Here is a 109,346-nt window from a genome sequence, read left to right on the forward strand (position 1 = left end):
CAACGCCCTCAACAACAGCTCCGCCCTTCCAACAACAGGCCGCGACTTCTTCAAAGCCTTGGGAAAACGATCCCCCCGCGCCAGCGTTGGTCGACGACTTCAAAGAGGCCACGCCACTAAGCTCGGGCCAAGCCTATTCCCAAGACGAGTTGCGTTACTGCAAGTTCGAAGGAGTACGACTGGAGAAAATCCGGAAACTGGTTGACGGAACATCCGAATATCAGGTCAGACAGTTCAACGCGGGTATCGAGCGGTACAACTCACTCTGCGGGAGCTATCGGTACCGCGAGACGGATTTGGCCGTTGTCGAAGCACAAGTCGCACGGCGAGCTCCCGCTCTCATACAGGAAGCGAGAGCGCGCTTCTCACACTGGAAGCACCTGGAAGATGCCGCCCGCGGGAGTTCGCCCCCCGGAGCGGGTTCGCAACCGACGAGGAGCACGTTTGATCCGAGCACCGCGCAACCAGCTCAAGCACCTCGACTATCATCCTGCCTGGGACAATCCATTGTCATCAACTTTTACAGCGAAGATGATCGGCCGGAAGCGATGCGCGTTGCTCGATTGGCAAGCGGTGCCGGCATCATCGTCACGGACGTCGAGAACGTTGTCGCCTCTGCAGAGGCACGCGGTAGCAAATCGCCATATCGCTGGAAGCGACCGGCTGTCATCATGCATGAGCCGCTTTCCCAGTCGGAATGCGCCACCGCTTTGCTCACAGCAAGCGGACTCGCAAACGGCGTCGCACGCCCCTTGCCCAAGAATTTCACCGGTACACCTGGGATGATGGAAGTTTGGCTGCCCGCACCTGCGGGAACCCTAGCGGAGGCGAGATAGGTAATCGGTGCCGACCGATAGCCGTTATCCTTCAGAAATCTGGGGGCGTGGCTTTGGCCGGCCGCGTCAAGAAAATGCCCGAACAAAGTTCGGGTGCAGATCGCCGGATTACTCCAAGCATTGTGGCCGACGCAATCCGGGAATGGTTCGATAGTTTCGACGACGTCATTCCGGCATGGCGGCTGTCGCCGCAAGAGCGATAAGAACCCGGCCAGGCGGGCCCAGCGCCGAGGTTCGGCGTGCTAGGAGGACCGTTGTCGGCCATTTTCGGTCACCTGTTGCTCCTCGTGAACGGCCCCTCAAATGGCAGACCTGTCCCGCAAACCGCCACTAATGCTTTAACGCCAGACCATTCATTTTTCGCAATTTGGCTTGCAACGAACGCCGTCTGCCGTCTGCCGTCTGCCGTCTGCCGTCTGCCGTCTGCCGTCTGCCGTCTGCCGTCTGCCGTCTGCCGTCTGCCGACAGCATAAGCGCTTTTTGGGAGCACGGTCTGCAGGCATGGCGCTGCGCCTCTGCATTTCGCGCCATTCCGAGTCCCGTACATGTATTCTTCCTCGTTAGCGTGCCGTTCTTCTGACAAACGAAAAAAAGATCTCGGGGGAGACTTTGGCCGATCTACAAGTAAGCTATGACCGGGAGGGTACTCCCGAGGTACACATCGATGTTCCGGCCGTCGTCAGCCAGTTTCTCGGTGAACTATCTCTGTTAGATCTCATTGTCGAACTGGTGCAGAACGATTTGGACGCGGGCGCAACCCGGACCGAAATCGTGTTTGGTCCCAAAGCAGTAACCTGCTCCGGTGATGGATCGCCAATAGATAGTACCGGTTGGCACCGACTGAAATATGTGCTCGGAGCGGGCTCAGACGTTGCCGCTAAGCGCGACGGTATCGGGTCCAAGAACCATGGGCTGCGCTCGGCGTTCCTGATTGGAGACCGGATCTTAGTGCAGTCAGGCGGGCAACGAGCCGATCTCACTGTGCGGGGAAATAGTCGTCGACCGGACGATTTTTATCCGGCCGCGTGGGCCCCAATATCGGACCCCACCGCGCCGGCCTCGGGCGTCCGGATCACCATTCCATATCGCACGCGAGCGCTCAATGTCCCCGAGCGTAACCCGCTGGAGCCAATTGACCAGAGCGTGATTGTCGGTCTCTTTGAGGACTCTGTAGAACAGTCTGCTGATCGGTTTATGTGCGCATCAGCGCCCGGTCGTTCGTGGCGCTATGAACTCGTGTTGGCGCACGGATTGAGGCGAACTACATTCGTATTCAGTTGCTCTCCGGCCCCCCGTTTGCCGCGCTTCTTTCTGCGGGAGTGTAAGCAAGCTGACGATGGCGGACGGGGAAGCATCGTCGCGAGGCGGCTTTGCATTCCCTTCGCCATAGATCTCGCAGCGGATGACCACGCCAAAGTCCCGCGCTTATTCCGACGTGGTAAGAAAATTGTTGGCGAGATTAGTTGGAATGTCGACGGAAAACTCGCGCCGCAGTCTGGATTAGGCGGCTCACGGTACCCTATCGCATACCCAAAGGAGCATCTGAGCAATGGCTGGGGGTTCGATGTGTCCGGACCATTCATCTCAGGGCGTGCGAGGCACAGCCTCAGCGACGATGGTCGAAACACCCTGATTGCCCTATCGGGCCGCAAGGCCTTTGTCGACCTGATGGCAGGTCAACTGGTCCCGCTGTATGGGCCTCGCGCCTTACTTCTCGCCTCCAATCCACAACGTACCGATCGGGCTGCCGAGGATGCGCTCGCGCGAGAGCTTGTTGCTGCTGGTGCGCTTGCTGTTGCCGTCCCAAAAGGTAGACGCTCTCCATCGAAGCGCTTTTCCCGCTCCGAGCCAGGCAGGTCAATCTTAGTGGCGACACCATCACACGCCCAATATGCCCTGAATAAGGATCTTGTGGCAGTCGCTGCCGAGTATGGCCAAGCGCTGCATCCGGAGACACCACAGTCTTTCGTTGAGACGCTTTTACGATTAAAACGTAATGGCGATAAAGCAGTAGAACGATTCTCGGAACAGGACGCCGCCAGAAAGGTATTCGTCCGTAAGCCGAATCCAGAGCCAGCCGGCTTCGACCAGTGGCTGGGGCACAGCATCGTGGTTCTTCGCGCATTGGAGATGGCAAGGCTTGCGTCTACATTACCCGCGGAGTTGATGCGTAGTCTGCGCGAGGGAGGGGTTTTGCCAACTGACGACGGGCGGGCCGCAAAGTGGAACGAGATAAGACGAAGTCTGAAGGCCCCGCCCCCCGTGCCTGGCGTACGTCCGCCAACAATACTTCATCGGTCGCTTGTCAATGCTGCGATCTTAAAGGATGGGGCAGCAAAGATCGTGAACTTCAAGATTGACGAGCATGTATCGAATCTTGATTTCTCGAAGGTGATACCCGAGAGCCGGCTCCGATTCCTTGCGTGGTTGCGCAAGAACTACACCGAGCTAATGCCGAAGACCCTTTCGGGAATTGCCCGCTACCCTATCTGGCCGGCACAAGATGGCACGTTTCATGGCTTGGATCACTACTGCGTGCCGAAGTCCGCGTACCTTCGGACGGTACTGGCGGAAATTCAATCGCCACCAGCCGATACTGTGACTACGTTTCCGGGATTACGGACTGCCTCAAACGCAAGTCTTCGGCTGCGCACGAAGCTCACTGAAGCAGAGCTTTCCATATGGCACGCCGTTCAACAGAAGCTGGCTGAAGTTGCGCTGAACCAGGGGAACGCCCCGGAGTTGCAGTCAATCGTCAATAGAACGGAAGACGTCCTCGAGTTTCTATTGGGCGAAGGCTTTCCCGTCATTCAGATAGCAAATTCGCATAAGACTCTCTCCCTGACGGGTGAATTGAGTAACATCAGCGATTTACACATACAGGGAGCGCTCTCATCAAACTGCGCGCTTCTTCACCAGGACATTGCGGCAGGTCATCGGGATGCGCTCTATCGTCAACTAGGGGCAATGGTTGAACCCAGCGTGTCGGCAATCCTCCGCGCTTTTCGTGCGGCGCCTGATCAGACAGCCATATTTAGCCGGCTGAAGGCATATAGTAAGGTTGGGCGCGAGCTTTCTGAATTGTCTAACGTAGAGATGATTGAGGTCGGTTCGAAGCTGTACTGTCCAAGCCAGCTCTGCTTTCCAAGCAAGATTGATTGGTGGGGGCAGTGGAAAATCCCGATGAAGGCGACACCTGACGTGCCCGAACACGTCACGCTTCTCGAGCGGACAGGCGTGGTCAGATCTGCTTTGCGAGAACACTTATCACAGGCATTCTTTGACTGGCTTGCTGCCCAGCCGAATAGTATACAGCGCCAGCATAGGCAGCAGATTCTTCGTCACTGGAACGATCGCAAGAACGGCCCTTCCAAATGGGTCAGCCTGTATCCCGACAAGCGCTGTCTCGCTGTTCACGACGGGCGCGGTGAGTTCGCGCTTCTGAGCATCAAGCAGGCGCAGGCACCATCAAGTCAAGTCTACCTCCCTGACTTTGAGGAAATCCAGAAAGACGTGCTCGACGACCGCCCACGAATGCGCCTGGCAATCGTCGAAGCGCCTCAGGTGGACGGAAATATTCTCGACATCCTGAGGGCCGCTGGGGTTCGATCACTGCGGGACTTTGCGGGGCGGCCCGTGCGCCTGCTTACTGGTTCCGAGACAACCGCTGACGGAGCCCTCCAACGCGAGCTGGCGCTTGTATGTTCCCGCAATATTCTGAGCACACTCCCCAAACGCCTACCGGTTCATGGCGTACCCAACAGCGCCTTACGGCATGGATGGCGGCAGTTTCTGCGGGAAGTTGCGGGCGTGCGGGTGGCACAGAATCTCACGGCGGTTTTTAAGGTGTACGCGCGAGAATACGAAATTCCTCGGGAGAGCGGATTCGACCAGCCCACACGGCAAATTTGCGTCGACACACGTTCCGACCGTAAGCTTGCTTTCTACGCGGCTCTTGCAGTCCATCTCTTCGAAACGGGCACCAATCCGCTATACGAGTATGGACTAATGAAGGCAGTCCATAGCCAAGCGAAGAGCACGACCTATGAAGATTTTGTAGATGATTGGGACGAAGAAGTCGAAGATGCAGCGTCTGCGCAGACAGATGGCGCTACGGACGGCAGCGATGAAGGCGGCATAGCACATAAGGGGCACGGGATTGCAGATGCCGAAAAGACGCCAGTCGCCCCTGACCCTACCCCGCTCAAGCCGATAACAAATCCTACTTATCCCGATCGTCCTGAGAAAACCAAGCACAGGCGTTCGCGATCAGGTACGACCGATGAGATGCGGCACAGCATCGAAGAGGACGAGCACATCGGGAATCTCAAGGAAAAGCACTACGCGTGGCACTGCCAGGCATGTCTGGGCGAGCGCAATGTTCTGGACGTTACACCGCCGCGCAGCTACATCTATCTGCCACTGCATCGAAAGGGGCTGATAGAAGCGCATCACGTCGAACACCTGCAAAACAAGGGGCAGATAGGCGCTTCAAATTTGCTGATTCTTTGCAGATTCCATCATCAGACGCTGGGTGATGATATCTCGCGCAATGCAGTTCTTCAGGCGCTGTCCTTGGCGACTCCGGTCACACGGCACTTTCCGGTAGACGAGGAAGGGAGTCAGTATCGCGAGGTTGCGGGCCTGCTAGCAGACCTGGCGATAGTCCCGGAGTCAAGCGATGCAAAGCTTTTCTTTACCCATTCTCACGCTGCGTCTTGGCAGGAGAAGAGCTAGCCTCTCCCACAGCCACGCGGGTGAGCTCGGACCAGCACAAGTTAGGCACGGTTATAGACCGTTACCGCGGCACAGACATTCAAGTGTCGGCTCCGCACTTGAATGTTGCCGGCCAAGTGGGCGGGTGATCGATCGCCCGCAATGGGTTCGGTCAGAGACGGGCGTGGTTTCGCGGCGGCTATCGGACCGAGATCGGCCAACTGCAGACACTCTACTCTCAAGTTGAGAGAGCGATCTTCAGTGGAAAGCGGACTTTCATAGGTATGCTGCCTAAGAAAGGGGCGAGGCGCTCTCTCTCTAATCGTCCTCGCCGCCAGCCGGATTCAATGATGTTGGGTATCCGACTTGCCGCGCCGTGCGCTGGGGCCGAAATGCGATCCGCCGGAACTCCAAAAAGAAGTCGAGTAGATGCGAGCTTGAGGCTTAGCGTCCAGCGAGTGAGAATTATAATGTAGCTGCCGTAGGTACGGCGTGGCGTGCTGCTAGAAAATCGTCTTGATTGTTTTCTCCACACCTGAGATGAGGTCAGTTACTTGCTCTGGCTTTGGCTCTTCACGCCCATGGTCGCAGGTATTCCGAATATCGGCGAGATGCTGAATAAATCGCCAATCTGCAACGCCAATCACATCTGCCGCTTTCAAGGCCTCATTGAAATCTGAGATTCCCGGATTCTTCTTTGCTGGTTTCACGTTGTGGTCAATGCAAACTTGCGCAAGATGCTTTTCCAGCACCACACCCGCTAGGGCGCCAGCAGCCCGATGAAAACGAAACTTTGCAAGAGCTTGAGCCGCCGATAATTCGGAGTCAAAGAGGTCAGCTTGAACAATCTGGCGTATATCAAAGAGGGAGCTTTCGAATCTCGCTTCGGTGGCTTTCACTATCGCAATTTGCTGAGCCAGATGAGGAAGTGCAGAGGTGCGGTCGGCGAGTACTTCCCCGATTCGGCTGGTTCGAAGGCCCTGCAGGGCATCCTCAATCCGGTAGCTGTCCGCGTCGATTTGCTTCCGATTTTTAGGCTTCTCATAGTGACGCACAAAATCGGCGACTCTATCCGGCAGAAGTTGTCGAAGTAGCGCGAGGGATTCGGAGTACCAGGTTTGATACTCATCATTGAATTTCGGAAGGCTCTCAAGAAACTCCTTGTGTTTCTTGAGAGCGGACTGCTTCTGTACCTCCGTCATGCAATCAAATTGCAGGGCCAGTTGAAGACTCTCACCTTTCGTGATGAGTTTTTTTAGATCCTTGCGGAATCTATCGAGATTTGACGTCATATGGTTCGTTACGCGCAGAAGCAGCTACGCTTCGCCTGCTGGCGACGCAGCCGGTTGAACTCCACCCGACAGAAGGAAAATTGATTCTTGTTGCGTGTTTTCGTTTTAGCGTTTAAACCGCTCTTAGGGCGCAGCGCCTGGCATCCCAATCGAGCGGACGCCAGCCTTCTTAAGAGCGTCGTCTCCAAGGGATGCAAACAGTTTGGCATAACTCTGCTAACGCTTTAGTTCAGCGGATGCCGAACGCAGTCCGCTGGAAGGAATTGTTGGGCATCTGCGCTACATGCCATAGCTCCATGACGAAAATTACCAGAGAATGAGCCGCGTTTACTGCGAGGCGAGCTTCGGGAACAGAAATCTGTGGGGGATTGAGGCCTCGACCGTGGGCGGAGCCAATGTGTGTACGGTATGCACCAACGCCGTCAACTATTGATGCGAGCCCTTGCAAGACGCGCTTCTGATCATCGCGAAGTGTCGAGTCCAGGTTGAGGCCCAGATGCCCCTGAACCACCCGCCATACCGGTCCAATGGACTGGTTCGCTGGCATCTCAAGATCGAATGTTTCGATGTATGTCTTGCAGAGTGCTTCAATTATCGAACTGGCCGCTGTTATGGCTGCATGCGGATCTCGATCAAGCTGCTTGATTGCTCGATCGAACTCAGACTCAATGGAAGCGAAATCCCCAGTTTTCAGGAAATCCGCGAGAGTTTTGGCAGCGAGACTCGCTCCAGCAAGAGGGACGAAGCCGTTGACTTGATAAGTGAGCTGGTTTTTTGCGAGGCTTTCGCGAATGCGGCGTTGTCCCTCTGCAATCGCTGGTTGCCAATCCGAAGGTTCTTGATCCATGAACTTCTGGATAACTTGCCCAAGCACTACAAGCGGCTCGACAGATGGATCTTCGTTACACCGACGAAGCCATGCCACACACTTGGTCTCACAGTTACCTGGCGGTATATCACCCGGCGCTCCGCATTCCATGAACAGCGAGTTCAGCGTGGAGTGACTGTAGTAGTGAGCCGCAATGACCGACGCCACGGCACCAATCACTGAGTTTGGAATCTTGCTAGGCACGCATCCCTCCTTTTGACGCCCAACGTAATATATTCAGCGGAGCCTGTGTGATTTGCAGCCTAGATTCACCACCGACTCACCGTGCAAATGGCAAAGTATAAGAGTTCCGTGAAACTCGTGCATGTTAGCACCGGGAAACATGGAGAGCCTTCGATCTGAACGGCAGCATTGCCGCGTCTGGCAACTATTACCGGGAAAATTGGGGTTGGAACCTGCCTCGATGTACTGGGGAGCAGATGGTAAGCCTGAAGCATAATGCAACCGCGGTCGACGCCGATGGCCGCTATGGATCGTAAGCCGCCAGAGGACAGAATCTCATCACTGTCCGAGAAGGGTCGTTCTGCGACGCTCAGACCTCATACGAAGGCAACTGCACAAGCCGCAAACAACGTGTGTAGCATCCGACCCAACCTTCGCTGATTAATGAACCGACCGCCGGGCGTTTGGCAGCCGGTTCCTCCGTCCCTACCTCCGAAGATCATCTTGCGCTTCACGCTGTCCATTTCAGCCGAAATGTTCATCGCACTGCGCCTTAGGCGTTGAAGGATTTGCGGCGCGGCCAACGCGATACCAGCGTTGAATGCTAGCCGACCACTTCCTTGGCGGCCCTCCGCGCCCTCAGCCAAGCGTCTAGCGCCGCATCGTCCAAACCGCAGGCGGACGCCGGGCCAGCAATATTGCCTACTGAAAGATTGGTAGAGGTTTGAAGCACGGCTTTGCGTCGAGGTTAATTTGATCCTTTCCGAAACTGGAGGTCGAGCGTGTTCTCACGCGCGTAGACACCAGCTCGTGATGCCGTCATTCCCGCTTTAATTGGGATGCTGCCAGTATCAAGTCGCTCGTATCCACGAATCGCTCCATACCCTCCACCGCGGTCACGGCTGCTAGCTGCAACATTAGGATCATTGAAAAGGTCCCATCCTCCATGGTCCGATCTGCGGCTTCGTGACGCGGCGGTTCTATGTGCTCGTTCTTCAAGCGCCGAATGAGATCCTCGCGGTCGAGCCCTCGTTTCGTAAGTTCGCGTAGCAGTATGAACTTTGCCTTCGTGGCATAGGGCAGGTCCTTTGTTAGAAGGATGGGCTGCCATTGCGGTGGGGCCTCTGCACGAAGCACCGTCAAGAGTTCGAGAAAGAGTGAAAAGCTGTATGTGCCGCGCTGCAGCTTCCCGTCGAGTCCACGGGCTGTTGTCCGTTCTTCAACAAGGAGGGGCGCGGCCTCTCCTAGGCTTACCCCTTTCCTGGCGAGGAGTGCTCTCCCAACTTGTGACGCCAACCCCGACCAACTTGTATGCTTGTGCGGCATGGGAATATTCCTCTGACAGCGTCAAACAACGTCTCCGGTTTCAACTGGTACCTCGCTTCTACCTCCCCGGTGATTGCACAAAGCCAAACGCGCACCACGGTAGGCCCCGGCAACAGCAATGACGCGGCCTAGTGGAAAACTAGCCTGCGCCCCCGCCGGGAGGAAGCGTTTTGATCCAATCGTAGACTCCGCCTTGGTAGACAGCCCCAGCAGCGAGACCAAATGGTCCGGCGACGGCCTTCTTTCCGATCCAATCCACGGCTCGTGCCACGCCCCAACCTGCGAGTTCGGTATGGCGACCAGTAAAACGTGGTGACAATGCGCAAGCAAGCGCTACCGGGCTCAACCCGACCGCCGGAACGATCAACCACTTCATGCTGGTCACACGCGCGACGTCCAGCCACAGGGTGATCGCATACGCTACGCCGGCTAAAAACAATCCAACAGCGATCGGCAACACTACCGCGAACATAAGGTACTTCGTTCGCAAGGCCTCGCACTTCGCCTTTGCAGCCTCTTCTGAACTTTGACTGCTGGCTACTTCTGCCTGTCGGAACTTTTCGTTTGCCTCCGTGAGGCGTTCCTGAGTGGTGTGCAACTCCGTCTCTGTTGCATGCAGGGCGTCCTTGGCAATCCGACGGCTTTCTCGCTCGGATGTCAAGTCTGCCGACATTGTGTTCAGCTTGCCTTTAGTGTCCTCCAGCGAAGCTAATGCGGCTTTGTGTTCGGACAGAACCTCTGCCTGCACAAGCTCGAAGATTTCTTCGTTTGCAGCATCAGCATCGCGCAGCCGACTTCTTAGCGCGCGGTTCGCCAGGATCGAGCTGACGGTCTCTTCCTGCAGGTCACCAATGTTTTCATAGCGGGAAATAGCTTGGAGCACCTGCAGCGTGGCTCGCTCGTCTTCAGGGTCGAACGATTGGAAGAACAAGGGCAGGCGCAATCCATCTATGAGGCTGTTCTCCATCTCCGTCGTCCGGGGCACCCAGAACTGGACCAACTGGACGAAATTGCTCGGGTGAAGTACCACCGGCATGCGAGACGCTCCACTAGAGCGCTTCTTCCGGTCGAAACCAATCAGACGCCAGTCGATCGATACCGCCCAGTACTCTGCATCAAACGGCGAATCTACCAGTTCCGGCCTGCGGTCGTTGACCGCGTGCCACAGGACAACATCGTGTAGAAGAGTCTCGTACCCCTTTTTCCTCTTGCTGTCGGGCACTTCACGAGCTTCTCTTTCCTCCTCCTCGAGGACATCGTCAACCACGTCTTGGCGCTTGTTGTAGACGGCGGCATGCACATCAAGCACTTCAATGCCCTTTGCCTGGAGGATGGTACGCAGGTCATCAATATAGGGTTGGAAGAACGTTTGGGCGGTCAGGCCGGGGCTTTGCGCAGCAGCAGAAAAAAATTTCCTGGCGATGCTAGGGAGCGGTTCCTTGATCGCTGCTCGAGCGATAGCTCGGGTCGTACGTACCCGCTCAATCAGTTTCACCTGATTTGCCAGCGCGCGCTCAGCTTCATCAAGAGTTCCGGGCAGGACATAGAGTTTGATTTCAAGATTCCCCTTTGTCCGCGCAGCCATCTCCACAAGGGACAGGGCCGAGTCGTCTCCCGGATTATCGTGAAGCTCAAGTATCGAAAAGATGAAATTCGTATCAAGGACAACTTTGATCTTTCGCTGGCGCCGCTTCTTCTCAATGGACGCAAGCGTTTCGGGACTAAGTTGCGTAGCTTCGGCAAAGAAATGCGCGGTCAAGAGCCGAAGTACTTGACTCCTACAAGCAATGTTCTTTGGCGAAAAGAAAGCCGCCAGTATCTTTCTGAGCCCATCGTGGTGACAGGTATCGAAATCAACCAGGAATTTGGCAACCCAATCGCCTTCCCGCTCGAGATTCCCGTCTACAAGCAAGTGATAGAGGTTTGCGCCCGCAATCCGCACGGCTTCGACCAATGCACGCTCGAAACGTGCCCAGACTTGCTCCGGCTTCAACTCAGGGCAATGTACCGAGCAGTTCATCCGAAACGCCTCCCGACACTGCGTTTCCAGAAGCTCGGCCTGAAGCTTAGCCGCTGCTAACTCTGCCCGCGCCTGCTCCGTGAGCTTAAACCTCTGGACTTCACCGGGCATAAAGGAGACACACTGCTGAGACGAAAGCGCGTGCAACTGCCGCTCCAGTGTGGCTTCAGATAGCTCGACTCCGGTTTCAAGACGGAAGTTTGATTGCAGTTCGCCTATCGTAAGCGGGACATCGGCGGTCCAAAGCACACCTTTTATGACTTGCCCGACAGCCTTTTTCCACCACCCCGATTCATTTAGTTCGACATGGTGAATGAGAGACACGATCTCTGGGGACATCTTTCGTACAGCCACAACCCAACTCCGTTTTTATTATCGGTTAGACACATGATCGAACCATGCGCCCGAAAGGTCATCGCAATACTGGCAAAGGAACCCACTGCCGTATTGACCCGTATGCCGCCATCTGGAAGCTCTTAATGGGGCTGGGATTTCGTCTCCTAGACGGTAGAAAAAAGGGGGGGGGATCAACCCCATTGTGAGCCATCATCCCCTGTCCGTTCTCTTCGTCTTATCTTTTTCCGTGACGGCCCTACACAGCGGGGTCGCCTCGAGTCGCCGAGCTAGGCGCCGCCTCGAGGGTGGACCCGTTGCAGTTGGTCGGACGGCCGGAATGCCTCCGAAAGCTCCTGCTCTGAGACACTCCCATCGCCTCGAGCTAGCGATGTGCCAAAAGGCATGGCTATGTCATTGCAAAGGCGTGACTAGCGTCAAAAAAGGCAACACTTGTGTCGCTCGGCGGCGCGCCTCAATCCCAGCTCAACGCCCCACCCGTCTGATACTCAATGACGCGCGTCTCAAAGAAGTTACGTTCCTTCTTCAAGTCAATCATCTCAGACATCCACGGGAACGGATTCTCCTCATTCGCGAACAGCTGCTCCAACCCAATCTGCTGGCACCGCCGATTGCAAATGAACCGCAGATACCCCTTAAACATCGGCGCATTCAACCCCAGCACCCCACGCGGCATCGTGTCCTCAGCGTAGCGATACTCCAGGTCCACCGCCTTCTTGAACAACTCAGTAATCTCAGCCTTGAACTCCGCCGTCCACAGATGCGGATTCTCCAGCTTGATCTGGTTGATCAGGTCGATACCAAAATTGCAGTGCAGCGACTCATCGCGCAGGATGTACTGATACTGCTCGGCAGCCCCAGTCATTTTGTTCTGGCGGCCCATCGCCAGGATCTGCGTAAAGCCCACATAGAAGAACAATCCTTCCATGATGCAGGCGAACACGATCAGGCTCTTCAGCAGCTTCTGGTCGTTTTCCGGCGTGCCGGTCTTGAACGACGGGTCGGTCAGCGTGTCGATGAACGGGATCAGGAACTCGTCCTTGTCGCGGATCGACTGCACTTCGTGGTACGCGTTGAAGATCTCGGCTTCGTTCAGGCCGAGGGACTCCACGATGTACTGGTAGGCGTGGGTGTGGATGGCCTCTTCAAAGGCCTGGCGCAGCAGGTACTGGCGGCATTCCGGCGCGGTGATCTGGCGGTAGGTGCCCAGCACGATGTTGTTGGCGGCCAGCGAGTCGGCGGTGACGAAGAAGCCGAGGTTGCGCTTGATGATGCGGCGCTCGTCTTCGGTCAGGCCGTTGGGGTCTTTCCACAGGGCGATGTCGCGGGACATGTTGATTTCCTGCGGCATCCAGTGGTTGGCGCAGCCGGCCAGGTATTTTTCCCACGCCCACTTGTACTTGAACGGCACCAGCTGGTTGACGTCGGTCGAGCCGTTGATCACGCGCTTGTCGGCGGCGTTGACGCGGCGGTTGCTTTGCGCGGCGGCGGCGTTGGGGTTGTCGCCCAGGATGCCGGGCTGCGTGGCGGCCGGAGGCAGAACGCCTTGTTGGTCGGCCGTGGCGGCAACAGCGGGTTGCAGGGCAGGCTGCGGTGCGGCCTGCGGGGTGGCTTGAACGTCGTCGTCCCAGCTCAGCATGATGTGGTTCTCCGTGATTCGATTTGGGGGCGGCGGGTGGTTTGACTTGTCACTTCGTGGTGGCGCCGGCCCTCTCCCCCGGCCCCTCTCCCGCGGGCGGGAGAGGGGAGCAAACCCCGGGGTAGGTGGTTACTTCGTGATTACTGGCAGGCTTCGCACTCTTCAAAGCCAGGGTCGCCCGGGCGCATCGTGCAGACCGCGCCTTCGGCTTCCGGCATGGCCGGGGCCGATGCGGCGGCTGCCTCCAGGGCGGAGCCGCTGTCGCTGCCCGACGATACTGCGTTCAGCGAGCCGCGCGACACGGTGGACTTCTCCACGTGGGTCGCAGCCATGGTGCGCAGGTAGTAGGTGGTCTTCAGGCCGCGCAGCCAGGCCAGCTTGTAGGTGTCGTCCAGCTTCTTGCCCGAGGCGCCGGCCATGTAGATGTTCAGGGACTGGGCCTGGTCGATCCACTTCTGGCGGCGGCTGGCGGCTTCCACCAGCCAGGTCGGCTCCACTTCGAACGCGGTGGCGTAGATGTCGCGCAGGTCTTGCGGGATGCGGTCGATGCGCGACAGCGAGCCGTCGAAGTACTTCAGGTCGGCAACCATCACCTCGTCCCACAGGCCGCGTTCCTTCAGGTCGCGCACCAGGTAGTCGTTGACCACGGTGAACTCGCCCGACAGGTTGGACTTGACGTACAGGTTCTGGAAGGTCGGCTCGATGCAGGCCGACACGCCGATGATGTTCGAAATGGTCGCGGTCGGGGCGATCGCGATGCAGTTCGAGTTGCGCATGCCGTGCTGCTTGATGCGGGCGCGCAGCGCGTCCCAGTCCATCGTGCTGGACAGGTCCACTTCCAGGTAGCCGCCGCGCTCTTCGGCCAGCAGCTTGAGCGAGTCTTGCGGCAGGATGCCACGGTCCCACAGCGAGCCTTCATAGGTGCTGTAGCGGCCGCGCTCTTCGGCCAGCTCGGTCGAAGCCTTGTAGGCGTAGTAGCACACCGCTTCCATCGAGGTATCGGCAAACTTGACGGCGGCGTCGCTGGAATACGGCGTGCGCAGCACGTGCAGGCAGTCCTGGAAGCCCATGATGCCCATGCCGACCGGACGGTGGCGCAGGTTGGAATTGCGCGCCTTGTCCACGGCGTAGTAATTGATGTCGATCACGTTGTCGAGCATGCGCATGGCGGTGCGCACGGTCTTCTGCAGCTTGGCGTGATCCAGCGCGTAGGTGCCGTCGGCCTGCTTGGCGATGTGGGCGACCAGGTTGACCGAACCCAGGTTGCACACGGCGATCTCGCTCTCATTGGTGTTGAGCGTGATTTCCGTGCACAGGTTGGAGCTGTGCACCACGCCCACGTGCTGCTGCGGGCTGCGGATGTTGCACGGATCCTTGAAGGTGATCCACGGGTGGCCGGTCTCAAACAGCATGCCCAGCATCTTGCGCCACAGTTGCAGCGCCGGCAGCTTCTTGAACAGCTTCAGTTCGCCGCTGGCGGCCTTGGCTTCATAGCCCAGGTAGGCCTTTTCGAATTCCTTGCCGACCTTGTCGTGCAGGTCCGGGCAGGTGGCGGGCGAGAACAGGGTCCATTCGCCGGCTTCCATCACGCGCTTCATGAACAGGTCCGGAATCCAGTTGGCCGTGTTCATGTCGTGGGTGCGGCGGCGGTCGTCGCCGGTGTTCTTGCGCAGTTCCAGGAATTCTTCGATGTCCAGGTGCCACGTTTCCAGGTAGGCGCAGACGGCGCCCTTGCGCTTGCCGCCCTGGTTCACCGCCACGGCGGTATCGTTGACCACCTTCAGGAACGGCACCACGCCTTGCGACTTGCCGTTGGTGCCCTTGATGTGCGAGCCCAGTGCGCGCACGTTGGTCCAGTCATTGCCCAGGCCGCCGGCAAACTTGGACAGCAGCGCGTTTTCCTTCAGCGCTTCGTAGATGCCTTCCAGGTCGTCGGAGACGGTGGTCAGGTAGCACGACGACAGCTGCGAGCGGCGGGTGCCGGAGTTGAACAGGGTCGGCGTGGACGACATGAAGTCGAACGACGACAGCAGCTGGTAGAACTCGATGGCGCGCGCTTCGCGGTCCTTCTCGTTCAGCGCCAGGCCCATGGCCACGCGCATGAAGAAGGCCTGCGGCATTTCGATGCGGGTTTCATCGATATGCAGGAAGTAGCGGTCGTACAGGGTCTGCAGGCCCAGGTAGTTGAACTGGAAGTCGCGGCCGGCGTCCAGCGCCGCGCCCAGGCGGGCCAGGTCGTAGGTGGCCAGTTGCTCGTCCAGCAGTTCGGCTTGAATGCCGCGGGCGATGAACTTGGGGAAGTACTCCGCGTAGCGGCTGGACATCTCGGACTGGGTCACTTCAGTGCCCAGGATTTCCTTGCGGATGGTGTGCAGCAGGATACGGGCGGTGACCTGGCTGTAGTCCGGGTCCTTTTCGATCAGGGTACGCGCGGCCAGGATGGCCGAGTCGTACACCTGCGTCATCGGCACGCCTTCGTACAGGTTCTTCAGGGTTTCCTTCAGGATCGGCTCGGCGCTCACTGCATTGCCAAGGCCGCTGCAGGCGTTGTCGATCAGGTCGTGCAGCGCGGCGATGTCCAGCACGTGCGTGACGCCGCCATCGGTCACGTTGACCGAGATGCCGCCTTCCTGCACGCGGGCCACGGCCTGGGCGTTGGCCTGGGCGCGCTCGTCCTTGCGCTTCTCGCGGTACAGCACGTAGGCGCGGGCCACTTCATGCTCGCCCGAGCGCATCAGCGCCAGTTCCACATGGTCCTGCACGTCTTCGATATGGATGGCGCCGCCGTTGGGGCGGCTGCGCACCAGCGCGCGCACGACGTTGTCAGTCAGTTGCTCGACGATCTCGCGCACACGCGCGGACGCGGCGCCCTGCCCGCCGTTCACGGCGAGGAAGGCCTTGGTCATGGCAACGGCGATCTTGGACGGCTCGAAAGCCACCACGGCGCCATTGCGTCGAATGATCTTGTGATCCGGGTAGTTCGTATTGGCGGCGTTGGCGGGGGTCTGCTGCGCGGTCGGTGCGATACCGGCGGCGGCGCCACCCGTGGTGATTTCGTTCTGGGCCGTTTGCATGAGAACTCCTGTTTTTACCCTGGAAATAAGAGACAAAAGAGTCCCTGGCGAAATGCGGCGAAAAGAACGTCCCTCCCGGCGTGAAGTCGGGGCGGACAGACTGCCTTTACGTGAACATTTCGCCAGGGACTCTTGTGATTCGCTGGCCTTAGCGGGCGGTTTCGAGACGATGCACGAACTTCGTGATCCCTGACTCGCCCTTGGGCCGGCTCCCCGGTTTGACTACTAGATATAGTGGGTGCTGCCTGAAACTGGGCTAAGTATAGTGAAACGAATCCGAATGACCAGTCTTGACAAGCGCTTTTTCGGGGGCGGCGGCGCCGATGCGGCAGCGCCACATGCCCGCAAGCCTAATACTCGCAAGGGTTTTCGCCAGACCGTTCGCAACTGCACATTTCACAAAAATTTTTTTGATTGTTGCGAGGTTGCGATAGCCCCACCCCGAGGTAGGGCATGTGCGCCGGAACGGGGCGCACGGGGATGGGGAATGAGGTTAAGGATTCGTCACCTGGCCAGCCGCGCCAAGGCACTGGTAGGGCAACATGCCCGGCGCCACGCCCGCCTGGCTGGCAAAGCGCGCCCAGTCGAAATGCGGGCCGGGATCGGTCTTGCGGCCGGGGGCGATGTCGCTGTGGCCGGCAATCGCGCGCACCGGGTAGGCGGCCAGCAGCGCGGGCACCAGCGCGGCCACGGTGTCGTACTGGGCCAGGGTGAACGGCAGGTCGTCGCAGCCCTCGATCTCGATGCCGATGGAGAAATCGTTGCAACGGGCGCGGCCGAAGAAGTCCGACTGCCCGGCGTGCCAGGCCCGCTGCGTGCACGGGACAAACTGCACCAGCTCACCCTCGCGGGTGACCAGGAAGTGCGCGGACACCTGCACCTGGTGGATGGTGGCAAAGAACGGGTGCTTGTTGGGATCGAGCCGGTTCTGGAAGAAGGCCTCGATGTCGCCGCTGCCGAACTGGCCGGGCGGCAGGCTGATGTTGTGCAGCACCACCAGGTCCACCGGCATGCCGGCCGGGCGCTCATCGAAATTGGGCGACGGCACGCGGCGCGCGGCGGGGACCCAGCCGTCGGCGTCGGGTAAGTAGCGGTGCGCAGGCTTGGTCATGGCGTGCCCTCGCCTTCCACGGCGCTGCGGTCGGCGGCGTCCATGGCCTCGCGGATGCCCAGTTGCTGGATGCGGTAGCGCAGCTGGCGCAGGTTCAGGCCCAGCAGCGGCGCGGCCGCGGTGCGGTTGAAGTTGGTCTGCGCCAGCGCCTGCAGGATCAGCTCGCGCTCCACGGCTTCCAGCCTGGCCGGCAGGTCGATCGGGAAGACGATGCCGCGGCAGGCACGTTCGGCGGGGTCGCCGGCGGGCTCAGGTTCAGGCGCGCTGGCCGGGGCCGGTGCCACGGGTGGCGGCTCTGCCAGGGCCGGCGCGGGCGCGGCGGCCGGCGGCACAGGGGCCCACATGCCTGCGGCGCCCCAGGGGGCGTAATAGTTAGTAGGCGCCATCGCCGGCACGGGGGCATGCATCAGCCCGGCCCGCTCGGCGCCGGCGTCCAGCGGGCCCAGGTCGGCCAGCTCGATCTCTTCGCTCTCGGCAAAGGCGTAGGCGCGCTCCAGCAGGTTCTCCAGCTCGCGCACGTTGCCGGGGAAGGGATAGGCTACCAGCCGTTGCAGCGCCGCCGGCGACAGCCGCTTGGGGCGCGGGTCGCCGTAGCGCACCGCCAGGTGGTCCAGGATGGCGCGCGCCAGCACCGGGATGTCTTCACCGCGCTCGCGCAGCGTGGGCATGCGCAGCGCCAGCACGTTCAGCCGGTAATACAAGTCCTGCCGGAACTGCCCGGCCGCCACCATCGCGGCCAGGTCCTTGTGGCTGGCGCACATCACGCGCACGTCGACGGCGTCTTCGCGGCTGGCGCCGATCTTGCGCACGCGGCGCTCCTGCAGCGCGCGCAGCAGCTTGACCTGCATCGGCAGCGGCAGGTCGGCCACCTCGTCGAGCAGCAGCGTGCCGCCGTTGGCGGCCTGGAAGAAGCCGCCGCGCTCCCCGTCGGCACCGGTGAAGGCGCCTTTGACATGGCCGAAGAACTCGGACTCCATCAGGTTCTCGGGGATGGCGCCGCAGTTGACGGCGATAAAGGGATGCGCGGCCCGCCCGCTGGTGGCGTGGATGGCGCGCGCGGCGCGCTCCTTGCCGCTGCCGGATTCGCCGCTGATCACCACCGGCGCCATGCTGCGCGCCAGCCGCGACAGCGAGCGGCGCACCTCCTGCATGGCGGCGGAATGGCCGGGCAGCAGGGCGGCGGCGCGGTCGGCGGCCTGCTCTGCCGCGGCGGCTTCGGCATCGGTGCTGTCGCGCTGCTGGCGGCCCAGCGCGTTCAGCACCAGGCTGCGCAGCTGCTCCAGCGACACCGGCTTGGCGATGTAGTCGAAGGCGCCGGCCTTGAGTGCCTCTACGGCGTTGTCGGCGCTGCCGTAGGCGGTGATGACCGCCACCGGGATGCGCTCCGGCGCGGCCGACAGCTGGCGCACGATCTCGATGCCCAGGCCGTCGCCCAGGCGCATGTCGGTCAGCACCAGGCTGTAGCGGCCCTGCGCCAGCTTCTCGCGCGCCTCGGCCAGGGACCCGGCCAGCACCACGTCATGGCCCATGCGGCGGATTGAGATGTCCAGCAGCTCGCGCAGGTCGGCCTCGTCGTCGATGACCAGGATGGGATCGGGCGCTCGGGACATTCGGGGTGGCATGGGGTGGTGGCTGGGTTGGGACAGGTCAGGCGGCGGCCGCCGAAGCAGCATCGGCACTCTCGATGCGCAGCGTCAGCACGAAAGCCTTGGCCGGCAGTGTATCGCGCGCGGCGGGGGCCAGCATGCCGGTGCGTTCGAGCAGCGCCGGCAATGCGATGGCGCCGTAGCGCACCTGGGCGTCATTGGCGCCGCACAGCTCGCGCGCCATGAACAGGCCCAGCCCGGTGCCCTGGGCGTTGCTGGTGAAGAAGGGTTCGAACAGGCTGCGCTGGTGTTCGCGCGCCACCTCGGCGCCGTCGTTCCAGACGATCAGCTCGGCATGGTGCTGGTCCAGCGCATGCGCCAGCAGCCGGATCGAGCCCGGCAGCCGGCTGCAGTAGCGCCAGGCGTTGTCCAGCAGGTTGCCCAGCACCTGCTGCAGCTGCGAGGCGTCGAACACCACCGGCTGGGCCACGTCCACGGTCAGCCGGATGGCATTGGCGTTGATGTCGACCCGGCCCGCGGGACGGGTCTCGCCGGCGCGCGGGCGGCGCGAGCGCATTTCGGCGCGCCAGCGCTCGACGATCTCGGGCAGCGCCTGCGCCAGGTACACGGTGCTGCGGCCGGTGCGCGGGCGGCGCGACATCTGCAGCACGTCTGACACCACCTGGTCCAGCCGGCGCACGTTGTCGTTGATGATGCGCAGCAGGCGGGCATCGATATCGACATCGGCGCCGCCATGGTCCTGCGCGGCGGGATCGCGCCGGCCGGAGTCGCCCAGCAGCTCGCTGGCCTGGCTGATTGCCGCCAGCGGGTTGCGGATCTGGTGCGCGATGCTGGCCACCAGCCGGCCCATGGCGGCCAGCTTTTCCTGCTGCACCTGCTCGGCGATGCGTTCCCAGCTTTCGATATGGACCAGCACGGTGTCGCGCATCTCGTTGCGCAACAGGGCCTCATCCTCCTGCGACCAGGCCATGGCCTCGTTCTGGGCGATGGCCAGGCGCAGGCGGCCGGCGGCTTCGGGTGACAGTTCGCTCCAGGCGGCCGTATCCAGCGTGGCCGGCACGGTGCGGCCATGCGCCATGGTCGAACGCAATCCTGCCAGCCCCGGCAGCACAAAGCGCAGCCGCAGCCGGGTGTGCTGCATGGTGCCGTCGGCCAGCGCGGTGCCGGACGCCATCGGCAGCAGCTGCAGGATGCGCGGCACGTCGTCCTTGCTGTGCAGCCAGTCGCGCAGCATCTCCATCAGCGGTTGCAGGCGCGGGATGCGGCGCAGGTCGAACAGCACAGCTTCGCCGCCCTGCCCCGCCGCACCACCCAGCCGCCGCGAGTAGATGCGCTCATGCGGCTGCACGCCCAGCAGCACCACCGCCGCGGGGTTGGCCGCCACCACCGCGCCGTTGGCGCGTACCAGCATCACGCCGTCCTGCATGTCGTTGACCATCAGCCGGTTGACCAGCTGCTGCAGGCGCAGCTCCTGCTCGCGCGCCAGCGCCAGGCGCTCCTGCGCGATCTGGCGGTTGGCCAGCATATACATCAGCAGCGCCGCGATCATGAACACCAGGCCGAACAGGCCCGAGCCCAGCAGCCCGGCATCGGCCTGGCGCAGCAGGATGGTGTGCATGAAGGGCCCGCTCATCACCACCAGCGCGGAGATCGCCGCGGCAAACAGCGCGAACAGCAGGCTGGTCAGCGCGCCGGCTTCCAGCGCCGGCAGCAAGAAGATCATGGCCAGGCCCTCGGCCTGCCCGCCCCGCCCCAGCACGCTGAAGACCAGCGCCAGCAGGGCCAGGTCGGCCAGCACCTGCACCCGCACGCGCAGATGGAAGTGCCGGCGCCACAGCGTACCGGCCAGCATCGCCAGGGCAATGGCAAGATAGGGCACGGCGATGGTCATGGCCGCCGCGTGCTCGATGCCGCCCAGGCCGTCAAGGCCGAACGGCAAGGGCGGGATAGCGCCGATGAAAGGTGTGGCGGGGGAGACCGGGGTGACGGATGCCGGCTCGCCGCGCCGCATCAGCGCAAAGCCGACCAGCAGCAGGCCCACGGCCACGCGGGTCCAGCAGAAATAGCGCAGCAGGCGCCAGTGGAAGTCAGGCGGTTCGGGCTGGCGCCACAGCTGGGCCAGGCCGCGCCAGGCGTTCAGCCGCTGCCAGCCCGACGACGCCGGCTCTGTCATGGGCGGGGGCCGTCGCTGCCACTGTCACCGCCCTCGGCCCGGCTTTCGTCAGGCAGATGGCTGCGGCGGCAGTAATGCAGGCCGCGCCAGGCAATGGCCTCGCCCTGCGGCAGGTGCACGCCGCACTGGGCGCACTGGACCATGGGTTCGGCGGTGGCGTCGGCCGGGCCGGCGGCGGCAGTACGCTCGCTGGCCTTGCGGGCCTGGCGTGCGCGGTGTTCAGCCAGCCGGGCCTCGGCGCGGGCGCGCAGCCACCAGATGACGCCCAGCACCACGGCCAGCAGGATCAGGATACGTGCCATGAGGAATCAGATGCGGTGCAGGACGACTTCAATCACGAAACGGCTGCCGACATAGGCCAGCAGCAGGATGCCGAACGAGGCGATGACCCAGCGCAGCGCCACCTTGCCGCGCCAGCCGCGGAAGATGCGCCCGGCCAGGATGCCGCCGAACATGGCCCACGAGATCAGCGCGAACACCGTCTTGTGGTCCAGGCGGAAGGCGCGGCCGAACAGCTCTTCAGAGAACAGCAGGCCCGAGGCGATGGTCAGCGTCAGCAGCACAAAGCCGGCGCCGATCAGCCGGAACAGCAGCTTCTCCAGCGTCAGCAGCGGTGGCAGCAAGTCAAGCCAGCGGCCCAGCCATTCACTGGGTTGCTGCTCCGGCGGCCGCGCCGGCGCGTGCCGGAAGCCATGCAGGCGCCGTTCGGCCAGCAGCATCAGGAAGGCGTGGAAGGCCGCCAGCGTGAACAACCCGTAGGCCACGTTGGCGATGATGAAATGCAGCTTGAACAGCGGCCGCGCCGCGTAGCCCAGGATCTGCGAGCCGGGGAAGGCCAGCGGCATCAGGCTGGCCACCAGCGCCACCGGGATCACGATCAGCCCCAGGCCCGCCAGCGAGAAGAAGAAGCTTTCTATCCAGTAGATGCCCACGCCCAGCCACAGCATGGCCGACAGCGCAAAGGCAAAGCCGAACATCATGCGCTCGGCCGGGAAGATGGTTTCATGCAGCAGCATGCCGTGGCTGGCCAGCGCCGCCAGCATCAGCACGTGCCACCAGGCCGGGCGCCCTTCGCCGTGCGCGCCGCCCGCCGGGGGGATGGGGCCGCCGCCGGCCACCAGCACGGCCGAGGTCGCCCCCCCTGCCTGGCCGGCAGCGGTGGCAACGCGTGGATGGCGCGTGGCCCAGCCGTGATAGGCCAGGCCGCAATAGAGAAGTGCCGTCAGGGCATACAGTACAATGACCATTTACGCAGTTTACCTTAGTGCCCACGGACGGTGGCGGCCGGTTGAACCGGTGTTCCAGGCCCGCCCCGTGTGCCGGACTGCCTCCGATTTCAGCCCCGAGCCCTGCTCCGACTTCTCCCCCGATTCCTGCCATGCTGGACAATCTCACTCAACGCCTGGCGCGTGTGGTCAAGACCATGCGCGGCGAGGCGCGCCTGACCGAGGCCAACACCGCCGAGATGCTGCGCGAAGTGCGCCTTGCCATGCTCGAAGCCGACGTGGCGCTGCCGGTCGTGCGCGAATTCGTTGCCCGCGTGAAGGAAAAGGCCATGGGCGAGGAGGTTGTCAGCAGCCTCACGCCGGGCCAGGCCCTGGTCGGCGTGGTCCAGCGCGAGCTGACCGCCGTGATCGGCGGCGCTGACGCGGCCAGCGGCAACAACAAGGAAGCCGAGCTGAACCTGGCCGTGCAGCCGCCCGCCATCATCCTGATGGCCGGCCTGCAGGGCGCCGGCAAGACCACCACCGTGGGCAAGCTGGCCAAGTGGCTCAAGGAAAACAAAAAGAAGAAGGTGCTGACGGTCTCGTGCGACATCTACCGCCCCGCCGCTATCGCCCAGCTGAAGACGGTTTCCGAGCAAGTCGGCGCTGACTTCTTCCCGTCGCAGCCGGACCAGAAGCCGGCGGACATCGCCCGCGCGGCGGTGGACTGGGCGCGCAAGCACTACCACGACGTGCTGATCGTCGACACGGCCGGCCGGCTCGGTATCGACGAGCTGATGATGCAGGAAATCGCCGCCCTGCACGCCGAGCTCAAGCCCGCCGAGACGCTGTTCGTGGTCGACGCCATGCTCGGCCAGGATGCGGTCAACACCGCCAAGGCCTTCAACGACACCCTGCCGCTGACCGGCGTGGTGCTGACCAAGCTGGACGGCGATGCGCGCGGCGGCGCGGCATTGTCGGTGCGCCATATCACCGGCCGCCCGATCAAGTTTGTCGGCGTCGGCGAGAAGCTGGACGGCCTGGAGCCTTTCTACCCCGACCGCATGGCCCAGCGCATCCTGGGCATGGGCGACATCCTCGCGCTGGTCGAGGAAGCCCAGCGCGGCGTGGACATGGAAGCGGCCGAGAAGCTGGCCAAGAAGATCAAGAAGACCGGTGACTTCGACCTGGAAGACTTCAAGGCCCAGATCTGCCAGATGAAGAAGATGGGCGGCCTGGGTAGCCTGGTCGACAAGCTGCCGGCGCAGTTCGCCCAGCAGGCGCAGGGCGCCAACATGGACCAGGCAGAGAAGCAGGTGGCCCGCATGGAAGGCATCATCAACAGCATGACGGCGGCCGAGCGCGCCAAGCCGGAGCTGATCAAGGCCAGCCGCAAGCGCCGCATTGCCGCGGGCGCCGGCGTGCCGGTGCAGGAAGTGAACCGCCTGCTCAACCAGTTCGACCAGATGCAGTCCATGATGAAAAAGCTCAAGGGCGGCGGCATGATGAAGATGATGCGCCAGATGGGCGCGATGAAGGGCGGCATGAAGGGCCTCTTCAACCGCTAAAATCCGTCGCCGCAACCCGACTTGCCTCCCCCGCAAAAGAACAGGAAAGACATCATGATGAGCGCCGTACAGGCCCGCGAGCTGTGGGCCAACTCCGAAGAAATCGTCTCCGCCGCGGAAGTCCAGGAGTCGCTGGACCGCATGGCCACGGAAATCACCGCCAAGATGGGCGATGCCTTCCCGCTGGTGCTGTCGGTGATGGGCGGCGCGGTGGTCTTCACCGGCATGCTGCTGCCCAAGCTGGCGTTCCCGATGGAGTTCGACTACATCCACCTCTCGCGCTACAACAACAAGACCGTGGGCGGCGAGATGCAGTGGCGCGTGGCCCCGCGTGAATCGGTCAAGGACCGCGTGGTGCTGGTGCTGGACGACATTCTGGATGAAGGCGAGACCATGGCCGCGATCCGCGAGCGCATCCTGGACATGGGCGCCAAGGAATTCCACGCCGCCGTGCTGTGCGAGAAGACGCTGACCAAGATCAAGCCCATGCACCCGGACTTCTGCGGCTTTGCCGTGCCGGACCGCTATGTCTTTGGCTGCGGCATGGACGCCAAGGGCTACTGGCGCAACCTGGACTCGATCCGCGCGCTGGTTTGATCAGTTGAATACAGGCACCCGCCCGGGTGCCTGCCCCGGCGCCATCGTCAGGCGCCCAGGATCGGCCACAGCGAGGCCAGCAGCAGCACGGCCATGCCGATATTGAAGGCGCGCAGCACCCGCGGACGCGCCAGCCAGCGCCGCAGCGCCGAGCCGCACAGCGCCCACATCGCCACGCTGGGCAGGTTCACCACCCCGAAGATCCCCGCCAGCAGCAGCACGTTGAGCCACAGGTTGCCGTGCAGCACATAGGTGCTGCACGCGCCCACCGCCATCACCCACGCCTTGGGATTGACCCACTGGAACGCCGCCGCGGCCCAGAAGCCCATCGGCCGCGCCACCTGCTGGTCCTGCACGCCGCCGGCGGTGGCCAGCTTCCACGCCAGCCATATCAGGTAAACCGTCGCCACCACCCGCAGCACCTGCCAGGTCCACGGGAAGGCGTGGAACAGCGACCCTAGCCCCAGCCCAACCAGCCCCACCATCAGCGCAAAGCCAATGCTGACGCCAAGCAGGTGCGGCACCGTGCGCACGAAGCCAAAGTTCACGCCCGAGGCGAGCAGCATCGTGTTGTTGGGACCGGGGGTGATCGACGACACCAGCGCAAAGCCCGCAAACGCGGCAAAGACACCGGTTCCGGCGGCGAGTTGGGACACTTCCATGACTGACTCCAGGGCATTCAGGGAATCAGTCTACGGTCAGCCAACTGTACAGTACCGGTACACTTTGACAAAAATACGCCGATACAGGGACACCGCCGGTGGCCGGTCAGTTTCCTTCCGGCTTATGGACAAAGATCCACTCCTGGTAGCTGGCCTTGTCGGCAAACCCGGCGTTGGCGGGCGCAAAGCCGGCCACGCGCAGCGGCGTGCCTGGAGCCTGGCTGTACACGCCGACGATGCCGTTGTCCGCGCCGGGGACGATGCCCCACTCGCCACCTTCCGTCAGCGGGTCGCGCCAGGCACGGCGCAGGTAGCGCGCAACCACCGGCTGCCTCGGATCGAGCACCAGTTCATCAAGGCGCTTCGGGTACTGCCCGGCCGGGTTGGCGTCGTAGTAAGCGCCGATCGCGCGGCGGATCTCGTTGCCGTGCGCAAGCAGGTCGGCCTCGCGCGCGCGCCGGTCCTGCGTGGCCCACAGCACGCCGAACTGGCTCAGCATCACGCCCAGGATGGCCAGGGCCACCAGCGCGCCGATATAGACCGAGCCGCGGCTGCGGTGGTCACCAGCTCGCATAGTCGGTGCCGTCATGCGCCTTGCCCGGCGCGCCGCTGTGCACGTCGGCAATGCCGCCCTTCGGCGAGCGCTCGAACACCCAGCTGTCGCGCCGGCTGGTGACCGGGTCCAGCGGCAGCTCGCGCAGGTAGCGGCGCTGCACCAGCTCGTCGAGCGATTCCGGCGATTTGCCACGGTCGTCGCGGTAATCGTCCAGCGCCTTGCGCAAGGTCACCAGGTTGTGGCGCAGCACGGTCTCGCGCGCCTTGTCCTGCTGGCGGAAGTATTGCGGCATGGCCAGCGACAGCAGCGTGGCGATGATGGCCAGCACCACCAGCAGCTCGATCAGCGTGAAGCCGCGGCGGCGCATGCGGTCACCACTGGTCGTAGCGGGTGCCATCCAGGGCCTCGCCGGTGTTGCGCGACATCACGTCGAACACATCGTCGCCCTCGCGCGGCTCGTCGGGCGGGCTCTGGTAGCTGCGCAGGCGCCAGTTGCGCGCGGCGGGCTCGTCGGCGCAGCCGCACAGCGGGTCGCGCGGCAGGCGCCGCAGGAAGTAGAGGCGCCGCTCGCCGGCGGGATCGGTGGCGTCGGGCACGCCCTCGGCCAGCGCCTCCAGCGACGGCGGGTAGCCGCTGTCGCCGACCTTGCGCTGGATCTTGCCGGCGTCCGCCGCGTCCTTGTAGTCGTCGATGGCCTTGCGCAGTTCGCGCAGCGCGCGGCGCAACTCGTTTTCCTGCGCGCGGCGTATCGTCAGTTCGGCGAGCGGGAGCGCCACTGAGGCGAGCAGCGCCATCAGCGCCAGCGTCACCATCAGCTCGATCAGCGTGAAGCCGCGCGCGGGTTGGGGCAGATCCTGACGCATGGCGACCACCCTAGCGCGGCGCCGTCGGCGGCTCGCCAAGCCGACCTGGAGGCGGGGCTGTCATCGAAGGCGCAGGCGCGGCAGGCACGGCGCTGGCCGGGGCGGCGGGCTGGGCGGTGCCTGCCGTGGGCGCTGGCGCGCTGGGCTGCACCACGTGCTCCACCGGGGCCTGCACCACCGGCGCCACCGCCTGCGGTGCGGGCAATGCCTGCCAGTTGCCCGATGCCGGCAAGGCCAGCGGCGGCGGCAAGGCACCACTGGCGGCCGCCCCCGCCGGGTCCGGCGTGACACTGACCCGCACGCCCTCCGAGGCCACCAGCGCCAGCGGCTGGATCCCCGGCCGCGCCTCAGTGCCGCTGGCGAAGGTGCTGACCTGGAACGCCGGCAGGTCCAGGCTGCGCTCGATATGCGGCGTGATCAGCAGCACGATCTCGGTCTGCTCCTGCTTGTCCTGCCGCGTGCCGAAGATGCGGTCGAGCACCGGGACGCGGCTCAGCCCCGGCAACCCCTGACCGGCCTTGATGTCGGCGCGGCGGATCAGGCCGGCCAGCACCTGGGTCTCGTTGTTGCGCGCGGTCAGCGTGGTCTTGGCGCTGCGCGTGCCGAGCACATAGGTGATCAGCCCGGTCCGCGTCACGGTCTCGCTGATGATGTTGCTGACGTCCATCGCCAGCCGGATGCTGATCTCGTTGCTCAGGCTGATATTGGGTTCCACATCCAGCTTGAGGCCGACGTCCTGGTACTGCACCGACTCGGTCACCACGCCGTTGGCGTTGGTGGTGGTTACCACCGGCACGCGCTCGCCGATGCTGATGGTGGCCTTCTCGCGGTTCCTGACGCGGATCTTGGGGTTGGCCAGCGTCTGCGTATTGCCGCTGCGCTGCAAGAGGTTGAGCGTGACCTGCGGACTGCCGGCATCGAGCAGGATATTGCCGGCGTTGATATTGCGCAGCGCGCTGACCGGCACGCCCAGCCCGCCGGGATTGACCGCCTCGGACAGCGTGCCGGTGATCTTGCCGGGATAGCCGATACCCAGGTTGAGCAGGTCGTTGCGTGCCACCTCCAGCACCTGCACGTCGAGCGTCACCTCGGACTGTGGCAGGTCGAGCGCCTGGATCAGCCGCTCGATCGCCTGCAGCGTCTCGACGCTGTCGCGCACCACCACGCCGTTCAGGCGGTCGTCGACCAGGATCTCCTTGGGCCGGAACAGCTGCTTGATCTGCGCCACGGCCTGCCTGGGGTCGCTGTGGCTCAGGAAGAAGGTGCGCACCGCGAGCGAACGGTACTCACGCTCCTTGTCTGGCCGCGCCGGGTAGATCAGGATGGTGTCGGCATTGAGGTACTGCTTCTGCAGGCTGGCCGTGGCCAGCAGCAGGTTGATGGCGTCCTCGGCCGTGGTGGTGCTGGCCGAGGTGCTGGCGCGCGCGTTGGGATTGATGTCCTTGTCCAGCACGAAGTTGATGCCGGAGATGCGCGCGATCAGGTCGAAGATGGAGGTCAGGCTCTGCTCGCGGAAGTTCAGCGTGACGGGCTTGCGCAGCGCCGCGCTGAGCTTCGGGCTGAGCGCATCGACGCTGGCCAGCCGCTGCATCAGCGCTTCGCGCAGCTCCTGCGCCTCGCGCAGATTCGGCAGCTGGTCCAGCACCTGCTGCACCCGGCGCAGCGCGGCCTGCGGGTCGGTGCGCTGTAGTTCGCGCGCCTCATCCAGCTGTGGCCGCAGGCGCCTGATCACCTGGATGCGGTGGATCTCTTGCTGCGCGCCCAGGTTGGCCGGATCGTAGGCGAGCACCTCGCGCAGCGCGGCGATGGCGGCATCGTCGTCACCGCGCTCGAGCGCCTGATCGGCTTCGCGCACAAATTCGCGCACCAGCGTTTCCAGGCGACGGTAGTAGGCGTTACGCAAGCCGACATCGTCCGGATTGCGGCGCAGCTGCTCGCGCAAGACCTCAACCGACTCGGCGTACTGACCCTCGCTCGCATAGCCCTCGCTCTCGCGGATCGCACCGGAGGTACCGCAGCCGGCCAGCGCCATCGCCAGCACCAGGCTTACCGTGCGCAGCATGCCCATCATTGACTCCCCGTGGCCGCGCGCGGCATCACCGGCACCACCGACACATGCCGCATCGGCAGGTACGTCAGCGTGACCTCGCTCTGCGCGATCCGGTCGATGCGGTACTCGCGCTCCAGCACCGCGCCCACGCCGTGGTGGCCCGGCACGCCGCAGCGCTTGCACAAGAGGTAGGTGTTGCCGAAGGCCTGCATCGCGATCACCGGTTGCTGGCCCTGGTAGCGCCACATCGCCGACACCTGGAACGGCATCGGCGGCGGGCCGGGGCGAGGTTTGGAGGCCGCCCTTGCCACCGGTGGCGGCGCCGGCGCGGGCGGCGGTGCCCAGCTGAAGGCGGGGAACAGGTTGGGCGGTGCGGGCCCGTCGGCCGGGTTCGGCACGCCGGCCGTGGCGAGCACGGCCAGACCCGGGGCGCTCCCCTGCAGGGCGTCATCGATCATGCGCGCAACATCCGCCAGGCGGGCCGCACGCGGCGGTCCGCTGAGGCAGACATCGTCGGGCCCCGGCGGGCCGCCGCCGGCCTGCGCCGCCGGGCACGGCAGCATGGCCAGCGCGAGAGCAAGCGCGCGGTTCATTCCGCCACCCCCAGCAGGCTGAAGCGCAGCCGCACGCTGACGCGCGCCTCGCCGACCGCGCGCCGCTGCAGCGTGATGGCCTCGATCATCAGGCCGGGCTCTTGCGACAGGTCCTGCAGCATTCGGCGCAGCGCGGGATATTCCCCGGCCAGCGGCAGCTCCACGGTGAGCCGCTGCAGCCGCTCCTGCCCGAGCACGGTGAGCCGGTACGAGGCCTCGCGCACCGGGAAGCCCTGCGCCGCCATCAGCGCGAAGGCCTGCTCCAGGCGGGCGCCGAGCCGGCTCGCGGCGGGCAGGTCGCGCCGGTCCGGCGCGGCGGGATCGCCCGCGGCGCCGTGCGGGTGGCGCGCCGCTGGCAGTGCAGCGATGCCGCTGCGGGCCTGCGCCTCTTCCTCGGCAATCGCATCGCGGCCCGGCGTGATGTAGAGCACTTGCAGCGCCAGCGCGGCGAGCGCCACCGCCAGCGCTGTCAGTCCCGACCGGCCCAGCGCACGTGTCGCCAGCGCGGCCTGCCAGCGCAGGCGCGGGCCGAGGTTCCCTGAAAGCTCGCCGGACAGCTTGCGCAGCGGCATGCCGCGCAGCCAGGCGATGACAGAGACGACGTCCCACTTCACTTGCGCACCAGTGAAACGCGAAGCTTCACCGCCAGCGGCTGCTGCGGATCGTTTGCCTTGATGGCGCTCTGCGTCAGCGTCGCGGCCACGCCGGGCACGGCCTGCAACGCTTCCAGGTAACGGAAGGCCGACGTCAGGTCGCGCGCCTCCAGCTCGATGCTGGCCGCGCGTTCGGCGGCCTGGATATCCACCGTGGTCAGGGCCGTGTCTGATGTCAGCGCGGCACCAATCGCATCGGCCAGCACCAGCGCATCGCCATGCAGCGCCGCGAACGCGGCAAGCTGGCGCTTCTGCTCGGGCAGCCGCAACATGCGCCCCTTGAGCTGGCGCGACTGCTGCTCGGACAAGCGCGTGAAGCGCGCTTGCACCGCTTGCGCCTGCCGTGCCTCCGCTTCCATCGCCACCCAGTCCTGCCATGCCGTCCCCGTTGCCACCGCCGCCCCCAGCCACGCCCCCGCCACCAGCGGCCCCTGCCACCGCCGCGGCCGGCTGAAGTCGAGCGGTGGCAGCCGGCGCCGGTGCAGCGCCGCCACTCCCCTGGCGCCGGCCACCGAGATGCCCTCGCGCAGCCGCAGCGCCATCTTGCGCAGGTCGGTCTTGTCCATGTCCGCTCCCGTGGCCGTGCTCCCAATGCCGTGGCTCAGGCCGCACGTGCGTTGCCGGCGCGCGCATCGTCAGTGCCCCACGGCTGCACGATGCCCAGCCAATGGCAGGCGCGCACTTCGCCATCGGACGGCCCCAGCTCGGCCTCGGTGGCGGTCACCAGCGTTAGCGGCGGGGCCTCGCCCAGCAATGCCCCGAGCGCCGCCAACCGCGCGCCGAAACCGGTGCCGGGTGCGCTGGGCAAGCTGCCCACCGCGGTCCATTGCCCGCCGCGGCGATGGATGCAGGTCAGCGCCTGCGGCTCATTGAGTGCGAAGACGCAGTCGGGCCGCAGGCGGTGGGCAAACAGCGCCAGCGCCACCACCAGCAACGGCCGGCACTGCGCCATGTGCAAGCCTTCGTCATGCAGCAGCGTGCGCAGGCCCTGCAGCAACGCCGCCTCGACGGCCACCGCCAGCCGCGGCATCCCGTAGGGCGCGTCGGCCACGGCAATGCTGAGCTCGCCGCCCGTGCCTTCCAGCCATTCGTCGAACAGTGCCTGCGCCACCGCCTCGCAATCGGCCGGATGCCGGAACGACTGCCACGGCAGCACGGCGTAGTGCACGTGCGGGAAGCCCAGCCACACCGTGATCCGGTCGAGCCGGCGCAGGCGTCCGCGCGGCATCGCCGCCAGCGCGGCGGCTAGCGCCTCGGCCCAGTCGCCCAGCGCATGGCCCTGCGCCACGGCAGCGCCGCGCGCGGCCCAGTGCACGCCGCCCGCTTCCAGGCGCGCGTTCAGTTCAACCGAGAGGGATGACACGAAGGATCTCCTGCAGCGTGGTCAGGCCGCCGGCGGCGCTTTCCAGCGCGATCTCGCGCACGCCCACGTGGCCGCCGCGCCGGGCGACATCGCGCAGCGCTGCCGCGGACTCGCGCCGCAGCAGCGCGTCCTTGAGCGCGTCGTCGATGCGCAGCACCTCGGCCAGCGCCAGGCGGCCGTGGAAGCCGGTGCCGCGGCACGCCTCGCAGCCGCAGCCCTTGCGGAAATGCCCGGCGCGCAGCTGCTCCGGCGTCAGCCGTGCCTTGCCGGCCAGCTCCGGGTCGGGGCGGTCGTCGCGCGCGCAGTGCTCGCACACGCGCCGCACCAGCCGCTGCGCCACCACGCCCTGCAGCGCCTCGACAAAGCTGGCCGGCTCGACGCCCATGTACAGGAAGCGCTCCAGCACGCTGAAGGCGGTGTTGGTATGCACCGACGACATCACCAGGTGCCCGGTCAGCGCCGCCTGCACCGCGATGGCGGCGGTCTCGCCGTCGCGGATCTCGCCGACCAGCACGGTGTCGGGGTCGTGCCGCAGGATCGAGCGCAGGCCGCGCGCGAAGGTCAGGCCCTTTTTGTCGTTGACCGGGATCTGCAGCACGCCGGCCAGCTCGTACTCGACCGGGTCTTCGATGGTGATGATCTTGCGCTCGCCGGTATTGGTCTCGGACAGCGCGGCGTAGAGCGTGGTCGACTTGCCGCTGCCGGTGGGGCCGGTGACCAGCACCATGCCGTAGGGCTCGCTGGCCAGCGCGCGGATGCGGGCGATCGAGCCCGGCGTCAGGCCGAGCGCGTCGAGCGTCAGCACGCTGCCGCGCTGGGATTTGTCCAGCACGCGCAGCACCGCGTCCTCGCCGTGGATGCTGGGCATGATCGAGACGCGGAAGTCCACGTCGCGCCCCTGCATATGGGCCTTGAAGCGGCCGTCCTGCGGCACGCGCCGCTCGCCGATATCGAGCCCCGACAACACCTTGATGCGCGACAACACCTGCCCGGCGGTATCGGCGCCCGCGGCGCGCCCGGACTGCTGCAGCACGCCATCGATGCGGTACTTGACTACCAGGCCGTCGGGCACGCTTTCCACATGGATGTCCGAGGCGCGGCTGTGCAGCGCGTCCAACAGCATCGAGTTGACCAGCCGCACGATCGGGCTTTCGTCGCGGGCGATGCTGGTCAGCGAGATCTCGTGCACGCCGTCGGCGCTACGCACGCCCTCCCCGGCCAGGTCGAGACTCTCCATCGCGCGCTCGCCACGCTCGGCCTGGCGCAGCGCTGCCTGCACCGCGCCGGGCAGGCTCATCGCACCGATCGCGCGGCGCAGCGCGGGATGCGCCTGGCACCAGTTGCGCAGCGCAAGCGAGTACGGATCGGCCAGCAACGCGTAGTCGGTGCCGTGCACGCGCACCGGCAGCACCGCGCGCGCTAGCGCATCGGGCAGCGGCAGCGCGTCGAAATGCCAGTTACCCTCCAGCTGCTGCGGCGCCAGCGGCGTCAGCCCCAGCAGCGCGGCCACGCGCGGCAGGTGCTGCGGCGACTCTGCCAGCAGTTCGTCGAGGTAGGCCGACAGGGGCTGCTGGCGCAGGCGCGCTGCATCGCACCAGGTGTCTTCGAGGGCCTGCATCGCCTACTCCTGGATCGCTCCGGCCAGTTCGAAGATCGGCATATAGAGCAGGAACACCACCAGGCCGATCAGTCCGCCCACCACCAGCATCAGCACCGGGCCGAAAACCTTGCTGAAGACCTCGATGGCGCGCTCCAGCGCCTCGTCATGGAACAGCGCGATGCGCTCGCACATGGCCGCGATCTCGCCGCTCTGCTCGCCCACGCGCAACAGGCGCTCGGCCACCGGCGTGGCCAGCCGGTGTGCGGTGAAGGTAGCCGCCAGCGGCTGGCCGGCGCGCACGGCGGTGAGCGCGCGCGCCACGTCATGCTGGTAGTCCGCCGGCAGCAGCCCGCCGGCCAGTTCGATCGCCTCGACGACATTCATGCCGCCCGACAGCAGCATGCCGATGGTGCGATAGAAGCGCGCCAGCACGAACAGCACGCGCTGCGCGCGCAGCGCGGGAATGCGCCACAGCAGCCCGGACAATGCGCCCCTGACCGCCGTGGTGCGCCCTGCCATCACCAGTGCCGCCACCGCCGCCGCCATGCCCGCCGCGATCTCCAGGCCACGCGCTTCCACCTGCGCCCCCCACCACACCATGAAGCGTGCGCCCGCCGGCAGGTTGGCGACTGAATCGAACACGGCGGCAAAGCGCGGCACCACGAAGAACAGCATGAACAGCAGGATCAGCACGCCGACGCCGACCACCACGGCCGGGTACATCATCGCGCCGCGCACGCGCGCGCGGATGGTGTCGAGCTTCGACTCGTACAGCCGGTAGCGGCGCAGCGCCAGCGCCAGTTGCCCGGAATGCTCGGACGAGGCGGCGGTGGCCACCAGCAGCGGCGGGAACACCTCCGGCTGGCGCGCCATCGCGCCGGAGAACGGCATGCCCTGGTACATCGCCTGCAGCAGTTCCGTGACGACCTGCCGCGCGGTGCCGCTGGCCTTGTCGCGCAGCGCTTCCATGGCTTCGACCAGCACCAGCCCGGCGTCGAGCAGCACGCCCAGCTCCTGGATGAAGATGCCCAGCGCAAAGCGCGGCTTGCGCGCAGGCAGGCGCAGCCGCCGCGTGGGCCTGAGCGACAGCACGCGCAGGCCTTCGTCCTGCAGCTGGCGTCGGGCCTCGTCCAAGGCCACGGCCTGCAGGCGGCGCGATTCGATGCGGCCGTCGCGCAATACGCGCGCCTCGAACTCGTTCACGGTGCGCCCTCCCCGGCCGCCAGCGCCTGCCGGCGGCGCAGCAGTGGCTGGTAGCGGTCCCACACGCGCCTGGCATAGCGGGCGCGCAGCGCCTCGCGCCCCGGTGCCGAGCCGGCGTTATAGGCGCCCACAGCTTCCCAGCCATACCCCAGCTGCTGCACGAAGCCGCCCAGCACCCACGCGCCCGCCATCACCGACAGGCAGGCGTCGGCCTGCAGCATGGCTTCGGTGATGCCGTATGGCGCGAGTTCGGCCAGGTGGCGGCTGTTGACCTGCATCAGGCCGATGTCGCGGCTGCCGTCGCGGTTGCGGTGGCGCGCCGACGTGTCCAGGCCGGACTCGGCCTGCGCGATCGCGTAGAGCAGCAAGGGATCGATGCGATAGCGCTCGGCAGCGGCCTGCCAGCAGGTCGCAAGCGCTTGCGGCAGGGACAGCAGGGCCGCCGCCGCGGCGCTGGCGGCGGCACGGGTGAGGTGGCGGCGTCGCCGTTGCCTGCTAGAAGCCATAGACGATGTCCTTGTCGTCCCCGCTGCCGCCAGCCTTGCCGTCCTTGCCCAGCGAAGTGATCTCCACTTCGCTGCCGGCGCCCGGGTTCTTCCACACGTAGGGATGGCCCCATGGGTCGGCCGGCAGGCCCTTGGCCAGGTACGGCCCGTCCCAGCCGGGAGCGCTCCCCTTCTGCACCAGTGCGTTCAGCCCTTCCTGCTCGCTCGGGTAGCGGCCGGTATCGAGGCGGAACTGGGTCGCCGCGTCGGCCAGCGTCTTCATCTGCGCATTGGCGGACTTGATCCGGGCCTTGTCTACCTGCGAGAACAGCCGCGGCCCGACATAGCCGGCCAGCAGCGCGATGATCAGCAGCACCACCAGCAGCTCGAGCAGCGTGAAGGCAGCCTGCGCCGGGCGAAGTGCCCTGACCGCACGGATTGGCCCTGCGCTGTCGATGCCCGGGAACCGGCTTGCCGCCATGGCGCCCCTCGATTGGAATTGCCGCTGCGCGCGGAGGTGAAGGCAATTCTAGTCATCAAAATAACCGAGTCAAAAGAAAACTCTTGAGTTGCCGCAAGGCAGGAAATATAACAATCCTGACCCGACATCCGACATCACGTCCGCGCGGATTCATGTACATTTAACCCACCCTTTTTTCTTAAGCCCTTTGTCCTGCTTATGGGACAGCTGCGCTGTGCGCAGCGATGGGCGCCCGCCACCATCCATCTCCTGCAATGTCAATACTGGAGCCAGTTTCAGACAATACAACGAAGCCAGATCTGGGCATTTTTAAATGTCCCGCAATCCGTTGCATGGGATATTTCTCGAAATTCAGAAAATACATAAATCACCCTTCCATTTCCGTAATTTCAGAAATTTGTGAAAACAGAAAAAAACACATTGCGATAAGGCGAGCGTTGCCAGGAAATTTCCATCGGCACCCGCCATAAGCGCCCGCGCAAAACCTTCTGAAGGCCAGGACTCGGGCAGTGCCTATGCCTGGCCGATCTGCACGCGCCATCGCCAGCGTGGGCCCGGGACTGTCCGGGAACGATGGCAGTTACCGGAGGCAATGCAATGAAGATCAAGCAGACCGTTTTCCCCACTCTCCTGCTGCTGGGCGGCGGACTCTTCGCCACCCCCGCGCGGGCGCACGGCGTGGTGGAATTCCCGATCGCGCGGCAGCTCAAGTGCTTCCAGGACGGGGGCTTCTGGTATCCCGCGGACGGCTCGGGCGTGCCCAATGCCGCTTGCCGCGAGGCCTTCCGGCGCAGCGGCGCCTATCCCTTCCAGCAATGGAACGAGGTGACAGGGTTCCCGCAGGACTACAACAGCCAGGCCTCGGTCGAGCAAGCCATCAAGGATGGCACGCTGTGCAGCGGCGGCGACCCCAAGAAGGCGGGGCTCGACGTGCGTTCGACGCAGTGGCACAAGACCCCGATCAAGCCCCAGAACGGCAAAGTCCGCGTGATGTTCTACGCCACGGCGGCGCATAACCCGTCGTTCGTGCGCATCTACCTGACCAAGGCTTCGTATGTCTATGGCGAGCCGCTGCGCTGGGCGGACCTGGAGCAGACCTATTCGGGCGCGGCGCCGGCGCCGCAGACCATCGGCGGCAAGCGCTACTACGTTTATGACGTGCCGATCCCGGCGGGGCGCACCGGCAATGCCGTGCTGTACCTGCGCTGGCAACGGCAGGATGCGGGGCGCGAGGGCTTCTACAACTGCAGCGACGTCACCATCGAGAGTGCCGCCGGCGTACCCACCGACGGCTTCCCATGGTTCGAGGGGGGCTTCTTCCTCAAGCAGGGCTTCGAGCCGGTGCCCGGCGACCAGGTGCGCTTTCGCGTGCTGGGCAGCGATGCCGGCGGCAAGGAGCGCGTGGACGAGCGCCTGGCGATCACGCCACAGAACGCGCCGCAGTCCGCGTGGGGCCCGCAGCTGGCCAACCTGCTCAACGGCAAGTACAGCGCGCTGCTGCGCATCGGCGAGCGCCAGGGCAATGACATCGTGTTCAATACGGCCAACCTGCAGGCCAACGTGATCTGGCTGAAGAACGAGAAGGACTCGGCGCAGCTGTCGATCCTGTCGCCGGATGCGCCCACACCGGCGCCGGCGCCGACGCCCGCTCCAGCTCCAACTCCTGCCCCGACGCCCACACCTGCCCCTGCTCCGGCTCCGGCACCAACTCCCGCGCCAGCCCCGGCACCCGCACCGGGCCAGTATCCGAAATGGCCCACGGGCATCGGCACCTACAAGCCTGGCATCAGCATCGTGGTCGGCGTGGACGGCAAGCTGTGGCGCTGCCGGCCGGCGCCGTTCGGCGGCTGGTGCAACATCAATCATCCGGCGTACACGCCGGGCGGGCCGCAGGTGCCCAGGGAGGCGGATGCGCAAGCCTGGATGCCCGCGCAGTAGCAATATGGGCCGGCGCGGCGGGCGCAAACCCGCCGCGCATTGTCCTGCCAAAAACACGGCCGCCGATGCGGCGGCGAAGCGACCCCCACCACCACACCATGCACCTGTCACCGCTTGCCCAACTTCTGATTGCGCACCTTGGCGACCTGGGCAGCCAGTGGGGCTTGTCCCGCACCGCCAGCCAGATCCTGAGCCTGCTCTATATCGCCCCGCGGCCGCTGAATGCCGACGAGATCGCGCAGGCGCTGAGCCGCTCGCGCTCCAATATCAGCGTGGGGTTAAGGGAACTGGACTCCTGGAACCTGACCCACCCTTCCCAGGCCGATGTCCCGCGCGACCGGCGCGAATACCTGCGCGTGCCCGCCGATGTGTGGGTCAGCTTCCGCACCCTGGCCGCCGAGCGCAAGCGCCGCGAGATCGACCCGGCGCTGCGGGCCCTGCGCGCGCTGCGGCAGGAAGCCGGCGCGGCTGAGGACGACCCCCACCTGCTGGCGCGCATCGATACGCTGCTGGAGTTGCTGACGCTGCTCGGCAGCTGGATGCACGGCATGCAGCGGCTGGACGATGAGGCCCTGCGGCGCGTATTGCGCCACGGCGCCGCGCCGGAGCCGCCGTGACGCTCAGCGGGCAGCGTGCCAGGCCACGGCCAGTGCCAGCAGCCACAGGACGGCGCCGGTCAGCCGCTCCACCCACCGCACCGAGCGCCCGAAGCGCGCCGCCACCGCCGGATGCCCGATGCCATACGCGAGCAGCAGGTCCCAGCCCAGCACCACGGCAAACATCCATACGCCGTAGGCGAGCTGCACCGCGGGCGGGGTGCGGCTGGCAGCCAGCACCGAGAACAGGCTGGCATAGAACAGCCCGTTCTTGGGATTCAGGACGGCGGAAAGGAACCCGCTGGCCAGCTGGGTGAGCCACGGTGCGGGCGCGGCGCGCGTGGCGCCCTCCGCCGCGGGAATGGCCAGCTCGCCGCTGGCGCGCAGCAGCCGCCAGCCCAGCCATGCAAGGTAGGCGCAGCCCGCCCACTGCAATGCCGCGAACAGCAGCGGATGGTCGCGCGTCGCGGCAAACCCGGCCAGCGCCAGGCCGATAAATACGCCATTGCCGAGCGCGATGCCCAGGCATACGCCGCTGGCGCGCCGCGGCCCGTGCACCAGCGCGCTGCGCACCACCAGGAAAAAATCCGGCCCCGGGCTGAGCAGCGCCAGCGCATGCGCGCCAGCCACCATGGCGAACTGCTGCCAGGGCAGCGCGCGCGCGCCGAGATCGAAAGCCATGTCCATGCCGACCCTCCGTGAAGAGCCAGCAGTGTCGTGCGCGGGGAGGCGAGCGGTCTTGAAGAAAGTTGCTGTGGTGGCAGGCCGGTCAGGCAACGCGCTGGTAGCCGCGCGGCGTTATGGCCACGCGCTGCTTGAACGCGCGCTGGAAGTGGCTCTGATCGGCAAAGCCCAGCAACAGCGCCACCTCGGCCAGCGCCGCGCCCTGCCGCAGCAGGCGGCGCCCGTGCTGGATGCGAAGGTCGAGCTGGTAGGCGTGCGGCGTCATGCCGGTCTCGGCGCGGAAGGCACGGATCAGGTGGTAGCGGCTCAGGCCGCAGGCGTGCGCCAGTTCGGCCAGCGGCAGCCGTTCGGCATGGCGTGCGCGCAGCAGCTCGCACAGCTGCGACACCCGTGCGGAGACGGCAGCGGGCGCAGGCATAGTCTGCGTGGCCGCGCCGGTATCGATGGCGGTATGCAGGTCGCCGATGAAGGCGACCAGCGCGGCCTCTTTCTCGACGCTGTCCGCAGCCGAGAACAGCGCGCGGTTCAGCCCGCAGACCAGCCCGTAGACCGGCGGCGACGCCGTCACGCACGCCGGCAGCGCGGTCCGTGCCGTGCCGTCCTCATCCAGCACGGCGGCGACCCACGCCGGATCGAAATGCAGCATCTGGTAGCTCCAGCGCCCGTCCGGCACCGGATTGCAGGCATGCACCTGGCCCGCCGGGATCAGCACCACCGCGCCTGGCCCGATCAGCGCCGCATCGGCGCCACAGGCAAAGCGGCTGGTGCCGCTGTCGACGGCGCCGACTGACAGGGTGGGATGGGTATGCGGCAGGTAGCTGGCGCTGCTGTGGCTGGCGCGCCGGCTTTCGGCAAACGGCAGCGCGGGATCGGCCCACCAGCAGGTGGCGGCAGGCGCGGCCATGGGGTGGCTCAACCCTCGCTGCGGTACGGGCGTTCGCGCAGCCATTTGGTGGCGATCCACTTTTCGCCGGATGCCACCGGCAGGCCGGCGTGCAGCGTTCGTTCATCCAGCTTGCCGTCGGGCAGCAGGTAGCTGAAGTACACCGCGTTGCCCTTGACCGGCGCCACCTCCAGCCCCACGCGCGGGAACGCGGTGGCGCCACCCGCCTCGGGCGTGTTCAGGTAGATCACCAGGGTGGCGATGCGCTGCCCGCCGACGGACAGCTGCCGCGCCTCGCCCGGGCGCTGCGGGTTGAAGTAGTCGAAGTGCGGCTGGTACTCGCCGCCGGGCTTGTAGTTGAGGATCTGCAGGCCTTCGCCGTGCTCGGCGGGCACGCCGGTGACGGCGGCGATGCGCGCCTCGATGCGCGCGATCAGGGCGTGCTCGGCCACCTGGAACATCGCGCCCATGCTGGTGCGGGCGTCGATCAGGTTCTCGTCGCCGGTGTCCGGGTTGACCACCGGCGAGCGCGCCAGGCGGCCGCGCGACAGCGCCACCAGGGCATCGCACTCGTCGTCGGTCAGCAGTTGCTGGAACAGCTGGATCTGCGGCGACGCCAGCCGGAACAAGATCGGAACCTGGCGGTCGCCGCCATCGGCCGCGTAGACCGCGGGCGTGCCGGCGGCGGCGGCAGGGCGGGCCCGCGCAGGCCTGGCCGGCGCGGCACCATCGGCGTCTTGTGCAAATGCCGCGGCCACGGCCCGGCGCGCAAAAGCGTCGTCATAGCCCGAGCGCAGCATCGACAGCACCAGCGCATCGGCGGCAAAGCCCTGGGCGATATGCCGGGCCAGCCATTGTTCAAGTTCGGGCGAGGATTCGGTGTAGCCGGTCTTGCCGCCGGCAACGGATGCTTCGCGGATCATGACGGATTGGCGGCGACGCGTTGCGACGAGAACGGGTTGCGGGCAGGCGGCTCAGACACCGGTGCGCGCGGGCGCGACGGCGCGATCTCGGGATCGCCGGCCACGGTGACCGTGGCTTCGGAATACTGCCAGCGCTTCCACGCCGCCAGCACCGCGTTCGGGTATTCGGGGCGGCCGCGGCTGCCGTTGTAACGGCCCAGCGCCAGGTACAGGTCGCCCTGCTCGCGGTCCAGGTAATAGCGCAGGATGGTGCAGCCGTAACGCAGGTTGCTCTGCAGGTGAAAGAGCTTGCGCGGGTCGCTGTCGCCGATGGCGCGCACCCAGAACGGCATCACCTGCATCAGCCCGCGCGCACCGGCCGAGCTGATCGCGTACTTGCGGAAGTTGCTCTCGACCTGGACCAGGCCCAGCACCAGCGCGGGCTCCAGCCCGGCGCGCTTGGCCTCGTAGTAGGCCACCTCGATCAGTTCCACGCGCACCTGCGGCTCGGGGATGCGCGAGGCCAGGCGGGCAGACATCTCGCCCAGCCATTTCAGGTAGGCCAGGCGCTCGCCGCCGGATGCAAATACCGGCCGCGTGGACCGGTCATCGGCGATGGCGGCGGCCAGCGCGCCGCGCACGGAATCGGCCAGGTCCTCTTCCTTTTGCGCGCCGGCGTGGGCTGCCATGGCCGCCAGGGCCAGCAGCAGCCCGCCCGCGCAGCGGCGGGCGGCGTCGGTCATGCCGCGGGCGGCGCGCATGGGGCTCAGTTCGCCAGCTGGCTGCGCACGTGGCCGACCACGTCGGCCACGCTGACGGCGGTGGCCTGCGCGTCGCGCCGGCCCTGGTACTCGACCTTGCCTTCCTTCAGGCCGCGGTCGCCCACCACCACGCGGTTCGGCACGCCGATCAGCTCCCAGTCGGCAAACATCACGCCCGGGCGCTCGCCGCGGTCGTCCAGGATGACGTCCACGCCGGCGGCCAGCAGCTCGGCATGGATGCGGTCGGCCTCGGCCTTGACGGCTTCGGAGCGGTCATAGCCCACCGGGCAGATCACCACTGCGAACGGCGCGATCGCGGCCGGCCAGATGATGCCGCGCTCATCGAAGTTCTGCTCGATCGCCGCACCCAGGATGCGGGTGACGCCGATGCCGTAGCAGCCCATCTGCATCGGCTGGGTCTTGCCGTTCTCGTCCAGGAAGGTGGCGTTCATGGACTCGGAATAGCGCGTGCCGAGCATGAACACGTGGCCCACCTCGATGCCGCGGCAGATTTCCAGCGTGCCCTGGCCGTCCGGCGAGGCGTCGCCGGCCACCACGTTGCGCAGGTCGGCCACGACCGGCTCGGGCAGGTCGCGGCCCCAGTTGACGCCGGTGTAGTGGTAGTCGCGGTAGTTGGCGCCGCAGACGAAGTCGCTCATGTTGGCGACGGTGCGGTCGGCCACCACGTTGACCGGCTTCTTCATGGCGATCGGGCCCAGGTAGCCCGGCGGCGAGCCGAAGGCGTCGACGATCTCGTTCTCGGTGGCAAAGCGGAAGTCGGCCAGGCCCGGCACCTTGGACGCCTTGACCTCGTTCAGTTCATGGTCGCCGCGGATCAGCAGCAGCCAGATCTCGGCGCCGGCCTCGGTGTCCTTGGCCAGCACGATCGACTTGACGGTGCGCTGCAGCGGGATGTTCAGGAATTCGGCCACTTGCTCGCACTTGGCCTTTTCCGGGGTGAAGGTCTTGACCAGGTCTTCCGTGGGCGCGGCACGCTCGGCCAGCAGGGGCAGCGCCTCGGCGGCCTCCATGTTGGCGGCGTAATCCGAGGTCGGGCAGTAGACGATGGCGTCTTCGCCGGTGTCGGCGATCACATGGAACTCATGCGAGCCAGAACCGCCGATGGCGCCGTTGTCGGCCGCCACGGCGCGGAATTCCAGGCCAAAGCGGCGGAAGATGCGCACGTAGGCGTCGTACATGTTCTGGTACGACTTGCGCAGGCCGTCCGTGTCGCGGTCGAAGGAATAGGCATCCTTCATGGTGAACTCGCGCCCGCGCATGATGCCGAAGCGCGGCCGGCGCTCGTCGCGGAACTTGGTCTGGATCTGGTAGAAATTGACCGGCAGCTGCTTGTAGCTGCGGATTTCCGAGCGGGCGATGTCGGTCACCACCTCTTCCGAGGTCGGCTGGACCGCGAAGTCGCGCTCATGGCGGTCCTTCAGGCGCAGCAGCTCGGGGCCCATCTTGTCCCAGCGGCCGGTTTCCTGCCACAGCTCGGCCGGCTGGATCACCGGCATGGACAGCTCCACCGCGCCGGCGCGGTTCATTTCCTCGCGGACGATGTTCTCCACCTTGCGGATCACGCGCAGCCCGATCGGCATGTAGTTATAGATGCCGGCGCCCAGCTTCTTGATCATGCCGGCGCGCATCATCAGCTTGTGCGAAACGATTTCCGCGTCGGCGGGCGCTTCCTTGAGGGTGGAAATGAAGAATTGCGAGGCTTTCATCCGTAATTTCTCTCTGGGCCGCCGGGTTCGGAAAAATCCGTCCCGGCAAAATCCGGGGGCCGGCGGCACTGAATTGTGTGCACGCGCCTGAAACTGCCCTTCCGCTCGGGGAAAACCAGCATCCCCCGGTCCGGGCCCGGCTGCGCGCTTCCTTTATAATCAGCGTAATTCTAAAGGATTCGAGGTGCAGTCATGCTCGATCGTGAAGGCTTTCGCCCGAACGTCGGCATCATCCTCCTCAACGCACGAAACGAGGTTTTCTGGGGCAAGCGAATCGGCGAACACTCCTGGCAGTTCCCGCAAGGTGGCATCAAGTACGGCGAAACGCCTGAACAGGCCATGTACCGCGAACTGCATGAGGAAATCGGCCTGCTTCCGGAGCACGTCAGGATCGTCGGTCGCACGCGCGACTGGCTGCGTTACGAGGTGCCGGACAAGTTCATCCGCCGCGAGATCCGCGGCCACTACAAGGGCCAGAAACAAATCTGGTTCCTGCTGCGCATGGCCGGCAGGGACTGTGATATCCATCTGCGTGCCACCGAGCACCCTGAGTTCGACGCCTGGCGTTGGAGTCATTACTGGGTGCCGCTGGAGGCGGTGATCGAGTTCAAGCGCGATGTCTACCAGTTGGCGCTGACGGAGTTGTCACGCTTCCTGAACCGGCACGCGCGTGTGCCGCTGAGTCCCTATGGCACACACGGGACGCACGGCCCCCACGGCATGCATGGCCGACACGGCGGACCGCGCAGCCAGGCGCTCAGCCGCGCCCAGCAGGCGCAGCAGGCCGACGCCGACTGCAATGCCGAGGCCGAGCACGCGACCGAGCACGATTCACCGGCAACGCCGGTTTCCACCTCACGGAGCACTGATGACTAGTTTCACCGGCCTGGGCCGCCGCGGCGGCCTGACCGCTGCCGGAATGCTGATTGCCGCGGCCAGCCTTGCGCTGGCCGGCTGCAAGACCACCGGCAAGGAGATGGCGGAGGAAGAAAGCACCTGGCTCAACCCGTTCGCGCCCAAGACCTTTGAAGAGGCCAAGGCCATGCTGCCGGCACCGCCGCAGGACGCCAACCTGATCCCGTTCTCGGTGGCGGGCACCGGCTCGCTGTCGTTCGCGGTGGACGCCAAGTCGGTCTCGGTCGGCAAGGACAACGTGGTGCGCTACACGGTCGTCACCTCCAGCCAGAGCGGCGCGCGCAACGTGACCTTCGAAGGCCTGCGCTGCGATGCGTTCGAGCGCAAGCTCTACGCCACGCTGCCCAAGGGCGCGACGGAATGGGTGCCCAACAGCAGCGACTACGGCGAGACCTGGCACCGCATGGAGACTGGCGTGCGCAATGCCTACGCCGCCACGCTGGCGATCGATTTCTTCTGCGAGGGCCGTACCGTCGCCGGCACCGCCGACGCCATGGTGCGCGACCTGCAATCACGCGCGCCGCGCAAGCGCTGAAGCGCGCTGCATCCTGAAGCTAAAACGGCGGGGCTGCCAGGCAGTCCCGCCGTTTTCTTTTGCGCCTGGCTTCTCGGCCGGGCTCGCTGCGTCAGACCAGCACCAGGTTGTCGCGATGGATCAGTTCGGGCTCGTTCAGGTGCCCCAGCACGGACTCGATCTCGGACGAGGGCTTGCGCGCGATCAGCCGCGCCTCGGCGCTGGAATAGTTGGTGATGCCGCGCGCCACCTCCTTGCCCTGCGCGTCGACGCACGCGATCACCTCGCCACGGGCGAACTCGCCCTGCACTTCCGTCACGCCGATCGGCAGCAGCGACTTGCCGCCGCTGGTGAGCTTCTCGACCGCGCCGTTGTCGATCACGACCCGGCCGCGCAGTTGCAGGTGGTCGGCCATCCATTGCTTGCGCGCCGTGAGCCGCCCGGTCGGCGCCAGCAGCTGGGTGCCGATGGCCTCGCCCGCAGCCAGGCGCTCCAGCACGTGAGCCTCGCGCCCGGAGGCGATGGTGGTGTGGGCGCCGGACTTGGCCGCGCGCTTGGCCGCCAGGATCTTGGTCAGCATGCCGCCGCGCCCGATCGACGTGCCGGCGCCGCCGGCCATCGCTTCCAGCTCGGGGGTGCCGGCCAGGGCCTCGTCCACGAACTGCGCGGCCGGGTCCTTGCGCGGATCGGCGGTGTACAGGCCGCGCTGGTCGGTCAGGATCACCAGCGCATCGCCTTCAATCAGGTTGGTCACCAGCGCGCCCAGCGTGTCGTTGTCGCCGAACTTGATTTCGTCGGTGACCACGGTGTCGTTCTCGTTGATGATCGGCACCACGCCCAGGGACAGCAGCGTGAGCAGGGTCGAGCGGGCGTTGAGGTAGCGTTCGCGGTCGGCCAGGTCGGCGTGGGTCAGCAGCACCTGCGCGGTGCGGATGCCGTAGCGGCCGAACTGGCTTTCATAGACCTGCGCCAGGCCCATCTGGCCGACGGCGGCGGCGGCCTGCAGCTCATGGATTTCCTTCGGGCGGCGCACCCAGCCCAGGCGCTGCATGCCTTCGGCGATGGCGCCGGAGCTGACCAGCACCACTTCCTTGCCGGCCACGCGCAGCTTGGCGATCTGGGCCGCCCAGCGGGCGATGGCGTCGTGATCCAGCCCCTTGCCGTCGTTGGTGACCAGGCTGGAGCCGACTTTGACGACGATGCGCTTTGCCTGCGCGATGACCGATTGCATGACGGGAATCCTGTCTTTAGGAACTCGTTTTACACCGGGGCCTGCGCCGCCCCATTGCGTTCCCCTCTCCCGCAAGCGAGCGAGGGGAGCAGACCATTGGCCCTTGTTATGCCTCGCCCTGCCCCTGGTCGACGTTGTGCAGCCGCTCGTCCAGGCGGATGTCCGGCTCGGCCAGCGCCGCGGCCTCTGCGGCCTTGATCGCCAGCAGGTGGTCCTTGATCGCGTAGATCAGCTCACGGCAGCCTTCGCCGGTCAGCGCCGAAATCTGGAACACCGGGCCCTTCCACTTGTAGCGCTTGAGGAAGTCCTTCACGCGGGTGGCGCGTTCTTCCTCGGGGACCACGTCGAGCTTGTTCAGCACCAGCCAGCGCGGCTTGTCGTACAGGGTGTCGTCGTACTTCTTCAGTTCGTTGACGATGGCCTTGGCCTCGGCCACCGGGTCGACTGCCTCGTCGAACGGTGCCAGGTCGACGATATGCAGCAGCAGGCCGGTGCGCTGCAGGTGACGCAGGAACTGGTGACCCAGGCCCGCGCCTTCGGCGGCGCCTTCGATCAGGCCGGGAATGTCGGCGACCACGAACGATTGCTCATGGTCCACGCGCACCACGCCCAGGTTCGGGTGCAGCGTGGTGAACGGATAGTCCGCCACCTTCGGGCGCGCGTTGGAGATATGCGAGATAAATGTCGACTTGCCGGCGTTGGGCATGCCCAGCAGGCCGACGTCGGCCAGCACCTTGAGCTCGAGCTTGAGCATGCGGCGCTCGCCCGGCTTGCCGTCCACCTGCTGGCGCGGCGCGCGGTTGGTACTGGACTTGAAATGCAGGTTGCCCCAGCCGCCCATGCCGCCTTCGGCCAGGCACACGCGCTGGCCGTGCTCGGTCAGGTCGGCGATGACTTCGCCGGTGTCCATATCGGTGATCAGCGTGCCCACCGGCATGCGCAGCGTGATGTCCTCACCCGCCGCACCATAGCAGTCGGAGCCGCGGCCGTTCTCGCCGTTGCGGGCCACGTGCTTCCTGGCGTAGCGGAAGTCGATCAGCGTATTGATATTGCGGTCCGCCACGGCGAACACGCTGCCGCCGCGGCCGCCATCGCCACCATCCGGGCCGCCGAAGGGCACAAACTTCTCGCGCCGGAACGAGGCGCTGCCATTGCCGCCGTTGCCGGCGATGGCTTCGATTCGGGCTTCGTCTATGAACTTCATGATGATGGGTTTCCGTGATGGATCGGCGGATCAGCGGCTAAAAGCCACCAACCGAGCTGGCGAACTGACATTGTCGCCAGAAAAGAAAAGGCCCCGCAAGCGTTGCGGGGCCTTCATCCTGCAAAGGCTGTTATCAGGCCGCCGGAACGACGCTGACTTGCTGCTTCTTGGCAGGGCCCTTGACGGCGAACTGCACGTGGCCGTCCACCAGGGCAAACAGCGTGTGGTCCTTGCCCACGCCGACGTTGTCGCCGGCATGCACGCGGGTACCGCGTTGGCGGATGATGATGCCGCCGGCGTTGATGGCCTGGCCACCAAACACCTTCACGCCCAGACGCTTCGATTCGGAATCACGGCCGTTCCGCGTGGAACCGCCGCCTTTTTTCTGTGCCATGTCTTACTCCTGTCGCTTTACCTGGTTACGCTCGATCGATCAGGCAACGATCGCTTCGATGCGCAGTTCGGTGTAATTCTGACGATGGCCCTGACGCTTCTGGTAGTGCTTGCGACGGCGCATCTTGAAGATCTTCACTTTGTCGTGACGACCTTGGGAGATAACGGTAGCTTTGACGGAAGCCCCGCTAACCAGCGGCGTACCAAACTTGATTTGGTCGCCGGCGCCCACTGCGAGCACCTGGTCGAGCGTGATTTCTGCGCCAATGTCTGCCGGTATCTGTTCTACTTTAAGTTTTTCGCCAGCAGCAACCTTGTATTGCTTGCCGCCGGTTTTTACGACCGCGTACATTGTCGAACCTCTCGGATGTGAATAAAACGCCGTATGCCGGCACTGGCGCACCCTGCGCGGCCGGTCAACTGCACGGCCTGGCGCTTGGATGGGCTCAATGCGGCCCGGTTATTTCCCGCCGGCCAGAACCCGCAAAGCGAGCGTAACCACCGGAGGAAACCGGGAATTGTAAACGAGATCCGGGAAAAGCGCAAAGAAAACAGGCACATAGCCTGTGTGCGGCGGCATCGCCACAATGGAACCGCGCCCTGGCTCAGGTCAGGTCGGCGAGCAGGAATCCCGCCAGTGCCGCAAACGCCACCCAAAGGGCGGTGCGGCGCAGGTGGCGGCGAGGAACGGACTTGTTCATGGCTGCATTATAGATGCGCGCCTTGCGAACACCCTGAGCGCATACCCTGAGCGCGAATCTTTAGAAGCGCGCCATACGTAGAACGCCACGCGCATCGCATATAATCGTCCGGTTTTGCGTAACGGTGATCATCTTGTCCCAGCCTTCCGCCACTGCCTTGCTTGCCCCGGTCGCTGCAGACATGCGCGCGGTCGATGCTGTTATCCGTCAGCGGCTGTCTTCTGAAGTCCCCCTGATCGAGCAGATCGGCGAATACATCATCGGTGCCGGCGGCAAGCGCCTGCGCCCGGTGATCCTGCTGCTGACTGCGCGCGCGATGGGCTACGACGGCAATCGCCACCATGAGCTGGCCGCCGTCGTGGAGTTCATCCACACCGCCACCCTGCTGCACGACGACGTGGTCGACGAGTCCGAGCTGCGGCGCGGGCGCGATACCGCCAATGCCGTGTTCGGCAACGCCGCCAGCGTGCTGGTGGGCGACTTCCTCTATTCGCGCGCGTTCCAGATGATGGTCGATGCCGGCAGCATGCGCATCATGGAGATCCTGTCCAACGCGACCAACGTGATCGCCGAGGGCGAGGTCCTGCAGCTGCTGAACATGCACGACCCCGACGTCACCGTCGAGCGCTACCTGCAGGTGATCCGCTACAAGACCGCCAAGCTGTTCGAGGCCGCGGCCCAGCTCGGCGCCGTGCTGGCCGGCGCCGACGCCCAGATGGAAGAAGCCGCGGCAGAGTATGGCCGCCGCATCGGCACCGCGTTCCAGCTGATCGACGACATGCTCGACTACACCGCCAGCGCGGAGCAGATGGGCAAGAATGCCGGCGACGATCTGCGCGAAGGCAAACCCACCCTGCCGCTGCTGCACCTGCTCGAGCACGGCACCGCCGAGCAACGCCAGCTGGCGCGCGACGCCATCGTCCAGGGCGGGACCGAGCACTTCGACGCCGTGTTCGCGGCCATCCACGCCAGCGGCGCGCTGGACGTCACCTTCGAAGCCGCACGGCGCGAGGCTGAAGCCGCCGAACAAGCGGCACGGCAGTTCCCGCCGTCAGCACTGAAGGAAACCCTGATCCAGCTCTGCGCGTTTTCATTGCAACGTCAGTCCTGACGCAACTGCGGGGAAGGCCGCGGAAGCGGGCTGAACGGCGATTTTCCTCGCCCTCTTCCATTCCCCAAAAAACACTGCTAAACTTACTTTCTTTGCTGCTGACGGTCAAACGTTTGCCAGCAAACCAAATCGGGGTGTAGCTTAGCCTGGTAGAGCGCTACGTTCGGGACGTAGAGGCCGGAGGTTCGAATCCTCTCACCCCGACCAGATTTAAAGGGCCGAATCAACGTCAGTTGGTTCGGCCTTTTGTCTTTCTGCCCCCTCCCGCTCTCCGGCAACTCATCCCTTGATCGCCTTGCGCTGACGCTTGAATGACTTCAGGTCGGCCGCGGAAAACAGCTGGCTACGCCCCACTTCCGCATGGGGCGCCAGCTTGCCGTCGCGCACCAGCCGCCGGAAGGTGGCAATTGAAACTTCGAGGTATTCGGCCGCCTCCGCGGCGGTGAAGTCTGCTTCAGCGAGGTGGCCAAAGACTTCCTCGTGCGAGAAGTTCTCGTCCTTGAAAGCCTGCTCGCCCACCAGCGTGAAGAACTTGACGCGCTCCTGCGCGGGCATCTTGCTGACGGCCTTCATCAGGTCTTCTGCGGTCATGATGGTCATCCCTTTCTCTCTGCCCTCAGGTACTGCTTGAGCTCGTCGTAGAAGTTCTCATGCGAGCCCACCTTGTAAAAGTCGATCCACAGTAATTCGAGATCCACGCCTGCTGCCTGCTTCCCGGGTCGCGGCGGCCGGTAGGCGATCAGGTATTCCTGCCGGTTGAACTTGAATTTGTGGACCCGGATCCCGGCCAGATCGCCAACCTTGGCTTCCCCAACGCCAGGATCTGCGCAAACCACCTCCACTTCATCCTCGATCGCCAGTTGCAACGGCTTGTGTGCCTTCTTGACGAACTGCACGAAGGGCTTCTTGTAAATTGGCTTCATGCAATTTTATACACGCATCTTTGATTCTATATCAGATCAAAATGACGTGGCGTCTTCCGTTGTGAAAAGGCCAATGGAAACATGGGCGGGGACAGGGATTCCTCTCAAAAGGACACCACCCCGCGCGCAAGGAAGCTGCCTGAAACGCCCCTTCTTCCCCGCGCAAGTAGGGTTGCGCCCGTGTCGCGCAAACGCCAACACCGCGCCCGCCTCGGCTTTACAAAAAGTGACCCCGGCGGCAAACTGCCCCGATCCGGGGACGTGGGTCCGTCCGCCCCCGCCTGCGTGGCATCCGCCACAGCCTAACCGCACCGCACAGCGCACCTGCCATGACACTCGGTCTTGCCCTGGCCCAGAGCCGGCGTATCGCGCCCGCCCTGCTTGCTCAGCTGGAGCAGGCCGCGCGTGAAAAGCAGTCGCAGCTGATCGACGAGATCGTCGGCAGCGGCACCATGAGCGCGCACGACCTGGCGCTGTTTGCCGCGGACAAGTACCAGCTGCCGCTGCTGGACCTGGCCCAGTACAACCTGACCAAGGTGCCGCCGGCGCTGGCCGGCAACCGTGAATTCCACGCGCACCGGCTGCTGCCGCTGGGCCGGCGCGAGAACCGGCTGGTGCTGGCGATGTCCGACCCGTCCAACCAGGCCGGGCTGGATGCGATCAAGGAAAAGTACAAGCTGCCGGTCGAAGCGGTGGTGGTCGAGCACGACAAGCTGATGAAGCACGTGCGCTCCGCCGGCGAGGCCCTGGGCACGCTGAAGAACATCTCGCCGGTGCAGGCCGAGCGCAAGATGATCGAATACGATCCGGTGGCCGCGGCCGGCAACCAGCGCAACCGCACCACCGCCGACAATATCGACGACGCCCCGGTGGTGCGCTTCCTGCAGAAGCTGCTGACCGAGGCCTTCCATCGCGGCGCGTCCGACCTGCACTTCGAACCGTTCGAGACCTTCTACCGCATCCGCTTCCGCGTGGACGGGGTGCTGCAGGAGGTTGCACGCCCGCCGCTGGATATCCGCGACAAGGTCGCCACCCGCATCAAGGTGCTGTCGCGCCTGGATATTTCTGAAAAGCGCGTGCCGCAGGACGGCCGCATGAAGCTGCTGATTGCCCTGCCCAAGGACAAGGACGCCAAGGAGACGGTCGAGCGGGCAGTGGATTTCCGCGTGTCGACGCTGCCGACGCTGTTCGGCGAGAAGATCGTGATGCGGATCCTGGAATCTTCGTCCGACAAGCTCGACATCGACCAGCTCGGCTATGAGCCCGAGCAGAAGGCGCTGCTGCTGGACGTGATCAAGCGCCCCTATGGCATGGTGCTGGTGACCGGCCCCACCGGCAGCGGCAAGACGGTGTCGCTGTACACCTTCCTGAACCTGCTGAACCAGGGCGACATCAATATCTCCACCGCGGAAGACCCGGCCGAAATCCAGCTGCCCGGCATCAACCAGGTCAACGTCAACGACAAGGCGGGCCTGACCTTTGCCGCGGCCCTGCGTTCGTTCCTGCGGCAGGATCCGGACATCATCATGGTCGGCGAAATCCGCGACCTGGAAACCGCCGACATCTCGATCAAGGCCGCGCAGACCGGCCACCTGGTGTTGTCGACGCTGCACACCAACGATGCGCCGACCACGCTGACGCGGTTGATGAACATGGGCGTGGCGGCCTTCAATATTGCGTCGAGCGTGCTGATGATCACCGCGCAGCGGCTGGCGCGGCGGCTGTGCACCTGCAAGCGCGAGGGCGAGGGCGAGATCCCGCGCGAGGCGCTGCTGGAGGCGGGCTTCCGCGAACAAGACCTGGACGGCAGCTGGCAGCCCTACCACCCGGTTGGCTGCGAGCGCTGCAATGGCACCGGCTACAAGGGCCGCTGCGGCATCTACCAGGTCATGCCGATCACAGAGGCCATACAGGAGATCATCCTGACGCATGGCACGGCACTGCAGATCGCCGAACAGGCGCGCAAGGACGGCGTGCTATCGTTGCGCGAAGCGGGGCTGCTGAAGGTGAAGCAGGGCGTCACGTCACTCGAAGAAGTGCTGGCGACTACGAATACTTAGGGAAGCAGGACACAACGTAAATACAAGACGCAGAACAAGCGTCATTTACATCGGGGGTCAATATCATGGCGACGCGTGCACCAGCGGCGGGCGCCCGGACGGCGGCACCGTCACGGGCGAAATCAGGGAAGGGGCGCAAGGCACCCACCCAGTACATCTTTGAGTGGGAAGGCAAGGACCGCAAGGGCAAGACCTTCACCGGCGAGCTGCGCGCCGAGAACCAGGCGGAGGTCACCGCCACGCTGCGCAAGCAGGGCCTGACCATCGTCAAGCTGAAGAAGCGCAAGGCCGCGCGCGGGCGCAAGATCACCGAGAAGGACATCGCCTACTTCACCCGGCAGCTGTCGACCATGCTCAAGGCCGGCATTCCGCTGCTGCAGTCGATCGACATCATCGCGCGCGGGCACGTGAACCCCAACTTCACCCAGCTGCTGTCCGACATCCGCTTCGACATCGAGGCCGGCAGCAGCATGGCCGCGGCATTCCGGCGCCATCCGAAGTACTTCGATACGCTGTACTGCAACCTGATCGATGCCGGCGAACAGGGCGGTATCCTGGACTCACTGCTGGAGCGCCTGTCGCTCTACATGGAAAAGACGATCGCGCTGAAAGGCCAGATCAAGTCGGCGATGATCTACCCGATCGCGGTGCTGACGGTGGCCTTTGCCGTGACCGTGATCCTGATGCTGTTCGTGATCCCGGCGTTCAAGGGCGTGTTCTCCAGCTTCGGCGCCAACCTGCCGGCGCCGACGCTGATGGTGATCGCCATCTCGGACTTCTTTGTCCAGTACTGGTACCTGGTGATCGGGGTGCCGGTGGCCGGCATCTCCTTCTACCTGCGCGCGCTGAAGAAATCGGAGAAGGTGCAGCGCGTCACCGACCGCGCGCTGCTGAAGCTGCCGATCTTCGGCAGCCTGTTCCGCAAGGCCGTGATCGCGCGCTGGACCCGCACGCTGGCCACCATGTTCGCCGCCGGCACGCCGCTGGTGGAGTCGATGGAGTCCGTGGCCGGCGCGGCCGGCAACTGGGTCTACTATGACGCCACGCGCGAGATCGAGCAATCGGTGCGCATCGGCACCAGCCTGACCAACGCGATGCAGGCCACCCATGTGTTCGACAACATGGTGCTGCAGATGACGCAGATCGGTGAGGAGTCCGGCGCGCTGGACAACATGCTGCTGAAGGTGGCCGAATTCTACGAGCGCGAGGTCGACGATGCCGTGGCCGCGATCTCCAGCCTGATCGAGCCGCTGATCATCGTGGTGCTGGGTGTGCTGATCGGCGGCATGGTGGTGGCGATGTACCTGCCGATCTTCAAGCTGGGACAGGTGGTGTAAGCGATGCTGTCTGCGTGGTCTGCTTCTCCCTACCCTTCGTCGACCTCCACCGGTAGCGCGCCGCTGGTGGAGGCACTGGCGGCGCTGCCGCCCTCCTTTTTGGTGGCGGCCGCGGCGCTGCTCGGGCTGGTGGTCGGCAGCTTCCTCAACGTGGTCATCCACCGGATGCCGCGCATGATGGAGCGCGACGAGGCCAACTATATCGCCGAGCTGCGCGGCGACCCGCTGCCCTACCCCGGCCGCTACAACCTGATGGTGCCGCGCTCGGCCTGCCCGCATTGCGGCCACGCGATTGCACCGTGGGAGAACGTGCCGGTGCTGAGCTACCTGTTCCTGCGCGGGCGCTGCTCGGCATGCAAGGCGCCGATCAGTGTGCGCTATCCGCTGGTCGAGCTGGTCTGTGGCGTGCTGAGCGCGCTGGTGGCGTGGCGCTTCGGCCCTGGCGGACAGGCCCTGGCCGCGCTGGTGCTGGTGTGGGCGCTGCTGGCGCTGACCATGATCGATGCCGATACGCAACTGCTGCCGGACCAGATCACCCTGCCGCTGCTGTGGCTGGGCCTGCTCCTGAACCTGGGCGGCGTGTTCGTGGCACTGCCCGACGCCGTGATCGGCGCGGCAGTCGGCTACCTGGTGCTGTGGAGCGCCTACTGGCTGTTCCGGCTCGTGCGCGGCAAGGAGGGCATGGGCTTTGGCGACTTCAAGCTGATGGCGGCGCTGGGCGCCTGGTTCGGCTGGCAGGCGCTGCCGGCGCTGGTGCTGCTGTCGTCGGTGGTCGGCGTGCTGTTCGGGCTGGCCAATATTGCGCTGCGCCGCCAGGAACGCGACACGCCCTTCCCGTTCGGGCCCTTCATCGCGCTGGCCGGCGTGGTGGTGCTGCTGTTCGGCCCCGGCGTGGTGCCGCTGTTTGCATGGCCATGACGGTGTCCGACGATATCCGCTGAAGCTGGTATCGTTGCGGCAACATCGTCAACAGAACCTCACATGCTGGAAATCGGACTGACCGGCGGCATCGGCAGCGGCAAGACCCGCGTGGCCGACATGTTTGCCGCGCGCGGTGCCGCGATCATCGACACCGACCTGCTCGCGCACGAGATCACCGCCCCGGGCGGGCGCGCCATCCCGGCGCTGGTCGAGGCCTTCGGCCCGGCCTGCCTGCGCCCCGACGGCGCCATGGACCGCGACGCGATGCGCGCACTGGTGTTTGCCGACCCTGCAGCCAAGGCGCGGCTTGAAGCCATCACCCACCCGCTGATCCGTGCGCTGACCACCGAGCGCGCCCACGCGATCCGCGATGCCGGCGAGCATCCCTATCTGATCTACGTGGTGCCGCTGCTGGTGGAATCGGGCTCATGGCGCGAGCGCGTGGGCCGCGTGCTGGTGGTGGACTGCACCGAGACCACCCAGGTGGCGCGCGTGATGTCGCGCAACGGCTTCAGCCGCGAGCAGGTGCAGGCCATCATGGCAAAACAGGCCACCCGCGCCGCGCGCCTGGCATGTGCCGACGACGTCATCGACAACGACGGCCCGGTGGAGGCACTGGCGAACCAGGTCGACCGGCTCGACCGCTACTATCGTGAACTGTCGGCGGCGACCAGGGTCCATCCATAACGCGCAACCCGGCGCGCCAGCGCATTGCATCATGCACGCGACATTGTCCTCGGCCCTTGTCTCGCATAGAATGCGCTGGAATATGCGGGGAAATCACCGCATACTGCCGGTAACCGCCTGCCATATATCGCCCCTTCCGGCATTTCCCGGGCCTCATTCTGCACCGGGCCGCTCCTGAAAGCGCCCGACGCCCTGCACGGACATTGCACTTGATTCTGTACGAATACCCTTTCAACGAACGCATCAGGACACTCCTGCGCCTGGAGGACCTGTTCGATCGGCTGGAATACTTTCTCGGCCAGGATCATGCCCACCAGCACCATGTCGCGCTGACCACGCTGTTCGAGATCATCGACGTGGCCGGCCGTGCCGACCTCAAGACCGACCTGATCAAGGAACTGGAACGCCAGCGCCAGGCACTGGCGCCGCTGCGCGCCAGCCCGCAGATCGACCAGGAGGCGCTGGACGCCATCATCGGCGAGATCGAGCAAGGCATCGCCATGCTCAACCAGACCGTGGGCAAGGCCGGCCAGCTGCTGGCCGACAACGAGTGGCTGACCAGCATCCGCAGCCGCGCGATCATCCCCGGCGGCACCTGCGAGTTCGACCTGCCGGCCTACTATGCCTGGCAGCACCGCCCCGCCGAAGACCGCCGCGCCGATATCCTGAAGTGGGTACGTCCGCTGCTGTCGCTGCGCATGGGCACCACCATCGTGCTGCGCCTGCTGCGCGAAGCCGGCCAGAGCGGCAAGGTGATCGCCACCGGCGGCAGCTACCAGCAGATGCTGTCCGGACGCAGCTACCAGCTGATGCAGGTCTGGCTGGATGATTCGCTGCTGGCCTTCATCCCCGAGATGAGCGCCAACAAGTACATGCTGTGGGTGCGATTCACGCAGCAGGACGGCGACCTGCGTCCGCGCTCGGTCGATGCGGATATCCCGTTCCTGCTGAAACTCTGCAATTTCTGAAGCCTGCGCTGAACGCTATGCCTGCTGTCGTCAAATGCCCCACCTGCGGCACCGAGGTGGCCTGGGTGCCCGAGAACAAATTCCGCCCCTTCTGTTCCGAGCGCTGCAAGCAGATTGATCTCGGCGCCTGGGCGTCCGAGAAATACGTGATCGGCGGCAAGCCGGGCGAGACCTCCGCCGACCAGCCTGAAGACGAGGACGACTGAAGCGCCCTCGCCTTCAACGCCCCCCGTGGTTTAGTGCGCCGCCGCCAGCACGCGGCGGTAGAAACCCACGCACACCAGTGCGAACACCGCCAGGCCCAGCCACTGCGCGGTTGCTTCAAACCCGGCCCCGACCAGCGCCAGCGGCGCATCCTTGCCCGACAGGCCGATCACCGCGGCCAGCATCACGCCGACCAGGCTTTCCCCAACGATCAGGCCCGAGGCCAGCAGCGTGCCGCGCCGCTCGGCATGTTCCAGCGCCAGCTTGACGTCGTCGCCGCGCGCGGTGGCGCGGCGGCGTTCGCTGCGCAGCAGGAGCCACGACAGCACCGCGCCCATCACCAGCGCCGAGCTGATGGTCGGCGGCAGGTAGATGCCGATGCCCACTGCCAGCACCGGCAGCCGCGCCGCGCCGCGGCGGCGGCGCAGCACCTCGTCGATGGCGATCAGCACCACGCCCAGACCGATGCCGATCAGGATCATGGCCCAGTTGAGCTGGTGGGTGAAGATGCCGGTGGCGATCGCGGTCATCAGCGTCGCCTGCGGCGCGGCCAGGGCCTGGTTGGGGTCCATGCCGGCACGCGGCAGCGCGCCCGCAAAACCATAGGCGCTGTAGAGCAGCTCCAGCACGGGCGGGATCACCGCCGCGCCGACCACGCAGCCGATCAGCAGCGCCACCTGCTGGCGCCACGGCGTGGCGCCGACCAGCCAGCCGGTCTTCAGGTCCTGCAGGTTGTCATTGGCGATGGACGCGACCGCCACCACCGCCGAGGTGGTGAAGATCGCCAGCGCAATCGCGAACTTGCTGCCCTCGGGCGTGGCCAGCAGCCCGTCGGCCTTGCCCGCCAGCAGGATCAGCAGCGACACCAGGACCACCGCGATGATGCCGATGCCCGAGATCGGGCTGGCCGACGAGCCCACCAGCCCCGCCATATAGCCGCACGCCGCCGCCACCAGGAAGCCGAAGATAAACGCGAACACCACCGCGTAGATCACCAGGCGCCAGCGCGCGCCGCCATCGAGCGGCGCCGGCGCGAGGAACCAGGCGAACACCGTCACCAGCACCGCCAGCAGCCCCAGCATCACCAGCCCGATCCACTTGGCCGGCATGTCCTGCTGCGTGCGCGGCATCTTGCCCTGCCCCGCCGGCCCGCCCTGCAGCGCGCCGAAAGAGGCACGGATGCCGTACAGCATCGGCCCGGCCAGCGACAGCAGCGTCCAGATCGCGGCGATGCCGATGGTGCCGGCGCCGATAAAGCGCGCCTGCTGGCTCCACACCATGGTGCCGAAGGCCGACAGCGTGGCACCGTCCGGGCGCGGCGTGATGGCCGTCAGCCACGGCACCGCAACGCCCCAGGTCAGCACCAGCCCGAGCAGCATGGCCAGCCCGCCGACGATGCCGACCAGGTAGCCCGCGCCCACCAGCGCCAGCGAGAAGCCCATCGACAGCCGCACCACCGAGACCCCGGCAGACAGCCAGAAGTTGGCGCCCTCGGCCAGCAGGCGCAGCCCGCCGGCGGCAAAGCTGAACAGCCCCGCCACCAGGCCGCCGGCCATCAGGTCGGCCAGGCCGGTCGCCTGGGGCTTCTGGCCCGGCGCGGCCTGGTCCGGCACGGCGCTGCCCACGCGCAGGATTTCCGCCGCGGCCACGCCCTCCGGGTAGGGCAGCTCGCTCTGCACCACCATCGCGTGGCGCAGCGGGATGCTGAACACCACGCCCAGCATGCCGCCGGCCGCGCAGATCGCCAGCGTCTGCCAGAATGGGAAGCCCTGCCAGTGGCCCAGCATCACCAGGCCCGGCAGGATAAAGATGATCGACGACAGGGTGCCCGCGGCCGAGGCCTGCGTCTGCACCATGTTGTTTTCCAGGATGTTGGCGCCGGGGAAGAGCCGCAACACGGCCATCGAGATCACGGCCGCCGGGATCGCCGACGAGAAGGTCAGGCCGACCTTCAGGCCCAGGTAGATGTTGGAGGCGGTGAACACGACCGTGATCAGCGCACCGAGGATGATGCCGCGCAGGGTCAGTTCAGGCAGGGAAACGTCGTCGGCGATACGATCGACACGTAGCATGCAGTTCCTTTCCTTGGACTGCGGCGCAGGAGCGGGCGCCGCGGGCAATGGCAAGGTCAGCTGTCGCGTGCTTCCTCGGCCAGCCATTCCACCACCGGGATGGTGGCGGGCAGCAGCGGCCCGACTGTCACGGGCGTCTGCTGCCAGGAGAAGGCCTGGCCTTCGCGGCCGACGGGATCGCCCCGCCAGGCCGTGACCTTGCAGAAGTACAGCCGCACATAGGCGTGCGGGTAGTCATGTTCAAGGATGTGCCAGCGCTCGCATTGCGTTACATCAAGGCCCAGCTCTTCATGGAGTTCTCTGGCCAGTGCTGCCTCCACCGACTCACCGGGCTCCAGCTTGCCGCCGGGGAATTCCCAGTAGCCCTCGTAGGGCTTGCCGGCCGGGCGCTGCGCCAGCAGGAAGCGTCCGTCGTGCTGCACCAGCACGCCCACGGCGACCTCGGTGACCTTGCGCGGAGGATTGCCGGCCGTGTCTGCGGGGCTTTGCATGGACGCGCTCATGCCTTGGCGTCGCCGTCCACGTCGGCGATATAAGGCTTGCCATGCTTGCCGCCCCAGTCGCGCGCAAATTGCCACGCCACGCGGCCCGAGCGCGAGCCGCGCTCCAGCGCCCACACCAGCGCGTCGCCGCGCGCCGCGGCAATGTCTTCGTCGGTGCAGCCAAAGTGCCTGAGCCAGTGGCCGACGATGGCCAGGTACTCGTCCTGCTTGGGCGGGTAGAAAGACAGCCACAGCCCGAAGCGCTCGGACAGCGAGATCTTCTCTTCCACCACTTCGCCGGGATGGATCTCGCCGTCGTCGGTGTGGCGGTAGGTTTCGTTGTCCTTCATGTACTCCGGCAGCAGGTGCCGGCGGTTGGAGGTGGCGTAGATCAGCACGTTGTCCGACTGCGCCGCCACCGAGCCGTCCAGCGCCGACTTGAGCGACTTGTAGCCCGACTCGCCCTCTTCGAACGACAAGTCGTCGCAGAAGATCACGAAGCGCTCGGAACGCTGCGCAACCAGTTCGACGATATCGCCGAGGTCGCCCAGGTCATCCTTGTCCACCTCAACCAGCCGCAGCCCGTCCCTGACGAAGGCATTGAGGCAGGCCTTGATCAGCGACGACTTGCCGGTGCCGCGCGCGCCGGTCAGCAGCACGTTGTTGGCCGGCAGCTGGTTCACGAACTGGCGCGTGTTGGCGACGATGGCGTCCTTCTGGCGCTCGATATTCTTCAGGTCGTCCAGGTGGATCGGCGGCAGCTGGCGCACCGGCTGCAGGTAGCCGATATTGCCGAACAGGCTCTGCCGCTTGCGCCAGCGGAACGCCACGGCCTCCTGCCAGTCGGCGTCGCTCAGTTGCGGCGGCAGCCATTGTTCGAGTCGGGCGAGGAAGTTGTCGAGGCGGGCGGCAAGGTCAGACATGGCAGGGGCGCGCTAGGGGCGCGGTATCGGCTGGCAGGGAAATCGATGTCCTTCCCGCGTACACGGGAAGGACGGAAAGGCTCAGGAGCGGTAGTCGGCGTTGATCGACACGTAGTCGTGCGACAGGTCGCAGGTCCAGACCGTCGCTTCGGCCTTGCCGCGGCCGAGCGCGATGCGCACGGTGATCTCGGCCTGCTTCATCACGCGCTGGCCGTCTTCTTCGCGGTAGTCGGGGTTGCGGCCGCCGTCGCGGGCCACCCAGACATCGTCCAGCCACAGGTTGACGCGGCCGACGTCGAGGTCGTTCACGCCGGCGTAGCCCACCGCGGCCAGGATGCGGCCCAGGTTGGGGTCCGACGCATAGAACGCGGTCTTGACCAGCGGCGAGTGCGCCACCGCATAGGCGATCTGGCGGCACTCGGCCACGTCCTTGCCGCCTTCGACGCGGATGGTCATCAGCTTGGTGGCGCCCTCGCCGTCGCGCACGATCATCTGCGCCAGCTCTTGCGCCAGCGCGGTCACCGCGTCGCGCAGCGCCTCGAAGGCCGGGCCTTCGGCGCGGTCGACCACGGCGCCGGACTTGCCCGTGGCGATCAGCACGAACGAGTCGTTGGTCGAGGTATCGCCGTCGATGGTGATGCTGTTGAACGAGTGGTCGGCGGCGTAGGAGACCAGCGCCTGCAGCACCGGCTGGGCCACGGCGGCGTCCATGGCGATAAAGCCGAGCATGGTCGCCATGTTCGGGCGGATCATGCCGGCGCCCTTGCTGATACCCGACAGCGTCACGGTCTTGCCGTCGATCTGCACCGTGCGCGACGCGGCCTTGGGCTGCGTGTCGGTGGTCATGATGGCTTCGGCGGCGGCCAGCCAGTTGTCCGGCTTCGCGTTGGCGATGGCGGCGGGCAGGCCGGCCACCAGGCGATCCACCGGCAGCGGCTCCAGGATCACGCCGGTCGAGAACGGCAGCACCTGCTCGGGGGCGATGCCCAGTTGCGCGGCCAGCGCGTCGCAGGTGGCGTGGGCATTGGCCAGGCCCGGCTCGCCGGTGCCGGCGTTGGCATTGCCGGTGTTGACCACCAGCGCGCGGATGCCCTTGCCAGCGGCAAGGTGCTCACGGCAGACCTGCACCGGCGCGGCGCAGAAGCGGTTGCTGGTGAAGACGCCGGCCACGGTGCTGCCTTCGGCCACGCGCACCACCAGCACGTCCTTGCGGTTGGCCTTGCGGATGCCCGCCTCGGCCCAGCCCAGCTCCACGCCGGCGACGGATTTCAGGTTCTCTGCCTGGGGCAGCGGAAGATTGACGGGCATGTGGACTCCTCTTTCCTGCTTGCGTTATCTGCTTGCGGCTTCTGCTCGCAACTTGCTTGTCATCAGACGAACATGCCCGCGGAGGGCGGGCATGTCGTTTCCTTTCGCGTCACTCCCCACACAGCGGGAACGACGTCATGCCGGGTACCCGGCCGGGCTCAGTTCAGCTGAGCCTGCCGTGGCACTGCTTGAACTTCTTGCCCGAGCCGCACGGGCACGGATCGTTGCGGCCGACCTTGGGCATGCCCGCCAGCGCCAGCTCGGCGGCGGCCATGGCCGCACCGGTGCGCGGCGACGGCGCTTCCTCGACCGGCTCGCGCCCTTCGGCGAACTCGTCGTGCTTGTACTGCACGTTCTCCAGGTGCGACAGGCCTTCCTCGATCTCTTCCGAAGCCTGCTCCAGTTCTTCCGGCGACTGGATCTGCACGTTGAAGGTCACGCGCGTGACTTCGCTCTTGATCAGGTCCAGCAAACGCGCGAACAGCTCGAACGACTCGCGCTTGTATTCCTGCTTGGGATCCTTCTGCGCATAGCCGCGCAGGTGGATGCCCTGGCGCAGGTGGTCCAGCGCGGCCAGGTGCTCGCGCCAGTGCGTGTCGATGCTCTGCAGCATGACCGAGCGCTCGAAGCCGGCGAACGACTCGCGGCCGACCATCGCGACCTTGCTGTCGTAGCGCTCCGCGGCCGCCTTCATGATCAGGTTGAGCAGCTCTTCGTCCTCGATGCTCTGCGCGCCCTCGATGGTCTGCGCCAGCGGCACTTCCAGGCCCCAGTCCTCGCGCAGGCGCGTTTCCAGGCCGGCGATGTTCCACTGCTCTTCCATGGTGTCGGCCGGCACGTGGTCGCGGAACAGCTCAACCAGCACGCTCTCGCGCAGGTTGGTCACCATGTCGCCGACATCCTGGGCTTCCAGCACGTCGTTGCGCAGCTTGTAGATTTCCTTGCGCTGGTCGTTGGCGACGTCGTCGTACTGCAGCAGCTGCTTGCGGATATCGAAGTTGCGGCCTTCGACCTTGCGCTGCGCCGACTCGATCGAGCGCGTGACGATGCCGGCCTCGATCGGCTCGCCCTCGGGCATCTTCAGGCGTTCCATGATGGCGCGCACGCGGTCGCCGGCGAAGATGCGCAGCAGCTGGTCGTCCAGCGACAGGTAGAAGCGCGACGAACCCGGGTCGCCCTGGCGGCCGGCACGGCCGCGCAACTGGTTGTCGATACGGCGCGACTCATGGCGCTCGGTGCCGACGATATGCAGGCCGCCGGCGGTCTTGACCTGCTCGTGCAGCGAATGCCACTCATCCTCGAGCTGCTTGATGCGCGCGGCCTTCTCGGCGTCAGGCAGGTTCGGATCCGCCTCGATAAAGCCGGATTGCTTCTCCACATTGCCGCCCAGCACGATGTCGGTACCGCGACCGGCCATGTTGGTGGCAATGGTGATCATCTTGGGGCGGCCGGCCTGGGCCACGATCTCGGCTTCGCGTGCGTGCTGCTTGGCGTTGAGCACCTGGTGCGGCAGTTGTTCGCGATCAAGCAGGCCCGACAGGTATTCCGAGGTCTCGATCGAGGTGGTGCCCACCAGCACCGGCTGGCCACGCTCGTAGCAGTCGCGGATATCGCGCACCACGGCGTCGTAGCGTTCCGTGCCGGTCTTGTAGATCTGGTCCTGCTGGTCCTTGCGCTGGGCCGGGCGGTTGGTCGGGATCACCACCACTTCCAGGCCGTAGATCTCCTGGAACTCATACGCTTCGGTGTCAGCCGTGCCGGTCATGCCGGCCAGCTTGTTGTACATGCGGAAGTAGTTCTGGAAGGTGATCGTCGCCAGCGTCTGGTTCTCTTGCTGGACGGTGACGCCTTCCTTGGCTTCCACGGCCTGGTGCAGGCCATCGGACCAGCGGCGGCCGGTCATCAGGCGGCCGGTGAACTCGTCGACGATCACGACTTCGTCGTTCTGCACCACGTAGTGCTGGTCGCGATGGAACAGGCTGTGCGCGCGCAGGGCGGCGTACAGGTGGTGCATCAGCGTGATGTTCTGCGGCGCGTAGAGCGACTCGCCCTCGCTGATCAGGCCCTGCTGCGACAGAATCTCTTCGGCCTTCTCGTGGCCGGCTTCGGTCAGGTAGACCTGGTGGCCCTTCTCGTCGACGTAGTAGTCGCCCGGCTTCTCGACGCCGGTGCCATCGGCCTTTTCCTCGCCGATCTGGCGCTCGAGCAGCTTGGGGATGCCGTTCATGCGCTGGTACAGGTCGGTCTGGTTCTCGGCCTGGCCGGAGATGATCAGCGGGGTGCGGGCCTCGTCGATCAGGATCGAGTCCACTTCATCGACGATGGCGTAGTTGAGCGGGCGCTGCACGCGCTGCGACGGGTCGTAGACCATGTTGTCGCGCAGGTAGTCGAAGCCGAACTCGTTGTTGGTGCCGTAGGTGATGTCCGAGTTGTACGCCGCCTGCTTGGCATCGTGCGGCATCTGCGACAGGTTCACGCCCACCGACAGGCCCAGGAAGTTGTACAGCCGGCCCATCCACTCGGCATCGCGCTGCGCCAGGTAGTCGTTGACGGTCACCACGTGCACGCCCTGGCCGGTGATGGCATTGAGGTACACGGCCAGCGTCGCGGTCAGCGTCTTGCCTTCGCCGGTGCGCATTTCGGCGATCTTGTTGTCGTTCAGCACCATGCCGCCGATCAGCTGCACGTCGAAGTGGCGCATCTTCATGACACGCTTGCTGGCCTCGCGGCAGACGGCGAAGGCCTCGGGCAGCAGCGCCTCGAGCGATTCGCCGCCGGCGTGGCGCTGCCGGAAGGTCTCCGTCATGCCGCGCAGTTCGTCGTCCGAGAGCTGCTCGAACTTCGGCTCCAGCGCATTGATCTGCGCCACCGTGCGGAGATATTGTTTGATCAGCCGCTCATTGCGGCTGCCGAAGACTTTCTTGAGAAGGCCCGTGATCATCGATTGCTTTCACCTGCGCGGAACCGGGCCGGCATCCCCAGAGAAGGCGGGCTGCTCCGGCGGCCGGGCGCGGTAATGGATAGATTGGCGCAAAACGCCGAGTTTATCATGTGCCGGGGTCACGACCGGCAGGCACCGGACCGCGTTGCACATGGCCCGCCGCACCCGCGTGAATATTGTCCCCGGGGCTTGCCAGCCGCAGTTTGGGGTGGTTGCGCCAGCTTCAATCCGGACATGGCCGGCGTGCACCCGCCGGCCCTTGCTAGAATGGATGCATGCGCCGCTTCACCCACCACGCCCTGAAAACCCCCGCCGCCAAGCCGCTCAACGACTGGCTGGCCAAGGCCGGCCCGGTTTCGACGCTGATGCAGACCGCGCGCCAGCTGTCGGTGCTTGAGGCCGAGGTGCTGGCGCTGCTGCCCGCCGGCATGCGCGACGGCTTGGCCGTGGCCGGCGTCAAGCGTGACGCCAGCGACCCGAACGCCCAGGTGCTGCTGTTGCTGGCCGCGCACGGCGCCGCCGCTGCCCGCGTGCGCCAGGTGGTGCCGACGCTGCTGGCACGGCTGCAACAGCGCGGCTCGCACATCACCGCGATCCGGGTGCGGGTGCAGCCAGAGGTGTCGCGCCACGCGGACTGGGAAGTGGAGCCCGTGCAACGCCAGCGCACCGGCGGCCGCATGACGCCCACGGGACTCGCCAACCTCGACCAGCTGGCGCGCAGCCTGCCGGACTCGCCGCTGCGCGACGCGCTCAATACCCTGCTCGCCCATCACCGCTAGCCCGGTGCCGAACACGAAAAAGCCGACCCGAGGGTCGGCTCTTTTTGCGCCAGTTCGCCAGGATCAGGCAAACGCCGGCTGCGCCTGCGGCAGGAACGCGGCCGGGGCTTCCTCGACGCGGTCGAAGGTGACCAGCTCGTAGGCTTCCTGGTCGGCCAGCAATGCACGCAGCAACTGATTGTTCAGGCCGTGGCCCGACTTGTTCGCCACATAGGCGCCGATCAGCGGATGGCCCACCACATACAGGTCGCCGATCGCATCCAGGATCTTGTGGCGCACGAACTCGTCGCCGTAGCGCAGCTCTTCATTGTTGAGCATGCGGTGCTCGTCCAGCACGATCGCGTTGTCCAGGCTGCCGCCGCGCGCCAGGCCCATCTCGCGCAGGGCTTCCACCTCGTGCGCAAAACCGAAGGTGCGGGCGCGGGCAATCTCGCGCACGTAGCTGGTGTCGGCAAAGTCGATCGAGAAGGTCTGGCCGGTCTTGTCGACCGCCGGGTGGCGGAAGTCGATGGTGAACGACAGCTTGAAGCCGAAGAACGGCTCCAGCCGCGCCAGCTTGTCTCCCTCGCGCACTTCCACCGGCTTCTTGACGCGGATAAAGGTCTTCAGCGCGTTCTGCTCCTCGATCCCGGCCGACTGCAGCAGGAACACGAAGGACGCGGCGCTGCCGTCCATGATCGGGATTTCCTCGGCGTCGACATCGACATAGAGGTTGTCGATGCCCAGGCCGGCACAGGCCGACATCAGGTGCTCGACGGTCGAAACGCGCGCGCCATCCTTCTGCAGCACCGACGCCAGGCGCGTGTCGCCGATGGCCGACGCGGCCACGGGAATCTCGACGGCCTCGGGCAGGTCGACGCGGGTAAAGACGATGCCGGTATCGGCCGGCGCGGGACGCAGGGTCAGCGTGACCTTGCGTCCCGAGTGCAGGCCGATGCCAACCGTCTTCACCAGGGATTTAATCGTGCGCTGTTTGAGCATGACAGCCTCAACTATTATAAAAATCTATCGGGCAGCTTTTCTGATTAAGGGATTTTACCACCACCTCAGGGGCGCTGCAGCCGGGTTTTGTTTCCGGCTGTTAACACTCCCTTAACAAGTTGCGTATTATCCACGTTTACCCGGATGACTGTGTCAGCCACGCAACGCCGTCAGCACTGCCTCGGCGCTGCTGACGCGGAATTCGCCCGGTGCCTCGACGTCGAGCCGGGTGACGACGCCGTCGTCGACCACCATCGCGTAGCGCTTGGAGCGCACGCCCATGCCGCGCGCGGTCAGGTCCTGGTCCAGGCCCAGCGCGCGGGTCCACTCGGCGCTGCCGTCGGCCATCATGCGCACCGTGCCGGCCGCCTGCTGCTCACGGCCCCAGGCGCCCATCACGAAGGCGTCGTTGACCGACACGCACCAGACCTCATCGACGCCGGCCTCGCGCAGCGCCGCGGCGTGCTGCACAAAGCCCGGCACATGCTTGGCCGAGCAGGTCGGCGTGAAAGCGCCGGGCAGGCCAAACACCACGATCTTGCGGCCGCGGACCAGGTCCGCCACCTTGAAGGCATTGGGGCCGAGGGCACAGCCGTTGCCTTCGGTTTCGAAGAATTCCTGCAGCGTGGCGTCAGGGACGCGGGAACCGACAGTGATCATGGGTCGTGGTCCTCCTGGGTTTTCTGAAGAATAGTCCGGATGCCGGGGCGCAGACGCCCGCACTCAGGCAGATGGGCAATCTCAAGATCATAGGCGCCCTGCCCGCATTGCCAAAGCCGGGTCACATCCGGTGACATCCGGCGCGAATCCGATACACCTTGCTACAAAGACGTCCGCGCGGCGCACCTCTTGGGTGCGCCGCGCGGACGCTGATACATCCCGACCGGGAAGGCGGGAAACCAGTCCGGGGAGGCGGCCAGCGGCACGCCCGTCCCGGCGACGGGATGCGGGTGAAGCTCAGTCCGGCGCAGGCGCGGCGCCGCCAGCGGCCCGGCGGTTCACGTCAGTCCATGCAAGGCACGCGCGGATGGGGAGCGCACGTGCATCGCGACAAGGCGACGCGTTCCGTCAGGCGGCCGGTGGAGGCACCGATGCCGCGCCAGGCAGGGCTCAGTCTGCCTGCTTGCGCAGGAAGGCCGGGATGTCGTACGTATCCACACCCTTTTCCTGCAGCGCCGCCACGTGGGCCGACGCCGACTCACGCGAGCTGCGCCACACTGCCGGCGTATCCAGGTTGCTGTAGTCCGGCGAGCTGTGCGTGGCCGCGGCGGCGGTCATGTTGGCCATCATCTGCACCGGCATGTTGTCCGTGCCGGTCTTGAGCAGGGTCATCGGCTGTTGCTTCTTGGCCGAGCGGCCCAGGCCCGTGGCCACCACCGTCACGCGCAGCGCATCGCTCATCGAGTCGTCGTACACCGTACCGAAGATCACGGTCGCATCTTCCGCGGCGTAGCTGCGGATGGTGTTCATGACTTCCTTGGTTTCCGACAGCTTCAGCGAACGGCTGGCGGTGATGTTGACCAGCACGCCGCGCGCGCCGGACAGGTCCACGCCTTCCAGCAGCGGGCTGGCAACGGCCTGCTCGGCTGCCAGGCGGGCGCGGTCAACGCCCGACACGGTGGCCGTCCCCATCATGGCCTTGCCCTGCTCGCCCATCACCGTCTTCACGTCTTCGAAGTCGACGTTCACCAGGCCGTCAACGTTGATGATCTCGGCAATGCCGGCCACCGCGTTGTGCAGCACGTCGTCGGCGCACTGGAAGCACTTGTCCATCTCGGCGTCGTCGCCCATCACTTCGAACAGCTTCTCGTTGAGCACCACGATCAGCGAGTCGACCGACGACTCCAGCTCGCTCGAACCATGTTCGGCCACCTTGGCGCGGCGTGCGCCTTCGAACTCGAACGGCTTGCTGACTACGCCGACCGTCAGGATGCCCATTTCCTTGGCCACCTGCGCCACGATGGGGGCAGCGCCCGTGCCGGTGCCGCCGCCCATGCCGGCAGTGATGAAGACCATGTGCGCGCCGCGCAGCGAGTCGGCAATCTGCTCGCGGGCCTGGTCGGCGCAACCGCGGCCGACTTCCGGCTTGGCGCCAGCGCCCAGGCCCGTATTGCCAAGTTGCAGCACGCGCGAAGCGCTCGAACGCTTGAGCGCCTGGGCATCGGTGTTCATGCAGATGAATTCGACGCCTTGCACGCCGCGGCTGATCATGTGCTGCACGGCGTTACCGCCCGCGCCGCCCACGCCGACCACCTTGATGATGGTGCCGTCCTGCACTTCCGTTTCGATCATGTCAAAGTCCATCACTGCCTCCGAGAAAAATCAGTCCCCAGACGATGCAGCCTCCCCGCCGCAACCCCTGGTTTCTGAACAAGAAACCAAAAAAAGAAAATCAGAAAACTTCCATCCGGCACGCAGGCCTGTCCGGTAGACCGCCCTGCCTGCGCGCCGTTGCATCGTCAGCGCGTCAATTTCCGCATTGATCAGAAATTGCCGACAAACCATTCCTTCATGCGGGTCCAAACCTGCTTGACCGAGCCGCTCTGCACAGCCACCTTGCGTCCGCGCATGCGTTGCACGCGGCCTTCCAGCAGCAGGCCCATCACGGTCGCGTAGCGCGGGCTCTTCACCACCTCGTGCAGGTTGCCGCGGTACTCCGGCACGCCCACGCGCACGGGCTTGAGGAAGATGTCCTCGCCCAGCTCGACCATGCCCGGCATCATCGCGGTGCCACCGGTGATGACCACGCCGGACGACAACAGTTCTTCATAGCCCGACTCGCGCACCACCTGGTGCACCAGCGAGTACAGCTCTTCGATGCGCGGCTCGATCACCGCGGCCAGCGCCTGGCGGCTGAGCGTGCGCGTGCCACGGTCGCCCACGCCGGGCACCTCGATCATGTCGTCCGGGTCGGCGATCGCCTGCTTGGCGATGCCGTACTGGATCTTGATGTCCTCGGCGTCGGGCGTCGGCGTGCGCAGCGCCATCGCAATGTCGTTGGTGATCTGGTCGCCGGCGATGGGGATCACGGCCGTATGCCGGATCGCGCCTTCGCTGAAGATGGCGATGTCGGTGGTGCCGCCGCCGATGTCGACCAGCACCACGCCCAGTTCCTTCTCGTCCTCGGTCAGCACCGCCAGGCTGGAAGCCAGCGGCTGCAGGATCAGGTCGTGCACTTCCAGGCCGCAGCGGCGCACGCACTTGACGATGTTCTGCGCGGCGCTGACTGCGCCGGTGACGATATGCACCTTCACTTCCAGGCGGATGCCGCTCATGCCGATGGGCTCGCGCACGTCTTCCTGGCCGTCGATGATGAATTCCTGCGTCAGGATGTGCAGGATCTGCTGGTCGGTCGGGATATTGACCGCCTTGGCGGTCTCGATCACGCGCGCCACGTCGGTCTGCGTGACCTCCTTGTCCTTGATCGCCACCATGCCGCTGGAGTTGAAGCTGCGGATGTGGCTGCCGGCAATGCCGGTGAAGACCTCCGAAATCTTGCAGTCGGCCATCAGCTCGGCCTCTTCCAGCGCCTTCTGGATGGACTGCACGGTGGCCTCGATATTGACCACGACCCCTTTCTTCAGACCCTTGGACTCTGACTGGCCCATCCCGATCACCTCATAGCTGCCGTCGGGGCGCAGTTCTGCCACCACCGCCGCCACCTTCGAGGTGCCGATATCCAGACCGACCAACAGGTCCTTGTATTCCTTGCTCATCGGGTTTTCTCCGCGTTCTTGCTCTTCAGTCGCGTCGGATTGTTGTTGGAAGTACCTGAAACCGCTGCTGCCGCCGGCGCCGGCTTGGCCGCCTTCGCTGCCTTCGCCGCCCTCTCTGCCCTGACCGCCGCTGCGATCTGCGCCTCGGTCAGGAAGCGGGCATTGGCGGCGCGGATGGCAAAGCCGTTGGGATAACGCAGGTCGGCATACTCGATCTGGCTGCCCCATTGCTGGGTGACCTGCGGCCAGGCCGCGACGAAGCGCCGGACCCGCTGGTCCATCGCCACGCGATCCTCATCGTTCTGCTCGCGGCCCAGTTCGACCTCCATGCCGTTGGACAGCTTCGCGCGCCAGGCATAGCGGCCAGACAGGGCCACCGCCAGCGGCTCGGCCTTGAGCGGCTTGAACCACTGGCGCATGACCTCGAGCTTCTCGATCACGTCGCCCTCGCTGTCCGGCGGCCCGTCCAGCGCCAGCAGCTGTGCGTCTTCTTCCGCCTCGGCGGTGTTGGCGACAAAGACCTCGCCATAGGTGTTGATCAGGCGGCCGCTGTCGGGCGTGCCCCAGGTGCCCAGTGCCTCGTGTTCCTCGACCTCGACCGCCAGGCCGTTGGGCCATTCGCGCCGCACGCTGGCCCGCCGCACCCACGGCACCGACTCGAATGCCTGCCGGGCCGCGTTCAGGTCCAGCGTGAAGAAATTGCCGGTCAGCTTGCCCAGCGCGCTGGCGCGCACGCTGGGCGCGTTCACGTGGCGCAGGGCGCCGCCGTCCAGCGGGCCGATCTCCACATGGGTGATGGCGAACACCGGCCGCTGCGCCAGCCACAGCAGGCCTGCCGCGAGCGCCATCAGCACCACCAGCGCGTACAGCGCGGAGGCGATCAGGTTGAGCAGGCGTGCGTTATGCCACATGGTCCGGTGCGGTCCTGTTCGGTTGCGTTATTCGGGTTTCCAATGCTCGTTGGGATGCAGGTCCAGCGTTGCGGCAGCCACCACCTGCATCACGAAGTCCTCGTAGCTGATGCCGACCGCGCGCGCCGCCATCGGCACCAGCGAATGGCCGGTCATGCCGGGCGAGGTATTCATCTCGAGCAGGAAAGGCTTGCCGTCGGCGCGCAGCATCAGGTCGGCGCGCGCCCAGCCGCGGCATCCCAGCACGCGGTAGGACTGCACCGCCAGTGCCCGGACCTCGCGTTCGACTTCAGGGTCCAGGCCCGACGGGCACAAGTACTGGGTATCGTCAGTAAAGTACTTATTTTGATAGTCGTAGTTGGCTTCGGGCGCAACAATGCGGATCACCGGCAGCGCTTCGGCGCTGTCGCCCTCGCCCACGATCGGGCAGGTCAGCTCGGCGCCGTCGATAAAGGTCTCGGCAATGACGTCGTTGTCCAGCGCCGCGGCCTTCTCGAACGCCGCGCGCATCTGGTCGGCGGCAGTGACCTTGGTCAGGCCGATCGACGAGCCCTCGCGCGCCGGCTTGACGATCAGCGGCAGGTCCAGGTCGGCCGCCACGGCATCAAAGTCAGTGTCGGCATGCAGCATGGCAAAGCGCGGCGTGGCCAGGTCGTGGGTCATCCACAGGCGCTTGGTGGCCTGCTTGTCCATGGCCATGGCCGAAGCCAGCACGCCGCTGCCGGTGTACGGCACGCCCAGCTGCTCGAGCAGGCCCTGGATCGTGCCATCCTCGCCGTAGCGGCCGTGCAGTGCGATAAAGACGCGGTCAAAGCCGGCCGCGGCCAGCTCGGCCACGCCCTGCAGGCCCGGGTCGAAGCCGTGCGCGTCCACGCCGCGCGACTGCAGCGCGGCCAGCACGCCGTTGCCGGACATCAGCGAGATCTCGCGTTCGGCCGAGCGTCCGCCCAGCAGCACGCCGACCTTGCCCAGCGACTTGGGATCGATATTGGGATGGGCGACGAAGCTCATGCCTGGCCTCCCTGCGTCGATTGCGTCGATTGCTGGTGCGACACCAGCTGCCCCGGCACGGCCCCGATCGAGCCCGCGCCCATCGTCACGACCACATCGCCCGGCCGGACGGCATTCAGGATGGCCTGCGGCATTTCTTCCATCAGCTCCACGAAAACAGGTTCGACCTTGCCGGCCACGCGCAGCGCGCGGGTCAGCGCACGGCCGTCGGCGGCCACGATCGGGGCTTCGCCGGCGGCGTAGACCTCGGCCAGCAGCAGGGCATCGACGGTGCCCAGCACTTTGACGAAGTCCTCAAAGCAATCCCGCGTACGGGTAAAGCGGTGCGGCTGGAACGCCAGCACCAGGCGGCGCCCCGGGAACGCGCCGCGCGCGGCGGCCAGCGTGGCCGCCATCTCCACCGGGTGGTGGCCGTAGTCGTCCACCAGGGTGAAGGTGCCGGCGCCGTCGGGCGTGGCCACCTCGCCGTAGCGCTGGAAGCGGCGGCCCACACCGTGGAACTCGCGCAGCGCCTTGACGATGGCGGCATCGGGCACCTCCAGCTCGGTGGCAATGGCGATCGCCGCCAGCGCGTTCTGCACGTTGTGCACGCCGGGCAGGTTCAGCACGATCTCCAGCGGCGGCTCGGCATGGCCGTTGAGCTGGCGCTGCACGGTGAAGTGCATCTGGCCGTCGACCGCGCGCGCGTCCACGGCGCGGATCTGGGCATCCTCGGCAAAGCCGTAGCGCACCACCGGCTTGGACACGAACGGCAGGATCTCGCGCACGTTGGGGTCATCCACGCACAGCACCGCGATGCCGTAGAACGGCAGCCGCTGGGTGAACTCGACAAACGCCTGCTTGAGCCGGGCAAAGTCATGCCCGTAGGTGTCCATGTGGTCGGCATCGATATTGGTGATGACCTCGATGACCGGGAACAGGTTCAGGAACGATGCGTCCGACTCGTCGGCCTCGGCCACGATGAAGTCGCCCGTGCCCAGGCGCGCGTTGGCGCCGGCCGAGTTCAGGCGGCCGCCGATCACGAAGGTCGGGTCGAGCCCGCCTTCGGCCAGCACCGACGCCACCAGGCTGGTGGTGGTGGTCTTGCCGTGCGTGCCGGCGATGGCCACGCCCTGCTTCAGGCGCATCAGTTCGGCCAGCATCACCGCGCGCGGCACCACCGGGATGCGCTTGCTGCGGGCGGCCAGCACTTCGGGGTTGTCGCCGCTGACGGCGGTCGACACCACCACCGCGTTGGCGCCGGTCACGTTGGCCGCGTCATGCCCGTGCATGACCGTGGCGCCCAGCGAGGCCAGGCGCCGCGTGGCGGCATTGTTGCCCACGTCCGAGCCCGAGACCTTGTATCCCAGGTTCAGCAGGACCTCGGCGATGCCGCTCATGCCGGCGCCGCCGATGCCCACGAAGTGGATGTTTTTGACGATATGCTTCATTCGATTGCTGCTTAATTAGGCTTCAGTCCCTGGCCAGCTGACTGCAAATCTCGGCGACGCGCCGGGTTGCCTCAGGCTTGGCCAGTCCGCGCGCCAGGCGCGCCATGTCTTTCAGCTGCGGCCGGGTCAGGCTGGCGATGGTTTGCGCCAGCCCCTCGGCCGTCAGGTCTTTCTGCTGCACCAGCAGGGCCGCGCCCTGCTTCGACAAAAATTCCGCGTTGGTGGTCTGGTGGTCGTCCACCGCATGCGGGAAGGGCACGAACATCGCCGCCACGCCGGCGGCAGCCACTTCCGACACCGTCATCGCGCCGGCGCGGCAGATCACCAGGTCCGCATCGGCGTAAGCGCGCGCCATGTCGTCGATAAACGGCAGGGTCTGCGCGGGCACCCGCGCGGCCGCGTAGTTGGCGCGCAGCGTGTCGATCTGCTTCGCGCCCGCCTGATGCGTGACCACCGGGCGCTCGCCCTCGGGCAGCAGCGCGATGGCCTTGGGTACCACCTCGTTCAACGCCGCAGCGCCCAGGCTGCCGCCCACCACCAGGATGCGCAGCGGGCCGCTGCGCTGGTCATAGCGCGCTTCGGGCGCGTCCAGGTGCGCCAGTTCCTCGCGCACCGGGTTGCCGGTCCATTCGCCGCCGGGCAGCGTGTCCGGGAACGCGCACAGCACGCGGTCGGCCACCTTGGCCAGCACTTTATTGGCCAGACCGGCGATCGAGTTCTGCTCGTGCAGCACCAGCGGCCGCCCCAGCAGCGACGCCATCATGCCGGCCGGGAAGGTGATATAGCCGCCCATGCCCAGCACCACGCTCGGGCGCACCCGGCGCAGCGCGACTATGCTCTGCCAGAACGCGCGCAGCAGGTTCAGCGGCAGCAGGAACTTGGTCACCAGGCCCTTGCCGCGCAGCCCCCCGAACTGGATGAACTCCATCGGGATGTCGTGCTTCGGCACCAGCGTGGCTTCCATGCCGGTGCGGTTGCCCAGCCAGACCACTTTCCAGCCCTGCTCACGCAGCGCCTGCGCGACCGCCAGCCCCGGGAACACATGTCCCCCGGTGCCGCCGGCCATCACGAGCAAGGTGCGCGGTGCGGTCATGCCTGGCCTCCGCGCACAAGTCCGCGATTGTGATCGCACGCGCCGCGCGTGGCTTCACCCACATGCGGGATATCGAGCATCGAGGTCTGATGCAGGGTGGTCATACCTTCCCTCCGCGCATCAATACTCGATTTTCGTAGTCGATCCGCAAGAGAATCGCCAACGCCACGCAGTTCATCAAAATCCCCGAGCCGCCATAGCTGACCAGCGGCAGCGTCAGCCCCTTGGTCGGCAGCAGGCCCAGGTTCACACCCATATTGATAAAGGTCTGCCAGCCGATCCACACGCCGATGCCCTTGGCCACCAGGCCGGCAAAGGTGCGGTCCAGCTGCAGCGCGGTGCGGCCGATATTGAAGGCGCGGCGCACCAGCCAGTAGAACAGCACGATCACCACCAGCACGCCGATAAAGCCGAATTCCTCGCCGATCACCGCCAGGATGAAGTCGGTATGCGCCTCAGGCAGGTAGTGCAGCTTCTCGATGCTGCCGCCCAGCCCCACGCCGGTCCATTCGCCGCGGCCGAAGGCGATCAGCGAGTGCGTCAGCTGGTAGGCCTTGCCCAGCGCGTTGCTCTCTTCCCACGGGTTCAGGTAGGCAAAGATCCGCTCGCGCCGCCAGGGCGACGCGGTGATCAGCAGCGCGAACGCGCCCACCGCCACGCCGACCAGGCCGGCGAACAGCTTGCCGTTGATGCCGCCCAGGAACAGGATGCCCATCGCCACCGCGGCGATCACCAGGAACGCGCCCATGTCGGGTTCCAGCAGCAGCAGCATGCCCACCACCACCACCGCCACGCCCATCGGCAGGAAGCCCTTGGACACGGTCTGCATCCACTCCTGCTTGCGCACGGTGTAGTTGGCGGCGTACAGCACCACCGCCAGCTTCATCAGCTCGGACGGCTGGAAGTTCATCACGCCCAGCGGAATCCAGCGCCGTGCGCCGTTCACGCCCTTGCCAATGAATGGCACCAGCACGATCACCAGCAGGATCAGCGCGAGGATAAAGAGCTTGGGCGCGTAACGGTCCCACACCTTGACCGGGATCTGGAACGCGGCCAGCCCGACCGACAGCCCGATCCCCAGCGCGAACGCATGGCGCATCAGGAAGTGGCTTTCGCGGTAGTTGGCGTAGCGCGGCGAGTCCGGCAGCGCGATCGAGGCCGAATAGACCATCACCAGGCCGAGCGCAAGCAGCACGATCGACACCCACAGCATGGGCTGGTCGTACTCCATCATGCGCGAGCGGGTCGGCTTGACGCCCGACACGGCGTCGCGCAGGCCACCCCAGGCATTGCCGATGGTGGCGCCGATAAAGCCGCTGCGCTTGACCTGTGCTTCGCTCATGGCAGGATCCCCCGGGACAGCGCCAGTTCTTCCACCGCGCCGCGGAATACCTCGGCGCGGTGCACGTAGTTGCGGAACATGTCGAGGCTGGCGCACGCCGGCGACAGCAGCACCACATCGCCGTTCTCGGCCAGTTCGGCAGCCTTCGTCACGGCCTCTTCCAGCGTGGTGGCGTCGACCAGGCTGGCACCGCTGCCCTGCAATGCATCGCGCAGCTCACCCGCGGCGCGGCCGATCAGCACCACCGCGCGTGCGTACTGCGCCACCGGCGCGGCCAGCGGCGAGAAATCCTGGCCCTTGCCTTCGCCACCGGCGATCAGCACCACGCGCTTGTCCAGCCCCGACAGCGCGGCCACGGTGGCGCCGACGTTGGTGCCCTTGCTGTCGTCGAAATACTCAACGTCGTCGATGGTGGCAACCCACTCCACGCGGTGCGGCTCGCCGCGGTATTCGCGCAGGCCGTGCAGCAGTGCGTTCATCGGCAGGTCGATGGCACGGCACAGCGCCAGCGCGGCCATCGCGTTGGTGGCGTTGTGCATGCCGCGGATATGCAGCGCGTCGGCCGGCATCAGGCGCTTGTGGCGCACCGGCACGGCTGCCTGGACCACCTCGGCGGCCTTGCGGCGGCGCGGCTTGCCCTCCCCTTCCGCATCCGGATCGGGTTCGGCCAGCACCAGCCAGGGCATGCCGCCCTCGCGCAGGATGCCGAAGCTGCCCGGCGTTTCCGGCAAGTCGGTGCCGAAAGTCAGCGGCGAGCGCCCGGGCCGCGCCATGTCCATGGTCAGGCGGTCGTTGCGGTTGAGCACCTGCACGCATTCGCTGCCAGCCGGCCCGAAGATGCGCGCCTTGGACGCGGCATAGGCTTCCATCGAGCCATGCCAGTCCAGGTGGTCCTGGGTGACGTTGAGCACGGTGGCCGCGGCGGGCGCCAGCGTGTGCGTGGTTTCCAGCTGGAAGCTGGACAGCTCAAGCACCCACACCTCCGGCAGCGACGCCGAGGCGATGCAGGCCGACAGCTTGTCCAGCGCCGACGGGCTGATATTGCCCGCCACCGCCACGCTCTTGCCGGCGCGCTCCACCAGCCGGCCGGTCAGCGCGGTGGTGGTGGTCTTGCCGTTGGTGCCGGTGATCGCCAGGATCTTCGGCGCGTAGCCGGACTCGGCTTCCAGGTGGCGCAGCGCGCGCACGAACAGTTCGATCTCGCCCCACACCGGGATGCCGCGCGCCTGCGCCGCGGCCAGCAGCGCGCCGGTGCCGGCTTCCAGCGGCGACAGGCCCGGGCTGATCGCCACCAGGCCGATGCCGTCGAGCAGGCTGTCGGCAAACGGGCCGCCGACGAACTCGGCCGAAGTCAGCTCGGCCTGCAGGAAGACAAGGTTGGCGGGCGCCTCGCGCGTGTCTGCCACGCGCACCGCGCAGCCGTTCAGGCCACACCAGCGCGCCATGGCCAGGCCCGACTCACCGAGGCCCAGTACCAGCACATGAGGTTTTTGCAGCTCGCCAAACACTTCGATTTCCTGCCTTTGATTTCCTGTATCTATATAGGGTGCGCCGATTTCAGCGCAGCGCTTAACGCAACTTCAGTGTCGACAACCCGATCAGCACCAGCAGCATGGTGATGATCCAGAAGCGCACCGTGACCTGGGTTTCCTTCCAGCCACTCAGCTCGAAATGGTGGTGCAGCGGCGCCATCCTGAAGAGCCGCCTGCCTTCGCCATAGCGGCGCTTGGTGATCTTGAACCACGTGACCTGCGCCATCACCGACAGTGTTTCCACCACGAAGATGCCGCCCATCACGAACAGCACGATCTCCTGGCGCACGATCACCGCCACCGTGCCCAGCGCGCCGCCCAGCGCCAGCGCGCCGACGTCGCCCATGAAGACCTGCGCCGGGTGCGCGTTGAACCAGAGGAAGGCCAGCCCCGCCCCGGCCATCGCCGAGCAGAAGATCAGCAGCTCGCCCGCGCCCGGGATATGCGGGAACAACAGGTACTTGCTGTAGACCGAACTGCCCATCACGTACGCAAACACACCCAGCCCGCTGCCGACCAGCACCACCGGCATGATCACCAGCCCGTCCAGGCCGTCGGTCAGGTTGACGGCGTTGCTCGAGCCCACGATCACCAGGTAGGTCAGCACGATGAAGCCGGCCACGCCCAGCGGGTAGCTGACCTCCTTGAAGAAAGGCACGATCAGGTTGGACTTGTACGGCATGTCCAGCGACAGCCCGCCCTCGACCCAGCTCAGGAACAGGTCCCACACCTTCACGTTGCTGCTTTCCGACACCGAGAACGCCAGGTAGACCGCGGCCACCAGGCCGATCAGCGTCTGCCAGAAAAATTTCTCGCGGCTCGACATGCCGCGGGGGTCGCGATACACCACCTTGCGGTAGTCGTCGACCCAGCCGATGGCGCCGTAGCCGAAGGTGACCAGCATCACCACCCAGATGAAACGGTTGCCCCAGTCGCACCACAGCAGCGTCGACACCGCGATCGAGACCAGCACCAGCACGCCGCCCATGGTCGGCGTGCCGGCCTTGACCAGGTGGGTCTGCGGGCCGATGGTGCGCACCGCCTGGCCGACCTTCAGCTCGGTCAGCTTGCGGATCACCCACGGACCGAACGCCAGCCCGATCAGAAGCGCGGTGAGGTTGGCCATCACCGCGCGGAAAGTCAGGTAGTTGACGACCCGGAGGAAGCTGTAGTCGTTTTGCAGCCACTGGGCCAGAGCCAATAACATCGTGTTGTCTTATTTAGTGTGCGGAAGAGTCTGCGACCAGCGCCGCGACCATCCGTTCCATGCGCATGAAGCGCGATCCCTTCACCAGCACGGCGCCCGCTTGCGCCACCATGCCCCTGCTGTCTTCCTCCAGCGCCTTTACCAGTGCTTCCGCGCTGCCGAAATGCCGGCCGCCCGCGCCGAATGCCTGCACCGCATGCACGGCCAGTTCGCCTGTCGCCCACAGCGTGCCAACGCCGCGCGCCTTGGCGTAGGCACCGATCTCTTCGTGGAACGCCGGGCCCTGGTCGCCCACTTCGCCCATGTCGCCCAGCACCAGTACGCGCGGCGCGGCAAAGCCGGCCAGCACGTCGATGGCGGCGCGCATGGAGTCGGGGTTGGCGTTGTATGTGTCGTCGAGGACTACCGTCCCACCCGGCGTGTACTTGACCTGCAGCCGGCCCTTGACCGCATGGAACCCGGCCAGGCCCGACTGGATCGCCGGCACGTGCACCCCTGCGGCCAGCGCGCAGGCAATGGCGGCCAGCGCGTTGCGCACGTTGTGCTCACCCAGCAGCGCCAGGCGCACGTCGAAGGCATGGCCAGGCGCGCGTACCTGCATCACCTGTGCGCCGTCGACCAGCGTCACGGTGGCGTGCACATCGGCCCGCTGCGAGGTGCCGAACGACAGCGCGCGGCGCGCGCCCGCGGCTTCGCGCCACACCGGCGCGTGGGCGCCGCCGCTTTCCGCGTCGAGCGGGTACACCGCCACGCCGTGGGCCGGCAGCGCCGCAATCGCGGCAGCGTGCTCGTGGGCGACGGCTTCCACGCTGACCATGAACTCCTGGTGCTCGCGCTGCGCGTTGGTGATCACCGCCACGGTGGGCTGGGCGATGCCGGCCAGGTAGACCGTCTCGCCCGGATGGTTCATGCCGAGCTCCAGCACCGCCAGCTTGTGCGTGGTGCGCAGGCGCAGCACGGTCAGCGGCAGGCCGATATCGTTGTTCAGGTTGCCGCCGGTGGCCAGGCGCTGGTCCTCGCCCACCGCCGCGGCAAAGATGGCCGCGATCATTTCCTTGACCGTGGTCTTGCCGTTGCTGCCGGTCACCGCCACCGCCGGCAGCGTGAACTGGCGGCGCCAGCCGGCGCCCAACTCGCCCAGCGCGATGCGCGTGTCCGGCGCGACGATGGCCGAGACACCCGCGGTGCCGGCATCGACTTCGCGGCTGACCAGCACGGCGACAGCGCCGCGCGCCACCACGTCGGCGATGAAGTCATGCGCGTCGAAGCGCTCGCCCTTGAGGGCGACGAACAGGTCGCCGGGCTCGACGCTGCGGCTGTCGGTATGCACGCGCGAAAACTTCACGGCGCCGTCGCCGCAAACGCGCGCGCCGGCGATCCAGCCGGCGGCTTGCTGCAAGGTGGTCATTGGGGTCTGGCTCATGCCGATACTCCACGGGTGGCAAGCGCCAGTCGTACGTGTTCGCGATCGGAGAACGGGCGCTTGCGGCCCTGGATCTCCTGGGTGGCCTCATGGCCCTTGCCCGCCACCAGCACCACGTCGGCCGGTGCCGCGTGCCTGACGGCATAGAGGATGGCGGCGGCGCGGTCTTCGATCTGGCGAGCGCGCGCGCGCTCGGCCATGCCGTCGGCAATGGCGTCCAGGATGTCCTGCGGGTCTTCGCTGCGCGGGTTGTCGCTGGTCAGGATGACCTCGTCGGCCTCGCGCTCGGCCACCGCACCCATCAGCGGGCGCTTGATCGGGTCGCGGTCGCCGCCGCAGCCGAACACGCACCACAGGCGGCCGCTGCGCGCCTGCGCCACCGGGCGCAGCGCGGCCAGCGTCTGCGCCAGCGCGTCCGGGGTATGGGCGTAGTCGACCACGGCCAGCGGCGCATCCGGGCCGCCGGCGGCACCGAACAACTCCATGCGCCCTTCGACCGGCGTCAGCGCGCGCAGCGCGGCGATGGCCGCGTCCCACGCCACGCCGTTGGCCAGCGCCGCACCCAGCACCGCCAGCAGGTTGCTGACGTTGAAGGCGCCGATCATCGGCGTGGCCATCTCGGCGCTGCCGAAGCTGCCGTCGATATGGAAGGCGGTGCCGGTGGGCGTGGCGCGCACGTTGGTGGCGCGCAGCCACTCGCCGCGCGGGCTGCGCAGCGTGGCCGCGCCGGGGCCGTCGATGCCGTATTCGATCACGTGCGGCGCGCCGATGGCAGCGGCATCCGCGGCCAGAAGGCGCTGGCCCATGGCGTCGTCGCGGTTGACCACCGCGGTGCGCAGGCCGTCCCAGCGGAACAGGCTCTCCTTGGCGGCCTCGTACTCAGCCATCGAGCCGTGGTAGTCGAGGTGGTCCTGGGTCAGGTTGGTCAGCACCGCCACCGAGAAATGCGTGCCGGCCACGCGCTCCTGCTCCAGGCCGTGCGAGGACACCTCCATCGCCACGGCGCGCGCGCCGGCGTCGTGCAGTGACGCCAGGCTGGCCTGCAGCTGCACCGCGTCGGGCGTGGTGAAGCCGGTAGCCTGCAGCGCGCCCGGGAAGCCGGTGCCCAGCGTGCCGATGGTCGCGCAGGGCGTGCCGGCGGCCTGCAGCACCCGCGCCAGCCACTGGCTGCACGAGGTCTTGCCATTGGTGCCGGTGATGCCGGTCACGGCCAGGCCGCGCACCGGGTTGCCATGCCAGCCGGCGGCGATCGGGCCGGCCAGCTGGTGCAGGCGGCTCACCGCGAGGTGCGGCACGACGTCGCCGAAGGGCCAGTCGAAGCCGTCGGCCTCATAGACGATGGCCCCCGCGCCGGCGGCGATCGCCTGGGCGATATAGGGCCGGCCGTCGGCGGCCAGGCGCGCGTTGCCGAGCACGTAGGCGAAGAACACATCGCCGCGCGCCAGGCGCCGGGTATCGCCGGTCAGCTGCGCGGCAGCGGCCACGTTGGTACGCAGCCAGGCCAGCGCGTTGCTGGCCTGGGCGGTGACCTCGAGCGGGAGCAGTGGCTTGGCCGTCATTGGGTCGAGCTCCACGGTTCGCTCTCCTGCACCTTGTCGCTGACCACCAGCTGGCGGATCGGCGAGTCAGGCTGCACATTCAGTGCGCGCAGTGTGCCGCCGGTGATGGCCGCGAACGCCGGGCCGGCCACCAGGCCGCCGTAGTGGCTGCCCGCGGTGGGCTCGTCCACGCTGACGGCCACGATGATGCGCGGGTTGGACATCGGCGCCAGGCCGATGAACGAGGCGCGGTACTTGCTGCGGTTGTAGCCGCGGCCTTCATGCTTGTAGGCGGTGCCGGTCTTGCCGCCGACGCGGTAGCCCATCACCTGCGCCTCGGGGGCGGTGCCGCCGGGCGCGGTCACGGTTTCCATCATGGCGCGTACATCGCGGGCCACCTGGGGCGACAGGATGCGCTCGCCGGTGGCGGGGCCGCTGGTGCGGAACATCGACACCGGGATCAGCTCGCCGTCATGCGCAAAGATGGTGTAGGCATGCGCCATCTGGAACAGCGACACCGACAGGCCGTAGCCGTACGACATGGTGGCCTGCTCGATCGGGCGCCAGCTCTTGTACGGGCGCACGCGGCCGGCCACGGCGCCGGGGAAGCCGAGCTTGGGCGCCTGGCCGAGGCCGATGCTGGTGTACATGTCCCACATTTCCTGCGGCTTCATCATCATCGCGATCTTGGTCGTGCCGATGTTGCTCGACTTCTGGATCACGCCGCTCACCGTCAGCGCCCCGTAGTTGTGGGTATCGCTGATGGTGGCGCCTTCGAAGTTGTACTTGCCGGTGGTGGTGACCACCGTGGACGGCGTCACGCGCTTGAGCTGCAGCGCCAGGCCGACCGTGATCGGCTTCATCATCGAGCCCGGCTCGAAGGTGTCGGTCAGCACGCGGTTGCGCAGCTGCTCGCCGGACAGCCGGGTACGGTCGTTGGGGTTGTAGGTGGGCCAGTTGGCCAGCGCCAGCACCTCGCCGGTCTGGGCGTCGAGCACCACCGCGCTGGCGGCCTTGGCCTTGTGCTTTTCGACCACGGCCTTGAGCTCGTTGTAGGCCAGGTACTGGATCTTGGCGTCGATCGACAGCTGGATGTCCTCGCCGTCGCGCGGAGTCTTCAGCACGCCGACGTCCTCGACCACGCGGCCCAGGCGGTCCTTGATCACCTGGCGCGCGCCGGCACGGCCGGCCAGGCCGGGCTCGCGCGCCAGCTCCACGCCTTCCTGGCCGCGGTCTTCCACGTTGGTGAAGCCGACGATGTGGGCCATCGCCTCGCCTTCCGGGTAGAAGCGCTTGTATTCGCGGGTCTGGTGGATGCCTTCGATCTTCAGCGCGGCGATCTTGTCGGCGACGTCAGGCAGCACCTGGCGCTTCAGGTAGACAAAGCCCTTGTCCTCGGACAGCTTCTTGCCCAGGTCTTTCTCGGACATGCCGAGCAACTTGGCCAGCTGGCGGATCTTGGCGGCCTCGACCTGGTTGGGCACGTCCTCGGGCACCGCCCAGATGGCCTTGACCGGCAGGCTGGTGGCCAGCACCAGGCCGTTGCGGTCCAGGATCTTGCCGCGCGTGGCCGGCAGCTCCAGCGTGCGCTGGAAGCGCTTCTTGCCCTCGGCCTCGTAGAACTGGTTGCCGGGGCCCTGGATCCAGGCCGCGCGCATGGCCAGCGCGCCGAAGGCCGCGAACATCATGAACACCACCAGCTTGGAGCGCCACATCGGCAGGCGCAGGCCCAGCACCGGGCTGGCCGAGAACTGGCCGCTGCGCGGGCGCGAGGTGGTGCCGTTGCGGTCACGGCGGGGCGGGTTGGGACGGGCCATGCTCATCGGCGCGCCTCCGCGGCACTGGCCGGCGCCGCCTCGGCGGGCGGCGGCAGCACGATGCCGGACAGGTACTGGGTCTTGCCGGGGTTGACCGGCGCCATCTTCAGCTGCGCGCGCGCCGCGTCGGCGATGCGCGCGCTCTTGCCCAGCGCGCTCTGCTGGTACTGCAGGCGCGACCAGTCGATATCGAGCTGCTTCTCTTCAGCCTGGGCCCGCTCCAGCGCGACGAACAGCGTGCGCGCCTGGTGCTGCGCGCTCACCAGCGACAGCGCGCAAAGGATCAGCGCGGCGAGCAGGAAGAAGGTCAGGCGGTTCATGCGCGTGCGCCTCCGCCCGCAGGGGGCGCGGCAGGTGCCAGCTTCTCGGCCACGCGCATCACGGCCGAGCGCGCGCGCGGGTTGGCGGCCACCTCCTCAGTGCCCGGCTTGTAGCGGCCGAGCAGGCGCAGCGTCGGCTGCGGCAGGTCGGCCGCGCGCAGCGGCGCGCGGCGCAGCGCCGGGTCGGCATCCTGCTGGGGACGGGCGTGCGCCGCCATGAACCGCTTGACGATGCGGTCCTCCAGCGAGTGGAAGCTGATCACCACCAGGCGCCCTCCGACCTGCAGCAGTTCATACGCCGCCTTCAGCCCTCTTTCGAGGTCCTCAAGCTCTTGATTGACGTGAATCCGTAGAGCCTGAAAGGTGCGGGTCGCAGGGTCCTGACCCTTCTCGCGTGTCTTGACGGCTTTCGCCACGAGCGCGGCAAGGTCGGCAGTAGTGGCGATGGATCCGCCATCGCCGGGTTCGCTCCGGCGAGCAACAATCGCCTTTGCAATCTGTACAGCAAACCGTTCTTCCCCATAGTCTCGTATCACCCTGGCAATGTCCTGCTCATCCGCCTGCGCCAGCCACTGCGCGGCAGTGATGCCGCGCGTGGTGTCCATGCGCATGTCCAGCGGGCCCTCGAAACGAAAGGAAAACCCCCTCGCCGCCTCGTCGATCTGGGGCGAGCTGATCCCCAGGTCGAGCAGCACGCCAGCGACGTGGCCGCGCCCCGACAGGCGCTCGGCCATGGCCGCAAAGCTCGCGTGCTCAATGGAGAAGCGGGCATCCTTGATGGTGCCCGCTTCTGCGATTGCTGCTGGGTCCTTGTCGAACGCAACCAGGGCCCCGTCTGGCCCCAGCCGGGCCAGCACCGCCCGGCTGTGCCCTCCCCTGCCGAAGGTGCCGTCGACGTAGACCCCGTCGGGCCGCCAGACCAAGGCGTCGACGGCCTCGTCCAGCAGCACGGTGCGATGGCGCAGGGCGGGGGTTGCCGGCGTTCCGGTAGGACTCATGACCTCGTCAGAAAGAGAAATTCTTCAATGCTTCGGGCATGCCCTGCGCCATCGCCTGCTGTTCCTTGGCGGCGTAGGTCGCGGCATCCCACACTTCGAAATGGCTGCCCATGCCGAGCAGCATGACTTCCTTGTCGAGCAAGGCGGCACTGCGCAGTTCCGGGGCGATCAGCACCCGGCCCGCCCCGTCCATTTCCACGTCGGCGGCGTTGCCCAGGAAGATGCGTTTCCACCAGTGCGCATCCATCGGCAGCGCTGCAATGCGCGTGCGGAAGGTTTCCCACTCGGGCCGGGGAAACAGCAACAGGCAGCCATCCGGGTGCTTGGTCAGCGTCACCCGGCCCTCGGCCTGCTGTTGCAGCGCCTCGCGGTGCCGGGACGGAATGGACATCCGCCCCTTGGCATCCAGCGAGAGTGCCGATGCTCCCTGAAACAAGCTTGCTCCCGGTCCATGCCGGCCGGTTGTCGGCCAGCATGCGCGTGAATCCCTTCTGTTCCGACTATGGCGACATCATCCCACGGCCGGGGCCCAATTTCACACAAAAATACACTTCCTCACACTATTTCCCACTTTAGAGGAAGCGATATGGCGGGTCAAGGCTGGCTGCAGAGCAGCAAACGAGTTTTTTTGAATCAGAACAATGACTTAGCGCGCACACTTCACGCACCCAAAAAGTGAATCCTTAATGAAATGAAGATCTTAGGGAGGAAAGCCGAGAAACCACCTGAGAACCACTTGCGGAGGAACTGCCGGCGGCACGGGAAAGACCTGCCCCGTCGCGCGAAGGAAGGATACAACAATTGCCCGCCAGCCCCGCCGGAACCAGGGCCGGCGCGGGGCAGGCGGGGCCGGCTCAGATCCGGTAGGCGGCGGTGGTCATCACGCGCGAGGCGCCGCGCATCAGCGCCCGCACCGGGGCGGGCAACGGGATCCCGCCGGCATCGCGCGCGGCGTCGCCGTGGCGGATCTCGTCGTCGCGCATCTGCTCGAGGATGGCGCGCGAGCGGCCGTCGGCCTCGGGCAGGCGGTCCAGGTGCCCGCCCAGGTGGTGCTCGACCTGGCGCTCGGTCTCGGCGACGAAGCCCAGGCTGACACGGTCGCCGGCGCGGCCAGCCACCCAGCCGATGGCGAAGGCGCCGGCGTACCACAGCGGGTTGAGCAGGCTCGGGCGCGAGCCCAGCTCGCGCAAGCGCTCGGCGCACCAGGCCAGGTGGTCTTCCTCTTCGCGCGCGGCGGCATCCATCTGCGCGCGCACCGCGCCGTCGCGCGCGGTGAGCTTCTGGGCCTGGTACAGGGCCTGCGCGCAGACCTCGCCGACATGGTTGATGCGCATCAGCCCGGCCACGTGGCGGCGTTCATCGGCGCTCATCTGTTCGGTGTCCGGCGCCAGCCGGTCAGCCGGGTTGGCGCGCGCGGTGCGCGTGGCGCCGGCAATGGCGCGCAATGCCACGTCGAATTCTTTGATCAGGGTGTCCATGTCGCAGAGGCAGTTGGTCTTCGTTCCCGGCAGTCCCTGCCATCGTGGGGTGCGCAGCCGCCGCGCGGCACGCGCAGGGGCCATCGGGATTACCCGCATTGTAGCTTGCCTCTAATCGGCGCCAGCCCGCATCCCGCCTTGCATTGATGCGCCCGGCTACTCAGAAACCCTGAGTTGTTAAAAGAAGACAAGGGGGGGTTGGCCTGACTAGTGAATTAAGGGTTGTTTGTTACAGTACTTCGCAACTTCCAAGGAAGTTTGACGCACGGGGGATGGAGACCAACAGGAGGTTCTCCCGGGCCGTCACCAATAATTCTTACAGTGGAGATCAACGAGCATGAAGAAATCGCTTCTGGCGCTGGCAGCGCTTGGCGCATTTGCTGGGGCGGCGCAGGCCCAATCGAGCGTCACGCTCTACGGTGTGGTGGATGCCAACATCGAGTACGTGAGCAATATGTCGAGCGTCACGCCGTCGGCGGCCAACGGATTTGCGACCGGCCCGTCGGAGAACCTCTTCCGCATGTCGTCCGGCGGCCTGTCCGGTTCGCGTTGGGGCCTGCGTGGCGTGGAAGACCTGGGCAGCGGCCTGAAGGCACTGTTCGTGATGGAAAGCGGTTTCGGCCTGGACGACGGGCGCTCGCAGCAAGGCGGCCGCCTGTTCGGTCGTCAGGCTTATGTCGGCCTGGAAAGCGCCCAGGTGGGCCGCGTGACCTTCGGTCGCCAGTACACCTCGCTGTTTGACATGATGGCCAATTTTTCGCCGACCGGCTATGCCACCCAGTACGAGCCGGTGGTCGCTCAACTGGGCCTGAACTTCCGTTCGGACAACACCGCCAAGTACACCGGCAAGTTCGGCCCGGTGACCGCGGTCGCGCACTGGTCCTTCGGTAACGGCGTTGCCGGCGGTGGCGAAGTCGCCGGCCAGTTCCGCCGCGACACCGGCTACGGTGCCGGCGTGTCGTGGTCAGCCGGCCCGTTCGGCATCAGCGGCGCCTATGACCAGTACAACCCGACCCTGAACGCCGCCGGCGGCACCGGCGAATTCAAGAAAGCCGCGGTCGCTGCCAGCTATGCCTTCGGTCCGGCCAAGCTGATGGCTGGCTATCGCTGGGGCATGAGCAAGCATGTGAACGACAATACGATCCTGAAGGATAACTACTACTGGGTCGGTGCCAACTACCAGGTCACGTCGGCACTGGGCCTGACGCTGGCGTACTACTACGACGACGTCAAGAACTTCAACCCGGCCGCCGCCACCACCAACGTCACCAACAACATCAAGAACCCCTGGCAGATTTCGTTCGTCGCCGACTACAACCTGTCCAAGCGTACCGACATCTACCTGACCACGGCCTTCTCGAAGAACGCCGGCCTGAACTTCGACACCTCGGCGATCAGCTTCGCCAATGGTTACTTCCTGGGTACCGGCGAAGACAAGATGATTGGCGCCGCCATCGGCATCCGCCACAAGTTCTAAGCAAATCCCGCTCGAACTGGAAAGGCACCCCCGGGTGCCTTTTTTCATTGGCACGGCCTCACACCCATAGGGCATCACCTCATCGGCGCCACCCCGGCCGCCGACTAGAATGCACAGACCATAGCCGCCACCGGACACACGAGCGGCGCCCATCTGGAGACCTACCCATGCAAGCCAATCGCCGGCGCGCCGTCGCGCTGCTGCTGTCCGCCAGCCTTGCCGCGCTCGCCAGCCAGTCGGCGCTGGCCGCCGACCCGTACCCGGCCAAGCCGATCCGGCTGGTGGTGCCCTTTGCCGCCGGCGGCACCACCGACATCCTGGCCCGCGCCGTGGCCGCGGAGCTGGCCAGGCTGCCGGGCTGGAACGTGGTGGTCGACAACAAACCCGGAGCCGGCGGCAATATCGGCGCGGACCTCGTCGCCAAGGCCGCGCCGGACGGCTACACGCTGCTGATGGGCACCGTGGGCACCCATGGCATCAACCAGTCGCTGTACGGCAAGCTGCCGTTCGACCCGATCAAGGACTTCGCCCCGATCACCGAGGTGGCGGCCGTGCCCAACGTGCTGGTGCTGAACCCGGCGTTTGCGCAGCAAAACAAGATCGAGAGCGTCAAGGACCTGATCACTTACGCGCGTGCCAACCCCGGCAAGATCAACATGGCCTCCAGCGGCAACGGCACCTCGATCCACCTGGCCGGGGAGTTGTTCAAGACGCAGACCCGGACCTTCATGGTCCACTTCCCGTACAAGGGCAGCGGGCCGGCGCTGACGGACCTGGCCGGGGGCACCATGCAGGTGATGTTCGACAACCTGCCGTCGTCGATGGCGCTGATCAAGAGCGGCAAGCTCAAGGCGCTGGCGGTGACCAGCGCCAAGCCGTCGCCGGCGCTGCCGGGCGTGCCGACCATTGCCCAGGCCGCGGGCCTGCCGCAGTATGAAGCCAGCTCCTGGTTCGGCATGCTGGCGCCGGCCGGCACGCCGCCGGATGTCATCCACCGCATCCAGCAGGAAGTGGCCAAGGCGCTGAATGCCCCAGCCGTGCGCGAACGCCTGCAGGCGCAAGGCGCCGAGCCTGTCGGCAACACGCCGGAGCAGTTCGCCGCGTTCATCCGCGCCGAAACCGCCAAGTGGGCCAAGGTGGTCAAGGATTCCGGCGCCAAGGTGGATTGACGCCGATTTGATCGCCGGCAGGGCGGCGGCGCGTATCGCGCATATACTTGAGGCATCAAATGTCGGCTGCCCGCCCCGCGGGCGGCCCCTGGCGGCTGCGGCCGCACACCTGCGCACCGATGCACTGAAGATGCCAAACCCGTCCCCTGCCGCCGGCGCCGAAAGCGCGCCGGTCGACCTTGAAACCCGCGCCGACCAGACCGAGCACGAAGCCCTGCGGCTGTGGTTGCGGCTGTTGACCTGTACCACCCTGATCGAGGGCGATATCCGTTCGCGGCTGCGCCAGGATTTTGCCTGCACCCTGCCGCGCTTCGACCTGATGGCACAGCTCGACCGCCATCCGGAAGGCCTGAAGATGGGCGAGCTGTCGCGCCGCATGATGGTGACAGGCGGCAACGTCACCGGCATCACCGACCAGCTGCAGCAGGAAGGCCTGGTCTCGCGCGAGGCCCTGCCCACTGACCGCCGTGCCTACCTGATCCGCCTGACCCCGGCCGGGCGCGCCGCGTTTTCGCGCATGGCGCGCGCGCATGAGGACTGGATCGAGCAACTGTTCTCGAGCCTGGCCGAGACCGACCGGCGCGCCCTGTTCCGACTGCTTGGCCGGCTCAAGACCGGCCTGATTTCGCCATGAAGACCCTGCCCTACCTTGTCCTGTGCGGCCTGCTGCCGGTGCTGGCTGCCTGCAGCAGCACGCCGCAGCCGCCGCAGGTCACGCCGGTGAACGCCACCATCAAGCTTGGCCGCGTCACCGAGAAGACGTTCCTGACCCGCCTGGACGTGGCCCAGGTGCCCCCGTACTACGGCGGCGGCACCAGCGTCGGCGTGGGTGCCGCGGGTGGCGGCGGGGGTGGCGGGGTGGGCGTGGGCTTTGCCTTCGACCTGAGCCGGCTGTTCAACAAGCCCGCGCCGGTGCAGCAGGTGGACCTGTTCCAGTACAAGGTACGAACCATGGACGGCACGATCGTGTCGGCCAACGCGCCGGCAGCGCCGGGGCTGGAGCCAGGCGCATGCGTTCGGGTGGTCTACCCCGACGGCAGCCAGGAAGCCCGCCTGGCACCATCGAACGAGTGCTGAGCCGCCGCAACGCAGCCTGAAAGCACAACGGCCTCCACTCGGGAGGCCGTTGTCGTTTGCAGCGGCTGCCGCTCAGGCCGCCTTGCGGCTGTCGCGCAGTTCGCGGCGCAGGATCTTGCCGACGTTGGTCTTGGGCAGCTCGGTGCGGAACTCGACGTACTTGGGCCGCTTGTAGCCGGTCAGGCGCTCCTTGCAGAACTCGATCACATCGGCCTCGGTCAGCCCCGGATCCTTCTTCACCACGAACAGCTTGACCACTTCGCCCGAGTGCGTGTCGGGCACGCCCACGGCCGCCACTTCCAGCACGCCCGGGCATTCGGCCACCACGCCTTCGACCTCGTTCGGATACACGTTGAAGCCCGACACCAGGATCATGTCCTTCTTGCGGTCGACGATCTTGGTGTAGCCACGCTCGTCCATCACGCCGATGTCGCCGGTCTTGAAGAAGCCGTCCGGGGTCATGACCTTGGCGGTCTCGTCCGGGCGGTTCCAGTAGCCGGCCATCACCTGCGGGCCGCGGATGCAGATCTCGCCCGGCTGGCCGAGCGGCACGTCCTTGCCGTCGTCGTCGCGGATCACCACTTCGGTCGACGGCAGCGGCATGCCGATGGTGCCGGAGAATGCGTCGGTGTCGGTCGGGTTGCAGGTGGCCGAGGGCGAGGTCTCGGACAGGCCGTAGCCTTCGATGATCGGGCAGCCGGTCTTGGCCAGCCACTGCTTGGCCACCGCCTCCTGCACCGCCATGCCGCCGCCGTTGGCCACGCGCAGGCCGGAGAAATCGACCTTGCTGATTTCCGGATTGTTGATCAGCGCGTTGTACAGCGTGTTGACCGCCGGGAACATGTTGAACTTGTACTTCTGCAGTTCCTTGATGAAGCCCGGGATGTCGCGCGGATTCGGGATCAGCACGCTGGTGCCGCCGCTGCGCATGCCCAGCAGGCAGCAGACCGTCAGCGCGAAGATGTGGTACAGCGGCAGCGCGGTGATGGTGATGGGCTGGTCGATATGGGCGCCCTTGTTCAGCGCCGGCTGCATCCACGCCTCGGACTGCAGCACGTTGGCCACCACGTTACGGTGCAGCAGCACCGCACCCTTGGAGATGCCGGTAGTGCCGCCCGTGTACTGCAGGAAGGCGATGTCCTCCGGGCCGGTGGTGGCCGGCTGCAGCGTCAGCTTGCGGCCTTCGGCCAGCACGCTGTTGAAGCGCACGCAGGTGGGCAGCTCCCACGCCGGCACCATCTTCTTGACGTTGCGCACCACGAAATTCACGATCGCGCCCTTCAGGCCGCCGAGCATGTCACCCATGCTGGCGACCACCACATGCTTGACCGGGGTCTTGGCCAGCACCTGCTGCAGCGTCGAGGCAAAGTTCTCCAGGATCACGATGGCTTCGGCGCCGCTGTCCTTGAGCTGGTGCTCAAGCTCGCGCGGGGTGTAGAGCGGGTTGACGTTGACCACCACGAAGCCCGCGCGCAGCACCGCCGCCAGCACCACCGGGTACTGCAGCACGTTCGGCATCATGATCGCCACCCGTGCGCCGGGGCGCAGCCCGCGCGACTGCAGCCATGCGGCAAAGTGGGTCGAGAGCTGGTCCAGTTCGCCGTAGGTGATGGCCTTGTCCATGCAGATGAAGGCCTTGCGGTCGGCATAGGTGCGGAAAGACGCCTCGAGCAGCGCAGCAAGCGAGCGGAACTGGCTGGCATCGATCTCGGCGGGGACGCCGGCCGGGTAGTGTTTCAGCCAAATTCTTTCCATAGCACCGTCTCCTGAATTTCTGAATGGTCGTTCGATTTTGCCGAGATGCTAAACGTGCGCCCCGGTTAAAACAACAACTTAGACGAAGTCCTCGGGGCCATCGGTCCTGCCGTATTGCCCCTGACGGGCATTATGCGCCACCAGTCAGCTGTAAGCAGCGGGATAACCCCTAGTAGTACAAGTAGCCACTCACCCGCCACTGGGCAGCGCCAGCTTCATCATGCTGGCGGCAAGCTCCTGCGCCAGCGTCTCCGGGTCCATGCGGCCGGGTTCATGCCAGGTGTACAGGAACCCCACCACGCTGCCGATCGCATGCGCCGTCACGCGTGCGTCGCCGAAGGCGAACACGCCATCGCGCTTGCCCTCTTCCAGCAGCGTATAGAGGTCGCGATAGAAGTCCCGCGCCATGCTGTCGAGCCACGCCACAGTGTCGGGGCGCAGGTACTGGTTGTCGCGAAAGCTCAGCGTGGCCGGCACATGGCAGGCGACGCAGCGCCGCGCCATCTCGAGCAGGCAGGCCTGCAGGCGCTCGCGCACCGGCAGCGCCGGGTCCGCGGTCTCGCGGATCACGGGCAGGCAGGTCTGGGCCGACTCGCGGCACAGGATGTCGAAGATCTCGTACTTGTCAGTAAAGTAGTAGTAGACCGCCGGCTTGGTCACGCCCAGCGCGCGGCACAGGTCGTTCATGGTCATGCCGGGATAGCCCTTGCTGTAGAAGAGCTGCGCGGCGGTATCGAGGATCTGGCGGCGGCGGGCCTCCTGGCGCTCGGCGATATGCGGGCGGGCCGGCTGCGGCTCTGGCGGTGCGCTCAACGGCGGGTTCAGCGGTGCGGATCTGGGTGCAATCGACATGATGCAATTCTCGCATGGCGGGATCGATATGCCAGTCCGATCGAGCCCTTGCTTGATGCCGCGGTCTGCGGCGCCAAAGGGAAAACGGCCGATTGACGCGAATACCCGATCACCCTAGGATCTTACCCAACGGTAAAAAAATATACCAACGAGTACATACCCGCGCTGCACCCCGCACAACGCACGCCATCAACGCTCCCGCATCATGACGACCCACAAGCTCCTGATCGCCAATCGCGGCGAAATCGCCATCCGCATCGCGCGGGCCGCCGCGGCCATGGGCATCCCCAGCGTGGCGCTGTACAGCGAAGACGACCGCGACGCACTGCACGTGCGCAAGGCCGACGCGGCCGTGGCGCTGCCCGGCACTGGTCCGCGCGCCTACCTCGACATTGCCGCCGTGGTGGACGCTGCGCGGCGGGCGGGCTGCGGCATGGTGCACCCCGGCTACGGCTTCCTGTCCGAGAACGCCGACTTTGCGCAGGCCTGCCTGGACGCCGGGCTGGTCTTCGCCGGCCCCGCGCCCGACGTGCTGCGCCTGTTCGGCGACAAGGCCCGCGCCCGCGCGCTGGCGCGCGAGCATGGCGTGCCGGTCGTGCCCGGCACCACCGGCCCGACCTCGCTGGAGCAGGCGCGCGCCTTCTTCGACAGCCTCGACGGGCAAGCGGGCATGATGATCAAGGCGCTCGCCGGCGGCGGCGGGCGCGGCATGCGCGCCGTGCATCGCGCTGCCGAGATCGACGAGGCCTATGCACGCTGCGTCTCGGAAGCGACCGCGGCATTCGGCAATGGCGCGGCCTACGTGGAGCGCATCGTCAGCGCGCCGCGCCATATCGAGATCCAGGTGGTCGCCGACGCCGAGGGCCGCGTGCTGACGCTGGGCGAGCGCGAATGCAGCCTGCAGCGCCGCCACCAGAAGCTGGTGGAGATCGCCCCCAGCCCGGCCTTGGATGACGCACTGCGCGCAAGGCTGGCCGATGCCGCCGCCACCCTGGCGCGCGCAGCCGCCTATCGCGGCATCGGCACGTTCGAGTTCCTGGTGGAAGACGGCGGCAATGGCGGCGATGGCGGCCCATCGTTCTGGTTCATGGAGGCCAACCCGCGCCTGCAGGTCGAGCACACGGTGACCGAGATGGTGACCGGCGTCGACCTCGTGCAAACCCAGCTGGCCATCGCCGCCGGCGCGCGCCTGGCCGACCTGGGCCTGGAGCAGGCGAGCGTGCCGCGCGGCATCGCGGTGCAGTTGCGCATCAATGCCGAGCACCTCGACGCGCAGGGCCAGCTGCGCCCGGCCAGCGGCACGCTGACGGCGTTCGAGCCGCCCAACGGGCCAGGCGTGCGCGTGGACAGCGCTGGCTTTGCCGGCATGACGGCGAATCCGCGCTTCGATTCGCTGCTGGCCAAGCTGATCGTGCACGAACCCGGGGGCGACTACGCGCGTGCGCTGGCGGTCGCCTATCGCGCGCTGTGCGAGTTCCGCATCGAAGGCATCGACACCAACCGCCGCTTGCTGCAGGACCTGCTGCAGCTGGACGACGTGCGCCGCAATGCCGTGCACACGCAGTACCTGGACCAGGCGCTGGCCGCACTGGCGACTGCCGACGCCGACCACCCGGTGCTGCACGCGCCGCCCGCCCTCGCCGACAGCGCGCTGGCGGATGCGGACCAGGCGCTGGCCGACGTCCCCGACGACGCCATTGCCGTGCCGGCGCCCATGGACGGCGCGCTCGCCGCCATTCACGTTCGTGAAGGCGACACGGTCAGGCGCGGCCAGCCGCTGGCCATCATCGAAGCGATGAAAATGGAGCATCCGCTGGAGGCGCCCGCCGCCGGCACCGTGCTGCGCGTGCTGGCCGTCGCGGGTGCCACGCTGCGCGCCGGCGCCGCGGTGATCGTGCTGGCGCCCGGCGACGATGCCGGCCATGCCGCCGAGACCGCCGCGGCGGCCGACCTCGACCATGTGCGCGCGGACCTGCGCGAGACGCTGGAGCGCCACGCCCTCGGCCACGACGCCGCACGCGCCCAGGCCGTCACCAGGCGCCACGCCCAGGGCGGCCGCACGGCGCGCGAGAACATCGCCCAGCTGTGCGACGACGACTCCTTCATCGAGTACGGCGCGCTCGCCATCGCCGCGCAACGGCAGCGCCGCAGCGTCGAGGACCTGGTCAGCGCCACGCCCGCCGACGGCATCGTCACCGGCATTGGCACCGTCAACGCGGCGCGCTTTCCCGATGCCGATACGCGCTGCATGGTGCTGGCCTACGACTACACCGTGCTGGCCGGCACGCAGGGCTTCTACGGCCACAAGAAGCTGGACCGCATGCTGGCGCTGGCGCGCCAGTGGCAGGTGCCGGTGGTGCTGTTTGCCGAGGGCGGCGGCGGCCGGCCCGGCGACACTGACATGCCGGTGGTGGCCGGTCTGGATTGCACCTCGTTCATCCAGTTCGCGCGGCTGTCGGGCCAGGTGCCGCTGGTGGGCATCGTCTCGGGCCGCTGCTTTGCCGGCAATGCGGCGCTGCTGGGCTGCGCCGACGTCATCATCGCCACGCGCAGCGCCACCATCGGCATGGGCGGGCCGGCCATGATCGAAGGCGGCGGGCTGGGCGTGTTCGCGCCGGAGGAAGTAGGCCCGGTCAGCGTGCAGGGGCCCAACGGCGTGATCGACGTGCTGGTCGATGACGAAGCGGCCGCGGTCGATGCCGCGCAGCGCTACCTGTCCTACTTCCAGGGCAATGTGCATGACTGGCAGGCCGAGGATCCGCGCCACCTGCGCCACGCCATCCCCGAGAACCGCCTGCGCAGCTACGATATGCGCGCGGTGATCGCCGCCATGGCCGACAGCGGCTCGGTGCTGGAGCTGCGCGCGGCGTTCGGCACCGGCATCATCACCGCACTGATCCGTATCGAGGGCCACGCCTTCGGCTGCATCGCCAACAACCCGCGCCACCTCGGCGGCGCCATCGACAGCGCCGCCGCCGACAAGGCCGCGCGCTTCATGCAGCTGTGCGACGCGCACGGGCTGCCGATCGTGTCGCTGTGCGACACCCCGGGCTTCATGGTCGGGCCGAAGGCCGAGAAGACCGCCACGGTGCGGCACGTGTCGCGCCTCTTTGTCACCGCTGGCGCGCTGCGCGTGCCGTTCTTCACGGTGGTGCTGCGCAAGGGCTACGGGTTGGGCGCGCAGGCCATGGCCGGCGGCAGCTTTGCCGCGCCCTTCTTCACCGCGGCCTGGCCCAGCGGCGAGTTCGGCGCGATGGGCATCGAGGGCTCGATCCGGCTGGGCTTCCGCAAGGAACTGGAGGCCGTGGCCGACCCCGACGAGCGCGCGGCGTTGTTCGCGCGCATGGTCGACGGCGCCTACCAGCGCGGCCGCGCGCTCAACATGGCCAGCCACCTGGAGATCGACGCGGTGATCGACCCTGCCGACACGCGGCGCTGGCTGCTGCGCGGGCTGGCCTCGGTGCCGCCGGGCAGCCTCGGCCGCCAGGCCAACGCACCGAGACGTTTCATCGATACCTGGTAAGCGGCGCGCGCGGCGGCGCAGCAGCTTAGTTCGCCGCCGTCTTGCCGCCCGCGGTCAGCGTGCCGGTGCGCGTGGCCGGCGGCGCCAGCCGGTGCAGCGCGGCCTCGCGCTCGGCGGCGGGCAGCGCGCCGATACGGGCGGCCTCGTCATAGAAGCGCTGCCAGTCGCCGTTGCACTGCGCCAGCAACGCGGTGAAGGCCGGCACCCATTGCTGGTAGGTGGCCACCGCAGCCAGGTGGGCGTTGGTCAGCGGCTGGCTGAACCAGCGGTCATAGCCGCTGTAGCCGCCCCACTCCGTGCGCAGCCGCGCGTACCCGGTGCGCAAGTCGGCGAAAATCTTCGCCTTGCCCTCGCGCTTGGCGTCGTCATCGAGCGGGGTCTGGTACAGCGCCACCAGCCGGTCGCGCGTGCCCAGCAACAGCGCGCGGAACTGCTGGCGCCGGGCATCGTACTGCCGATAGCTGGCGCGCGCGTCCTCCGACGCATCCTCGGCCAGCCAGCGCTCCACGCCCGCGGCTTCCACCGCGGTGGCGAAGGACTCGTTGAAGGCGGTGTCGTTGCGCACGTACACCACCTGGTGCGCCAGCTCGTGGAAGATCAGCCGCGCCAGTTCGCCCTCGGGCAGGTAGACGAAGGTATTGAGCAGCGGGTCATCGAAATAGCCCAGCGTCGAATAGGCGGGGATGCCGGCGACGTAGGTCTCCAGGCCGTCGCGGCGCAGCCCCTGCGCGTACTGCTCGGCATCGGACTGGGCGTAGTAGCCGCGGTAGCTGATGCAGCCGACGATGGGGAAGCACCACTTGCGCAGGTCCATCGACAGTTCGGGCGTGGCAAACACGCTCCACACCACATAGGGCCGGTGCAGGTTGGCGTAGCGGCGGTAGCTGCCGTTCTCGGGCAGCTTCAGTTCGCGCGAGGCGAAGTCGCGCATGCGGCCGGCCAGCGCCAGCCGCTGCGCCAGGCGCGCATCGTTGGCGTCGCGCGCGCTGGCGATGGCGTCGGTCAGGGGCTGTGCCTGGGCCATCACGCCCAGGTGGCCGCCGATCGACTGCGCGTAGTAGCCGACGGCCTCGCACCCGGCCGTCACCAGGACCACCGCGGTGAGGCCGGTCGCCGCCAGGAGTGCCGCCCAGCGCCGGCGGCCAGGCTGCGGCGTCATGCCGGCAGGACTGCCCCTTCCGTGCAGGCCTCGACCTGCACCAGGCAGTCATAGAACACCGGCGCGCGGCCCAGGTCGGTCAGGCGCTGGCTGGTCAGCTCGTTGGCGTTCTTGCCGTCCGAAGCCAGCTTCTTCCACCAGATCGACAGGCCCACCACCAGCCCGCGCCGGGCGCGGTCGGTGACGCGGGCGCGCGCCACCATGCTGCCGCGGTCGTTGAAGGCGCGCACCATGGCGCCGTGCACGATGCCGCGCTCGGCGGCGTCGGCCGGGTGGATGTCCAGGTGCGGCTCGCCCTCGGTGGCGCGCAGGCTGTCGACGTTGACGAAGGAGCTGTTGAGGAAGTTGCGCGCCGGCGGCGAGATCATCGCCAGCGGATAGCGCGCCGCCAGCTCGGGCGCGGTCAGCGGCGCCTCGTACTGCGGCACGTAGTCAGGCAGCGGGTCGAAGCCGTCGCGCGCCATCGGCTCCGAATAGAACTGGCACTTGCCCGATGCGGTCGGGAAGCCGCCCTCGGCGAACGGCGCCGCCGGCAGCGCCAGCTTCTGCCAGCCCTGCTCCTTCAATGATTCCCAGCTGATGCCGGCCGCGCGCGCATCGCCCGGAATGATGGCCTGCGCGGCGATGGCTTCGTCGCTGTCGGCAAAGCACGCCTCGGTGAAGCCCAGGCGCTGCGCCAGCCGGCGGAAGATCTCGGTATTGGGCAGGGCCTCGCCCATCGGCGCGATGGCGGCGTTGTTGGCCAGGAAATAGGTATGGCCGTAGGCCTTGTGCACGTCGGTGTGCTCAAGCTGCGTGGTCGCCGGCAGCAGGATGTCGGCATAGTCGGCGGTGTCGGTGCGGAAGTGCTCCAGCACCACCGTGAACAGGTCCTCGCGCGCAAAGCCCGCGGCGACCTTGCCGGATTCCGGCGCCACCGCGACGGGGTTGCTGTTGTAGACCACCACGGCCTCGATGCGCGGCGCGCCGGGCGCCGGCTCGGCCAGCAGCGCGTCGCCGATGGTGCTCATGTTGACGATGCGCGGCAGCTTGTGCGGCCAGCCAGACAGCAGGTCGGGGCGCTGCAGGGCGGCTTCGTTGATCGGGAAGAAACCCGACGTCGACAACTGCAGCCCGCCCGCGGGCTGGCGCCAGGCGCCCACCAGCGACGGCAGGCACGCCACCGCGCGCACGGCCTGGCCGCCGCCGTGCACGCGCTGCATGCCGTAGTTCAGGCGGATTGCCACCGGCTGGCGCTCGCGCACCGCCAGCTGGCCGTAGAGGCCGGCCAGCCATTCGATGTCCTCGGCCGGGATGCCGCAGATTTCGGCCGCGCGTGCCGGGGTGTAGGCCTGCGCGCGCTCGCGCAGCGCCTCGAAGCCGACGGTGTGGCGTTCAATGTAGTCGTGATCGAGCAGGTCGTCGCGGATCAGCACATGGATCAGCGCCAGCGCCAGCGCGCCGTCGGTGCCGGGCATCGGCGCGATATGGCGGTGGCACTTCTCGGCGCTCAGCGAGCGGTACGGGTCGATCGCCACCAGCGTGGCGCCGCGCCGCTTGGCTTCCTGCGCGCGGGTCCAGAAATGCAGGTTGGAGGCAATCGGGTTGCCGCCCCAGATGATCACCAGCTTGGCATCGACCACGTGCTCCATGTCCATGCCCACGCTGGCGCCGTAGGTGTAGCGCAGCGCGGTGGCGCCGGCGCTGGCGCAGATGGTGCGGTCCAGCCGCGACGCGCCCAGCTTGTTGAAGAAGCGCGCGGCCATGCTCTCGCCCTGCACCAGCCCCATGGTGCCGGCGTAGCTGTACGGCACGATGGCCTGCGGATCGCGCGCCGCGATCGCCTGCAGGCGGGTGGCGATGGTGTCCAGCGCCTCCTCCCAGGAGATCGGCACGAACTTGCCCTCGCCCTTCTTGCCGATACGCTTCATCGGCGTCAGCAGCCGGTCCGGGTGGTAGGTGCGCTCGGTGTAGCGCGACACCTTGGTGCACAGCACGCCCTGCGTGCCGGGATGGTCGGGATCGCCCGCTACCTTGACGGCACGGCCGTCCTCGACGGTGACGAGCAAGGCACAAGTGTCGGGACAGTCATGCGGACAGGCGGCGCGGACGATGCGGGAAGCCATGGGGTCTCCGGGCGGGGATATGTTGTTTTCGTTCGGTCGTACGGAACTGGAGATACCGGCGCAGGCGGCGGGTAGCGGCGCCCGAGCCGCGCCGGCGGGCGGCGCTTTCCCGGCCGTGCGGGGTGATGGCGGGGAGTATCTCGATCCGATTGTATTCGATTATGATGTGCCGGCGCGCTGCCGGCACAGACCAGTACGCGCACCGTGCCGCACGACGTGAGCAATTCGCCGGCGAGAGACCGGCCGACGCGGCTAACGGGTAACCGAACCACATTTCGCGGGGGTTTATGTCTTTCCGATCCGGGGTCAATGGCCGGCTTGCCGGCCTGCTGGTGGCGTGCGCCATCGGCACGGGTGGCGCATCCTGCGCCGCCTTTGCAGCCAACGCGGCGGGCGCTGCCGCCACATCCGAAAACGGCGTCACCGCCGACACCATCCTGCTGGGCCAGTCCGCCGCGCTGACCGGCCCGACCGCCATGCTCGGCAAGCAGATGAACTCGGGCGCGCGGCTGTATTTCGACCATATCAACCAGCAGGGCGGCATCCACGGCCGCAAGATCCGGCTCGAGGCGCTGGACGACTACTACGAGCCCGAGCCCGCTGCCAGGAACACAAAGAAGCTGATCGAGGAAGACCGGGTCTTCGCCCTCTTCGGCTATGTCGGCACGCCCACCAGCCAGGCCGCGCTGCCGCTGGCGATCCAGGCCAAGGTGCCATTCTTTGGCCCGTACACCGGCGCGCGCTCGGTGCGCGAGCCGCGCAACCGCTACGTCTTCCACGTCCGCGCCGGCTACAACGACGAGGCCACGGCGATCCTGCGCCAGATCCAGACCACCGGCCTGAAACGCGTGGCCGTGGTCTACAACGACGACGCTTACGGCAAGGCCGAGCTCGAGGAGCTGGAACGCGCACTGAAGACCATGGCCGACAGCGGCGTGCAGCTGGTTGCGCGCGAGGGCGTGGTCCGCAACACCACGGAAATCGGCGACGCCATGCAGGGCTCGATGAAGGCCAGGCCCGACGCAGTTGTCATGATCAGCGCCTACCGCACCGCCGGCGCCTTCGTGAAGGAAGCGCTGCGCCGCGGCTACAGCGGCCAGTTCTACAACGTCTCCTTCGTCGGCACCCAGGCGCTGGCCAACGTGGTCGGCGCACAAGGCAGCGGCGTGATCATCTCGCAGGTGATGCCACACCCGGGCAACGCCACGCTGCCGATCGTGCGGGAGTACCTGCGCCTGCTGCAGGCCGCCGGCAAGCCCAGCGAATTCGACTACGCCAGCATCGAAGGCTTCATCGCCGCCAAGGCGTTCACCGAAGGCCTACGGCGCGCCGGCAAGGACCTGAACCGCGAGAAGCTGGTCACCGCACTTGAATCGATGCGCAGCTACGATTTGGGCGGGTTTATCGTCAACTTCACGCCGGAGAACCACGTCGGCTCGAAGTTCGTGGAGATGACGATCATCAATTCGAAGGGCCAGGTGATCCGCTGAGATTCCGGGTTTTCTCCTCCCTGCGCGAGGGAGGAGAAAACCAGGCCCTACTCCATGTCGTTCAGGTGACACGCCGAAAACCGCATCGGCGCAATCTCCTTCAGCAGCGGCTGCTCTTCCCGGCAACGCGGCATCGCATGCGGGCAGCGCGGGTGGAAGTGGCAGCCCGGCGGCGGGTTCAGCGGCGACGGGATCTCGCCGCGGATCGCCACATAGGTCTTGCGGGCCACCTCCAGCTTGGGCGCCTCGGCCAGCAGGGCCTGGGTATAGGGATGGTTGGGCGCGGCGAACACGTCTTCGGTCGGCGCGGATTCCACCACCCGCCCCAGGTACATGATCACCACGCGGTCGCTGATGTGCTTGACCACGCCCAGGTCGTGGCTGATGAACAGGTAGGTCAGGTTCAGGTCTTCACGTAGGCGCATGAACAGGTTCAGCACCTGGGCCTGGATCGACACGTCCAGTGCCGCCACCGACTCGTCGCACACCAGGAACTCGGGCTTCACCGCCAGCGCCCGGGCAATGCCGATGCGCGCGCGCTGCCCGCCGGAGAACTGGTGCGGAAAGCGCCGCAGCACGGTCGGGTCCATGCCCACGCGCACCAGCATGTCTTCCACATAGCCCTTCTGCGCGCCGCGCTCGACCATGCCGTGCACCACCGGCGCCTCGCCCACGATATCCAGCACGCGCAGCCGCGGATTGAGCGAGGCGTACGGGTCCTGGAAGATCATCTGGATCGCCAGCTGCTTCTCGCGGCGCTTGGCGGGCGGCAGGTGGTCCAGGTTGATGCCGCGCCACAGGCGCTCGCCCTCGGTCAGCGAGTGCAGGCCCACGGCCATGCGCCCGAGCGTGGACTTGCCGCAGCCGGACTCGCCGACCAGGCCCACCACCTCGCCCGCGCGGATGCTCAGGTCGACGCGGTCGACCGCGTGCACCACCTCGTCATGCGCATGGGCGCCGAACAGGTTGGCGATGCGCGCGGCGGCGTCGAGCGACTTGACGAAGCGCTTGGACACACCGCGCAGCTCCAGGATCGGCGCGCTCGGCGTGGCCCCCTCTTCAGCGGCAGGATTCGTCATCGGTCGGGATTGCAGTTCAGTTGCGCTCATGCCGCCTCCTGGTTGGCCAGCACCGGATGGAAGCAGCGCAGGCGGCGGCCGTCGGCGGCGGTCTCCAGCGGCGGCTCGGTCTTGCAGGCAGCGGTGGCGTACGGGCAGCGTTCACGGAAGGCACAGCCGCCCGGCAGGTTCAGCAGCGACGGCGTCATGCCCGGGATCTGCCGCAGCGGCGTGCCGCGCGGATTGCGCGACGGCGCCGAGCTGATCAGCCCGTGGGTGTACGGATGCTCGGGGTGCTCCAGCACCTGGCGCACGTCGCCGGCCTCGACGATCTTGCCGGCGTACATCACGCACACGGTATCGGCCAGCCCCGCCACCACCGACAGGTCGTGCGTGATCCAGATCAGCGCCGTGCCCGACTCACGGCACAGGGTCTGCATCTCGTACAGGATCTGGCCCTGGATGGTGACGTCCAGCGCGGTGGTCGGTTCGTCGGCAATGATCAGGTCGGGCTTGTTCAACAGCGCGATCGCGATCGCCACGCGCTGGCGCATGCCGCCCGAGAACTGGTGCGGATAGGCCCGAAGGCGCTCGTCCGGCGACGGGATGCCGACCCGCGCCAGCGCATTGCGGGCGCGTTCGCGCGCCACCGCCTTGCCCACCTTCTCATGGGCCAGCACCGCCTCGATCATTTGCGTGTCAATGCGCAGGACCGGGTTCAGCGTCATCATCGGGTCCTGGAAGATCATCGCGATGCGGTTGCCGCGCACGTCGCGCTGCTGCGCCGGCGTAAGCGCGCGCAGGTCGCGGGTGATGCCGTCGCGGCTGGTCAGCGCGATGCGCCCGTCGACGATCTTCCCGGGCGGGTCGATCAGGCCCATGATCGAATACCCGGTCATGGACTTGCCCGAACCGGACTCGCCCACCAGCCCCATGATCTCGCCGCGGCCCACGGTGAAGGACACGTCGTCGACGGCCTTGGCGATGCCGCCGCGCGTGTGGAATTGCGTCTTCAGGTGTTCAACCACCAACGTCGGTTGTGCCATGTTCCGCTCCTGGTTATTGCGTCTGCAGGCGCGGGTTGAGCACATCGCGCAGCTGGTCGGCCACCAGGTTCATCGCCACGATGGTGACCACCAGCGCGATGCCCGGGAAGAAGCTGATCCAGTACTTGCCCGACAGCATGTACTGCTGGCCGTTGGAGATCAGCGAGCCCAGCGAGGGCTCGGTGACCGGCACGCCCAGCCCGAGGAAGGACAGCGTCGCTTCCAGCGTGATCGCCGATGCCACCTGCAGCGCCGCGATCACGATCAGCGGCGGCAGGCAGTTGGGCAGCAGGTGGCGGAACATGATGCGCGCCGGCGACAGGCCCAGGCAGGTGGCGGCCTCGATATATTCCTTGCGGCGCTCCACCAGCGCGGCGCTGCGCGTGGTGCGGGCGTAGTAGGCCCACTGCACCGCCACCAGCGCAATCACGATATTGCCCAGGCCCGGGCGCAGGAAGGCCAGCAGGATCAGCGCCAGCAGGATCGGCGGGAACGACAGCTGCAGGTCGGCCACGCGCATGATGATGGCCTCGGTGCGCCCGCCCAGGAAGCCGGCCAGCAGGCCGAGCGTGGCGCCCAGCAGCAGCGCGATGACGGTGCTGACCACGCCCACGCCGATGCTGATGCGCAGCCCGTACATCACCGCCGACAGGATGTCGCGGCCCTGCTCGTCCGAGCCCAGCAGGAAGGTCATGCCGTTGCCGGCCTGCTCGCCCGGCGCCAGGCGCGCGTCGAGCACGTCCAGCGTGGCCAGGTCATAGGGGTTCTGCGGCGCCAGCCACGGCGCGAAGATGGCGATCAGGATGATGATGACCAGCGTGGCCAGTCCGGCCACGGCAATCTTGCTGGAGAAGAACTCCGCGGCAAAGCGCCGCCACGGCGATTGTTCACGCGCCGCGGCGGGCGGCGGCGTCTTGTCCTCTTGCTCTACAGATACGGCACTCATGGCTCAGCCCTTGTTGTCGGCAATACGCACGCGCGGATCGAGCATGCTGTAGATGATGTCCACCACCAGGTTGATCAGGATAAACAGCGTCACGATCACCATCAGGTAGGCGACGATCACCGGCCGGTCCAGCAACTGGATCGAGTCGATGATGAGCTTGCCCATGCCGGGCCAGGCGAAGATGGTCTCGGTCACGATCGCAAAGGCGATGATCGAGCCGAACTGCAGCGCGATCACCGTGACGATCGGGATCAGGATGTTCTTCAGCACATGCACGCCGACGATGCGGGTGTTCGACAGGCCCTTGGCGCGCGCAAACTTGACATAGTCCTGCAGCATCGCCTCCTGCGTGCCGGCGCGCGTGAGCCGGATCACCATGGCGATATTCAGCAGCGACAGCGTCACCGCCGGCAGGATCAGGTGGCGGATGCCGTCGGTGGTCAGGAAGCTGAGCGGGATGCCGAGCACGCGCACGGTCTCGCCGCGCCCGTTGGAGGGCAGCCAGCCGAGCTGCACCGCGAACACCATGATCAGCATCAGTCCGACCCAGAAGGTGGGCAGCGAGAAGCCCAGGATCGACACCGCCATGATCGACTTGCCGGCGATGCCCTTGGGCCGCAGCCCGGCCCACAGGCCCAGCGGGATGCCCAGCACGATCGCCAGCAGGATCGCGCAGATGGCCAGCTCCATGGTGGCGGGCATGCGCTCGAAGATCAGCTTGAGCGCCGGCGTGCCGTGCGCGAACGAGGTGCCCAGGTTGCCTTGCAGCGCATTCTGCAGGAACACCCAGTACTGCTCCCACAGCGGTTTGTCCAGGCCCAGCGCCGCGATGGTGCGCTTGATGTCCTCCTGGTCGGCCTGCGGGTTGATCAGGATGTCGACGGGATTGCCGATGGCAAAGACGCCGAGGAAAACCAGCAGCGACATGACGAAGAGCACGACCACGCTCTGCATCAGGCGCCGGATGATAAAGACCAACATGTTCGAACCACTTTCCTTTCGCGCGCGAATGCACGCCACGCCCGGGCCGCGCCGTGGCGCTTCCCGGGTGTGGCGCGGCAGCCATGCGCGGCACCGCAAACTCGGCCAGCAGACAATCCGCGGGCCGAGGCTCCTGTCTGAGCTGACCGGAGCTTACTGGGGCTTGAAGTTGTGCGCGTAGGTGCGCTCGTCGGTACGCGGCACGTAGACGATGCCCTTTTGCGTGGCCCAGGTAGTCACCTGCTGGTGGATCGGGATGATACCGCCATCGTTGATCGCGATCGCGGTGGCTTCCTGCAGCAGCTTGGAGCGCTCGTTGTCATCCACGGTGGACAGCGCCTTCTCCAGCACCACGTCCATCTTGGGGTTGCAGTACTCGCCCCAGTTGGTGGTGCCGAAGCCCTTCTTGCTGTCCTCGCACGCCAGCAGCGCGCGCAGCGGCGAGCTGACCTCGCCGGTCTGCGCGCCCCAGCCCAGCAGCCCGAACGACCACTCGTGCTTGATGCCCTTGGACGAGTACGTCGCCATCGGCATGCCTTCGACCTTGGTGGCGATGCCGATGCGGGTCAGATTCTGCGCAATGGTCTGCGCGATCTTCTCGTCGTTGACGTAGCGGTTGTTGGGCGTGTGCAGCGTCACGCCGAAGCCGTTCGGGAAGCCGGCGTCGGCCAGCAGCTTCTTGGCGGCCTCGGGGTCGTACTTGACCGTCTTCAGGTTGGGGTTGTAGCCGAACAGCGTCGGCGGCACCAGGTTGTTGGTCGGCTCGGACAGGCCTTCCATCAGGCGGTCCTTGATGCCCTGCCGGTTGATCGCCATGCTGATGGCATTGCGCACGCGCGTGTCCTTCAGCGGGTTCTTGTCCAGCGGTGCGCCTTCCTTGGTGGTGACGAAGGGCGACTTGTCGCGCTTGGCATCGAAAAACAGGTAGATCACGCGGTGCGAGATCTTGGAGAAGAATGACAGCTTGGGATCCTTGCGCACCTTGGGCAGGTCAGGCGTGGGCACGTTCTCGATGGCCTGCACGTCGCCCGACAGCAGCGCCGCCAGGCGCGTCGCCGGATTGGGGATGAAGCGCAGCGTGACCTTGTCCCAGGCCGGCTTGGTGCCCCAGTAGTCGTTGTTGCGCACCAGCTCGACCCGGTCGTCGCGGGCATAGCTGACGAACTTGAACGGCCCGGTGCCGACCATGCCCTTGCCCTGCGCGAAGTCATCCGAGCTCAGCCCCTGCGTCGCCTTCTTCTGCACGATGAAGATCGACGTGAGGTCGTTCAGCATCAGCGGATAAGGCTGGTTGGTGGTCAGCTGGATGGTGTGCTTGTCGATGATCTTCTTGTTGATGATCGCCTTGGTGTAGACATCGAACTTGCCAGGGCTGTTCTGGATGGTGGCCGGGCGGTCCAGCGACCAGATCACGTCTTCGGCGGTCAGCTCGGAGCCGTCGTGGAACTTCACGCCCTTGCGGATCTTGAATTCCCAGGTGAGGTTGTTGACCATCTTCCACGACTCGGCCAGGCCCGGGATGATGCGGCTGTCCGGGTCCATCTTGGTCAGCGAGTCAAAGATATGCTCGGAAACGTTGATGTTGGAGAACAGGTTGTAGAAGTGCGGATCCATCGAGGTTGGCGGCGAACTCATGGCCAGTTTGAGGTCCGCGGCCTGGGCGGTGCCGGCGAGCGCAAGGCCAAGGGCCCCGGCTACCGCCACCACACCAATTGCCTTCTTGAAAGTGCGAAGGGACATCGCGCAATTCTCCCTGTAGGAAGTGAAGCAGACGTTTTAGGATCGGCAATGCGCCGCGGGTCACGCGGCGGCGCTGCGTTTTGGTGCGGTTTGGGGTGCAGTTGCGCATCACAAAGCGACGAAATTGCCGGCCGGGCACTTCAAGCATGAACTGTTCCAGCAGTGCGCATGTCGCGGCAATGCGGGGAAACCCACCCGCGCTGGCATATTGCACTGCGCCAACCGGGCATGCGCGCAGGAAATCGCCGCGTTTTGGCGCTTTGCGGAGAGGCATCGTATGATCGGGGTATCCAACGCTAACGCCCCTAACGTCCAGGGCAGCCAGGCATCATGAAGCTCATTCCCGAAATCCTGCAGGCACAAGCCGAGATCCGCGCGATCCGGCGCGACATCCACGCCCACCCGGAACTCTGCTTCGAAGAACAGCGCACCGCCGACGTGGTCGCGCAGAATCTGGAATCGTGGGGCATCGAAGTTCATCGCGGCCTGGGCACCACTGGCCTGGTGGGCGTGATCCGCAACGGCAACAGCCCGCGCACCATCGGCCTGCGCGCCGACATGGATGCGCTGCCGCTGCAGGAAGCGAACACCTTTGATCACCGCTCGCAGCACACCGGCAAGATGCACGCCTGCGGCCACGACGGCCACACCGCCATGCTGCTCGGCGCGGCGCGCTACCTGGCGCAGCACAAGCCCTTCGACGGCACCGTGCACCTGATCTTCCAGCCGGCCGAGGAAGGCGGCGGCGGCGCCCGTGAAATGATCAAGGATGGCCTGTTCGAGCGCTTTCCGTGCGACGCGGTGTTCGGCGTGCACAACTGGCCGGGCATGCCGGTCGGCGCATTCGGCACGCGCGCGGGCCCGCTGATGGCATCGAGCAACGAGTTCCGCATCGTGGTGCGCGGCAAGGGTGCGCATGCGGCCATGCCCAACAACGGCAACGACCCGGTCTTCACCGCGGCGCAAATCGTGTCGGCGCTGCAGGGCATCATCACGCGCAACAAGCGCCCGATCGATACCGCGGTGATCTCGGTCACGCAGTTCCACGCGGGCGACGCCACCAATATCGTGCCGGACCAGGCCTGGATCGGCGGCACGGTGCGCACGTTCACGGTGCCGGTGCTGGACCTGATCGAACGGCGCATGGAAGAAGTGGCGCGCGCGGTGGCGGCGGCATTCGACTGCACCATCGAATACGAATTCCACCGCAACTATCCGCCGACCATCAACAGCGAGGCCGAGACCGGCTTTGCCACCGAGGTCGCCGCCGAACTGGTCGGTGCGGACAACGTCGACAGCAATGTCGAGCCCACCATGGGTGCGGAGGATTTCTCGTTCATGCTGCAGCACAAGCCCGGCTGCTACCTGTTCCTGGGCAACGGCGACGGCGGACATCGCGACGCCGGCCATGGCATCGGGCCCTGCATGCTGCACAACCCGAGCTACGACTTCAACGACGAACTGCTGCCGGTCGGCTCGACGTTCTTCGTGCGGCTGGTGGAAAAGTGGCTGGCGCCTGCGTGACTTTACGTACCTGAGCGCAGCACAACGATAACAACAGGGGAGCATCCGCGATGGGCCGCCTGGCGCTGGATCGCGAGACAGCACGCAGTTTCGCGCGCGTGGCGCTGGACAATATCCTGCGCCGCTATCCGTACAAGCTGGACCACATGATGGCCAGCGCCGGTGACCTGGCCGAACCTGCGGCCTGGCATCCGGTCTTCTGCGGCAGCTACGACTGGCACTCCAGCGTGCACATGCACTGGTTGCTGGTGCGGCTGCTGGCGCTGTCGCCGGACTTGGAGGAGGCGCCCCGCATCCGCGAAACGCTGGATGCCCAGCTGCGTCCAGAGCACATCGCGGCCGAACTGGCCTACTTCCAGCGGCCCCATTCGCGCACCTTCGAACGCCCCTATGGCTGGGGCTGGATGCTGAAACTGCAGGCAGAGTTGCTGGCGCTGGCGCGGCAGGACGCCCAGGCAGCCACCTGGGCCGAGGCGTGCGCGCCGCTCGCATCGCACCTGTCACGGCAACTGGCGGATTTCCTTGATGCAGCGGTTTTCCCGGTGCGCACCGGTACCCATTACAACAGCGCCTTCGCCCTGGTAATGGCCATGGCTTATGCACGCACGCAACAGGATCTCGACTTGCGGCGCGCCATCGTGCGGCGGGCCCACCGCTGGTTCGGGCACGACCAGAAATACCCGGCGCGGTATGAGCCCGGCGGCGATGAATTCCTGTCTGGCGGGCTGACCGAAGCCGTGCTGATGCACGCCGTGATGGACGGCTGCGCGTTCTCGGAATGGTGGGAGTTGTTCGTGCCGGGGCAGGCGGAACTGGCCAACTGGCTGACGCCGGTCGAAGTGACCAATCGCAGCGATCCCAAGACCTCGCACCTGGACGGACTCAACCTGTCGCGCGCCTGGTGCTGGCGCATGCTGGAGCCCGCCCTCCCCGATCCGCTGCGGCCGCTGACCATCCGGGCCTGGTCGGACCATCTCGAAGCGTCGCTGCCGCAGGCGGTCCAGGGCGAGTATGTGTCCACGCACTGGCTGGCCTCGTTCGCGGTGCTCGCGCTGGCCGAGCCCATCGGCGGCTGAGGGCGCCGCTGGCGTCCTTCAGTCCATCGCGATGTCGCCGTACCAGGACTCGGCCTTGCTCTTGGTGTTGTCGGTATCGGTCATGATGCCCACGGCGATGACCCGACCGGGGTCGGTGCCGAAGGCCTTGCGGTAGTCGGCGCGCAGGTCGCGCTCATGGCAACGCCACTCATTGGCGTGCTTCGTGCCGCTATCCACCACGATCATGCGCACTCGATCGGTGTGTGGATTCTTCACCACTGAGCCTTCCGCGCGCCGTCCGCCCCAGATATACATCAGCGTGGCGTAGGGCATTTCGCGGCCGGTGGTCAGCCGCGCCATCTCGTACATCAGCTGGTCTTTCAAGGGCAATGCACCCTTGTCGCCGTCGAAGGCGACAAACAGGCGCAACGGCGAATCCTCGCGCGGGCCGTGGCTGTTGTCGGCGTTGCGGATAATGCCGCTGGTCTTCCAGGTCCAGCGCAGCATGCCGGCATCGCGATCGCGCAGCGGGACATACAGGCCGGAAGCCGAGCTCTCGGCCTGCGCATGGACGACCACGCGCTGGTCGACCTCTGCCATCGAATAACGGGTGGGCGTCTTGTTGCGGTTGATGGTCCACGGTTGCCAGCCGACCGGCAACTGGTCGCGATGCGGTGAGACCGAGAACAACGGCAGCGTGGCCAGGGTCGGCGGCGCGGCATCGGCAATTTCGCCGTCGTCACCCGCCTCGGCCTCCGCCGCACTGGTGTTGGCGGCCGCCAGCGGGTCGGGCGATGACACCGCAGGCACCGCCGGGTCCGTCTGCGTTGCCGCGTACGCGGTCATGCGCCTGGCGAACGCCTGGCAATCGATCGCGGAAGTGCCGGCCATGTTGGCCGTGTCACCCGGAGGAACCGCGGAAACAGGGGGAGTGGATGCGCATCCTGCCAGCAGCAGCGCGCCGGCGGCGCCAGTCAAAACCAGCCGAAATACCTTGGCCGTCATGTAACCCCTTGAAACCCGAATCCGGACCTGCTCTGTCGGCAAGGGCCCGGCTATTGCTCACTACTTGCTGCAAACACGCGTTGCAACCGCCTTCGTGCCGCATGTGGGCACTTGGGTGTCGACCATAGCAGAAGGCGGGCAGTCCCGGAATGCTCGGCGACCCGCGATGCGGCATGAAAACAACGAGGACACGCATGCCTGCGCCGGCCCCGACATTTCCGCCGCGCCAAAGCAAAAACCCCCAGCCTTTTGGGGCTGGGGGTTCTGCGGTATAAGAGCCTGGCGATGACCTACTTTCACACGGGTATCCGCACTATCATCGGCGCGGAGCTGTTTCACGGACCTGTTCGGGATGGGAAGGG

The 109,346-nt window shown here is 66.3% G+C and carries 92 protein-coding genes, 1 tRNA gene and 1 rRNA gene (1 of these 94 only partly in view); 25 read left to right on the forward strand and 69 right to left on the reverse strand.

What is annotated here, in order from left to right; genetic code table 11:
• Positions 1-836 carry the 3' portion of a hypothetical protein gene (locus ACW4E8_RS25700; protein WP_456807095.1) on the forward strand. 331 nt of this gene lie to the left of the window's left edge, so the window shows 836 of its 1,167 coding nt (coding positions 332-1,167); its start codon lies off the left edge, out of view; it ends in the stop codon at positions 834-836.
• A gap of 609 nt (positions 837-1,445) precedes the next feature.
• Positions 1,446-5,573, forward strand: coding sequence for a hypothetical protein (locus ACW4E8_RS25705; protein ID WP_456807096.1), 4,128 nt, complete (start codon positions 1,446-1,448; stop codon positions 5,571-5,573).
• A 482-nt stretch (positions 5,574-6,055) separates the two neighbouring features.
• On the opposite strand, the gene ACW4E8_RS25710 is transcribed toward ACW4E8_RS25705, so the two are convergent.
• The 11 genes from ACW4E8_RS25710 to ACW4E8_RS25760 form a co-directional block, all read right to left on the reverse strand.
• The gene (locus ACW4E8_RS25710) at positions 6,056-6,844 is read right to left on the reverse strand and encodes a hypothetical protein (protein ID WP_456807097.1); all 789 of its coding nucleotides are present in this window, start codon (positions 6,842-6,844) and stop codon (positions 6,056-6,058) included.
• A 229-nt stretch (positions 6,845-7,073) separates the two neighbouring features.
• The gene (locus tag ACW4E8_RS25715) at positions 7,074-7,916 is read right to left on the reverse strand and encodes an abortive infection family protein (protein WP_456807098.1); all 843 of its coding nucleotides are present in this window, start codon (positions 7,914-7,916) and stop codon (positions 7,074-7,076) included.
• Positions 7,917-8,714: 798 nt separating this feature from the next.
• The gene (locus ACW4E8_RS25720; RefSeq protein WP_456807099.1) at positions 8,715-9,221 is read right to left on the reverse strand and encodes a hypothetical protein; all 507 of its coding nucleotides are present in this window, start codon (positions 9,219-9,221) and stop codon (positions 8,715-8,717) included.
• Between the two features lie 139 nt (positions 9,222-9,360).
• On the reverse strand, positions 9,361-11,580 hold the full coding sequence (locus tag ACW4E8_RS25725) for a hypothetical protein (protein WP_456807100.1): 2,220 nt from the start codon (positions 11,578-11,580) through the stop codon (positions 9,361-9,363).
• A gap of 469 nt (positions 11,581-12,049) precedes the next feature.
• Entirely contained in the window at positions 12,050-13,234 is a 1,185-nt protein-coding gene (locus tag ACW4E8_RS25730; protein WP_456807101.1) for a ribonucleotide-diphosphate reductase subunit beta, read from the reverse strand.
• Positions 13,235-13,374: 140 nt separating this feature from the next.
• A complete protein-coding gene (locus ACW4E8_RS25735) occupies positions 13,375-16,308 on the reverse strand; it encodes a ribonucleoside-diphosphate reductase subunit alpha (protein WP_456807102.1) in 2,934 nt (977 codons plus the stop codon).
• 493 nt (positions 16,309-16,801) lie between these two features.
• On the reverse strand, positions 16,802-17,419 hold the full coding sequence (gene ampD, locus ACW4E8_RS25740) for a 1,6-anhydro-N-acetylmuramyl-L-alanine amidase AmpD (RefSeq protein ID WP_456807103.1): 618 nt from the start codon (positions 17,417-17,419) through the stop codon (positions 16,802-16,804).
• The gene (locus ACW4E8_RS25745) at positions 17,416-19,041 is read right to left on the reverse strand and encodes a sigma-54-dependent transcriptional regulator (RefSeq protein ID WP_456807104.1); all 1,626 of its coding nucleotides are present in this window, start codon (positions 19,039-19,041) and stop codon (positions 17,416-17,418) included. The genes ampD and ACW4E8_RS25745 overlap by 4 nt, the downstream gene beginning before the upstream one ends.
• Before the next feature lie 25 nt (positions 19,042-19,066).
• Entirely contained in the window at positions 19,067-21,199 is a 2,133-nt protein-coding gene (locus tag ACW4E8_RS25750) for a sensor histidine kinase (protein ID WP_456807105.1), read from the reverse strand.
• Positions 21,196-21,501, reverse strand: coding sequence for a PP0621 family protein (locus ACW4E8_RS25755; protein ID WP_456807106.1), 306 nt, complete (start codon positions 21,499-21,501; stop codon positions 21,196-21,198). Before ACW4E8_RS25755 ends, ACW4E8_RS25750 begins: the two co-directional genes overlap by 4 nt.
• Before the next feature lie 6 nt (positions 21,502-21,507).
• Positions 21,508-22,446, reverse strand: a complete 939-nt coding sequence (locus tag ACW4E8_RS25760) for a cytochrome C assembly family protein (protein WP_456807107.1) — start codon at positions 22,444-22,446, stop codon at positions 21,508-21,510.
• A gap of 131 nt (positions 22,447-22,577) precedes the next feature.
• Here ACW4E8_RS25760 and ffh point away from each other — a divergent pair, with 131 nt between their 5' ends.
• Positions 22,578-23,972, forward strand: coding sequence for a signal recognition particle protein (gene ffh / locus ACW4E8_RS25765; RefSeq protein ID WP_456807108.1), 1,395 nt, complete (start codon positions 22,578-22,580; stop codon positions 23,970-23,972).
• A gap of 54 nt (positions 23,973-24,026) precedes the next feature.
• Positions 24,027-24,569: a hypoxanthine-guanine phosphoribosyltransferase gene (locus tag ACW4E8_RS25770; protein WP_456807109.1), complete on the forward strand. Its 543-nt coding sequence runs from the start codon at positions 24,027-24,029 to the stop codon at positions 24,567-24,569.
• 47 nt (positions 24,570-24,616) lie between these two features.
• On the opposite strand, the gene ACW4E8_RS25775 is transcribed toward ACW4E8_RS25770, so the two are convergent.
• The 13 genes from ACW4E8_RS25775 to gspG all read right to left on the reverse strand — a co-directional run bounded on the left by ACW4E8_RS25775 (position 24,617) and on the right by gspG (position 35,078).
• Positions 24,617-25,231: a LysE family transporter gene (locus ACW4E8_RS25775; protein ID WP_439671006.1), complete on the reverse strand. Its 615-nt coding sequence runs from the start codon at positions 25,229-25,231 to the stop codon at positions 24,617-24,619.
• 106 nt (positions 25,232-25,337) lie between these two features.
• Positions 25,338-25,820 (reverse strand): type II secretion system protein, encoded by a 483-nt coding sequence (locus ACW4E8_RS25780; RefSeq protein ID WP_456807110.1) that lies wholly within the window; start codon positions 25,818-25,820, stop codon positions 25,338-25,340.
• Positions 25,792-26,184, reverse strand: a complete 393-nt coding sequence (locus ACW4E8_RS25785; protein WP_456807111.1) for a type II secretion system protein — start codon at positions 26,182-26,184, stop codon at positions 25,792-25,794. The genes ACW4E8_RS25780 and ACW4E8_RS25785 overlap by 29 nt, the downstream gene beginning before the upstream one ends.
• Complete coding sequence (locus tag ACW4E8_RS25790) at positions 26,159-26,650, reverse strand: type II secretion system protein (protein WP_456807112.1); 492 nt, start codon at positions 26,648-26,650, stop codon at positions 26,159-26,161. Before ACW4E8_RS25790 ends, ACW4E8_RS25785 begins: the two co-directional genes overlap by 26 nt.
• A gap of 10 nt (positions 26,651-26,660) precedes the next feature.
• The gene (locus ACW4E8_RS25795; RefSeq protein WP_456807113.1) at positions 26,661-28,721 is read right to left on the reverse strand and encodes a secretin N-terminal domain-containing protein; all 2,061 of its coding nucleotides are present in this window, start codon (positions 28,719-28,721) and stop codon (positions 26,661-26,663) included.
• Positions 28,718-29,293, reverse strand: a complete 576-nt coding sequence (locus tag ACW4E8_RS25800) for a hypothetical protein (RefSeq protein ID WP_456807114.1) — start codon at positions 29,291-29,293, stop codon at positions 28,718-28,720. Before ACW4E8_RS25800 ends, ACW4E8_RS25795 begins: the two co-directional genes overlap by 4 nt.
• Positions 29,290-29,907, reverse strand: coding sequence for a GspMb/PilO family protein (locus tag ACW4E8_RS25805; RefSeq protein WP_456807115.1), 618 nt, complete (start codon positions 29,905-29,907; stop codon positions 29,290-29,292). The genes ACW4E8_RS25800 and ACW4E8_RS25805 overlap by 4 nt, the downstream gene beginning before the upstream one ends.
• On the reverse strand, positions 29,904-30,512 hold the full coding sequence (locus tag ACW4E8_RS25810) for a hypothetical protein (RefSeq protein ID WP_456807116.1): 609 nt from the start codon (positions 30,510-30,512) through the stop codon (positions 29,904-29,906). The genes ACW4E8_RS25805 and ACW4E8_RS25810 overlap by 4 nt, the downstream gene beginning before the upstream one ends.
• A gap of 35 nt (positions 30,513-30,547) precedes the next feature.
• Positions 30,548-31,309, reverse strand: a complete 762-nt coding sequence (locus ACW4E8_RS25815; RefSeq protein WP_456807117.1) for a hypothetical protein — start codon at positions 31,307-31,309, stop codon at positions 30,548-30,550.
• Entirely contained in the window at positions 31,290-32,927 is a 1,638-nt protein-coding gene (locus ACW4E8_RS25820; RefSeq protein ID WP_456807118.1) for a GspE/PulE family protein, read from the reverse strand. Before ACW4E8_RS25820 ends, ACW4E8_RS25815 begins: the two co-directional genes overlap by 20 nt.
• 3 nt (positions 32,928-32,930) lie before the next feature.
• On the reverse strand, positions 32,931-34,112 hold the full coding sequence (locus ACW4E8_RS25825; protein ID WP_456807119.1) for a type II secretion system F family protein: 1,182 nt from the start codon (positions 34,110-34,112) through the stop codon (positions 32,931-32,933).
• Positions 34,109-34,618, reverse strand: coding sequence for a lytic transglycosylase domain-containing protein (locus ACW4E8_RS25830; protein ID WP_456807120.1), 510 nt, complete (start codon positions 34,616-34,618; stop codon positions 34,109-34,111). The genes ACW4E8_RS25825 and ACW4E8_RS25830 overlap by 4 nt, the downstream gene beginning before the upstream one ends.
• The gene (gene gspG, locus ACW4E8_RS25835) at positions 34,608-35,078 is read right to left on the reverse strand and encodes a type II secretion system major pseudopilin GspG (RefSeq protein ID WP_456807121.1); all 471 of its coding nucleotides are present in this window, start codon (positions 35,076-35,078) and stop codon (positions 34,608-34,610) included. The genes ACW4E8_RS25830 and gspG overlap by 11 nt, the downstream gene beginning before the upstream one ends.
• Positions 35,079-35,675: 597 nt before the next feature.
• Here gspG and ACW4E8_RS25840 point away from each other — a divergent pair.
• Both ACW4E8_RS25840 and ACW4E8_RS25845 read left to right on the forward strand, forming a co-directional pair.
• Positions 35,676-37,016 (forward strand): lytic polysaccharide monooxygenase, encoded by a 1,341-nt coding sequence (locus tag ACW4E8_RS25840; protein WP_456807122.1) that lies wholly within the window; start codon positions 35,676-35,678, stop codon positions 37,014-37,016.
• Positions 37,017-37,114: 98 nt separating this feature from the next.
• On the forward strand, positions 37,115-37,633 hold the full coding sequence (locus ACW4E8_RS25845; RefSeq protein WP_456807123.1) for a GbsR/MarR family transcriptional regulator: 519 nt from the start codon (positions 37,115-37,117) through the stop codon (positions 37,631-37,633).
• A 3-nt stretch (positions 37,634-37,636) separates the two neighbouring features.
• On the opposite strand, the gene ACW4E8_RS25850 is transcribed toward ACW4E8_RS25845, so the two are convergent.
• The 5 genes from ACW4E8_RS25850 to ACW4E8_RS25870 form a co-directional block, all read right to left on the reverse strand.
• On the reverse strand, positions 37,637-38,299 hold the full coding sequence (locus ACW4E8_RS25850; RefSeq protein WP_456807124.1) for a LysE family translocator: 663 nt from the start codon (positions 38,297-38,299) through the stop codon (positions 37,637-37,639).
• A gap of 82 nt (positions 38,300-38,381) precedes the next feature.
• On the reverse strand, positions 38,382-39,200 hold the full coding sequence (locus ACW4E8_RS25855; RefSeq protein WP_456807125.1) for an AraC family transcriptional regulator: 819 nt from the start codon (positions 39,198-39,200) through the stop codon (positions 38,382-38,384).
• Between the two features lie 8 nt (positions 39,201-39,208).
• Positions 39,209-40,102 carry a 2OG-Fe(II) oxygenase gene (locus tag ACW4E8_RS25860; RefSeq protein ID WP_456807126.1) on the reverse strand — a complete coding sequence of 298 codons (894 nt, stop codon included), beginning with the start codon at positions 40,100-40,102 and terminating at the stop codon, positions 39,209-39,211.
• Positions 40,099-40,842, reverse strand: coding sequence for a lytic transglycosylase domain-containing protein (locus tag ACW4E8_RS25865; protein ID WP_456807127.1), 744 nt, complete (start codon positions 40,840-40,842; stop codon positions 40,099-40,101). The genes ACW4E8_RS25860 and ACW4E8_RS25865 overlap by 4 nt, the downstream gene beginning before the upstream one ends.
• Positions 40,843-40,847: 5 nt before the next feature.
• A complete protein-coding gene (locus ACW4E8_RS25870) occupies positions 40,848-42,569 on the reverse strand; it encodes a proline--tRNA ligase (protein ID WP_456807128.1) in 1,722 nt (573 codons plus the stop codon).
• Positions 42,570-42,761: 192 nt separating this feature from the next.
• Here ACW4E8_RS25870 and ACW4E8_RS25875 point away from each other — a divergent pair, with 192 nt between their 5' ends.
• Both ACW4E8_RS25875 and ACW4E8_RS25880 read left to right on the forward strand, forming a co-directional pair.
• Entirely contained in the window at positions 42,762-43,445 is a 684-nt protein-coding gene (locus tag ACW4E8_RS25875) for an RNA pyrophosphohydrolase (RefSeq protein ID WP_013958052.1), read from the forward strand.
• The gene (locus ACW4E8_RS25880; protein ID WP_456807129.1) at positions 43,438-44,019 is read left to right on the forward strand and encodes a CNP1-like family protein; all 582 of its coding nucleotides are present in this window, start codon (positions 43,438-43,440) and stop codon (positions 44,017-44,019) included. The genes ACW4E8_RS25875 and ACW4E8_RS25880 overlap by 8 nt, the downstream gene beginning before the upstream one ends.
• A 91-nt stretch (positions 44,020-44,110) precedes the next feature.
• Here ACW4E8_RS25880 and proB read toward each other — a convergent pair whose 3' ends face one another.
• The 4 genes from proB to rplU all read right to left on the reverse strand — a co-directional run bounded on the left by proB (position 44,111) and on the right by rplU (position 47,178).
• The gene (gene proB / locus ACW4E8_RS25885) at positions 44,111-45,229 is read right to left on the reverse strand and encodes a glutamate 5-kinase (protein ID WP_456807130.1); all 1,119 of its coding nucleotides are present in this window, start codon (positions 45,227-45,229) and stop codon (positions 44,111-44,113) included.
• Between the two features lie 106 nt (positions 45,230-45,335).
• Positions 45,336-46,433, reverse strand: a complete 1,098-nt coding sequence (obgE, locus tag ACW4E8_RS25890) for a GTPase ObgE (RefSeq protein WP_456807131.1) — start codon at positions 46,431-46,433, stop codon at positions 45,336-45,338.
• Between the two features lie 133 nt (positions 46,434-46,566).
• A complete protein-coding gene (gene rpmA / locus ACW4E8_RS25895; protein WP_010814747.1) occupies positions 46,567-46,827 on the reverse strand; it encodes a 50S ribosomal protein L27 in 261 nt (86 codons plus the stop codon).
• 39 nt (positions 46,828-46,866) lie between these two features.
• Positions 46,867-47,178, reverse strand: coding sequence for a 50S ribosomal protein L21 (gene rplU, locus ACW4E8_RS25900; protein ID WP_006576525.1), 312 nt, complete (start codon positions 47,176-47,178; stop codon positions 46,867-46,869).
• Between the two features lie 530 nt (positions 47,179-47,708).
• Between rplU and ispB the strand changes: the two genes are divergently transcribed.
• Together ispB and ACW4E8_RS25910 are read left to right on the forward strand one after the other, a co-directional pair.
• Positions 47,709-48,638 carry an octaprenyl diphosphate synthase gene (gene ispB, locus ACW4E8_RS25905; protein ID WP_456807175.1) on the forward strand — a complete coding sequence of 310 codons (930 nt, stop codon included), beginning with the start codon at positions 47,709-47,711 and terminating at the stop codon, positions 48,636-48,638.
• 130 nt (positions 48,639-48,768) lie between these two features.
• A tRNA-Pro gene (locus ACW4E8_RS25910) sits at positions 48,769-48,845 on the forward strand.
• Between the two features lie 72 nt (positions 48,846-48,917).
• On the opposite strand, the gene ACW4E8_RS25915 is transcribed toward ACW4E8_RS25910, so the two are convergent.
• Positions 48,918-49,238, reverse strand: a complete 321-nt coding sequence (locus ACW4E8_RS25915) for a helix-turn-helix domain-containing protein (protein WP_456807132.1) — start codon at positions 49,236-49,238, stop codon at positions 48,918-48,920.
• Positions 49,235-49,561 carry a type II toxin-antitoxin system RelE/ParE family toxin gene (locus tag ACW4E8_RS25920; protein WP_456807133.1) on the reverse strand — a complete coding sequence of 109 codons (327 nt, stop codon included), beginning with the start codon at positions 49,559-49,561 and terminating at the stop codon, positions 49,235-49,237. The genes ACW4E8_RS25915 and ACW4E8_RS25920 overlap by 4 nt, the downstream gene beginning before the upstream one ends.
• Before the next feature lie 329 nt (positions 49,562-49,890).
• On the opposite strand from ACW4E8_RS25920, the gene pilB reads away from it, so the two are divergent.
• From pilB to ACW4E8_RS25950, 6 genes are all read left to right on the forward strand, one after another.
• Entirely contained in the window at positions 49,891-51,621 is a 1,731-nt protein-coding gene (gene pilB, locus ACW4E8_RS25925) for a type IV-A pilus assembly ATPase PilB (protein WP_456807134.1), read from the forward strand.
• A gap of 65 nt (positions 51,622-51,686) precedes the next feature.
• Positions 51,687-52,958 carry a type II secretion system F family protein gene (locus ACW4E8_RS25930; RefSeq protein WP_035826784.1) on the forward strand — a complete coding sequence of 424 codons (1,272 nt, stop codon included), beginning with the start codon at positions 51,687-51,689 and terminating at the stop codon, positions 52,956-52,958.
• A gap of 3 nt (positions 52,959-52,961) precedes the next feature.
• Positions 52,962-53,876, forward strand: coding sequence for a prepilin peptidase (locus ACW4E8_RS25935; RefSeq protein ID WP_456807135.1), 915 nt, complete (start codon positions 52,962-52,964; stop codon positions 53,874-53,876).
• Positions 53,877-53,939: 63 nt separating this feature from the next.
• A complete protein-coding gene (gene coaE / locus ACW4E8_RS25940) occupies positions 53,940-54,566 on the forward strand; it encodes a dephospho-CoA kinase (protein ID WP_456807136.1) in 627 nt (208 codons plus the stop codon).
• A gap of 209 nt (positions 54,567-54,775) precedes the next feature.
• Complete coding sequence (zapD, locus tag ACW4E8_RS25945; RefSeq protein WP_436222700.1) at positions 54,776-55,534, forward strand: cell division protein ZapD; 759 nt, start codon at positions 54,776-54,778, stop codon at positions 55,532-55,534.
• 17 nt (positions 55,535-55,551) lie between these two features.
• Positions 55,552-55,740 (forward strand): DNA gyrase inhibitor YacG, encoded by a 189-nt coding sequence (locus ACW4E8_RS25950; RefSeq protein ID WP_456807137.1) that lies wholly within the window; start codon positions 55,552-55,554, stop codon positions 55,738-55,740.
• A 30-nt stretch (positions 55,741-55,770) separates the two neighbouring features.
• Here ACW4E8_RS25950 and ACW4E8_RS25955 read toward each other — a convergent pair whose 3' ends face one another.
• From ACW4E8_RS25955 to secA, 5 genes are all read right to left on the reverse strand, one after another.
• Positions 55,771-57,810: an OPT family oligopeptide transporter gene (locus ACW4E8_RS25955; protein ID WP_456807138.1), complete on the reverse strand. Its 2,040-nt coding sequence runs from the start codon at positions 57,808-57,810 to the stop codon at positions 55,771-55,773.
• Between the two features lie 56 nt (positions 57,811-57,866).
• Positions 57,867-58,313, reverse strand: a complete 447-nt coding sequence (locus ACW4E8_RS25960; protein ID WP_456807139.1) for an NUDIX domain-containing protein — start codon at positions 58,311-58,313, stop codon at positions 57,867-57,869.
• Positions 58,310-59,215 carry an ATP-binding protein gene (locus ACW4E8_RS25965; protein ID WP_456807140.1) on the reverse strand — a complete coding sequence of 302 codons (906 nt, stop codon included), beginning with the start codon at positions 59,213-59,215 and terminating at the stop codon, positions 58,310-58,312. The genes ACW4E8_RS25960 and ACW4E8_RS25965 overlap by 4 nt, the downstream gene beginning before the upstream one ends.
• Before the next feature lie 81 nt (positions 59,216-59,296).
• A complete protein-coding gene (argJ, locus tag ACW4E8_RS25970) occupies positions 59,297-60,523 on the reverse strand; it encodes a bifunctional glutamate N-acetyltransferase/amino-acid acetyltransferase ArgJ (RefSeq protein ID WP_456807141.1) in 1,227 nt (408 codons plus the stop codon).
• A 163-nt stretch (positions 60,524-60,686) separates the two neighbouring features.
• Positions 60,687-63,464, reverse strand: a complete 2,778-nt coding sequence (gene secA, locus ACW4E8_RS25975; protein ID WP_456807142.1) for a preprotein translocase subunit SecA — start codon at positions 63,462-63,464, stop codon at positions 60,687-60,689.
• 275 nt (positions 63,465-63,739) lie between these two features.
• Between secA and ACW4E8_RS25980 the strand changes: the two genes are divergently transcribed.
• Complete coding sequence (locus ACW4E8_RS25980) at positions 63,740-64,243, forward strand: hypothetical protein (RefSeq protein ID WP_456807143.1); 504 nt, start codon at positions 63,740-63,742, stop codon at positions 64,241-64,243.
• Positions 64,244-64,306: 63 nt separating this feature from the next.
• Here the strand turns inward: ACW4E8_RS25980 and lpxC are convergent, their stop codons facing one another.
• The 18 genes from lpxC to coq7 form a co-directional block, all read right to left on the reverse strand.
• Positions 64,307-65,224: a UDP-3-O-acyl-N-acetylglucosamine deacetylase gene (gene lpxC, locus ACW4E8_RS25985; RefSeq protein ID WP_035826759.1), complete on the reverse strand. Its 918-nt coding sequence runs from the start codon at positions 65,222-65,224 to the stop codon at positions 64,307-64,309.
• Between the two features lie 153 nt (positions 65,225-65,377).
• Complete coding sequence (locus tag ACW4E8_RS25990) at positions 65,378-65,884, reverse strand: redoxin family protein (RefSeq protein WP_456807144.1); 507 nt, start codon at positions 65,882-65,884, stop codon at positions 65,378-65,380.
• Between the two features lie 450 nt (positions 65,885-66,334).
• Positions 66,335-67,528 (reverse strand): cell division protein FtsZ, encoded by a 1,194-nt coding sequence (gene ftsZ / locus ACW4E8_RS25995; RefSeq protein ID WP_456807145.1) that lies wholly within the window; start codon positions 67,526-67,528, stop codon positions 66,335-66,337.
• Between the two features lie 179 nt (positions 67,529-67,707).
• Positions 67,708-68,940 (reverse strand): cell division protein FtsA, encoded by a 1,233-nt coding sequence (gene ftsA / locus ACW4E8_RS26000; protein WP_010814765.1) that lies wholly within the window; start codon positions 68,938-68,940, stop codon positions 67,708-67,710.
• Positions 68,937-69,851 (reverse strand): cell division protein FtsQ/DivIB, encoded by a 915-nt coding sequence (locus ACW4E8_RS26005; protein WP_456807146.1) that lies wholly within the window; start codon positions 69,849-69,851, stop codon positions 68,937-68,939. The genes ftsA and ACW4E8_RS26005 overlap by 4 nt, the downstream gene beginning before the upstream one ends.
• 27 nt (positions 69,852-69,878) lie before the next feature.
• Positions 69,879-70,862 carry a D-alanine--D-alanine ligase gene (locus ACW4E8_RS26010; RefSeq protein WP_456807147.1) on the reverse strand — a complete coding sequence of 328 codons (984 nt, stop codon included), beginning with the start codon at positions 70,860-70,862 and terminating at the stop codon, positions 69,879-69,881.
• The gene (murC, locus tag ACW4E8_RS26015; protein WP_456807148.1) at positions 70,859-72,292 is read right to left on the reverse strand and encodes a UDP-N-acetylmuramate--L-alanine ligase; all 1,434 of its coding nucleotides are present in this window, start codon (positions 72,290-72,292) and stop codon (positions 70,859-70,861) included. The genes ACW4E8_RS26010 and murC overlap by 4 nt, the downstream gene beginning before the upstream one ends.
• A gap of 22 nt (positions 72,293-72,314) precedes the next feature.
• Positions 72,315-73,385 carry an undecaprenyldiphospho-muramoylpentapeptide beta-N-acetylglucosaminyltransferase gene (murG, locus tag ACW4E8_RS26020; RefSeq protein WP_456807149.1) on the reverse strand — a complete coding sequence of 357 codons (1,071 nt, stop codon included), beginning with the start codon at positions 73,383-73,385 and terminating at the stop codon, positions 72,315-72,317.
• 100 nt (positions 73,386-73,485) lie between these two features.
• The gene (ftsW, locus tag ACW4E8_RS26025) at positions 73,486-74,727 is read right to left on the reverse strand and encodes a putative lipid II flippase FtsW (RefSeq protein WP_456807150.1); all 1,242 of its coding nucleotides are present in this window, start codon (positions 74,725-74,727) and stop codon (positions 73,486-73,488) included.
• On the reverse strand, positions 74,724-76,235 hold the full coding sequence (gene murD, locus ACW4E8_RS26030; protein ID WP_456807151.1) for a UDP-N-acetylmuramoyl-L-alanine--D-glutamate ligase: 1,512 nt from the start codon (positions 76,233-76,235) through the stop codon (positions 74,724-74,726). The genes ftsW and murD overlap by 4 nt, the downstream gene beginning before the upstream one ends.
• 61 nt (positions 76,236-76,296) lie before the next feature.
• Complete coding sequence (gene mraY / locus ACW4E8_RS26035) at positions 76,297-77,466, reverse strand: phospho-N-acetylmuramoyl-pentapeptide-transferase (protein WP_456807152.1); 1,170 nt, start codon at positions 77,464-77,466, stop codon at positions 76,297-76,299.
• A gap of 13 nt (positions 77,467-77,479) precedes the next feature.
• On the reverse strand, positions 77,480-78,889 hold the full coding sequence (locus ACW4E8_RS26040) for a UDP-N-acetylmuramoyl-tripeptide--D-alanyl-D-alanine ligase (protein WP_456807153.1): 1,410 nt from the start codon (positions 78,887-78,889) through the stop codon (positions 77,480-77,482).
• Complete coding sequence (locus ACW4E8_RS26045; protein ID WP_456807176.1) at positions 78,886-80,448, reverse strand: UDP-N-acetylmuramoyl-L-alanyl-D-glutamate--2,6-diaminopimelate ligase; 1,563 nt, start codon at positions 80,446-80,448, stop codon at positions 78,886-78,888. Before ACW4E8_RS26045 ends, ACW4E8_RS26040 begins: the two co-directional genes overlap by 4 nt.
• On the reverse strand, positions 80,445-82,250 hold the full coding sequence (locus ACW4E8_RS26050; RefSeq protein ID WP_456807154.1) for a peptidoglycan D,D-transpeptidase FtsI family protein: 1,806 nt from the start codon (positions 82,248-82,250) through the stop codon (positions 80,445-80,447). Before ACW4E8_RS26050 ends, ACW4E8_RS26045 begins: the two co-directional genes overlap by 4 nt.
• A complete protein-coding gene (ftsL, locus tag ACW4E8_RS26055; protein ID WP_018310608.1) occupies positions 82,247-82,564 on the reverse strand; it encodes a cell division protein FtsL in 318 nt (105 codons plus the stop codon). Before ftsL ends, ACW4E8_RS26050 begins: the two co-directional genes overlap by 4 nt.
• Positions 82,561-83,562, reverse strand: coding sequence for a 16S rRNA (cytosine(1402)-N(4))-methyltransferase RsmH (rsmH, locus tag ACW4E8_RS26060; protein ID WP_456807155.1), 1,002 nt, complete (start codon positions 83,560-83,562; stop codon positions 82,561-82,563). Before rsmH ends, ftsL begins: the two co-directional genes overlap by 4 nt.
• 7 nt (positions 83,563-83,569) lie before the next feature.
• On the reverse strand, positions 83,570-83,998 hold the full coding sequence (gene mraZ / locus ACW4E8_RS26065; RefSeq protein WP_013958082.1) for a division/cell wall cluster transcriptional repressor MraZ: 429 nt from the start codon (positions 83,996-83,998) through the stop codon (positions 83,570-83,572).
• Positions 83,999-84,416: 418 nt separating this feature from the next.
• On the reverse strand, positions 84,417-85,040 hold the full coding sequence (coq7, locus tag ACW4E8_RS26070; protein ID WP_035826173.1) for a 2-polyprenyl-3-methyl-6-methoxy-1,4-benzoquinone monooxygenase: 624 nt from the start codon (positions 85,038-85,040) through the stop codon (positions 84,417-84,419).
• A gap of 337 nt (positions 85,041-85,377) precedes the next feature.
• Here coq7 and ACW4E8_RS26075 point away from each other — a divergent pair, with 337 nt between their 5' ends.
• From ACW4E8_RS26075 to ACW4E8_RS26090, 4 genes are all read left to right on the forward strand, one after another.
• Positions 85,378-86,517 carry a porin gene (locus ACW4E8_RS26075; protein ID WP_035826141.1) on the forward strand — a complete coding sequence of 380 codons (1,140 nt, stop codon included), beginning with the start codon at positions 85,378-85,380 and terminating at the stop codon, positions 86,515-86,517.
• 167 nt (positions 86,518-86,684) lie between these two features.
• On the forward strand, positions 86,685-87,686 hold the full coding sequence (locus tag ACW4E8_RS26080) for a tripartite tricarboxylate transporter substrate binding protein (RefSeq protein ID WP_456807156.1): 1,002 nt from the start codon (positions 86,685-86,687) through the stop codon (positions 87,684-87,686).
• Positions 87,687-87,816: 130 nt separating this feature from the next.
• Positions 87,817-88,320 carry a MarR family winged helix-turn-helix transcriptional regulator gene (locus ACW4E8_RS26085; RefSeq protein WP_456807157.1) on the forward strand — a complete coding sequence of 168 codons (504 nt, stop codon included), beginning with the start codon at positions 87,817-87,819 and terminating at the stop codon, positions 88,318-88,320.
• Complete coding sequence (locus ACW4E8_RS26090) at positions 88,317-88,763, forward strand: hypothetical protein (RefSeq protein ID WP_456807158.1); 447 nt, start codon at positions 88,317-88,319, stop codon at positions 88,761-88,763. Before ACW4E8_RS26085 ends, ACW4E8_RS26090 begins: the two co-directional genes overlap by 4 nt.
• Before the next feature lie 72 nt (positions 88,764-88,835).
• Here ACW4E8_RS26090 and ACW4E8_RS26095 read toward each other — a convergent pair whose 3' ends face one another.
• Both ACW4E8_RS26095 and ACW4E8_RS26100 read right to left on the reverse strand, forming a co-directional pair.
• Positions 88,836-90,518 carry a long-chain-fatty-acid--CoA ligase gene (locus ACW4E8_RS26095; RefSeq protein ID WP_456807159.1) on the reverse strand — a complete coding sequence of 561 codons (1,683 nt, stop codon included), beginning with the start codon at positions 90,516-90,518 and terminating at the stop codon, positions 88,836-88,838.
• A gap of 189 nt (positions 90,519-90,707) precedes the next feature.
• Positions 90,708-91,370: a TetR/AcrR family transcriptional regulator gene (locus ACW4E8_RS26100; RefSeq protein WP_456807160.1), complete on the reverse strand. Its 663-nt coding sequence runs from the start codon at positions 91,368-91,370 to the stop codon at positions 90,708-90,710.
• Positions 91,371-91,575: 205 nt separating this feature from the next.
• On the opposite strand from ACW4E8_RS26100, the gene ACW4E8_RS26105 reads away from it, so the two are divergent.
• Positions 91,576-94,893: a carboxyl transferase domain-containing protein gene (locus tag ACW4E8_RS26105; RefSeq protein ID WP_456807161.1), complete on the forward strand. Its 3,318-nt coding sequence runs from the start codon at positions 91,576-91,578 to the stop codon at positions 94,891-94,893.
• A 25-nt stretch (positions 94,894-94,918) separates the two neighbouring features.
• Here the strand turns inward: ACW4E8_RS26105 and ACW4E8_RS26110 are convergent, their stop codons facing one another.
• Positions 94,919-96,052 (reverse strand): aminopeptidase, encoded by a 1,134-nt coding sequence (locus tag ACW4E8_RS26110; protein ID WP_456807162.1) that lies wholly within the window; start codon positions 96,050-96,052, stop codon positions 94,919-94,921.
• Entirely contained in the window at positions 96,049-98,157 is a 2,109-nt protein-coding gene (locus ACW4E8_RS26115; RefSeq protein WP_456807163.1) for a molybdopterin-containing oxidoreductase family protein, read from the reverse strand. The genes ACW4E8_RS26110 and ACW4E8_RS26115 overlap by 4 nt, the downstream gene beginning before the upstream one ends.
• Before the next feature lie 287 nt (positions 98,158-98,444).
• Here ACW4E8_RS26115 and ACW4E8_RS26120 point away from each other — a divergent pair, with 287 nt between their 5' ends.
• Complete coding sequence (locus ACW4E8_RS26120) at positions 98,445-99,647, forward strand: ABC transporter substrate-binding protein (RefSeq protein WP_456807164.1); 1,203 nt, start codon at positions 98,445-98,447, stop codon at positions 99,645-99,647.
• A 47-nt stretch (positions 99,648-99,694) separates the two neighbouring features.
• Here ACW4E8_RS26120 and ACW4E8_RS26125 read toward each other — a convergent pair whose 3' ends face one another.
• From ACW4E8_RS26125 to ACW4E8_RS26145, 5 genes are all read right to left on the reverse strand, one after another.
• Positions 99,695-100,726: an ABC transporter ATP-binding protein gene (locus ACW4E8_RS26125; protein ID WP_456807177.1), complete on the reverse strand. Its 1,032-nt coding sequence runs from the start codon at positions 100,724-100,726 to the stop codon at positions 99,695-99,697.
• Positions 100,727-100,752: 26 nt separating this feature from the next.
• Positions 100,753-101,751: an ABC transporter ATP-binding protein gene (locus ACW4E8_RS26130; RefSeq protein WP_456807165.1), complete on the reverse strand. Its 999-nt coding sequence runs from the start codon at positions 101,749-101,751 to the stop codon at positions 100,753-100,755.
• Positions 101,752-101,764: 13 nt separating this feature from the next.
• Positions 101,765-102,697: an ABC transporter permease gene (locus tag ACW4E8_RS26135; RefSeq protein ID WP_456807166.1), complete on the reverse strand. Its 933-nt coding sequence runs from the start codon at positions 102,695-102,697 to the stop codon at positions 101,765-101,767.
• A gap of 3 nt (positions 102,698-102,700) precedes the next feature.
• Complete coding sequence (locus ACW4E8_RS26140; protein ID WP_456807167.1) at positions 102,701-103,678, reverse strand: ABC transporter permease; 978 nt, start codon at positions 103,676-103,678, stop codon at positions 102,701-102,703.
• Between the two features lie 153 nt (positions 103,679-103,831).
• Entirely contained in the window at positions 103,832-105,418 is a 1,587-nt protein-coding gene (locus ACW4E8_RS26145; RefSeq protein ID WP_456807168.1) for an ABC transporter substrate-binding protein, read from the reverse strand.
• A gap of 330 nt (positions 105,419-105,748) precedes the next feature.
• Between ACW4E8_RS26145 and ACW4E8_RS26150 the strand changes: the two genes are divergently transcribed.
• Both ACW4E8_RS26150 and ACW4E8_RS26155 read left to right on the forward strand, forming a co-directional pair.
• Complete coding sequence (locus ACW4E8_RS26150; protein ID WP_456807169.1) at positions 105,749-106,942, forward strand: M20 aminoacylase family protein; 1,194 nt, start codon at positions 105,749-105,751, stop codon at positions 106,940-106,942.
• Between the two features lie 50 nt (positions 106,943-106,992).
• Positions 106,993-108,018 carry a DUF2891 domain-containing protein gene (locus ACW4E8_RS26155; RefSeq protein ID WP_456807170.1) on the forward strand — a complete coding sequence of 342 codons (1,026 nt, stop codon included), beginning with the start codon at positions 106,993-106,995 and terminating at the stop codon, positions 108,016-108,018.
• A gap of 18 nt (positions 108,019-108,036) precedes the next feature.
• Here ACW4E8_RS26155 and ACW4E8_RS26160 read toward each other — a convergent pair whose 3' ends face one another.
• Complete coding sequence (locus ACW4E8_RS26160) at positions 108,037-108,984, reverse strand: DUF3047 domain-containing protein (protein ID WP_456807171.1); 948 nt, start codon at positions 108,982-108,984, stop codon at positions 108,037-108,039.
• Positions 108,985-109,261: 277 nt separating this feature from the next.
• Positions 109,262-109,346 (reverse strand): 5S ribosomal RNA (gene rrf / locus ACW4E8_RS26165); the annotation flags it as partial.

Source organism: Cupriavidus sp. CP313 (assembly GCF_054072015.1).

Coding starts and splice junctions, on each gene's coding strand:
- ACW4E8_RS25830 (WP_456807120.1), bottom strand. CDS start 34,618: ATGGCTTCTAGCAGGCAACGGCGACGCCGCCACCTCACCCGTGCCGCC.
- ftsZ (WP_456807145.1), bottom strand. CDS start 67,528: ATGGACTTTGACATGATCGAAACGGAAGTGCAGGACGGCACCATCATC.
- ACW4E8_RS25850 (WP_456807124.1), bottom strand. CDS start 38,299: ATGGACATGGCTTTCGATCTCGGCGCGCGCGCGCTGCCCTGGCAGCAG.
- ACW4E8_RS26100 (WP_456807160.1), bottom strand. CDS start 91,370: ATGTCGATTGCACCCAGATCCGCACCGCTGAACCCGCCGTTGAGCGCA.
- ACW4E8_RS25935 (WP_456807135.1), top strand. CDS start 52,962: ATGCTGTCTGCGTGGTCTGCTTCTCCCTACCCTTCGTCGACCTCCACC.
- ACW4E8_RS25725 (WP_456807100.1), bottom strand. CDS start 11,580: ATGTCCCCAGAGATCGTGTCTCTCATTCACCATGTCGAACTAAATGAA.
- ACW4E8_RS26140 (WP_456807167.1), bottom strand. CDS start 103,678: ATGTTGGTCTTTATCATCCGGCGCCTGATGCAGAGCGTGGTCGTGCTC.
- ACW4E8_RS25820 (WP_456807118.1), bottom strand. CDS start 32,927: ATGCAGGCCCTCGAAGACACCTGGTGCGATGCAGCGCGCCTGCGCCAG.
- ACW4E8_RS25755 (WP_456807106.1), bottom strand. CDS start 21,501: ATGGCACGTATCCTGATCCTGCTGGCCGTGGTGCTGGGCGTCATCTGG.
- ampD (WP_456807103.1), bottom strand. CDS start 17,419: ATGACCAAGCCTGCGCACCGCTACTTACCCGACGCCGACGGCTGGGTC.
- ftsA (WP_010814765.1), bottom strand. CDS start 68,940: ATGAGCAAGGAATACAAGGACCTGTTGGTCGGTCTGGATATCGGCACC.
- ACW4E8_RS26010 (WP_456807147.1), bottom strand. CDS start 70,862: ATGAGCTTCGTCGCCCATCCCAATATCGATCCCAAGTCGCTGGGCAAG.
- ACW4E8_RS26115 (WP_456807163.1), bottom strand. CDS start 98,157: ATGGCTTCCCGCATCGTCCGCGCCGCCTGTCCGCATGACTGTCCCGAC.
- ACW4E8_RS25750 (WP_456807105.1), bottom strand. CDS start 21,199: ATGACAGAGCCGGCGTCGTCGGGCTGGCAGCGGCTGAACGCCTGGCGC.
- ACW4E8_RS26155 (WP_456807170.1), top strand. CDS start 106,993: ATGGGCCGCCTGGCGCTGGATCGCGAGACAGCACGCAGTTTCGCGCGC.
- ACW4E8_RS26130 (WP_456807165.1), bottom strand. CDS start 101,751: ATGGCACAACCGACGTTGGTGGTTGAACACCTGAAGACGCAATTCCAC.
- ACW4E8_RS26110 (WP_456807162.1), bottom strand. CDS start 96,052: ATGACGCCGCAGCCTGGCCGCCGGCGCTGGGCGGCACTCCTGGCGGCG.
- rpmA (WP_010814747.1), bottom strand. CDS start 46,827: ATGGCACAGAAAAAAGGCGGCGGTTCCACGCGGAACGGCCGTGATTCC.
- ACW4E8_RS26040 (WP_456807153.1), bottom strand. CDS start 78,889: ATGAGCCAGACCCCAATGACCACCTTGCAGCAAGCCGCCGGCTGGATC.
- ACW4E8_RS26145 (WP_456807168.1), bottom strand. CDS start 105,418: ATGTCCCTTCGCACTTTCAAGAAGGCAATTGGTGTGGTGGCGGTAGCC.
- ACW4E8_RS25880 (WP_456807129.1), top strand. CDS start 43,438: ATGACTAGTTTCACCGGCCTGGGCCGCCGCGGCGGCCTGACCGCTGCC.
- ACW4E8_RS25790 (WP_456807112.1), bottom strand. CDS start 26,650: ATGCGTCAGGATCTGCCCCAACCCGCGCGCGGCTTCACGCTGATCGAG.
- ftsW (WP_456807150.1), bottom strand. CDS start 74,727: ATGAGCGAAGCACAGGTCAAGCGCAGCGGCTTTATCGGCGCCACCATC.
- ACW4E8_RS26150 (WP_456807169.1), top strand. CDS start 105,749: ATGAAGCTCATTCCCGAAATCCTGCAGGCACAAGCCGAGATCCGCGCG.
- ACW4E8_RS25720 (WP_456807099.1), bottom strand. CDS start 9,221: ATGCCGCACAAGCATACAAGTTGGTCGGGGTTGGCGTCACAAGTTGGG.
- ACW4E8_RS26105 (WP_456807161.1), top strand. CDS start 91,576: ATGACGACCCACAAGCTCCTGATCGCCAATCGCGGCGAAATCGCCATC.
- ACW4E8_RS25730 (WP_456807101.1), bottom strand. CDS start 13,234: ATGCTGAGCTGGGACGACGACGTTCAAGCCACCCCGCAGGCCGCACCG.
- ACW4E8_RS25780 (WP_456807110.1), bottom strand. CDS start 25,820: ATGACGGCACCGACTATGCGAGCTGGTGACCACCGCAGCCGCGGCTCG.
- ACW4E8_RS26005 (WP_456807146.1), bottom strand. CDS start 69,851: ATGTGGCATAACGCACGCCTGCTCAACCTGATCGCCTCCGCGCTGTAC.
- ACW4E8_RS25990 (WP_456807144.1), bottom strand. CDS start 65,884: ATGATCACTGTCGGTTCCCGCGTCCCTGACGCCACGCTGCAGGAATTC.
- ACW4E8_RS25770 (WP_456807109.1), top strand. CDS start 24,027: ATGATGAGCGCCGTACAGGCCCGCGAGCTGTGGGCCAACTCCGAAGAA.
- proB (WP_456807130.1), bottom strand. CDS start 45,229: ATGCAATCGGTCATCGCGCAGGCAAAGCGCATCGTCGTCAAAGTCGGC.
- argJ (WP_456807141.1), bottom strand. CDS start 60,523: ATGCCCGTCAATCTTCCGCTGCCCCAGGCAGAGAACCTGAAATCCGTC.
- ACW4E8_RS25930 (WP_035826784.1), top strand. CDS start 51,687: ATGGCGACGCGTGCACCAGCGGCGGGCGCCCGGACGGCGGCACCGTCA.
- ACW4E8_RS25980 (WP_456807143.1), top strand. CDS start 63,740: ATGCGCCGCTTCACCCACCACGCCCTGAAAACCCCCGCCGCCAAGCCG.
- mraY (WP_456807152.1), bottom strand. CDS start 77,466: ATGTTATTGGCTCTGGCCCAGTGGCTGCAAAACGACTACAGCTTCCTC.
- rsmH (WP_456807155.1), bottom strand. CDS start 83,562: ATGAGTCCTACCGGAACGCCGGCAACCCCCGCCCTGCGCCATCGCACC.
- ACW4E8_RS25920 (WP_456807133.1), bottom strand. CDS start 49,561: ATGAAGCCAATTTACAAGAAGCCCTTCGTGCAGTTCGTCAAGAAGGCA.
- gspG (WP_456807121.1), bottom strand. CDS start 35,078: ATGGCGGCAAGCCGGTTCCCGGGCATCGACAGCGCAGGGCCAATCCGT.
- ftsL (WP_018310608.1), bottom strand. CDS start 82,564: ATGAACCGCCTGACCTTCTTCCTGCTCGCCGCGCTGATCCTTTGCGCG.
- lpxC (WP_035826759.1), bottom strand. CDS start 65,224: ATGCTCAAACAGCGCACGATTAAATCCCTGGTGAAGACGGTTGGCATC.
- ACW4E8_RS25860 (WP_456807126.1), bottom strand. CDS start 40,102: ATGATCCGCGAAGCATCCGTTGCCGGCGGCAAGACCGGCTACACCGAA.
- ACW4E8_RS26080 (WP_456807156.1), top strand. CDS start 86,685: ATGCAAGCCAATCGCCGGCGCGCCGTCGCGCTGCTGCTGTCCGCCAGC.
- ACW4E8_RS26160 (WP_456807171.1), bottom strand. CDS start 108,984: ATGACGGCCAAGGTATTTCGGCTGGTTTTGACTGGCGCCGCCGGCGCG.
- ffh (WP_456807108.1), top strand. CDS start 22,578: ATGCTGGACAATCTCACTCAACGCCTGGCGCGTGTGGTCAAGACCATG.
- coaE (WP_456807136.1), top strand. CDS start 53,940: ATGCTGGAAATCGGACTGACCGGCGGCATCGGCAGCGGCAAGACCCGC.
- ispB (WP_456807175.1), top strand. CDS start 47,709: ATGCGCGCGGTCGATGCTGTTATCCGTCAGCGGCTGTCTTCTGAAGTC.
- ACW4E8_RS25855 (WP_456807125.1), bottom strand. CDS start 39,200: ATGGCCGCGCCTGCCGCCACCTGCTGGTGGGCCGATCCCGCGCTGCCG.
- ACW4E8_RS26090 (WP_456807158.1), top strand. CDS start 88,317: ATGAAGACCCTGCCCTACCTTGTCCTGTGCGGCCTGCTGCCGGTGCTG.
- ACW4E8_RS25760 (WP_456807107.1), bottom strand. CDS start 22,446: ATGGTCATTGTACTGTATGCCCTGACGGCACTTCTCTATTGCGGCCTG.
- ACW4E8_RS25870 (WP_456807128.1), bottom strand. CDS start 42,569: ATGAAAGCCTCGCAATTCTTCATTTCCACCCTCAAGGAAGCGCCCGCC.
- ACW4E8_RS25785 (WP_456807111.1), bottom strand. CDS start 26,184: ATGGCACCCGCTACGACCAGTGGTGACCGCATGCGCCGCCGCGGCTTC.
- ACW4E8_RS26050 (WP_456807154.1), bottom strand. CDS start 82,250: ATGAGCATGGCCCGTCCCAACCCGCCCCGCCGTGACCGCAACGGCACC.
- ACW4E8_RS26120 (WP_456807164.1), top strand. CDS start 98,445: ATGTCTTTCCGATCCGGGGTCAATGGCCGGCTTGCCGGCCTGCTGGTG.
- ACW4E8_RS25795 (WP_456807113.1), bottom strand. CDS start 28,721: ATGATGGGCATGCTGCGCACGGTAAGCCTGGTGCTGGCGATGGCGCTG.
- ACW4E8_RS25965 (WP_456807140.1), bottom strand. CDS start 59,215: ATGTCTGACCTTGCCGCCCGCCTCGACAACTTCCTCGCCCGACTCGAA.
- murC (WP_456807148.1), bottom strand. CDS start 72,292: ATGAAGCATATCGTCAAAAACATCCACTTCGTGGGCATCGGCGGCGCC.
- ACW4E8_RS26095 (WP_456807159.1), bottom strand. CDS start 90,518: ATGGAAAGAATTTGGCTGAAACACTACCCGGCCGGCGTCCCCGCCGAG.
- coq7 (WP_035826173.1), bottom strand. CDS start 85,040: ATGGACACCCTGATCAAAGAATTCGACGTGGCATTGCGCGCCATTGCC.
- ACW4E8_RS25950 (WP_456807137.1), top strand. CDS start 55,552: ATGCCTGCTGTCGTCAAATGCCCCACCTGCGGCACCGAGGTGGCCTGG.
- rplU (WP_006576525.1), bottom strand. CDS start 47,178: ATGTACGCGGTCGTAAAAACCGGCGGCAAGCAATACAAGGTTGCTGCT.
- ACW4E8_RS25840 (WP_456807122.1), top strand. CDS start 35,676: ATGAAGATCAAGCAGACCGTTTTCCCCACTCTCCTGCTGCTGGGCGGC.
- ACW4E8_RS25865 (WP_456807127.1), bottom strand. CDS start 40,842: ATGCGCGCCGCCCGCGGCATGACCGACGCCGCCCGCCGCTGCGCGGGC.
- ACW4E8_RS25875 (WP_013958052.1), top strand. CDS start 42,762: ATGCTCGATCGTGAAGGCTTTCGCCCGAACGTCGGCATCATCCTCCTC.
- secA (WP_456807142.1), bottom strand. CDS start 63,464: ATGATCACGGGCCTTCTCAAGAAAGTCTTCGGCAGCCGCAATGAGCGG.
- ACW4E8_RS25745 (WP_456807104.1), bottom strand. CDS start 19,041: ATGCCACCCCGAATGTCCCGAGCGCCCGATCCCATCCTGGTCATCGAC.
- murG (WP_456807149.1), bottom strand. CDS start 73,385: ATGACCGCACCGCGCACCTTGCTCGTGATGGCCGGCGGCACCGGGGGA.
- ACW4E8_RS25955 (WP_456807138.1), bottom strand. CDS start 57,810: ATGCTACGTGTCGATCGTATCGCCGACGACGTTTCCCTGCCTGAACTG.
- ACW4E8_RS25845 (WP_456807123.1), top strand. CDS start 37,115: ATGCACCTGTCACCGCTTGCCCAACTTCTGATTGCGCACCTTGGCGAC.
- pilB (WP_456807134.1), top strand. CDS start 49,891: ATGACACTCGGTCTTGCCCTGGCCCAGAGCCGGCGTATCGCGCCCGCC.
- ACW4E8_RS25800 (WP_456807114.1), bottom strand. CDS start 29,293: ATGAACCGCGCGCTTGCTCTCGCGCTGGCCATGCTGCCGTGCCCGGCG.
- ACW4E8_RS25710 (WP_456807097.1), bottom strand. CDS start 6,844: ATGACGTCAAATCTCGATAGATTCCGCAAGGATCTAAAAAAACTCATC.
- ACW4E8_RS26125 (WP_456807177.1), bottom strand. CDS start 100,726: ATGACGAATCCTGCCGCTGAAGAGGGGGCCACGCCGAGCGCGCCGATC.
- ACW4E8_RS25960 (WP_456807139.1), bottom strand. CDS start 58,313: ATGAGCGCGTCCATGCAAAGCCCCGCAGACACGGCCGGCAATCCTCCG.
- ACW4E8_RS25775 (WP_439671006.1), bottom strand. CDS start 25,231: ATGGAAGTGTCCCAACTCGCCGCCGGAACCGGTGTCTTTGCCGCGTTT.
- ACW4E8_RS25735 (WP_456807102.1), bottom strand. CDS start 16,308: ATGCAAACGGCCCAGAACGAAATCACCACGGGTGGCGCCGCCGCCGGT.
- ACW4E8_RS25810 (WP_456807116.1), bottom strand. CDS start 30,512: ATGGACAAGACCGACCTGCGCAAGATGGCGCTGCGGCTGCGCGAGGGC.
- ACW4E8_RS26085 (WP_456807157.1), top strand. CDS start 87,817: ATGCCAAACCCGTCCCCTGCCGCCGGCGCCGAAAGCGCGCCGGTCGAC.
- ACW4E8_RS25915 (WP_456807132.1), bottom strand. CDS start 49,238: ATGACCATCATGACCGCAGAAGACCTGATGAAGGCCGTCAGCAAGATG.
- ACW4E8_RS26075 (WP_035826141.1), top strand. CDS start 85,378: ATGAAGAAATCGCTTCTGGCGCTGGCAGCGCTTGGCGCATTTGCTGGG.
- ACW4E8_RS26045 (WP_456807176.1), bottom strand. CDS start 80,448: ATGACGGCCAAGCCACTGCTCCCGCTCGAGGTCACCGCCCAGGCCAGC.
- obgE (WP_456807131.1), bottom strand. CDS start 46,433: ATGAAGTTCATAGACGAAGCCCGAATCGAAGCCATCGCCGGCAACGGC.
- ACW4E8_RS26135 (WP_456807166.1), bottom strand. CDS start 102,697: ATGAGTGCCGTATCTGTAGAGCAAGAGGACAAGACGCCGCCGCCCGCC.